The 100,703-nt window shown below is 73.1% G+C and carries 99 protein-coding genes and 2 pseudogenes; 37 read left to right on the top strand and 64 right to left on the bottom strand.

What is annotated here, in order from left to right; all coding sequences use genetic code 11:
* The 5 genes and pseudogenes from AC1DUE_RS16665 to AC1DUE_RS16645 form a co-directional block, all read right to left on the bottom strand.
* Window positions 1-267, bottom strand: a pseudogene (locus tag AC1DUE_RS16665) (C40 family peptidase); the annotation flags it as partial.
* 102 nt (window positions 268-369) lie between these two features.
* Window positions 370-2,187: a 2-succinyl-5-enolpyruvyl-6-hydroxy-3-cyclohexene-1-carboxylic-acid synthase gene (menD, locus tag AC1DUE_RS16660; protein ID WP_477040529.1), complete on the bottom strand. Its 1,818-nt coding sequence runs from the start codon at window positions 2,185-2,187 to the stop codon at window positions 370-372.
* On the bottom strand, window positions 2,187-3,137 hold the full coding sequence (locus AC1DUE_RS16655; RefSeq protein WP_477040528.1) for an o-succinylbenzoate synthase: 951 nt from the start codon (window positions 3,135-3,137) through the stop codon (window positions 2,187-2,189). The genes menD and AC1DUE_RS16655 overlap by 1 nt, the downstream gene beginning before the upstream one ends.
* Window positions 3,138-3,146: 9 nt before the next feature.
* The gene (locus tag AC1DUE_RS16650; RefSeq protein ID WP_477040527.1) at window positions 3,147-3,725 is read right to left on the bottom strand and encodes a TetR/AcrR family transcriptional regulator; all 579 of its coding nucleotides are present in this window, start codon (window positions 3,723-3,725) and stop codon (window positions 3,147-3,149) included.
* A complete protein-coding gene (locus tag AC1DUE_RS16645; RefSeq protein ID WP_477040526.1) occupies window positions 3,725-4,048 on the bottom strand; it encodes a DMT family transporter in 324 nt (107 codons plus the stop codon). Before AC1DUE_RS16645 ends, AC1DUE_RS16650 begins: the two co-directional genes overlap by 1 nt.
* A 121-nt stretch (window positions 4,049-4,169) precedes the next feature.
* On the opposite strand from AC1DUE_RS16645, the gene AC1DUE_RS16640 reads away from it, so the two are divergent.
* Window positions 4,170-5,114: a 1,4-dihydroxy-2-naphthoyl-CoA synthase gene (locus AC1DUE_RS16640; RefSeq protein WP_477040525.1), complete on the top strand. Its 945-nt coding sequence runs from the start codon at window positions 4,170-4,172 to the stop codon at window positions 5,112-5,114.
* Between the two features lie 95 nt (window positions 5,115-5,209).
* Here AC1DUE_RS16640 and AC1DUE_RS16635 read toward each other — a convergent pair whose 3' ends face one another.
* The 3 genes from AC1DUE_RS16635 to AC1DUE_RS16625 form a co-directional block, all read right to left on the bottom strand.
* Complete coding sequence (locus AC1DUE_RS16635) at window positions 5,210-5,368, bottom strand: hypothetical protein (RefSeq protein ID WP_477040524.1); 159 nt, start codon at window positions 5,366-5,368, stop codon at window positions 5,210-5,212.
* Between the two features lie 85 nt (window positions 5,369-5,453).
* On the bottom strand, window positions 5,454-6,524 hold the full coding sequence (locus AC1DUE_RS16630; RefSeq protein WP_477040523.1) for a DUF3048 domain-containing protein: 1,071 nt from the start codon (window positions 6,522-6,524) through the stop codon (window positions 5,454-5,456).
* A 78-nt stretch (window positions 6,525-6,602) separates the two neighbouring features.
* Window positions 6,603-7,691, bottom strand: coding sequence for a DUF3048 domain-containing protein (locus AC1DUE_RS16625; protein WP_477040522.1), 1,089 nt, complete (start codon window positions 7,689-7,691; stop codon window positions 6,603-6,605).
* Window positions 7,692-7,789: 98 nt separating this feature from the next.
* On the opposite strand from AC1DUE_RS16625, the gene menE reads away from it, so the two are divergent.
* A complete protein-coding gene (gene menE, locus AC1DUE_RS16620; protein WP_477040521.1) occupies window positions 7,790-8,893 on the top strand; it encodes an o-succinylbenzoate--CoA ligase in 1,104 nt (367 codons plus the stop codon).
* On the top strand, window positions 8,890-9,762 hold the full coding sequence (locus AC1DUE_RS16615; protein WP_477040520.1) for a 1,4-dihydroxy-2-naphthoate polyprenyltransferase: 873 nt from the start codon (window positions 8,890-8,892) through the stop codon (window positions 9,760-9,762). Before menE ends, AC1DUE_RS16615 begins: the two co-directional genes overlap by 4 nt.
* Here AC1DUE_RS16615 and AC1DUE_RS16610 read toward each other — a convergent pair.
* A complete protein-coding gene (locus tag AC1DUE_RS16610; RefSeq protein ID WP_477040519.1) occupies window positions 9,759-10,019 on the bottom strand; it encodes a DUF4229 domain-containing protein in 261 nt (86 codons plus the stop codon). The two genes, AC1DUE_RS16615 and AC1DUE_RS16610, sit on opposite strands and share 4 nt — an antisense overlap.
* A gap of 59 nt (window positions 10,020-10,078) precedes the next feature.
* Here AC1DUE_RS16610 and AC1DUE_RS16605 point away from each other — a divergent pair, with 59 nt between their 5' ends.
* From AC1DUE_RS16605 to AC1DUE_RS16595, 3 genes are all read left to right on the top strand, one after another.
* Window positions 10,079-10,399, top strand: a complete 321-nt coding sequence (locus AC1DUE_RS16605) for a PLDc N-terminal domain-containing protein (RefSeq protein WP_477040518.1) — start codon at window positions 10,079-10,081, stop codon at window positions 10,397-10,399.
* Window positions 10,400-10,569: 170 nt separating this feature from the next.
* Window positions 10,570-12,705 (top strand): discoidin domain-containing protein, encoded by a 2,136-nt coding sequence (locus AC1DUE_RS16600; RefSeq protein WP_477040517.1) that lies wholly within the window; start codon window positions 10,570-10,572, stop codon window positions 12,703-12,705.
* 56 nt (window positions 12,706-12,761) lie between these two features.
* A complete protein-coding gene (locus AC1DUE_RS16595; protein WP_477040516.1) occupies window positions 12,762-13,796 on the top strand; it encodes a LacI family DNA-binding transcriptional regulator in 1,035 nt (344 codons plus the stop codon).
* 4 nt (window positions 13,797-13,800) lie between these two features.
* Here the strand turns inward: AC1DUE_RS16595 and ccsB are convergent, their stop codons facing one another.
* Genes ccsB through AC1DUE_RS16565 form a run of 6 tightly spaced genes read right to left on the bottom strand, consistent with a single transcriptional unit; the run spans window position 13,801 to window position 19,085 of the window.
* Window positions 13,801-14,781: a c-type cytochrome biogenesis protein CcsB gene (gene ccsB, locus AC1DUE_RS16590; protein ID WP_477040515.1), complete on the bottom strand. Its 981-nt coding sequence runs from the start codon at window positions 14,779-14,781 to the stop codon at window positions 13,801-13,803.
* Window positions 14,768-16,441 carry a cytochrome c biogenesis protein ResB gene (gene resB / locus AC1DUE_RS16585; RefSeq protein ID WP_477040514.1) on the bottom strand — a complete coding sequence of 558 codons (1,674 nt, stop codon included), beginning with the start codon at window positions 16,439-16,441 and terminating at the stop codon, window positions 14,768-14,770. Before resB ends, ccsB begins: the two co-directional genes overlap by 14 nt.
* Before the next feature lies 1 nt (window position 16,442).
* Window positions 16,443-17,240, bottom strand: a complete 798-nt coding sequence (locus tag AC1DUE_RS16580; protein ID WP_477040513.1) for a cytochrome c biogenesis CcdA family protein — start codon at window positions 17,238-17,240, stop codon at window positions 16,443-16,445.
* Window positions 17,237-17,821 carry a TlpA family protein disulfide reductase gene (locus AC1DUE_RS16575; protein WP_477040512.1) on the bottom strand — a complete coding sequence of 195 codons (585 nt, stop codon included), beginning with the start codon at window positions 17,819-17,821 and terminating at the stop codon, window positions 17,237-17,239. The genes AC1DUE_RS16580 and AC1DUE_RS16575 overlap by 4 nt, the downstream gene beginning before the upstream one ends.
* Before the next feature lies 1 nt (window position 17,822).
* Complete coding sequence (locus AC1DUE_RS16570) at window positions 17,823-18,530, bottom strand: histidine phosphatase family protein (RefSeq protein ID WP_477040511.1); 708 nt, start codon at window positions 18,528-18,530, stop codon at window positions 17,823-17,825.
* 30 nt (window positions 18,531-18,560) lie between these two features.
* A complete protein-coding gene (locus AC1DUE_RS16565; RefSeq protein ID WP_477040510.1) occupies window positions 18,561-19,085 on the bottom strand; it encodes a MarR family winged helix-turn-helix transcriptional regulator in 525 nt (174 codons plus the stop codon).
* Window positions 19,086-19,184: 99 nt separating this feature from the next.
* Between AC1DUE_RS16565 and AC1DUE_RS16560 the strand changes: the two genes are divergently transcribed.
* Window positions 19,185-19,745, top strand: coding sequence for a YceI family protein (locus AC1DUE_RS16560; protein ID WP_477040509.1), 561 nt, complete (start codon window positions 19,185-19,187; stop codon window positions 19,743-19,745).
* Window positions 19,746-19,800: 55 nt separating this feature from the next.
* Here the strand turns inward: AC1DUE_RS16560 and AC1DUE_RS16555 are convergent, their stop codons facing one another.
* Window positions 19,801-20,427: a redox-sensing transcriptional repressor Rex gene (locus AC1DUE_RS16555; RefSeq protein ID WP_477040508.1), complete on the bottom strand. Its 627-nt coding sequence runs from the start codon at window positions 20,425-20,427 to the stop codon at window positions 19,801-19,803.
* Between the two features lie 128 nt (window positions 20,428-20,555).
* Window positions 20,556-20,819, bottom strand: coding sequence for a glutaredoxin family protein (locus tag AC1DUE_RS16550; RefSeq protein ID WP_477040507.1), 264 nt, complete (start codon window positions 20,817-20,819; stop codon window positions 20,556-20,558).
* A 62-nt stretch (window positions 20,820-20,881) separates the two neighbouring features.
* Between AC1DUE_RS16550 and AC1DUE_RS16545 the strand changes: the two genes are divergently transcribed.
* Both AC1DUE_RS16545 and AC1DUE_RS16540 read left to right on the top strand, forming a co-directional pair.
* The gene (locus AC1DUE_RS16545; RefSeq protein ID WP_477040506.1) at window positions 20,882-21,733 is read left to right on the top strand and encodes an HAD family hydrolase; all 852 of its coding nucleotides are present in this window, start codon (window positions 20,882-20,884) and stop codon (window positions 21,731-21,733) included.
* On the top strand, window positions 21,730-22,254 hold the full coding sequence (locus AC1DUE_RS16540; protein WP_477040505.1) for an N-acetyltransferase family protein: 525 nt from the start codon (window positions 21,730-21,732) through the stop codon (window positions 22,252-22,254). Before AC1DUE_RS16545 ends, AC1DUE_RS16540 begins: the two co-directional genes overlap by 4 nt.
* A 355-nt stretch (window positions 22,255-22,609) precedes the next feature.
* Here the strand turns inward: AC1DUE_RS16540 and AC1DUE_RS16535 are convergent, their stop codons facing one another.
* From AC1DUE_RS16535 to AC1DUE_RS16525, 3 genes are all read right to left on the bottom strand, one after another.
* Window positions 22,610-22,708: a 30S ribosomal protein bS22 gene (locus tag AC1DUE_RS16535; RefSeq protein ID WP_003792170.1), complete on the bottom strand. Its 99-nt coding sequence runs from the start codon at window positions 22,706-22,708 to the stop codon at window positions 22,610-22,612.
* Between the two features lie 166 nt (window positions 22,709-22,874).
* The gene (locus tag AC1DUE_RS16530; RefSeq protein WP_477040504.1) at window positions 22,875-23,099 is read right to left on the bottom strand and encodes a helix-turn-helix domain-containing protein; all 225 of its coding nucleotides are present in this window, start codon (window positions 23,097-23,099) and stop codon (window positions 22,875-22,877) included.
* A 134-nt stretch (window positions 23,100-23,233) separates the two neighbouring features.
* Window positions 23,234-24,424: an acetoin utilization protein AcuC gene (locus AC1DUE_RS16525; RefSeq protein WP_477040503.1), complete on the bottom strand. Its 1,191-nt coding sequence runs from the start codon at window positions 24,422-24,424 to the stop codon at window positions 23,234-23,236.
* A gap of 118 nt (window positions 24,425-24,542) precedes the next feature.
* On the opposite strand from AC1DUE_RS16525, the gene AC1DUE_RS16520 reads away from it, so the two are divergent.
* On the top strand, window positions 24,543-25,919 hold the full coding sequence (locus tag AC1DUE_RS16520) for a TrkH family potassium uptake protein (protein ID WP_477040502.1): 1,377 nt from the start codon (window positions 24,543-24,545) through the stop codon (window positions 25,917-25,919).
* Window positions 25,912-26,619, top strand: a complete 708-nt coding sequence (locus AC1DUE_RS16515) for a potassium channel family protein (protein ID WP_477040501.1) — start codon at window positions 25,912-25,914, stop codon at window positions 26,617-26,619. The genes AC1DUE_RS16520 and AC1DUE_RS16515 overlap by 8 nt, the downstream gene beginning before the upstream one ends.
* 19 nt (window positions 26,620-26,638) lie before the next feature.
* On the opposite strand, the gene AC1DUE_RS16510 is transcribed toward AC1DUE_RS16515, so the two are convergent.
* Complete coding sequence (locus AC1DUE_RS16510) at window positions 26,639-27,454, bottom strand: maleylpyruvate isomerase N-terminal domain-containing protein (RefSeq protein ID WP_477040500.1); 816 nt, start codon at window positions 27,452-27,454, stop codon at window positions 26,639-26,641.
* Window positions 27,455-27,515: 61 nt separating this feature from the next.
* On the opposite strand from AC1DUE_RS16510, the gene AC1DUE_RS16505 reads away from it, so the two are divergent.
* Window positions 27,516-27,899, top strand: coding sequence for a DoxX family protein (locus tag AC1DUE_RS16505; RefSeq protein ID WP_477040499.1), 384 nt, complete (start codon window positions 27,516-27,518; stop codon window positions 27,897-27,899).
* Here the strand turns inward: AC1DUE_RS16505 and AC1DUE_RS16500 are convergent.
* From AC1DUE_RS16500 to AC1DUE_RS16450, 11 genes are all read right to left on the bottom strand, one after another.
* On the bottom strand, window positions 27,878-28,495 hold the full coding sequence (locus tag AC1DUE_RS16500; RefSeq protein WP_477040498.1) for a TetR/AcrR family transcriptional regulator: 618 nt from the start codon (window positions 28,493-28,495) through the stop codon (window positions 27,878-27,880). The genes AC1DUE_RS16505 and AC1DUE_RS16500 overlap by 22 nt on opposite strands.
* A gap of 31 nt (window positions 28,496-28,526) precedes the next feature.
* A complete protein-coding gene (gene proC / locus AC1DUE_RS16495; RefSeq protein ID WP_477040497.1) occupies window positions 28,527-29,366 on the bottom strand; it encodes a pyrroline-5-carboxylate reductase in 840 nt (279 codons plus the stop codon).
* A gap of 117 nt (window positions 29,367-29,483) precedes the next feature.
* On the bottom strand, window positions 29,484-31,442 hold the full coding sequence (locus AC1DUE_RS16490) for a hypothetical protein (protein ID WP_477040496.1): 1,959 nt from the start codon (window positions 31,440-31,442) through the stop codon (window positions 29,484-29,486).
* Complete coding sequence (locus AC1DUE_RS16485) at window positions 31,435-32,415, bottom strand: hypothetical protein (protein ID WP_477040495.1); 981 nt, start codon at window positions 32,413-32,415, stop codon at window positions 31,435-31,437. The genes AC1DUE_RS16490 and AC1DUE_RS16485 overlap by 8 nt, the downstream gene beginning before the upstream one ends.
* 12 nt (window positions 32,416-32,427) lie before the next feature.
* Entirely contained in the window at window positions 32,428-33,660 is a 1,233-nt protein-coding gene (locus tag AC1DUE_RS16480; RefSeq protein ID WP_477040494.1) for an ABC transporter permease, read from the bottom strand.
* Window positions 33,657-34,403 carry an ABC transporter ATP-binding protein gene (locus tag AC1DUE_RS16475; protein WP_477040493.1) on the bottom strand — a complete coding sequence of 249 codons (747 nt, stop codon included), beginning with the start codon at window positions 34,401-34,403 and terminating at the stop codon, window positions 33,657-33,659. The genes AC1DUE_RS16480 and AC1DUE_RS16475 overlap by 4 nt, the downstream gene beginning before the upstream one ends.
* Window positions 34,396-35,607 carry an efflux RND transporter periplasmic adaptor subunit gene (locus AC1DUE_RS16470; RefSeq protein WP_477040492.1) on the bottom strand — a complete coding sequence of 404 codons (1,212 nt, stop codon included), beginning with the start codon at window positions 35,605-35,607 and terminating at the stop codon, window positions 34,396-34,398. The genes AC1DUE_RS16475 and AC1DUE_RS16470 overlap by 8 nt, the downstream gene beginning before the upstream one ends.
* A gap of 150 nt (window positions 35,608-35,757) precedes the next feature.
* On the bottom strand, window positions 35,758-37,269 hold the full coding sequence (locus AC1DUE_RS16465) for a DUF7059 domain-containing protein (protein WP_477040491.1): 1,512 nt from the start codon (window positions 37,267-37,269) through the stop codon (window positions 35,758-35,760).
* A 12-nt stretch (window positions 37,270-37,281) separates the two neighbouring features.
* Window positions 37,282-37,917: an endonuclease/exonuclease/phosphatase family protein gene (locus AC1DUE_RS16460; protein ID WP_477040490.1), complete on the bottom strand. Its 636-nt coding sequence runs from the start codon at window positions 37,915-37,917 to the stop codon at window positions 37,282-37,284.
* Window positions 37,914-38,330 carry a MarR family winged helix-turn-helix transcriptional regulator gene (locus AC1DUE_RS16455; protein ID WP_477040489.1) on the bottom strand — a complete coding sequence of 139 codons (417 nt, stop codon included), beginning with the start codon at window positions 38,328-38,330 and terminating at the stop codon, window positions 37,914-37,916. Before AC1DUE_RS16455 ends, AC1DUE_RS16460 begins: the two co-directional genes overlap by 4 nt.
* 61 nt (window positions 38,331-38,391) lie before the next feature.
* Entirely contained in the window at window positions 38,392-40,689 is a 2,298-nt protein-coding gene (locus AC1DUE_RS16450; RefSeq protein ID WP_477040488.1) for a sodium-translocating pyrophosphatase, read from the bottom strand.
* A gap of 296 nt (window positions 40,690-40,985) precedes the next feature.
* Here AC1DUE_RS16450 and AC1DUE_RS16445 point away from each other — a divergent pair, with 296 nt between their 5' ends.
* Window positions 40,986-42,302 (top strand): hypothetical protein, encoded by a 1,317-nt coding sequence (locus AC1DUE_RS16445; RefSeq protein ID WP_477040487.1) that lies wholly within the window; start codon window positions 40,986-40,988, stop codon window positions 42,300-42,302.
* A 69-nt stretch (window positions 42,303-42,371) separates the two neighbouring features.
* On the opposite strand, the gene AC1DUE_RS16440 is transcribed toward AC1DUE_RS16445, so the two are convergent.
* Window positions 42,372-42,695 (bottom strand): STAS domain-containing protein, encoded by a 324-nt coding sequence (locus AC1DUE_RS16440; protein WP_477040486.1) that lies wholly within the window; start codon window positions 42,693-42,695, stop codon window positions 42,372-42,374.
* A 44-nt stretch (window positions 42,696-42,739) separates the two neighbouring features.
* A complete protein-coding gene (locus AC1DUE_RS16435) occupies window positions 42,740-46,090 on the bottom strand; it encodes a PKD domain-containing protein (protein ID WP_477040485.1) in 3,351 nt (1,116 codons plus the stop codon).
* A gap of 165 nt (window positions 46,091-46,255) precedes the next feature.
* On the opposite strand from AC1DUE_RS16435, the gene AC1DUE_RS16430 reads away from it, so the two are divergent.
* Window positions 46,256-47,206 (top strand): SDR family oxidoreductase, encoded by a 951-nt coding sequence (locus AC1DUE_RS16430; RefSeq protein WP_477040484.1) that lies wholly within the window; start codon window positions 46,256-46,258, stop codon window positions 47,204-47,206.
* A 31-nt stretch (window positions 47,207-47,237) separates the two neighbouring features.
* On the opposite strand, the gene AC1DUE_RS16425 is transcribed toward AC1DUE_RS16430, so the two are convergent.
* Genes AC1DUE_RS16425 through AC1DUE_RS16415 form a run of 3 tightly spaced genes read right to left on the bottom strand, consistent with a single transcriptional unit; the run spans window position 47,238 to window position 49,557 of the window.
* The gene (locus tag AC1DUE_RS16425; protein ID WP_477040483.1) at window positions 47,238-48,083 is read right to left on the bottom strand and encodes a 5-oxoprolinase subunit C family protein; all 846 of its coding nucleotides are present in this window, start codon (window positions 48,081-48,083) and stop codon (window positions 47,238-47,240) included.
* Window positions 48,080-48,799, bottom strand: coding sequence for a 5-oxoprolinase subunit B family protein (locus AC1DUE_RS16420; protein ID WP_477040482.1), 720 nt, complete (start codon window positions 48,797-48,799; stop codon window positions 48,080-48,082). The genes AC1DUE_RS16425 and AC1DUE_RS16420 overlap by 4 nt, the downstream gene beginning before the upstream one ends.
* Window positions 48,796-49,557, bottom strand: a complete 762-nt coding sequence (locus AC1DUE_RS16415; RefSeq protein ID WP_477040481.1) for a LamB/YcsF family protein — start codon at window positions 49,555-49,557, stop codon at window positions 48,796-48,798. The genes AC1DUE_RS16420 and AC1DUE_RS16415 overlap by 4 nt, the downstream gene beginning before the upstream one ends.
* 107 nt (window positions 49,558-49,664) lie before the next feature.
* On the opposite strand from AC1DUE_RS16415, the gene AC1DUE_RS16410 reads away from it, so the two are divergent.
* The gene (locus AC1DUE_RS16410) at window positions 49,665-52,211 is read left to right on the top strand and encodes a DEAD/DEAH box helicase (RefSeq protein WP_477040532.1); all 2,547 of its coding nucleotides are present in this window, start codon (window positions 49,665-49,667) and stop codon (window positions 52,209-52,211) included.
* A gap of 45 nt (window positions 52,212-52,256) precedes the next feature.
* Here AC1DUE_RS16410 and AC1DUE_RS16405 read toward each other — a convergent pair whose 3' ends face one another.
* The 7 genes from AC1DUE_RS16405 to AC1DUE_RS16375 form a co-directional block, all read right to left on the bottom strand.
* A complete protein-coding gene (locus tag AC1DUE_RS16405; RefSeq protein WP_477040480.1) occupies window positions 52,257-52,598 on the bottom strand; it encodes an Rv3654c family TadE-like protein in 342 nt (113 codons plus the stop codon).
* 74 nt (window positions 52,599-52,672) lie between these two features.
* On the bottom strand, window positions 52,673-53,038 hold the full coding sequence (locus tag AC1DUE_RS16400) for a TadE family type IV pilus minor pilin (protein WP_477040479.1): 366 nt from the start codon (window positions 53,036-53,038) through the stop codon (window positions 52,673-52,675).
* The gene (locus tag AC1DUE_RS16395) at window positions 53,035-53,370 is read right to left on the bottom strand and encodes a DUF4244 domain-containing protein (protein ID WP_477040478.1); all 336 of its coding nucleotides are present in this window, start codon (window positions 53,368-53,370) and stop codon (window positions 53,035-53,037) included. Before AC1DUE_RS16395 ends, AC1DUE_RS16400 begins: the two co-directional genes overlap by 4 nt.
* A gap of 127 nt (window positions 53,371-53,497) precedes the next feature.
* Window positions 53,498-54,034: a type II secretion system F family protein gene (locus tag AC1DUE_RS16390; protein WP_477040477.1), complete on the bottom strand. Its 537-nt coding sequence runs from the start codon at window positions 54,032-54,034 to the stop codon at window positions 53,498-53,500.
* Window positions 54,031-54,744, bottom strand: coding sequence for a type II secretion system F family protein (locus AC1DUE_RS16385; protein WP_477040476.1), 714 nt, complete (start codon window positions 54,742-54,744; stop codon window positions 54,031-54,033). The genes AC1DUE_RS16390 and AC1DUE_RS16385 overlap by 4 nt, the downstream gene beginning before the upstream one ends.
* A complete protein-coding gene (locus tag AC1DUE_RS16380; RefSeq protein WP_477040475.1) occupies window positions 54,741-55,895 on the bottom strand; it encodes a TadA family conjugal transfer-associated ATPase in 1,155 nt (384 codons plus the stop codon). Before AC1DUE_RS16380 ends, AC1DUE_RS16385 begins: the two co-directional genes overlap by 4 nt.
* Window positions 55,892-56,557 (bottom strand): CpaE-like family protein, encoded by a 666-nt coding sequence (locus AC1DUE_RS16375; protein ID WP_477040474.1) that lies wholly within the window; start codon window positions 56,555-56,557, stop codon window positions 55,892-55,894. The genes AC1DUE_RS16380 and AC1DUE_RS16375 overlap by 4 nt, the downstream gene beginning before the upstream one ends.
* 204 nt (window positions 56,558-56,761) lie before the next feature.
* Between AC1DUE_RS16375 and AC1DUE_RS16370 the strand changes: the two genes are divergently transcribed.
* Window positions 56,762-57,580, top strand: coding sequence for an HAD family hydrolase (locus AC1DUE_RS16370; RefSeq protein WP_477040473.1), 819 nt, complete (start codon window positions 56,762-56,764; stop codon window positions 57,578-57,580).
* A 312-nt stretch (window positions 57,581-57,892) separates the two neighbouring features.
* Here AC1DUE_RS16370 and AC1DUE_RS16365 read toward each other — a convergent pair whose 3' ends face one another.
* Window positions 57,893-58,708 (bottom strand): Fic family protein, encoded by an 816-nt coding sequence (locus AC1DUE_RS16365; RefSeq protein WP_477040472.1) that lies wholly within the window; start codon window positions 58,706-58,708, stop codon window positions 57,893-57,895.
* A gap of 40 nt (window positions 58,709-58,748) precedes the next feature.
* Between AC1DUE_RS16365 and AC1DUE_RS16360 the strand changes: the two genes are divergently transcribed.
* Window positions 58,749-60,161: an NAD-dependent malic enzyme gene (locus tag AC1DUE_RS16360; protein ID WP_477040471.1), complete on the top strand. Its 1,413-nt coding sequence runs from the start codon at window positions 58,749-58,751 to the stop codon at window positions 60,159-60,161.
* A 78-nt stretch (window positions 60,162-60,239) separates the two neighbouring features.
* On the opposite strand, the gene AC1DUE_RS16355 is transcribed toward AC1DUE_RS16360, so the two are convergent.
* Window positions 60,240-61,361: an NADH:flavin oxidoreductase/NADH oxidase gene (locus AC1DUE_RS16355; RefSeq protein ID WP_477040470.1), complete on the bottom strand. Its 1,122-nt coding sequence runs from the start codon at window positions 61,359-61,361 to the stop codon at window positions 60,240-60,242.
* Between the two features lie 194 nt (window positions 61,362-61,555).
* On the opposite strand from AC1DUE_RS16355, the gene AC1DUE_RS16350 reads away from it, so the two are divergent.
* A complete protein-coding gene (locus tag AC1DUE_RS16350; protein WP_477040469.1) occupies window positions 61,556-62,629 on the top strand; it encodes a hypothetical protein in 1,074 nt (357 codons plus the stop codon).
* An 87-nt stretch (window positions 62,630-62,716) separates the two neighbouring features.
* On the top strand, window positions 62,717-64,711 hold the full coding sequence (gene acs, locus AC1DUE_RS16345; protein ID WP_477040468.1) for an acetate--CoA ligase: 1,995 nt from the start codon (window positions 62,717-62,719) through the stop codon (window positions 64,709-64,711).
* Window positions 64,712-64,916: 205 nt separating this feature from the next.
* On the opposite strand, the gene AC1DUE_RS16340 is transcribed toward acs, so the two are convergent.
* Window positions 64,917-65,750 carry a hypothetical protein gene (locus tag AC1DUE_RS16340; RefSeq protein ID WP_477040467.1) on the bottom strand — a complete coding sequence of 278 codons (834 nt, stop codon included), beginning with the start codon at window positions 65,748-65,750 and terminating at the stop codon, window positions 64,917-64,919.
* Complete coding sequence (locus tag AC1DUE_RS16335) at window positions 65,747-67,435, bottom strand: bifunctional lysylphosphatidylglycerol flippase/synthetase MprF (protein ID WP_477040466.1); 1,689 nt, start codon at window positions 67,433-67,435, stop codon at window positions 65,747-65,749. The genes AC1DUE_RS16340 and AC1DUE_RS16335 overlap by 4 nt, the downstream gene beginning before the upstream one ends.
* Before the next feature lie 46 nt (window positions 67,436-67,481).
* Here AC1DUE_RS16335 and AC1DUE_RS16330 point away from each other — a divergent pair, with 46 nt between their 5' ends.
* Entirely contained in the window at window positions 67,482-68,627 is a 1,146-nt protein-coding gene (locus AC1DUE_RS16330; RefSeq protein ID WP_477040465.1) for an alpha/beta hydrolase, read from the top strand.
* A 4-nt stretch (window positions 68,628-68,631) separates the two neighbouring features.
* On the opposite strand, the gene AC1DUE_RS16325 is transcribed toward AC1DUE_RS16330, so the two are convergent.
* The gene (locus tag AC1DUE_RS16325) at window positions 68,632-69,831 is read right to left on the bottom strand and encodes an FAD-dependent oxidoreductase (RefSeq protein ID WP_477040464.1); all 1,200 of its coding nucleotides are present in this window, start codon (window positions 69,829-69,831) and stop codon (window positions 68,632-68,634) included.
* 116 nt (window positions 69,832-69,947) lie between these two features.
* Here AC1DUE_RS16325 and mshD point away from each other — a divergent pair, with 116 nt between their 5' ends.
* Genes mshD through AC1DUE_RS16310 form a run of 3 tightly spaced genes read left to right on the top strand, consistent with a single transcriptional unit; the run spans window position 69,948 to window position 74,133 of the window.
* Window positions 69,948-70,916 (top strand): mycothiol synthase, encoded by a 969-nt coding sequence (gene mshD, locus AC1DUE_RS16320; protein ID WP_477040463.1) that lies wholly within the window; start codon window positions 69,948-69,950, stop codon window positions 70,914-70,916.
* A complete protein-coding gene (locus tag AC1DUE_RS16315) occupies window positions 70,913-73,159 on the top strand; it encodes an RNA degradosome polyphosphate kinase (protein WP_477040462.1) in 2,247 nt (748 codons plus the stop codon). Before mshD ends, AC1DUE_RS16315 begins: the two co-directional genes overlap by 4 nt.
* The gene (locus AC1DUE_RS16310) at window positions 73,156-74,133 is read left to right on the top strand and encodes an NUDIX hydrolase (RefSeq protein WP_477040461.1); all 978 of its coding nucleotides are present in this window, start codon (window positions 73,156-73,158) and stop codon (window positions 74,131-74,133) included. Before AC1DUE_RS16315 ends, AC1DUE_RS16310 begins: the two co-directional genes overlap by 4 nt.
* Here the strand turns inward: AC1DUE_RS16310 and AC1DUE_RS16305 are convergent.
* From AC1DUE_RS16305 to AC1DUE_RS16295, 3 genes are all read right to left on the bottom strand, one after another.
* On the bottom strand, window positions 74,130-75,146 hold the full coding sequence (locus AC1DUE_RS16305) for an inorganic phosphate transporter (RefSeq protein ID WP_477040460.1): 1,017 nt from the start codon (window positions 75,144-75,146) through the stop codon (window positions 74,130-74,132). The genes AC1DUE_RS16310 and AC1DUE_RS16305 overlap by 4 nt on opposite strands.
* Window positions 75,147-75,151: 5 nt before the next feature.
* Window positions 75,152-75,772: a DUF47 domain-containing protein gene (locus AC1DUE_RS16300; protein ID WP_477040459.1), complete on the bottom strand. Its 621-nt coding sequence runs from the start codon at window positions 75,770-75,772 to the stop codon at window positions 75,152-75,154.
* Window positions 75,773-76,062: 290 nt separating this feature from the next.
* Window positions 76,063-76,662, bottom strand: a complete 600-nt coding sequence (locus AC1DUE_RS16295; RefSeq protein ID WP_477040531.1) for a hypothetical protein — start codon at window positions 76,660-76,662, stop codon at window positions 76,063-76,065.
* A 188-nt stretch (window positions 76,663-76,850) separates the two neighbouring features.
* Between AC1DUE_RS16295 and AC1DUE_RS16290 the strand changes: the two genes are divergently transcribed.
* The 3 genes from AC1DUE_RS16290 to AC1DUE_RS16280 all read left to right on the top strand — a co-directional run bounded on the left by AC1DUE_RS16290 (window position 76,851) and on the right by AC1DUE_RS16280 (window position 80,769).
* The gene (locus tag AC1DUE_RS16290; protein ID WP_477040458.1) at window positions 76,851-78,329 is read left to right on the top strand and encodes a sugar porter family MFS transporter; all 1,479 of its coding nucleotides are present in this window, start codon (window positions 76,851-76,853) and stop codon (window positions 78,327-78,329) included.
* A 155-nt stretch (window positions 78,330-78,484) separates the two neighbouring features.
* A complete protein-coding gene (locus AC1DUE_RS16285) occupies window positions 78,485-78,967 on the top strand; it encodes a MarR family winged helix-turn-helix transcriptional regulator (protein WP_477040457.1) in 483 nt (160 codons plus the stop codon).
* 146 nt (window positions 78,968-79,113) lie between these two features.
* Complete coding sequence (locus AC1DUE_RS16280) at window positions 79,114-80,769, top strand: MDR family MFS transporter (RefSeq protein WP_477040530.1); 1,656 nt, start codon at window positions 79,114-79,116, stop codon at window positions 80,767-80,769.
* 60 nt (window positions 80,770-80,829) lie between these two features.
* Here the strand turns inward: AC1DUE_RS16280 and AC1DUE_RS16275 are convergent, their stop codons facing one another.
* From AC1DUE_RS16275 to msrB, 3 genes are all read right to left on the bottom strand, one after another.
* The gene (locus AC1DUE_RS16275) at window positions 80,830-81,282 is read right to left on the bottom strand and encodes a MarR family winged helix-turn-helix transcriptional regulator (RefSeq protein ID WP_477040456.1); all 453 of its coding nucleotides are present in this window, start codon (window positions 81,280-81,282) and stop codon (window positions 80,830-80,832) included.
* A 121-nt stretch (window positions 81,283-81,403) separates the two neighbouring features.
* Window positions 81,404-82,186, bottom strand: coding sequence for a nuclease-related domain-containing protein (locus tag AC1DUE_RS16270; protein ID WP_477040455.1), 783 nt, complete (start codon window positions 82,184-82,186; stop codon window positions 81,404-81,406).
* Window positions 82,187-82,309: 123 nt separating this feature from the next.
* Entirely contained in the window at window positions 82,310-82,711 is a 402-nt protein-coding gene (gene msrB, locus AC1DUE_RS16265; RefSeq protein ID WP_477040454.1) for a peptide-methionine (R)-S-oxide reductase MsrB, read from the bottom strand.
* A gap of 169 nt (window positions 82,712-82,880) precedes the next feature.
* Here msrB and AC1DUE_RS16260 point away from each other — a divergent pair, with 169 nt between their 5' ends.
* From AC1DUE_RS16260 to AC1DUE_RS16245, 4 genes are all read left to right on the top strand, one after another.
* On the top strand, window positions 82,881-85,016 hold the full coding sequence (locus tag AC1DUE_RS16260) for a putative bifunctional diguanylate cyclase/phosphodiesterase (RefSeq protein WP_477040453.1): 2,136 nt from the start codon (window positions 82,881-82,883) through the stop codon (window positions 85,014-85,016).
* Between the two features lie 79 nt (window positions 85,017-85,095).
* Window positions 85,096-85,770: a TasA family protein gene (locus AC1DUE_RS16255; RefSeq protein ID WP_477040452.1), complete on the top strand. Its 675-nt coding sequence runs from the start codon at window positions 85,096-85,098 to the stop codon at window positions 85,768-85,770.
* Between the two features lie 124 nt (window positions 85,771-85,894).
* Window positions 85,895-86,506 carry a signal peptidase I gene (locus AC1DUE_RS16250; protein ID WP_477040451.1) on the top strand — a complete coding sequence of 204 codons (612 nt, stop codon included), beginning with the start codon at window positions 85,895-85,897 and terminating at the stop codon, window positions 86,504-86,506.
* Window positions 86,487-86,693, top strand: a complete 207-nt coding sequence (locus tag AC1DUE_RS16245) for a hypothetical protein (RefSeq protein ID WP_477040450.1) — start codon at window positions 86,487-86,489, stop codon at window positions 86,691-86,693. Before AC1DUE_RS16250 ends, AC1DUE_RS16245 begins: the two co-directional genes overlap by 20 nt.
* On the opposite strand, the gene AC1DUE_RS16240 is transcribed toward AC1DUE_RS16245, so the two are convergent.
* From AC1DUE_RS16240 to AC1DUE_RS16205, 8 genes are all read right to left on the bottom strand, one after another.
* Window positions 86,690-88,093, bottom strand: a complete 1,404-nt coding sequence (locus tag AC1DUE_RS16240) for an FAD-binding oxidoreductase (RefSeq protein ID WP_477040449.1) — start codon at window positions 88,091-88,093, stop codon at window positions 86,690-86,692. The genes AC1DUE_RS16245 and AC1DUE_RS16240 overlap by 4 nt on opposite strands.
* A 152-nt stretch (window positions 88,094-88,245) precedes the next feature.
* Complete coding sequence (locus tag AC1DUE_RS16235) at window positions 88,246-90,096, bottom strand: sensor histidine kinase (RefSeq protein ID WP_477040448.1); 1,851 nt, start codon at window positions 90,094-90,096, stop codon at window positions 88,246-88,248.
* Window positions 90,093-90,437 carry a response regulator gene (locus tag AC1DUE_RS16230; protein WP_477040447.1) on the bottom strand — a complete coding sequence of 115 codons (345 nt, stop codon included), beginning with the start codon at window positions 90,435-90,437 and terminating at the stop codon, window positions 90,093-90,095. The genes AC1DUE_RS16235 and AC1DUE_RS16230 overlap by 4 nt, the downstream gene beginning before the upstream one ends.
* Complete coding sequence (locus AC1DUE_RS16225; RefSeq protein WP_477040446.1) at window positions 90,434-90,595, bottom strand: hypothetical protein; 162 nt, start codon at window positions 90,593-90,595, stop codon at window positions 90,434-90,436. Before AC1DUE_RS16225 ends, AC1DUE_RS16230 begins: the two co-directional genes overlap by 4 nt.
* Before the next feature lie 80 nt (window positions 90,596-90,675).
* On the bottom strand, window positions 90,676-92,160 hold the full coding sequence (locus AC1DUE_RS16220; RefSeq protein ID WP_477040445.1) for a glycosyltransferase family 2 protein: 1,485 nt from the start codon (window positions 92,158-92,160) through the stop codon (window positions 90,676-90,678).
* Complete coding sequence (locus tag AC1DUE_RS16215) at window positions 92,157-92,876, bottom strand: PHP domain-containing protein (RefSeq protein ID WP_477040444.1); 720 nt, start codon at window positions 92,874-92,876, stop codon at window positions 92,157-92,159. Before AC1DUE_RS16215 ends, AC1DUE_RS16220 begins: the two co-directional genes overlap by 4 nt.
* Window positions 92,873-93,832: an ATP-grasp domain-containing protein gene (locus tag AC1DUE_RS16210; protein WP_477040443.1), complete on the bottom strand. Its 960-nt coding sequence runs from the start codon at window positions 93,830-93,832 to the stop codon at window positions 92,873-92,875. Before AC1DUE_RS16210 ends, AC1DUE_RS16215 begins: the two co-directional genes overlap by 4 nt.
* Complete coding sequence (locus tag AC1DUE_RS16205; protein WP_477040442.1) at window positions 93,829-94,905, bottom strand: PIG-L deacetylase family protein; 1,077 nt, start codon at window positions 94,903-94,905, stop codon at window positions 93,829-93,831. The genes AC1DUE_RS16210 and AC1DUE_RS16205 overlap by 4 nt, the downstream gene beginning before the upstream one ends.
* 153 nt (window positions 94,906-95,058) lie before the next feature.
* On the opposite strand from AC1DUE_RS16205, the gene AC1DUE_RS16200 reads away from it, so the two are divergent.
* Both AC1DUE_RS16200 and AC1DUE_RS16195 read left to right on the top strand, forming a co-directional pair.
* Window positions 95,059-96,213 (top strand): LLM class flavin-dependent oxidoreductase, encoded by a 1,155-nt coding sequence (locus AC1DUE_RS16200; protein WP_477040441.1) that lies wholly within the window; start codon window positions 95,059-95,061, stop codon window positions 96,211-96,213.
* Window positions 96,214-96,236: 23 nt separating this feature from the next.
* On the top strand, window positions 96,237-96,857 hold the full coding sequence (locus AC1DUE_RS16195; protein WP_477040440.1) for an FMN reductase: 621 nt from the start codon (window positions 96,237-96,239) through the stop codon (window positions 96,855-96,857).
* Between the two features lie 162 nt (window positions 96,858-97,019).
* Here the strand turns inward: AC1DUE_RS16195 and AC1DUE_RS16190 are convergent, their stop codons facing one another.
* On the bottom strand, window positions 97,020-97,295 hold the full coding sequence (locus tag AC1DUE_RS16190) for an adhesin (RefSeq protein ID WP_477040439.1): 276 nt from the start codon (window positions 97,293-97,295) through the stop codon (window positions 97,020-97,022).
* A gap of 143 nt (window positions 97,296-97,438) precedes the next feature.
* Between AC1DUE_RS16190 and AC1DUE_RS16185 the strand changes: the two genes are divergently transcribed.
* From AC1DUE_RS16185 to AC1DUE_RS16165, 5 genes and pseudogenes are all read left to right on the top strand, one after another.
* Entirely contained in the window at window positions 97,439-97,846 is a 408-nt protein-coding gene (locus AC1DUE_RS16185; RefSeq protein WP_477040438.1) for a PNPOx family protein, read from the top strand.
* A gap of 21 nt (window positions 97,847-97,867) precedes the next feature.
* A complete protein-coding gene (locus AC1DUE_RS16180; RefSeq protein WP_477040437.1) occupies window positions 97,868-98,248 on the top strand; it encodes an iron chaperone in 381 nt (126 codons plus the stop codon).
* Window positions 98,245-99,642, top strand: coding sequence for a threonine/serine exporter family protein (locus tag AC1DUE_RS16175; protein ID WP_477040436.1), 1,398 nt, complete (start codon window positions 98,245-98,247; stop codon window positions 99,640-99,642). Before AC1DUE_RS16180 ends, AC1DUE_RS16175 begins: the two co-directional genes overlap by 4 nt.
* 3 nt (window positions 99,643-99,645) lie before the next feature.
* Window positions 99,646-99,954 (top strand): hypothetical protein, encoded by a 309-nt coding sequence (locus AC1DUE_RS16170; RefSeq protein ID WP_477040435.1) that lies wholly within the window; start codon window positions 99,646-99,648, stop codon window positions 99,952-99,954.
* Between the two features lie 118 nt (window positions 99,955-100,072).
* Window positions 100,073-100,703, top strand: a pseudogene (locus AC1DUE_RS16165) (hypothetical protein); the annotation flags it as partial.

The raw sequence follows: 100,703 nt of genomic DNA, 5'->3' as shown, positions 1-100,703 counted from the left end.
GGCCTGGGCGGCCTCGTACGCGGCACGCTGGTCGGCCGGGGCGGCCGGGTGCGGCGGGGTGAACGGGTTGGTCGGGTGTCCCGCGGGGGCGACCGGCAGCGGCTGCGTCGCGTGGAGGGGCGGAAGCGGCTGGGTCGCGGCGACGGCGGGCTGGGCCGGGGCGACGGGCGCGATCGGCTGCGTCTGCTCGACGGGCGTGATCGGCTCGGTCGGCTGGTTCTGGGACTGGTCGCCAGCGTCGGCGCCCTGGTTCGGGGTCGTGGTCATGTCTGTGGCCTCCTTGGTATGCGACAACTACACAAGGCCGCGCTGGAGGCACCCTTCGCAGAACCTGGGAATTGTCTGCGAGTTTCGAATGGATCTGGGACTTCAGTCCTGCAACGCGTGGGAGACCGCGGCCGCGACCTCGCTGGCCAGCCGCTCGCCGAGGGCTCGCCGGCCCGTGCGGTCCACGCGGACCTCCACGACACTCAGCCCTGGTCCCGGGGCCGCGAGGGCGGGCAGCAGTCCGTCGACGTCGCCCACGCGCGTGTGCCGCACCCCGTACCCCGCACAGAGGGCAGCGATGTCCGCGCCGTGCGGGGTGGCGAACACGCGCTCGAACGCGTCGGCGCGCTCGGGCTCGCCGGGTTCGAGCGTCGCGAAGATCGAGCCCCCGTCGTCGTTGGCGACGACGAGCTGCAGGTGCGCCGTCTGCTCGAGCGGCCCGCGCAGGAGTCCACCGACGTCGTGCAGGAAGGTGAGGTCTCCCAGGAGCGCGCGGACGCGGCGGTCGGGCAGGCCGAGGGCGACCCCGACCGCGGTGCTCACGGTGCCGTCGATGCCGGCCAGGCCGCGGTTGGCGACGACGACCGGGGGCGCCGACCAGCGGGCCACCAGGTCGAGGTCGCGCACGGGGTTCGACGACCCGATCACCAGCACGTCGTCGGGGGCGCTGACCTGGGCGACGGCGCGCGCGAGCGCCGGCCCGGTGACGCGGGTGCCGCTGCGCGACCGCGATCGCCGGCCGTCGTCGGCGGAGTCCAGAACGCCGTCGACGGCTGCGGCCGCGGCCTTGTCGGCGGTCTGCCACGCCTCGAGCCATCCCTCCGGCGCCCGCATCCGGCCGTTGCGCATCCGCGCCGGCGCGTCCAGGAGCACCTCGCTCGCGTTGCGGGTCGCGTCCGGCCAGTCGGCGCCCCGCTGACCGATGACGACGACCTCGACGTCCGACCGCCCGAGCAGCCGCTGCACGGGTCGGGACAGTGTGGGGCGGCCCACGACGACCGCACGTCGCACGGAGCCGCCGAGCAGCGGGTGCGCGAGCAGGTGCACGTAGGCCGCGATCGCGTTGGCGCCGCCGCGCGCACCGGAGGACGGCTCCGCGAGCAGCGGCCAGCCGTTCGCCTCGGCCAGCCGGCGCGCGAGCGGTCCGGCGTCGTCCCCGGCCACGACGACCGTCGGTGCCCCACCGCGACGGCCGCCGGCGGTCGGCTCGGCGGCGGGCGCGACCGTCGCGACCGGACGCGCCTGGACGTGGGTGAGCCCGACCGCGGACGGCTCGGGCCACTCCTGCCCGCCCGGCACGAGCGGCTCGCGGAACGCGACGTTCAGGTGGACGGGTCCGGGGTCGCCGCTGCGCGCACCGGTGGCCGCGGCGAGCGCGCGCGCGACGGTCCGGCGCAGGTCGCGCGCCTCGTCGCGAAGCCCCTCGGGTGCCGGCAGGTCCAGGCCGAGACGGACGACGGGACCGAACAGGCCGACCTGCTCGGTGGTCTGGTTGGCGCCCGTGCCGCGCAGCTCGTGCGGGCGGTCGGCGGTCAGGACGACGAGCGGCAGGCCGCTGTGGTGCGCCTCGAGGACGGCCGGGTGCAGGTTGGCGGCCGCGGTCCCGGAGGTGGTGACCACCACGACCGGGCGCGGCGGGACGGGAGCACCGTCGGGGCCGACCGCGGACGCGCGCACGAGGCCGAGGGCCACGAACGCGGCGGAGCGCTCGTCGATCCGGACGTGCAGCCGCAGCTCCGGTGCGCCCGCGGGACGGTCGGGCCGCGCGGCGTCGGCGAACGCGTACGCCAGCGGCGCGCTGCGGGAGCCCGGGGCGAGCACGACGTTCTCGACGCCCAGCGCCGCGAGCGCCTGGACGAGAACCCGGGCGGCGGAGGTTGCGGGATCAGCCCCGGCGCCCGTCGTGGTCACGCCTGCCATCATGCCCGAGCCTCGACGGCCCCGACCCGTCGGCGCCACCGTTCGGCCAGCTCGTCGTCGGCCGCGGACGCCTCGAGCAGGGCAGGGTCCGGCTCCGGGCGGCGGACCGGGATCGCGCCGTCGACCGGCAGGAGCGGTTCGGCGACGAGGTCGGCGGTGAACAGCTGCGCGGTCGCGAGCCCGCACGCGTACGGGAGCTCGGGCAGCGCGGCCGCGAGGGCGATCCCCGCGGCCAGCCCGACCGACGACTCCAGGGCGCTCGACACGACGACGGGCAGCTTGACGGCCTCGGCGAGCTCCAGGCACGCCCGGACGCCGCCGAGCGGCTGCACCTTGAGCACCATCACGTCTGCCGCGTGCGCGCGGGCCACGGCCAGCGGGTCCTGCGCGCGCCGGATCGACTCGTCGGCGGCGATCGGCACGTGGGTGCGCCGGCGCAGGGCCGCGAGGTCGTCGACGGTCGGTACGGGCTGCTCCGCGTACTCGAGCCCGCCCGCGGCGCGGTCGAGCGCGAACAACCGGGCGACGGCCGTGTCGACGTCCCACGCGGCGTTGGCGTCGATGCGGATCGCACCCGTCGGCCCGAGCGCGTCGCGCACGGCTTCGAGGCGGGCGATCTCGTCGGCCAGCGACTGCCCCGGCTCGGCGACCTTGACCTTCGCGGTCCGGCACCCGCCCGAGGCGGTCACGAGACGGTGCGCGGTGGCGGCGTCCACCGCGGGGATCGTGACGTTGACCGGGATGCTGTCGCGCACCGGCTCCGGGAACCCCACGTCAGCCGCCTCGCGCGCGGCCCGCCACCAGGCCAGGGACTCCTCGACGTCGTAGTCCCAGAACGGGCTGAACTCGCCCCAGCCCGCCTCCCCGCGGACCAGGACGCCGTCGCGGACCGTCAGCCCGCGGAACCTGGTCCGCAGCGGGACGGCCCAGACGTGCAGGTCAGCGGGCATGCCTCAACACTACGACCGCTCCCAGGCCGCCACGAGCAGGGCGTACGCGGTCGCCCGGACCGGGCGGTGCTCGGTCAGGGCACTCACCACGGCCCCGTCCACGATCGCGACGGTCACCGGGCCGCTGGTCGGTGCGCCGACGAGCGCCACGAGCCGCTCGACGGCGTCGTCCACCTCGCCTCGTCGGGCCGCGAACGCGCGGGCCAGTGCCGGGTCCCGCCCGGCGCCGAGCAGGTGCTCGTAGTGGCTGCGCACCTCGACGTCGTCGCCGGGCGGCAGGACGGCGTCGGCGACGAGAACGGCGGCGCGGTGCGGATCGTCGTCGACCGACTCCCCGCGGTGCTCCGCCGAGAGCGCGTGGGCCGCCCAAGCCTGCGCCAGCGCGCCACCCGCGGCCTCCGCGAGCTCGTCGAGACTCCCGAAGTAGTAGGTCGTGGCCGAGACCGAAGCGCCGGCCTCCTGCGCGACCCGGCGGTGGGTGAGCGCGCCGGGACCCTCGCGGAGCATGAGCGTCGCCGCGGCGCTCGCGAGGTCGGCCCGTCGGCGCGCGCCCTTGCCCGTCGTCCCGGCCGTCGTCGGCACCATCATCAATGGCCCCCGCCCGAGAGGTTGAGCCCCACCACGCCGGCGACGATGAGGACGAGCGAGACGATCTTGAGCACGGACACGGACTCGCCCATGTTCACGATCGCGAGGACCGCGGTCAGCGACGCGCCGATGCCGACCCAGACGCCGTAGGCGATGCCGACGGGCAGCGACTTGAGCGCCCAGGCGAGCCCGCCCATCGAGGCGACGAGCATGACGACGAAGAACACGCTCGGCCAGAGCTTGGTGAAGCCGTCGGACGCCTTGAGGCTCAGCGCCCAGCCTGCCTCGAGCATGCCGGACAGGACGAGAACGACCCAGGCCATGGTGATGCACCTCCGTGGGCCTGGCGTGGTCACAGGCCGCGAGCGTGTGCGCCGGGTGGCAGTCTCCGCCGTCGCGCCGCACGTTCTGGTACAAGTGTACCAAACAGTTAGGGTGGGTGCCGTGAACCTTCCGGCATCCGTCAGCGACACCTTCGACCCGACCCGGTGGCGGACCGTCGAGGGGTTCGAGGACCTCACCGACCTGACCTACCACCGCGGCGTCGCGCGCGGGCCCGAGGGCGCCGAGGGCGACCTGCCCGTCGTCCGCGTCGCGTTCGACCGGCCCGAGGTGCGCAACGCGTTCCGGCCGCACACCGTCGACGAGCTCTACCGGGTCCTCGACCACGCGCGCACCACGTCGACCGTCGGGACCGTGCTCCTGACCGGCAACGGCCCGGCACCGAAGGACGGCGTCTGGTCGTTCTGCTCCGGCGGCGACCAGCGCATCCGCGGCCGCGACGGCTACCGGTACGCCGAGGGCGAGACCTCCGAGGGCATCGACCCCGCACGCGCCGGCCGCCTGCACATCCTCGAGGTGCAGCGCCTGATCCGGACGATGCCGAAGGTCGTCGTGGCCCTGGTCAACGGCTGGGCCGCGGGCGGCGGGCACTCCCTGCACGTCGTCGCAGACCTGTCGATCGCGAGCCGCGAGCACGCCCGGTTCATGCAGACGGACGCGAACGTCGGGTCGTTCGACGGCGGGTACGGGTCAGCGCTGCTGGCCCGGCAGGTCGGCCAGAAGCGGGCCCGCGAGATCTTTTTCCTCGCCCGTGAGTACTCGGCCGAGCAGGCCCTGGCCTGGGGCGCGGTCAACGACGTGGTCGCCCACGACGAGCTCGAGGAGGCCGGGCTCGAGTACGCACGGATCATCGCGACCAAGTCGCCGCAGGCCATCAGGATGCTGAAGTTCGCGTTCAACCTCGCCGACGACGGCCTGGCCGGCCAGCAGGTGTTCGCCGGCGAGGCCACGCGGCTGGCGTACATGACCGACGAGGCGGTCGAGGGGCGAGACGCGTTCCTCCAGCGCCGCGAGCCCGACTGGTCGGGCTTCCCGTACGCCTACTGACGCCACGTCCGAGCGAGCGGTCGCCGGGCGACCGGCGACTCGGGCGCAGGCGAGCGAGCGATCGCCTGGGCGACCCGGGACTCGGCCGCGGCGGGTCAGTGACCGCTGACGGCCCAGCCGGCGAGGTCGACGACCGCGCCGAGGACGCCGGCCGCGGCCACGAGCAGGCCGACGAGGACGACGCCCGCGACAACGACCGCGCCCATCGACCGGACGTCGTGCTCGCGAGCCGAGGAGTGCGTGAGATCTGCCATGCCCCCAGGCTCGCCGCCGGGCAGGGGTCAGCACATCGGCCCGAGGTCGCGGACGGGAGGCCCCGGGGTCATCCCGCAGGCGGAGTCAGCTGGTGGCGACGGTCCCCGTGCCGAAGGGCACGAGCTCGACCCAGGTGTTCCCGGGGGCGAGCTCGGCAGGCGCACCGTTCTCGAGGAACACCCGCATCGGCGCCGCCTGGTTGTCCTTCTTCCAGGTCACCGGCACGATCTTGCCGCCGGTCGCGACGAACCCCTGGCCCGACCCGCTGAGCTCGTAGGTGGGCACCGGCACACCGCCCTGGGCCGCGTACCCGGTGGGTGGGTGACCGGCGACGATCGAGACGACGTTGACCGCCGACAGCCGGGCACCGCTGCGCGCGGAGGACGGCGTCGCACCCTCGGAGCGAAGCCAGGTGCCGCTGGCGGCGTCCCAGGTCCAGGTCGGGCTCGACGCGGGCGAGAGGTTGAACGACAGCGTGCCGGCCGGGGTCCCGACGAGGGCCGCGGCGGCGCGGTCGGCGCTGCGGGCGATGTCGAACTGCTCGGCGGGCGAGGCCTGGTGGTCGGCGTCCGCCTGGGCCCAGAACGTCGTCGGGGTGCCGTAGACGTTGTGCGGGGCCGCCCGGTCCTTGGTGCGGTACATGCCGGGGGCGCCGGCGTCGTGGCTGATCATCTGGATGCCGCTCTCGGCCACGAGCTGCAGGATGCCCGGCTGGCCTCCCGAGAACGCCAGCAGCCCGTGCATGGGCGCGAGGATCTGCGGGTCCATCGGACGCACCGACCGGATCGGCCCGACCTCGGCGGGCACCTGCGAGTGGAACACCGCGACGAGCCGGGACACGTCGAACTCGACGATCGTCTCCCAGACGACGTCGGCCTGCTCGAGGCCGGACTGCGGCCGCGCGACCGGGGTGTTCTCGATCTTCACGGCGAGTGCGGGCCGGACGGCGGGATCGCCGGGGATCCCGGTCAGCGGCCAGCGGGCCACGACGACCGGGGCGGGTGCGGCGGCCTTGGCCGGCGGGATCGTCGGACGGACCGTCACGGTGGTCGGGCTGGGCGCCGGTTCCTCCGGTGCCGGCGAGCTGCACGCCATGAGCGCGAGCAGTGCGCCGAGCGCCACGCCGACCGAACCGATACGCGTCCTGGACCTCATCCGACTCCCCCTGTCGCCGCCGTGCTCATGCTCAGGTTCCCACGCGCGCACGGCGCGACGCGGGAGCACAGGCCGGGGTCAGCTCATCGTGACCGAACCCGTGCTCGAGGGCACCAGCTCGATCCAGGTCACTCCGGGGGCCAGGGTCGCGGGCGAGCCGTCGGGCGCCGTCAGCGTGAGCACCTCGCCGATCGAGTTCTTGGTCCAGGTCACGGCGACGAACTTGCCGCCGCTGGACAGCGTGCCCTCGCCGGTGCCCTCCATCACGGTCTCGGGTACCGGGTTGCCCGCCGGGTCGACCGTGCCGGAGTTCACCAGCCGGACCGAGAGGGTGACGACGTTCGTCGCGCCGAGCCGCGCCCCGGAACGGACGACCGCCGGGGTGGCGCCCTCGGAGCGCAGGTAGGTGCCCGAGCCCGCGTCCCACGACCAGGTGGGCTTGGCGTAGCCGGACAGCTTCACGCTGATGGTCCCGGCCGGCGCGCCCGTGGCGATCGCCGTCGCGGACTCGGGCCTCTTGGCGAAGACGAACTGGGCCGGCGGTGCGGCGCTGTGCTCGGCGTTGGCCTGGTCCCAGAACGTCTGCGGGGTGCCGTAGACGTTGTGCGGGGCCGGGGCCACGCCCTTCTTGCGGTAGAAGCCGGCCGCACCGGCGTCCATGCTGATCGTCTGGATCCCGGCGGCCTGCAGCGCGTTCACGAAGCCCGCCTGGCCGCCGGAGAACGCGATGAGGCCGTGCATGGGCGCGATGATCGCGGGGTCCATCGGACGCACGGAGCGGATCGGTCCGACCTCGGTGGGCACCTTCGAGTGGTAGACGGCGACGAACCGGCTGATGCCGCCCTCGACGACCTCTTCCCAGACGTTGTCCGCCTCGTCCAGGCCGGTCTGCGGGCGGGCCTCGCCGGAGTTCTCGATCTTCACGGCGAGCGCGGGGCGCACCGGCATGTCGGTGGCGGCGACGCCGGTCAGCGGCCAGCGCGGCGGCACGACCGGCGCCGGTGGCGCGACCTTGGCGGGCTCGATGACGGCGCCCTGGGTGACGTCGGGGACCGGGCTGGGCGTGTCGGTCGACCCGCCGCTGCACGCGGCGAGGAGCGAGACCGTGCCCGCGAGCACGACGAGCAGCGCGGGCAGCCGGCGCGCGCGGATGGTGGCAGTGAACACGGGGAGCTCCTTCGGATCGGACCGCCGGACACTCTACGGGCCAATTCCGGGCCGGTCCGGGACCCAGGGCCCACGGGCGGGGCGCCTAGGCTGGACCGGTGAGCCGCCCCCTGCGCGACGTCCCCGCGCGGGCCGATCTCCTGCTGCCGGCGCTCGCCGCGGCCCTCGACGGCTCCGGCCCTGCCGTGGGAATCGGCCCCGACGACGTGGCCGACGAGGTCGCCCTGGTGGTCAGCACCTCGGGCTCGACGGGGGACCCGCGTGGCGTCCTGCTCTCGACGGCCGCGCTGCGCGCCTCGGCCACGGCCACCGCCGACCGCCTGGCCGGCCCGGGGCAGTGGCTCCTCGCGCTCCCGCTGCAGCACATCGCCGGGCTGCAGGTCCTGGTCCGCTCGGTGATCGCCGGCACGTCGCCCGTCGTCGTCCCCGACGGACCGTTCCGTCCCCCCTCCTTCGTCGCGACGACCTCCAGGCTCGGCCCCGGCCCCCGCTACACCTCGCTCGTGCCGACACAGCTGGTCCGCCTCCTCGACGATGCCGCGGGCACCGACGCCCTGCGCACGTTCGACGCGGTCCTCGTCGGCGGGGCCGCGACCGGCGCCGACCTGCTCGGGCGGGCACGCGCGGCGGGTGTCCGGGTGGTCACCACGTACGGCATGTCCGAGACGTGCGGGGGCTGCGTGTACGACGGCGTCCCGCTGGACGGGGTCACCGTGCGGCTCGACGACGAAGGTCGCGTGCTGCTGTCCGGCCCGGTGCTCGCGCTCGGCTACGCCGACGGCGTCCAGGAGCCGTTCGTGCACCTCGACGGCCGCCGGTGGATGCGCACCTCCGACCTCGGCACCTGGCTCGACGGCCGGCTGACGATCCTCGGCCGGGCCGACGACGTGCTGGTCAGCGGCGGCGCCAAGGTGTCGCCGCACGCGGTCGAGGCGGCGCTCGAACCCCTGGGCGAGGTGGTCGTGGTCGGGCTGCCCGACGACGAGTGGGGGCAGGTGGTCGTCGCCGTCGTCGTGCCTCGTCCTGGCACCACCCCGACGCTCGCGCAGGCCCGCGCCGCGGTCACCGAACGCCTGGGCGCGGCCCACGCCCCGCGCCACCTCGTGGTCACGGGTTCGCTCCCGCTGCGCGGGCCGGGCAAGATCGACCGTCGAGCCGCACAGCAGCTCGCGCACGAGCTGATCGAGAGGAACGACACGTGACCACTGCCAGCGACTGGGTGCAGGGCGCTCGACTGCGCACGCTGCCCGCCGCCGCCGCCCCGGTCCTGGTCGGCAGCGGCGCCGCGGCCCAGCTCGGCTCGTTCGACCTCGGGCGCGCCGCCCTGGCCCTGGGGGTGGCGCTGGCCCTGCAGGTGGGCGTCAACTACGCCAACGACTACTCCGACGGCATCCGCGGCACGGACGTGGACCGCGTCGGCCCGATGCGCCTGACCGCGTCGGGGACGGCCAGCCCCCGCTCGGTGAAGGCCGCGGCGTTCACCGCGTTCGGCGTCGCGGCGCTCCTCGGCCTCTGGCTCGTCTCGCTCACCGGCCAGTGGTGGCTGCTCGCCGTCGGCGCCGTCGCGATCCTGGCGGCGTGGGGGTACACGGGCGGTCGCCGGCCGTACGGCTACCGCGGGCTCGGCGAGGTCGGTGTCTTCACGTTCTTCGGGCTCGTCGCGGTGCTGGGCACCACCTACACGCAGGCCGACGAGCTGTCGTGGCCCGCGTGGGTCGGGGCGGTGGCCGTCGGCATGCTCGCGTGCGCGCTGCTCATGGCCAACAACCTGCGCGACGTGCCCACCGACGCGCTCGTCGGGAAGCGGACCCTGGCGGTGCGCCTGGGCGAGCACCGGTCCCGCCGCGTGTACGCCGCGCTCGTCGTGCTCCCCGTGCTGCTGGGCGGGATCGTCTGCGCGTTCGCCAACCCGTGGACGCTGATCGTCCTGCTGCTGCTCGCCCCGGCCGTCGCGCTGGCCGTGACGGTGCTGCTGGGCGCCCGCGGCCGGGCACTGGTCCCGGTGCTCATGTTCACCGGACTGCTCGAGCTGGCGTTCGGCGTCCTGCTGGGCGTCGGCCTCGCGCTCTAGGGCTCGCGCCGGGCGGCGTCGTCCGCCGCGTCCTCGACGAGCGCGTCCTCGTCCGGGGGCCGTCCCCGCTCCACCCGCGCCGCGATGTGCCGGGCGGCGGCGTCGCGCTGCCGGGTGAGCAGCACGTAGGAGAGTCCCCACGCCAGGAACGCCGCGACGATGGCCGCGAGCCAGGAGCGCATGCCGATCCACCACAGCGCGACGAAGCAGACGGCGAACAGCGCGAGGCGCATGAGCGAGAAGACGACGACGGGCACGGGTACCAGGGTAGGCCGGTCCGGGCAGCGGCCCGCCCCAGGGCGTCTAGGCTGGTGCGATGCGCAACCTCGTCGCCCTGGCGCTCATCGGCCTGGCGATCTACTGCCTCTTCGACATCCTGCGCAGCAACCGGGACGAGCGGGTCGGGGTGCACCCGCTGCTCTGGATCGTGCTCGTGCTGTTCGTCCCGCTGCTCGGCTCCCTCGTGTGGCTGGGCGTCCGCTGGTCCCGTCGCACCGCCTACGCGGAGATCTCCGACGCACCCCCGGCCAAGCGCACCGAGCGCCTGCGTTCCCCCGCGCCCGACGACGACCCGGACTTCCTGCGCCGGCTCGACGAGGAGCGGCGTCGCAACGACGGGCCCCCGGCCACCAGCTGAACCCCGCAGCACACATCAGGTCGCGCGTCTTGGTTCGAGAGAGCGCTCCCTGACCTTCGTGCTACGTCTTGACAGGCGAATTGTCCGGGTCGAGGGTGATCCCTCAGAGAGCGCTCCCTCGCGTTCTCCAGCCCGATCCCACCCTGTCAATGACGACCCTTGGGGGAAGCATGGCTCCCGTTCCACACCCCGTTGCAGGTGGCCGCTCAGTCGGCCGCCTCCTGATCGCCACCCTGGCCGCGCTCGCCGTGGTCCTCGGGCTGGCGGCCGTCCGCGCCGACCAGGCGCACGCCCTCAGTCCCGGCGTCGTCGTCCTGTCCCAGGGCAAGCCGACGACCGCGTCCTCCACCGAGAACGGCGGGACGCCCGCCGGCGCCGCGACCGACGGCAACACCGGCACCCGCTGGTCCAGCTCGTCCGCCGACAACCAGTGGATCCAGGTGGACCTCGGCTCCACGCAGTCGTTCTTCGAGATCGACCTCACCTGGGAGGCCGCCTACGCCTCCGCGTACACGATCCAGGTCTCCGACAACGGCACGACGTGGACCACCGTGCGCAACGGCACGGCGACCTCGGCCGCCAAGCAGTCGCTCGCGATCAACGGCTCCGGTCGCTACGTGCGCCTGACCGGCACGCAGCGGGCCACCGGCTACGGCATCTCGCTGTTCGAGCTCGAGGTCCTGGGCACCACCACGCCGCCGGCCAACCCGGTCCTGCTGTCGAAGGGCAGGCCCACGACGGCCTCGTCCGCCGAGTCCGCCGGCACGCCCGCGAGCGCCGCCACCGACGGCAACCTCGGCACCCGCTGGTCGAGCGCCTTCTCGGTCCCGCAGTGGATCCAGGTCGACCTCGGGGCGCCCAGCGCGCTGAGCCGGATCGACCTCACGTGGGAGGCGGCATACGCCACCGCCTTCCAGATCCAGTCCTCGCAGGACGGTTCGGCGTGGACCACGCTGTCATCGCAGACCGCGACGAGCAGCGCCAAGCAGTCGGTGCCGCTCTCGGGCACGGCTCGGTACGTGCGTCTGAACGCGACCGGACGAGCCACGGGCTACGGCGTCTCGCTGTGGGAGCTCGAGGTGTTCGGCACGACCGACGGCACCACGCCGCCCGTCGACCCCGGCACGCCGGTGCTGCTCAGCTACAAGAAGCCCGGGGCCGCGTCGTCCAGCCAGGACGACGGCACCTGCTACCAGTGCACCCCGGACAAGGCGCTCGACTACGACGCCGCCTCGCGCTGGGCGTCCGCCAACCCGGCCGGCTGGGTCGACCCGGGCTGGATCCAGGTCGACCTCGGCGCGACGGCGCACGTCTCGAAAGTCGTCCTGCAGTGGGACCCCGCGTACGCGACGGGCTACCAGGTGCAGGTCTCGGCCAACGGAACCGCGTGGACGACGATCTACACGACGACCACGGGCAAGGGCCTCAAGGAGACGCTGAACGTCGCCGGTGACGGCCGCTACGTGCGGCTCAACCTCACCAAGCGCAGCGGCCCCTACGGCTACTCGCTGTACGGCTTCGACGTCTACGGCACCGGCGGCAACCCCGTCCAGCCGCCCACGTCGAACGTCCCGCCGCCCAACTTCACGCGCCTCGCGTTCAGCGACGACTTCTCGGGTGCGGCCGGCAGCACGCCGGACGCGTCGAAGTGGACGATCGACCCCGGCACCGGGCAGAACGGTGAGCAGCAGTACTACACGCCGACCGGCAACCTGAACATGGACGGTCAGGGCCACCTGGTCATCCAGGCGCGCAAGGAGACGGCGGGCGGCCGCAGCTACACGTCGGGCCGCATGAACACGACCAACAAGTTCATGTTCACCTACGGCCGCGTCGAGGCGCGGATCAAGGTGCCGACGGGCCAGGGCTACTGGCCGGCGTTCTGGATGATGGGCGCCGACTTCCTCACGGGCCGCCCATGGCCGTACAACGGCGAGGTCGACATCATGGAGGTCCTCGGCAAGGACACCACGACGTCGTACTCGACGCTGCACGCCCCGGCGTACAACGGCGCCGGCGGCTACGGCGGCTCGTACAAGCTGCCCGACGGGTCGCCGCTGTCCAACGACTTCCACACCTGGGCGGCGGAGTGGGACGCGAGCGGCATCCGCTACTTCCTCGACAACCGCCTGGTGTTCACGGCCGACAAGGCCACCGTGGAGTCGACCCGAGGACCGTGGATCTACGACCACGACTTCTACATGATCCTCAACCTCGCGGTGGGCGGTGACTGGCCCGGTCCGGTCGACGCGACCACGCCGTTCCCCGCGCAGATGCTCGTGGACTACGTGCGGGTGTACCGCTGACGTCCTGCGGCGGGGCCGGTCACGGCCCCGCCGCAGCCAGTGCTAGGAATGGACCCATGACCAGCAGGCCGGGCCCCTCCACCATCGAGGAGGTGGCCCGTCGGGCCGGGGTCTCGCGCTCGACGGTGTCCCGGGTGCTCAACGGCGTCGCGACGGTCGACCCCAAGATGCGGCGCGCGGTCGACGAGGCCGTCCGGGTCACCGGCTACGTGCCCAACCTGGCGGCTCGGTCGCTGGTCACCCGTCGCACCAACTCGGTGGCCCTGGTGATCTCCGAGCCGGCCTCGGGGATCGCCGGCGCCGAGTTCCTGCAGCGCATCTTCTCCGACCCCTACTTCGGCCGCGTCACGGCCGGGGCCCAGCAGGTCCTGCGCGCCACGGGCGTCCACCTGGTCGTCGTCCCGGCCGACCGCGAGGCGCACGACTTCGTGCTCAGCTACCTGCGCCAGGGGCACGTCGACGGGGTGCTGTTCCTGTCGGGTGGCGACGAGACCGGGCTGCCGTCCGCGCTCTACGAGATGAACGTCCCCGTCGTGCTCTCCCACCAGCCCACGGCCGCGCTCCCCGTGAGCTGGGTGGACGCCGACCAGACGATCGGCGGGCGGCTGGCCGCGGAGCACCTCGCCCGCCTGGGCCGGCGTCGGGCAGTGGTGCTCGCCGGCCCGGCGGAGCTGGCAGCCGCACGCGAGCGGCTCACCGGGTTCCGGGAGGCGGCCGCCGCGCGGGGGATCGCCGTCACGGTGGTGCCCGGCGACTTCTCCGCCCGCAGCGGCACCGCGGGCGGGCGCACGATCCTGGCCGCGCACCCGGGCACCGACGCGGTCTTCGCGGCGAACGACCTGGTGGCGGAGGCCCTCGTGCGCGTGCTGGTGGACGCGGGCCTGCGGGTGCCGCAGGACGTCGCCGTCGTGGGGTTCGACGACAGCACGACGGCCACCGACGCGGTCCCCGCCCTGACGACGGTCCGTCAGCCGGTGGAGGACATGGCCGGCGAGATGGCCCGCCTGCTCCTGGACCGCATCCGCACGCCGGACCAGCCTCCGCGCGGCGTCATGTTCACGCCGACCCTCGTCGTGCGAGAGACGGCCTGAGGGCTCAGAGCCCCGAGTACGAGTGCTTGCCGGTGACCACGAGGTTCACGACGGTGAAGTTCATGAGCACCACCGCATAGCCGACGAAGACGAAGTACGACGCCCGACGCCCGCTCCAGCCGCGCGTCGTCCGCGCGTGCAGGTAGGCCGCGTAGACCACCCAGGCGACGAACGTGCCGACCTCCTTGGGGTCCCACCCCCAGTACCGGCCCCAGGCGTGCTCGGCCCAGACCGCCCCGCCGATGAGCGTGAAGGTCCACAGGACGAACGCGACGGCGTTGAGCCGGAAGGACATCGCCTCGAGGTCGCGGCCGCTGGGCACCTGCTCCAGCCAGCTGAACCGCCGACCCGTGAGCGTCGTCCGCACGCGGCCCGCGTTCTCGACGCGGCCCTCCTCGCGGTAGCTCTTGAGCACCTGGAGCACCGACGTGCCGAACGCGACCGTGAAGATGCCGGTCGCCGCGATCGCGACGCCGACGTGCAGCACGAGCCAGTAGCTCTGCAGGGCGGGCTGGACCTGGTCGGCCTGGATGTAGAACCAGTTCAGTGCGACGACGAGCGCCACGACCGACAGTCCCATGACGAGCACTGACAGGAACGCGATGATCCGGCGACGCTGGACGACCGCGAGGATCAGGGTGGCCCAGAACACCGCGACGAGCGTGAACTCGTACATGTTCGCGGTGGGCCAGCGGCCGGCCGCGATGCCTCGCAGCACGATGGCGCCGAGCAGGACCGCGATGCCGAGCCAGTGCGTCGAGCGGGCGATGCCCTCGGCGCGGACGGACCGCCCGGGTGCGCGCTGCTCGGCGGAGCCGGCGGCCGCGGAGACCGGGCCCCCACCCGCGGCGACGAGGGCCGGCTGGGCGACGCGCTGCGACCGGTCAGCGATGCGCGCGAGGTCCACCGAGTACGCGACGAGCGCCACGGTGAAGGCGGTGGCGGCGGCCCAGACGAGCAAGGTGCTCAGGTCACCGGTGTCCATGGTTTCCCTCTCGGTCGGAAGGTCTCGCCAGCGTCGCCGCGAGCACCCGGTCCAGCTCGGGCTGCAGCCCGACGTCGTCTCCGCGCGCGAGGCCCGCGGCGGTCACTACTGTACGGCCGGAGTCCTCGTCATGGCCGGGCGCGAACCTCAGCCAGACCCGGCGACGGGGCGCGAACAGCGAGGTCGCGAGCCCGGCGAACGCCAGGAGCGCGAACACCAGGACGAACACGAGCGCGGGGTCGTGCCGCAGGTCGAGCGCCACGAACCGCTTGATCCCGTTGAACGTCAGCGTGCCCAGTCCGTCGGGCAGCTCCACGGTCTCGCCGGGCTTCACCACGAGGATCACCGGGTCGCCGGCCGCGTCCGTGACCTGCGTCATGCGGGCCTCGTCGAGCTCGTACACGTTCTGCGGGACCCCGGTGTCGAGCCCGAGGTTTCCCTTCCAGACGTTCAGCACGAGGATCGGGTCGTTCGGCTCCGGGAACTGCGAGACGTAGGCGGGCCCGTTGGGGGTCTGCACCGTCTTCTTCGTCGGCAGCAGGAACCCGATGAGGCCGATCTGGTCCTGCCCGTTCGTGACGTCCGGGACCTTGATGACGCCCTTGGACGTGTACACCTGGTCCTGCGGGAGGAACGGCGTCGGACCGTCACTGACCACCGCGCCGGCGGCGTCGTGGATCGTGATGTCCGGCGCGTAGCCGTTGCCCTGCAGGTAGACCTTCGCGCCGCCCGCGTCGAGCGGGTGGTTGACCTTGATCGTCTTGGCCTGGGGATCCTCGCCGGGCTCCGTCAGGGTCACGTGGGCGGTGAAGTCGCGCGACGCGAGCGTCTGGGGGTCGAACCGGGACTCGAAGTCGTCGAGCTTGAGCGTGAACGGGACCAGGCTGCTCGGCGAGTACGCGGTGCCGCGCTCGAACGTGTCGTAGGCGCCCTGCGAGTTGGCGAAGCCCGAGCCCTGCACCACGATCATCTGCCCGCGGTAGTGCAGCACCTGGCCGGTGGCCACCGAGATGAGCAGGCCGACGAGGGCCAGGTGGAACACGAGGTTGCCGGTCTCGCGCAGGTACCCGCGCTCCCCCGCCACCGACCACGTGCCGTCGCCCTCGTCGCGCGCCTCGACCCGGTAGGTGGGCACGAACGGCAGCCAGCGCCAGCCGCGGCGCAGCACGGTGGTCGCCGTGCTCGACAGTGCCTGCGGGGTCTCGTCGGAAAGGCCCGTGCCCTGGGCCGGGAACCGCCCGAACCGGCGGGGCGCGCGCGGTGGCCGGCCCCGCACGCCCGCCAGGTGCACCTTGGTGCGCGGCAGGATGCAGCCGACCAGCGAGACGAACAGCAGCAGGTAGATCGCGCTGAACCAGACCGAGGAGTAGACGTTGAACGCGCCGAGGCGGTCGAGGACCGGGCCGAGCGTCGGGTGGTTCGTCAGGTAGGCGACGACCTTCTCGGGGCTCTGCGCGCGCTGCGGCCAGACGGTGCCGGGGACCGCCGCGACCGCGAGCAGCATGAGCAGCAGCAGGGCCACGCGCATGCTGGTGAGCTGCCGCCAGGCCCAGCGCAGCCAGCCGGTCAGGCCGATGCCCTGCACGACCGGCTTCTGCTCGGCCGGCTCGGTGGGCTCGGTGAAGACGTCGGAGATGCCCTCGGGGCGGTACTGGCTCACGTCACACCACCGGCACGAACGGGTCGTTGCCGGACACGAGCCCCTGCAGCCACGCGGCCCACTGGCCCCAGACGCCGGTGACGAGCGCGATGCCGAGCACGATGAGCATCCCGCCTCCGAGGCGCATGATCGCCAGGCGGTGCCGGCGCAGGAACGCCAGGGCCTTGGCGCTGCGCTCGACGCTGAACGCGACGAGGAGGAACGGCAGCCCGAGCCCCAGGCAGAACGCGACCGCCAGGACCCCGCCGCGGCCCGCGGTGCCGCCGTCGAGCGACAGGGCGATGATCGCGGCGAGCGTCGGGCCGATGCAGGGCGCCCAGCCGAGGCCGAACGTGATGCCCAGCAGCGGCGCGCCCCACAGGCCGGCGCGCGGGGCGAGGTGGACGCGGCGCTCGTTCTGCAGGAACGGGATGAACCCGAGGAACGCCAGGCCCATGACGATGACGACGACCCCGAGCACCCGCATGATCGTGTCCTGGTACTCCAGGAGGAACCCGCCGAGCGACCCCGCGAGCACGCCGAGCACCACGTACACGGCCGTGAACCCGGCGATGAACAGCGAGACGCCGAGCATCAGGCGGCTGCGCTGGGGCGTGGGCACAGGCGCGCCGATCGGGCGGCTCCCGGCGGCGCCGGTCATCCCCCCGAGGTAGCCCAGGTACGCCGGGACGAGCGGCAGGACGCACGGCGACGCGAACGAGACCAGCCCGGCGAGCAGCGCGACCGGGATCGCGAGCAGCAGAGACCCGGAGATGATCGCCTGGCCGAAGGCGTCACCGGCGTCCGCGAGCACGCTCACTGGGGCGTCGCAGCCGGCTCGGCCACCAGCTCGTCGATCATCGAGCGCAGGGTCGAGGGGTCGACGACGCCCAGGATCCGGCCGGCCACCAGGCCGTTGCGGTCCAGCACGACCGTCGTCGGCACGGCGTTGATCGGGACGACCCCCTCGAGCGCGGCGACGGCGGAGCCGTCCTCGTCGTGGATGCTCGGGTAGGGCACGTCGTGGGCGGCCTGGAAGGCCTGCGCGGTGCCGGTGGCGTCGGTGTGGTTGATGCCGAGGACGTGCACGCCCTTCGAGGCGTAGTCGTCGGCGACGGCGGCCAGGTCCGGCGCCTCGGCGCGGCACGGCGGGCAGTTGGCGTACCAGGTGTTGAGCACGACGACGTCGCCGAGCCAGCTCGTGACGTCCTGCGTGGCGCCCTCGTAGTCGGTGCCGCTGAGCGTCACGGGGCCCTCGCGGTCGGCGGCCACCCAGGTGCGGGTGCTGCCGTCGCCGGACTGGTAGCCCTGCTGCGCGACGTCGCTGTCGTTGGTCGCGGGACCGCACCCCGCGAGGAGGAGCAGTCCCGTCACCAGGGCGCCCGCGAGCCGTACGCGCACGTCAGGCCCCCGCGACGGTCTTGGTCCCGGGCAGCAGCGCGGCGGCGGGCTCGCTGTAGCCGATGCCGACGAGGGTGTCGCCCTCGTAGCGCAGGCTGGTCAGGGACGCGACGGAGCACTGACGCCGGCGGGGGTCGTGCCACAGGCGGCGGTTCTCGAGCGCGAGGCGCGTGACCCAGACCGGCAGCTGGTGGCTGACGAGCACGGCCTCGTGCCCGCGCGCGAGCACGAGCGCGTCCGCGACGGCACCGAGCATGCGCTCGACCTGCTCGGCGTACGGCTCGCCCCAGGACGGGCGGAACGGGTTGCGCAGGTACGGCCAGTGCTCGGGGTGGCGCAGCGAGCCGTCGCCGACCCCGAACTTCATGCCCTCGAAGTGGTTGCCCGCCTCGATGATGCGGGGCTCGGTCGAGATGTCGACCCCGAACGCCTCGGCGATCGGGGTCGCCGTCTCCTGCGCGCGCTGCAGCGGCGAGGCGATGACGGCGACGACGTCGCGGCGCGGCGGAGGGGCGGCCGCGGTCGCGCCCTTGAGCCGGCGCTCACCCCCGCGGGCACCGCTCGCCGTGCCCGCGAGGTGCGCGGCGACCGTCTCGGCCATGGCGACGCCGCGCTCGGACAGGCGGTAGCCGGGCAGCCGGCCGTAGAGCACACCCTCGGGGTTGTGCACCTCGCCGTGCCTCATCAGGTGGATCGTGGTGGCGACCATGGGGTCAGTCTCGCAAACACTCCTGTGCACTCAGCACGCGTCGAGGCTCTCCACGGCGTGACACGCGCCACCCGTCAGGTGCAGGCGCACCGTCTCCATGGCGTCACCGAGTGCTGCGAACTGCTCCGGGGTGAGCACGTCGACCAGGTGGTCGCGCACCGACTGGACGTGCCCGGGGGCCGCCGCGACGAGCGTCTCCCACCCCTTGTCGGTCATCGTCGCGTTCACGCCGCGGGCGTCGGACTCGCACGGGACGCGGGCGACGAGGCCCGACTCCTCCATGCGGCGGATCGTGTGCGTGAGCCGGCTGCGGGAGTGCGCGACGTTGTCGGCGAGCTGCGCCATCCGCAGCGTGCGCCCGGGCGCCTCGGAGAGCCGCACGAGCACCTCGTACTCGTGCGTGGACAGGCCGGACTGCGCGTCGAGCTCGTGCTCGAGCGCTCCGAGCAGTCGGGCGACGCCCTGGCGGAACGAGCGCCAGTGCTCCTGCTGCTCTGCGGTCAGCCAGACGACGGTCTCAGCCGTCGCCGTCACAGGCTCTGTGCTCGTGCTCACAACACGCTTCCTCGTCTCGGGGTTGCAGGGGGAACGCAAGTGTAGTACAACTTTGAACTAACGGATTAGTTGATCGTTCAACATCTTGAGGAGCACGTCATGAGCGCCACCACCACGACCGCACTGCCCACGGGCCTGACCGCCGGCACCTGGGCCATCGACCTCTCCCACACCGAGGCGAGCTTCACCGTCCGCCACGCGGGCATCTCCAAGGTCCGCGGCACCGTCGCGGTGACCGAGGGCACCATCACGGTCGGCGAGCACCTCGAGGCCACCTCGGTCTCGGTCACGCTCGACCCCTCCACCGTGTCCACGGGCGACGCCAACCGCGACGGCCACCTCAAGAGCGGCGACTTCTTCGACGTCGAGCAGTTCGGCCTGTGGACCTTCGTCTCCACCGGCGTCCGCGAAGAGGGCAAGAAGCACGTCATCGTCGGCGACCTGACCATCCACGGCGTCACGCAGTCCGTCGAGCTCGACACCGAGTTCAACGGCACCGCGGTGGACCCGTTCGGCAACACGCGTGCGGGCTTCGAGGCCACCGTCGCGATCTCGCGCAAGGACTTCGGCCTGACCTGGAACGCGGCCCTCGAGGCCGGCGGCGTCCTGGTCGGCGACAAGGTCACCATCGCGCTCGACGTGTCGGCCATCAAGGGCTGACCTCCTCCCGCGCACGACGACAGCCGGTGTCCCCCTCGGGGGGCACCGGCTGTTCTCATGCCGAGTCCCCCAGGCCCGCGCGGCGGCGGTCGTGGAACGCGAGGATCTGCAGCTCGGAGGCGACGTCGACGGCGCGCAGGTCCACGTGGTCCGGCACCCGCAGCGCCCGCGGTGCGAACGTGAGGATCCCGACCACGCCGGCCTCCACCAGGGCGTCGCACACCGCCTGCGCACTGGCCGCCGGGGTCGCGATGATGCCGATGGTCGCGTCCGTGCTCCGGACCAGGTCCGCCAGGCCCTCCCAGGGCTGCACGACGAGCCCCGACACGGACGTGCCGACGACGCCCGGGTCGGTGTCCACCAGCCCGACGACCGCGAAGCCGCGCTCCGCGAACACCGAGTAGCTGGCCAGCGCGTGCCCCAGGTTCCCGATGCCGACGATGACCACGCGCCGCTGCGTCGTCAGGCCCAGCACCACGCCGATCTGCTCGGACAGGTGCGCCACGTTGTACCCCACCCCCCGCCGACCGTAGGAGCCGAGGAACGACAGGTCCTTGCGCAGCTGAGCCGGGGTGACACCGGCCGCGCCCGCGAGCTCGTCCGACGAGGTCGTGACGACGCCCTCGAGCCCCTGCAGCGCCCGCAGGTACCCGGGCAGCCGCGCGACGGTCGCCGGCGGCACCTCCCGGGCAGCACTCGTCGCGCGGACTCTCGGCGTCGTCCGAGGCTCCGTCCGTTGCGTGTCCACATCGACCCCCGCGACAGCACTGTCGACCCGTCAGGGCCTGATCCTGTCCGTCAGGGTAGGGGTCAGGACGCGGCTGCCGTAAGGGTTCGCCGCAGACGCGCGGCATCGATCCGCCAGTACCCCTGCTGGACGCCGTCGACCTCGACCACCGGGATCAGCTCGCCCAGCTCGTCGACCAGGTCCCGGCCCTCGTACGGACCGGCCTCGATGTCGACCTCCGCCCACGCCGTCCCGGTCTCCTCGCACACCGCGCGGACCACCTCGCGGGCGTCGTCGCAGAGGTGGCAGCCGGTACGGCCGTAGAGGAGGACCCTCGTGTTCGCCATGCGTTCACGGTACCGACCTGGGTCGTGCGCACCGGCACAGGGTCCGTCGTTAGAGTGGAAGCGTGCGTCCGGCCCCCGAGAGCCCCGTCGCCCCGGCCCCCGTCCCGCGGGAGCCCGGGGCCAGCCCGGACGGACCACGCACCGGCGCGTTCTTCGACGTGGACAACACGATCATCCGCGGGGCGAGCGCGTTCCACCTGGCCAAGGGCCTGTACCTGCGGGGGTTCTTCCGCAAGCGCGACCTGCTGCGGTTCGGCCTGCACCAGTTCCGCTACCTGACGTTCGGCGAGAACAAGCAGCAGATCGACGAGGTTCGCCAGCGCGCGCTCGAGATCATGACCGGCCACTCGGTCGCCGAGGTCACGGCCATCGCCGAGGACGTCTACGACGAGGTCCTGCTGCTGCGCATCTACCCCGGCACCCAGAAGCTTCTCGACGAGCACATCGCGGCGGGCCACTCCGTCTGGCTCGTCACGGCCACCCCGCGCGAGATCGGCGACATCATCGCCCGGCGCCTCGGCGCGACCGGCGCCCTCGGCACCATCGCCGAGCACAAGGACGGCTACTACACCGGCCGCCTGGTCGGGGACATGCTGCACGGCCGCGCCAAGGCCGAGGCGGTCCGGGCGCTCGCGTCGAGCAACGGCATCGACCTGGCCGAGTCCTACGCCTACGGCGACTCCACCAACGACGTGCCGATCCTGTCCGAGGTCGGGTTCCCCTGCGCGATCAACCCGGACCGTCGTCTGCGTCGGCACGCCGCGCTCGTCGGCTGGCCCGTCCGCGAGTTCCGCACGCGGCGTCGCAACACCCGGCGCGGCACCGCCGTCGTCAGCGCCGCCGGTCTGGCCTGGGCGTTCGGACTCGTCGCCCGCAACGTCCTGCGCACCTGGCGGGGGTCGCACGACTCATGATCGTCCGCCCCGCGCGTCCGCACGACGTCCCCCCGCTCTCCGCCCTCGCGGCCCTGACGTTCCCGCTCGCCTGCCCGCCGGGCTCCACGGCGCAGGACCAGCAGGCGTTCATCGACGCCGTGCTCTCCCCCGCGCAGTTCACGTCGTACCTGGCCGCGCCGGACCGTGCCGTCCTGGTGGCCGACGACGACGGTGAGCTCGTCGGCTACACGATGCTCGTCTTCACCGCGCCCACCGACCCCGAGGTCGTGGCGTCCCTGACCCTCGTGCCGAGCGTCGAGCTGTCGAAGTGCTACGTCCACCCCTCGCACCACGGCGCGGGCATCGCGCACGCCCTCATGGCGTCGTCGCTCGACGTCGCCCGTGCTCGCGACGCCGCCGGCATGTGGCTCGGCGTCAACCAGCAGAACGGTCGGGCACGCGCGTTCTACGAGCGGTCCGGCTTCGCCGTCGTCGGCACCAAGCACTTCACGGTCGGTACCCGCGTCGAGGACGACTACGTCCTCGAGCGCCCCGTGTGAGCGCCGCCCACACCCTCGTCGCGCCACCCGGTCCACCGGCCACGCCGCCCGCACCCGTGCGCACCCCGCGCCGCCCGCCCCCGCCCTCGCCGTCGCCCTCCACCCGACGAGGTAGTGAGTTTCCGGCGACGTAGTGAGTCGCAACTGACGACTTCGTCGGAAACGCACTACCTCGCGCGAGTGAGGGGGCACGCGGGGGCGAGGGCTGCGGGCGCGCGAGAGAGGGGCGGCGCGAGCGAAGGGGGCTGACCTGCGCACCGGGTCGTGGCGCACCGTGTCCGGGCACAACAAAACGGGCCCGGCGTCGGCCGAGCCCGTCGTGCTGCGTCCTACGCCGGGTCGCCCCGGCGCGGGGTCACTTCTTGTTGCGGCGCTGGTGGCGCGTCTTGCGAAGAAGCTTGCGGTGCTTCTTCTTGGCCATCCGCTTGCGGCGCTTCTTGATGACGGAACCCATGGGTCCTCACTTCGCTTCCGGGTGGAGGCCCGGCGGACGGGCCGTGCCTGCTGGTGGTCGATCGATGCGCGTGCAATGCCGGTGCAACCGAGTCGTCCACGCACGCAGAAAGTCCGAGGCTCTACCTTACGCGATCTTCAGGGCCCACCGCGACGCGCGGTCGAACTCAGGAGCTGCGACGGTCCTCGTCGGCGACAGGAGCCTCGACGGGGAGCGACGTGGCCAGGTAGTGGTCCAGGGCGTCCTGCGGGACGCGGAAGGACCGGCCGACGCGGACGCCGGGCATCTCGCCCGAGTGCAGCAGGCGGTAGACGGTCATCTTGGAGACGCGCATGATCTCAGCCACCTCGAGCACCGTCAGGTACCGGGTGCGGGCCGGCTGCTCGCTCATGCGGTCATGTCTCCTTCTAGGCCCTGCGACGTGCGCGGTCGCACGTCCACCGGAGGACGCCTGGTCAGCGTAGTGGCGCGTGGGACTGGAGTGAAAGGGGGGACGCGTGGGACTCGCTCGTGCGGCCCAGCGCCTCAGTCGTGCTCGGGATCGAGACCCAGCAGCGGGAAGACGGCCGCCCGGGTGGCGCGGATGGCGCGGTCGACGTCGTCGCCGGGGTCGTAGCCCGACGACCAAGGGCTGAACCGGGCGTCGCGGCCGTCCGTCATGACGTCCGGCCCCTGTCGGCCGTACCGCTCCTGGACGAGCGTGCGCCAGCTCGCCGGCACCACCGTGGCCGGGTCGATCGGCTGGTGGGTGGCGATGCCGAGCAGGTGGGTCCACGACCGCGGCACCACGTCGACGACGGCGTACCCGCCGCCGCCGAGCGCGACCCACCGACCGCCGGCAACCTCGTGCGCGAGCCCGTGCAGGATCTCCGCGGCCCGGCGCTGGCCGTCGAGGCTGACCCGAAGATGGGTCAGCGGGTCGAGCACGTGCGTGTCGCAGCCGTGCTGGGTGACCAGGACGTCGGGGGCGAACGCGCGCACGACCGCGGGGACCACGGCGTCGATCGCGCGCAGCCAGCCCGCGTCGCCCGTGCCGGAGGGCAGCGCGATGTTCACCGCCGTGCCGTCGGCGCCGCCCGTCTCCCGCGGGTGGCCCGTGCCCGGGAAGAGCGCCTGGCCCGTCTCGTGGATGGAGACCGTGAGCACGCGCGGCTCGTCCCAGAACACCTGCTGGACGCCGTCGCCGTGGTGCGCGTCGACGTCGACGTAAGCGACCCGCTCGGCGCCCGCGTCGAGGAGGGCGCGGATCGCGACGGCGGCGTCGTTGTAGACGCAGAAGCCCGACGCGGCGGCGGGCATGGCGTGGTGCAGCCCGCCCGTGACGTTGACCGCGTGGACCGCGCGGCCCTCCCAGACGGCCAGCGCCGAGTCGACCGAGCCCTGCACGACGCGCGCCGTGGCCGCGTGCATGTCCGGGAAGATCGGGTCGTCCGTGGTGCCCAGCCCGCGGTCGAGGTCGACCACGCCGTCGGTCGCGGCCAGGTGCACCGCGGCGATGTAGGCGCGATCGTGCACGGTCGCGAGCAGGTCGTCGGTGGCGACGGCCGCGTCGGCCAGCTCGACGTCGGGTGCGTCGAACAGGCCGAGGTCCTGGGCCAGCCGGATCGTCAGGTCCAGCCGCTCGGACGTCATCGGGTGCCCCTGCCCGAAGTCGTACGCGAGCATGTCCCGCGACCAGACCACGCGCACCGGACCGGTGAGGGGCTGCTCCGTCATGCGCCCACCGTCGCACCCGTCCGGGCCGGTGTCGATTCCGCCGGAGGCTGTGTCGGCTCGGTCCCGGCGCCGCGCGCGTGCCAGAGTGAGCCCGTTCGGGTGCGGAGCGGGAGGTTCGATGGCGCGGGGTGGACCCGGCGTGGCGTGGCGGGCGCGCGAGTACGTCGACCGCTCGGCTCGTCATTCCCCGGCTCGGCTCGCGCTCGGCGTGTTCGCGCTGGTCATCTCCATCTTCACGGTCCTGCTCTCGACGCCGTGGGCGACTGCGGGCGGTCGGCGCGCTCCGTTCGTCGACGCGTTCTTCACCGCGACCTCGGCCAGCACCGTCACCGGACTGGTGGTCGTCCCGACGGGCTCGTACTGGTCGACCACGGGCCAGGTCGTGATCCTCGTCGCGATCCAGGTGGGTGGCCTCGGCGTCATGACCCTGGCCTCGCTGCTCGGCATGGCCGTCTCGCGTCGCATCGGCCTGACGCAGCGGCTCCTCGTGTCGTCGGAGACCAAGGAGACCCGTCTCGGCGAGGTCGGCTCCCTGATCCGCACCGTCATCATCACGTCGCTGACGCTCGAGGCGTTCATCGCGGTCGTCCTGTTCCCGCGGTTCCTCATCTACGACGAGTCGGTGGGGCAGGCCGCGTGGCACTCGGTCTTCTACGCGATCTCGTCGTTCAACAACGCCGGCTTCATCCCGACGACGTACGGCCTGGACCCGTTCGTCTCCGACTGGTGGGTCCTGCTGCCGATCATCATCGGCGTGTTCATCGGCTCGCTCGGGTTCCCGGTGATCCTCAACGTCGCCCGGCACCTGCGCGAGCCGCGGCGCTGGAGCCTGCACTCCAAGCTCACGATCACGACGAGCCTCGCGCTGGTCGTCGTCGGGGCTCTCCTCATCGCCGCGTTCGAGTGGACCAACCCCGAGACCTTCAAGCCGTTGGACTTCAGCGGGACGACCCTCGCGGCGCTGTTCGCCGGGGTCATGCCACGCTCCGGCGGCTTCTCGACGGTCAACGTCGGCGACATGCACGAGGCCACCTGGCTGGTCAACGACGCCCTCATGTTCGTCGGTGGAGGCTCGGCCTCGACCGCCGGCGGCATCAAGGTGACCACGCTGGCCGTCATGCTCCTGGCGATCCTCGCCGAGGGGCGCGGCGACAAGGACGTCGAGGCGTACGGTCGGCGCATCCCGCGCGAGGCGCTCCAGGTCGCCATCGCGGTCACCATGGTCTCGGCGACGTTCGTGCTCGTCGCGTCGCTGCTCCTGCTCTCCATGACCAACCTGGCGCTCGACCAGGTGCTCTTCGAGGTGATCTCCGCGTTCGCGACCTGCGGGTTGTCCACCGGGATCACACCTGACCTGCCAGATCAGGCCAAGTACGTGCTCGCTGTGCTCATGTTCATCGGCCGAACGGGCACGATGACGCTTGCGGCCGCGCTCGCGCTGCGCAACCGTCGTCGGGTCATCCGGCTACCGGAAGAGAGGCCGATCATTGGCTGACAGATTCGGCGACCTGTCCAAGGGGTCGCAGAACGCACCGCGCGCGCCGAAGAAGGACTCCGGCGTGCTCGTCATCGGGCTCGGCCGGTTCGGGTCCGCCATCGCCGCGACCCTCGACCGGCTCGGGCAGGACGTGCTCGCCGTCGAGCGCAACCCCGAGCTCGTCGCGCAGTGGGCCGGACGGATCGCGCTCGTCGAGGCGGACGCCGCCAACCCGGACGCGCTCGAGCAGCTCGGTGCCCGCGAGTTCCCGGTGGCCGTCGTCGGTGTCGGGTCCTACCTCGAGGCGTCCGTGCTCATCACGGGCAACCTCGTCGACATCGGGGTGCCGCAGATCTGGGCCAAGGCCGTCAGCAACGAGCACGCCCGCATCCTGCAGCGGATCGGCGCCCACCACGTGGTGCTGCCCGAGGCCGACGCCGGCGCACGCGTGGCCCACCTGGTGTCCGGCAAGCTGCTCGACTACATCGAGGTCGAGGACGGGTTCACCATCGTGAAGATGCGGCCGCCCAAGGAGACCCAGGGGTTCACGCTCGCGCAGTCCAAGGTGCGCGAGCGGTACGGCGTGACGGTGGTCGGCGTGAAGAGCCCCGGGCTCGACTTCGTCTACGCGACGCCGCAGACGCGCCTCTCGTCGAACGACCTGATCATCGTCTCGGGCCACGCCGACCTGCTGGAGCGCTTCGCCGCCCGGCCGTGACGGCGGCTCGTCGGGCCCGCTACTGGGTGGACTCGACGATCACCGCGCGCAGCCGCTCACAGACCGCCTGATCGCCGGCGAGGTCCACCGCGTCCTCGGACGAACGGCCCCACAGCCAGAGGTCGAGGTCCCACGCGGTCCCGCTCACGGTCGCGGCGACGTCGCCGGCGTCCGCGACCAGCTCGGCGCACTCGTCGTCGTAGGTCTTGCCCGTCTTCGGCGACGTGCCCGTGAACCTGCCGAACGCGAGCACCCAGTCGCGGGCGGCGTCGGTCGCGCGCAGCCGCACCGTAGCCCCGTCCGGCGTGAAGACGGCCCACGGCGGGAGGCCGCTGACCATCACGCCCAGCATCTCGTCGACCCCGTCGGTCGCGAGGGTGACCCCGGGATCGCTCACCGCCAGACCGGCGGTCTGCTCGGCGTCCACCCGGTGCACCAGCGCCTCGTGCGCCTGCCGGCGGTACACCCAGCCGACCGTCCCGCCGGCGGGCGACCAGGACCAGCACGCATCGGCGGGGTCGTGGGCCGCGAGGGCGTCGAGCAGGGCGGTGGTGCGGGTCCGCAGGAACGGCACGAGCTCGGCGTCCGCGCGTCTCTCGGTCTCCTCGAGGTCGTCCGGTCCCGTGGGCGCCTGCGCGACGAGGCTCGACCAGAAGTCCTGCACCTCGCCGAGGTGGTAGGCGAGGTCGGAGACGTCCCACCCGTCGCACGCGGGAACGGCCGCGCCGGGGCTCGCCGCGGCCATCGCGTCCGCCGCCCGCGCCGACTCCCGCGCGATCACGTCGGCGTAGTCCGCGGGCGTCAGCGCTGCGTCGGCTTCCGGTGGCTGGTCCATGCGGGCACGCTAGCGGCGGTCACCGACATGCACACCCGGTCCGCCCGATCTACGGTGACGCGTGCTCACCGACACGCTCCGCCGGCACGGTCCCGCGCTCGGGCTGGCCGCCCTGCTGGGGACCTCCGGCGCGATCCACCTGGTCCGGCCGCGCGTGTTCCACGGGCTCATCCCGCGCGTGCTCGGCGACCCCGGGCCATGGGTGCTGGGCAGCGGCGTGGTCGAGCTGGGGTGCGCCGCGGCGCTCGTCGTCCCGCGCACCCGACAGGCCGGCGGGCTGGCGTCGGCGGTCCTGCTGGTCGGGGTGTTCCCGGGCAACGTCACGATGGCCGTGCGGTCGCCGCGACGCCTCACGACCCGGACCGCCGCAGCCTGGGCCCGGCTGCCGGTGCAGGTCCCGCTGGTCGCGTGGGCCTGGAGCGTCTACAGGGGTGCCGCGAGGTAGTGCTGCAGCGTCGGCGCGACCAGCTCGACCACGCGCTCCCTGGGCAGCGACGAGATCGGCTGCAGGTGGGCGACGTTGCGCGAGAAGAGGACGCCGGCCACGTGGGCGACCACGAGCGAGACCCGCAGCTCCCCGTCCGGGCCGGGCAGGACGCGCGCGACCTCGTCGTACACCTCGCGTCCCACGTAGCCGAGCAGGGCCTCGGCGTGCACCTCGCTCGAGCTCAGGCCCGCGAACGCGACCCGGATCGCCGCTCCGCCGTCGGCCTCCCACAGCTCGAGGACCACGCGCAGCAGCCGCTCGCCGAGCCCGTCGATCCCGCCCGCGACCACCTGGGTGACGAGATCCTCGGGCTCCACGTGGGCCGGGACCATCCCGGCGGCGAACAGCTCCGCCTTGTCCTGGAAGTAGTGCCGCACGAGCGCCGGGTCGACGTCCGCGCGGCGCGCGACCGATCGGATGCTGGCGCCGTCGTAGCCCCGCTCGGCGAACTCGTCGCGGGCGGCGGCCAGGATGGTGCTGCGCGTGTCGCCACCCGACGGGCGCCGGCCGCGCGGGCGGGCCGACTCCGCCGGACGGGCTTCGGACGTCGACATGCACCGAGCCTAGGACGGGTTCGTCAGGTCTTCACGACGAGTACTGGGCACCCAGCTCGCGCGACCGGTCCCGTGCTGCCTCGGCCGCCGCGACGATGCCTGCGCGCACGCCGCGGGCGTCGAGCACCTGGACCGCCGCGACGGTCGTCCCGCCCGGAGACGACACCCGCTCGCGCAGCACCGCCGGGTGGTCGCCGGACTGTGCCGCGAGCGCCGCGGAGCCCTCGACGGTGGCCACGGCGAGCCTCGTCGCGACGTCCCGACTGAGGCCGAGCAGCACGCCCGCCTCCGCCATCGCGTCGATCACGTAGAACGCGTACGCCGGCCCGGACCCCGAGATCGCGGTGACCGCGTCCAGGTCCTTCTCCTCCACCCGGAGCACCAGCCCGGTGTCGGCGAGCATCTTCTCGACGAGGACCAGGTGGCCGGCGCTCGCGTGGGTGCCGGCCGCGATCGCGCTGGCGCCCTTGCCGACGACCGCGGGGGTGTTCGGCATGACCCGGACCACGGGCGTGCCCTGGGCGAGCCTCTTCTCGTAGGTCGCGATCGGCAGGCCTGCGGCGACGCTGACCACGAGCGCGCCGCCGCGCAGCACGGGCCGGATCTCGTCGAGCACCGACCCGACGACGTTCGGCTTCACCGCGATCAGGACCACGTCGGCGCGTCCGGCGGCCTGCGCGTTCGACGCGCCCGTCCGCACGCCGTAGGTCTTGGCCAGCTCGCCCGCGCGCTCGACGGCCCGCTCGGTGACCTCGACCTGAGCGGCGCCCCAACCCGCGGTGAGCAGCGCGCTGAGCAGGGTCTCCCCCATCACGCCGCCGCCCAGGACCGCCACCTGCGGGGTGCCCTGCTGGCTGGACTGCTCCGTCATCGTCGTCCTCCGTCCGTGCCGCGCCCGCGACGCGCAGAGCCTACCCAGCGGGCCGCGCACGGGCGTGACGTCCGAGCAGATGTGGCCCCTGGGGCGCATCTGCTCGGACGTCGCGGGTCAGCCGCCCGCCGGGCCGCCGTCCGTGAAGCCTGCCGGTGGGCCACCGGCAGGGCCACCCTCGAACACGAAGCTCTGCGGGCCCTGGTCGTCTCCGCCCAGCCCGGACAGGCCGCCGTTCGACGAGGACGACGTCCCGGTGTCGATGGCCTGGTCGAGGTCGGCCAGCACCACCTCCTGGCCGAGCGAGAGGCCGTCGGTGATCTCCGTACGCTCGGCGCCGACCGCTCCGACCGTGACGGTGACGTCGGTCGGGGTGCCGTTCTTCAGCACCTGGACCGTCGTCGCGGTGCCGTCCACGTGGACCGCGGACGTGGGGACCGTGAGCACCTGGTCGGCGCCGGCGACCTGGATCCGGACCGTCGCCGACGCGCCGTCGTACAGCTGCACGTCGGTCGGGTCGACGGCCAGGACGACCGTGTAGGCCGGCTCGCTGGTCTGCGACGCGTCGAGGATCCCGATGCTGGAGACCGTGCCGGTGAGCGACGCGTCCGTGCTCGGTGTCGTGAGGGTCGCGCTCTGGCCGAGCTGGACGATGTCGATCTTGTTCAGCGGGACCGTCGTGGTGACCGTGTAGCCGTTGGTCCCGATGACCGTGACGACGGCCGTGGTCGACGACGCCTCGACCGAGTCGCCGGCGGCCACCGAGACCGCCGCGACCGTGCCCGCGATCGGGCTGGTCAGCGTCGCGAACGGCAGCTTGCTCTGCGCGAGCGCGACGTTCGCCTCGGCCAGGTCGATCGCGGCCTGGTCGGCCAGGATCGTCGCCGCGGACGCGACGGCGGTCGAGCCGCTGGGACCGCTGCTCGCGGCAGGGGTCGTGGCCTGCGCCGACGGGGACGCCGAGGGCTTCGACTGGTCGGTCGGCGTGGACGCGTCCGTCGGCGTGGACGGGGTGGTCGGCGTGGTCGGGGTGTCGCCGGACGCCGACGAGGCGATCGCCTTCTGCAGCGCGACGACCGAGTCGTCGAGCGCCTTCGCCAGCGTCTGGAGAGCCTGCTGCTGGGCGTCCGTGGCAGTCTGCGCGTCGAGGGCGCCGGACAGCGCCGCCTGGCAGTCCGCGAGCGCCTGGGCGACGGCGGTCGTGTCGGGCACGGTCGGGTCGGCAGGGTCGGCGGGATCGGCCGGGTCCGTGGGATCGGCCGGATCAGCGGGGTCCGACGCGTCCGCGGGGTCCGTCGCGTCGTCGTCGGATCCCGTGACGTCCGTGGGGACGACGGCCAGGAACGCCGCGCACGACGCCTGCGACGCCGTCACGCTGTCGCCGCTCGCGGCGAGCGCGTCGGCCGCAACCTGGTACTGGTCGAGCAGCGCCTGCTGGGCGTGCAAGACGTCCTCGACGGCCTTCGCCACGGCCGGGTCGGTCGCGTCGCCGCCGTGGTCGGTGTCCCCGGTCGGCGGCGTGGACGCGCTCGGCTCGGCCGACGGGGTCGACGAGCCGGTGTCGCCCGAGGAGCCGGTGTCGCTGGTCGAGCCCGTGTCGCCGGCGGAGCTCGACGAGTCCGAGGAGTCCGAGCTCGACGACGACTGCGAGGCGAGGTCGTCGCTGAGCTGCTGCTGCGCCGTGGCCAGGTCGGCCTGCGCCTTGTCGACCGCGTCCTGCAGGGACTCGGTGTCCAGGGTCGCCAGCGTGTCACCGGCGGCGACCACCTGGCCGACGCTGACGTCCACGCTCGCGACCGTGCCGGAGACCGAGAACGACGCGTCGCGGCGCGCGGCCGAGGCGATCGTGCCGACCGAGTCGATGAGCTGCTCGACGCTGGACCTCTCGGCCGCGACGGTCCGGTACCGCGAGCCCTCGCCGCCGGTCACCGCGAGCGCGACCCCTCCGCCGGCCGCGACCAGCACGACCGCGCCGGCGGTGCCGAGCACGACGATCCGACGACGACGGGCCCGCCGCCGGGCCGCCAGGGACGGCCGGACCTCGGCGGTCTCGGAGACGGAGCCGCGGTCACGCATCGGTGCCACCCTGGCTGTCGTCGGAACCCTGCTGCCCGCCGGGACCGCCGCCGGTGAAGCCGCCGGGGCCGCCGTTCATGACGAACCCGGCGGTGCACGAGCCGTCGGTCGGCGCGGAGATGCTGACCGTCGTCGCGGTGACCTTGCCGCTGTCGTCGGCCTCGCCGCGCGCGGTGGCGCACTGACCGACGACGACCGCGGTCGCGTCCGCCGCCTGGGTGCGCGTGTACGTGGTGTCGGCCGAGACGGTGACGGTCCGGGAGGTCGTCGTGGTGTCGTCGGAACCCGGGCTCATCGAGACCGCGTCGAGCGTGATCGTCCCGCCGTCGACCGCGGTGACCTTGCCGCTCGCGCCGCCGCCGAACATCCGCAGCTGTCCGGGAGCACCCGAGGGCGCGCCCGACGGGGCCGTGCCGTCGCCGGGCGGGTTCGGCGCGTCGGTCGGTGCGCCGTCGGGAAGGTCGCCGCCCCCACCGCCGGGTCCGCCGCGGAAGTCGCCGCCCCCGAGGGTGCAGGTGCCGTCGTCGGCCGGCTCGGTGATCCGGATGCTCGTCGCGGCGATCGGCGACGAGGTGTCGGCGCCGGACGAGTCGCTGGAGGAGCCCGAGGAGTTGGACGAGCCGGAGGACGTGCTCGGCGCCGCGACCGCCGTGACGCAGGAGCCGACGGACACGTCGGACAGGGCGGCGGCGACCTGCGCGGTGAACGTGGTGGTGTCCGTCCAGGTCACGGCGGTCTGGGAGTCGGTGCTGCGCAGCTGCATCACGCTCCCGGTGACGGAGACGATCTCGCCGGACGCGCCGCCGCGGCCGGGGCCGCCGTCCTGCTGCTGCGCACGCGCAGGACCGTCGGTCGCGGCGGCGGACGGTGCCGCGGCAGCCGGCTCGGTGCCGCCGCTGCAGGCGCTCAGCACCAGGACGGTGGCCGCCGCGAGGGCGGGAAGCACCAGCGCGGTGCGACGTCGGGTGTTCATGGGAGCTCCTTGCTATTCCGCGCGCAGCGCGTCGATGGGGGCCAGTCGCGCGGCGCGCGTGGCGGGGTAGACGCCGAAGACGAGTCCGATGACCATGGCGACCACGACGGCACCGACCACCGCGGCGCCGGACACGACGACCGAGGTGTCGAGCAGGTCGGGCAGGACCTGGGCGGCGACGATGCCGAGGGCGGCGCCGAGGATCCCGCCGGAGAGGCCGAGCACCGTGGCCTCGACCAGGAACTGCCGCCGGATGGCCCACGGCGGGGCGCCGAGCGCCTTGCGCAGTCCGATCTCGCGGGTCCGCTCGGTGACCGAGACGAGCATGATGTTCATGACCCCGATCCCGCCGACGAGCAGCGACAGGGCCGCGATCCCGGTGAGCAGGACGGTGAGCGTCTTGTAGACCGCGGTCGCGGTGGACACCAGCGCGTCCTGGCTGTTGATCGTGAAGTCGGCGCCGTCGGCGCTGGTGATCCCGTGCAGGTTGAGCAGCAGGGTCTGCGCCTCCTGGTAGGCGGCGTTCAGCTGGTCGGTCGAGGCGGCCTGGACGTAGATCGTCGAGACCGCGTTGCGGCTCAGCCCGCCCGTCACGGTGTCCGCCGCGGTCGACATCGGGAGCACGGCGACGTCGTCGAGGTCGCTGTCCCCGGACGCGCCCTCGGCCTCGAGCACACCGACCACGCGGAGCTCCGTGCCGTTCACGGTGACCGTCTGCCCCACGGCGCGCGTCGTGCCGAACAGCTCCTGCGCCGTCTCGGGTCCGAGCACGACGACCGCCGCGCGCTTCGCCTCGTCGTCGGCGGTGAAGAACGCGCCGCTCGCGACGGTCCGCCCGCGCACGTCGAGCCAGTCGGTCGTCGTGCCCGTGACCGTGGTGGTCCAGTTGGTGTCGTTGGCCTCCAGCGACGCGCTCGTCGTCTTCTCGGCGGCGACGGCGCCGATGTCGGGCGCGTTCACCGACGACGCGAGCGCCTCGGCGTCCGCGGTGGTCAGCGTGGTCCGCGAGCCGAAGCCGCCGCGGACGCCGTCGGTCCCGGTGCTGCTGCCCGGCCGGACGATGAGCAGGTTGCTGCCGAGCTCGCTGATCTGCGCGCTGACGTCCTTCTGCGTGCCCAGGCCCAGCCCGACCGTGAGGATCACCGCGGCGATCCCGATGAGGATGCCGAGCACGGTGAGGATCGAGCGCAGCGCGTGCGTGTGCACGGCGGCCCACCCGGTGCGGAAGGTCTCCATCCAGGTCATCGGGCACCACCGTCCGAGGTGCCGTCCGTGGTGATCTGACCGTCCATGACGCGCACCACCCGCTCGGCCCGCTCAGCCACGTCGGCCTCGTGCGTGATGAGCACGATGGTCCGGCCCTGCGCGTGCAGCTCGTCGAAGAGCCCGAGGATCTCGTGGGTCGACGACGAGTCGAGGTTGCCGGTCGGCTCGTCGGCGAGCAGCAGTGCGGGTTCGCCGACGAGGGCGCGGGCCACCGCGACGCGCTGCTGCTGGCCTCCCGACAGCTCGCCGGGCCGGTTGGCCAGGCGGTCGCCGAGGCCGACGCGCTCGAGGGCCGCGGTGGCCCTGCGGTGACGCTCGGAGCCGTGCACCCGGCCGTAGACCAGGGGCAGCTCGACGTTGCGCAGCGCCGACAGCGACGGTAGGAGGTTGAACTGCTGGAACACGAAGCCGATGCGGCGGTTGCGGATGTCGGCGAGGTCGATCTCGTCGAGCTCGCTCACGTCCTCGCCGGCCAGCCGGTACGAGCCGCGGCTCAGCGTGTCCAGGCAGCCGAGGATGTTCATCAGCGTCGACTTTCCGGACCCCGACGGGCCCATGACGGCCACGTACTCGCCCTGCTCGATCCGCAGGTCCACGCCCTTCAGCGCCTCGAACTCGATGCTCCCGGACGTGTACGTCTTGCCGACGTCCACGAGGTCGATGACCGGGAAGGTGTCGGTCGCCGTCGCCTCGTCGAAGAACGGCAGCGTCAGCTCAGCCATTCGCCGGACCGCCGCCCTGCTCGCCGAGCTGGGGGCCGACGACCGTGCCGCCACCGGGGTCGCCCTGGAAGAACTGGCCGCCGCCGGGGAGCTGCCCGCCCTGCTGCTGGTTGTCCCGCCCGGTCCCGCCGGTGCCCGGCGTGAACACCGCGAGCACGACCTCGTCGCCCTCGGCCAGGCCGTCGGTGATCTCGGTGAGGTTCCCGGACGTCTCGCCGACCGTCACGTCGACGGTCGTCGTCTTGCCGTCGGCGTCCTGCACGTCGACCGTCGACTTCCCGTCGGTCGTGGTGACCGCCAGGCTCGGGACGGTGAGCACGTCGGTGCGGCGTTCGTAGATGAGCTTCACGTCCGCGGAGACCCCGTCGTGCAGGCCCTCCTGGTCGCCCGTCACCGCGACCGTCACCGGGTAGGCCGCGACGCCCGTGTCGCTGGTGGACAGCAGGCCGATCGCGCTGATCGTGCCGAAGACGGGCGTCGTCGCACCGTCGAGGGTGACCTCCGCCTGGTCACCGACCGCGACGAGCGCGATGTCGGCGTCCGAGACCGAGACCTCGACCTCCCAGCTGTCGGTCGAGACGATCGTGAACTGCGCGGCCGTGTCCCCGGTCGCGCCCTGACCCTGCGCTGACCCGACGACGTCCCCGACCTCGAGGGTGGCCGCGGTGAGCAGCCCGGCGACCGGCGCGACGAGCGTCGCCCCGTTCATCGCCGTCTGCGCCGTGTCGACGCCCGACTGCGCGACGTCGACCTGGGCCTGTGCGGCCGCGATCTGCGCGTTGCTCGACGTCGTCCCCGTGCCCGCGTCCTTGGCGTCCGAGAGCTTGGCCTGCGCGCTCGCCAGCGTCGCCTTGGCCTGCAGCAGGTCGGCCTGCAGCTCCAGCGTGTCGACCGTCGCGAGCGTCTGCCCGGCGGTGACCGTCTGCCCGACCGCGACCGGCACCGAGGTGACGGTCCCGCTCACCTCGAAGCTCACGTCCTGCTGCACGGACGGCGTCAGCGTCCCCGTGCCGCTGACCGACTTCTCCATGGTCGTCAGGCTCGCGGCGACCGTCCGGGTGATCTGCTGGGCCGTCGCCGCCGACGCATCCCGGATCCCGAACCACCAGACGGCCCCGCCGGCGAGCGCCACGACGACCACCAGCCCGAGCGTCCGCGTGAGCGGACTCGTACGCGTCCATACGCGCTGCATCTTGTTCCTCACGTCTGTGACCAGGCCGAACTGCCTGGGCCGAACGTAGGAACACCCCCTGGGCCGCGCGTAGCACCGGCCTGTGGCTGACCTGTGAGAAGCACGCGACGTCCGCACTCGTGGGCGCCCTGGGGCACACGAGTGCGGACGCTCGGTGGAGCTTTACGACGAGGGGAGCAGCAGGCCGTCGCGGATCAGGCCTCGGGTCGACGGCAGGACGTCAGCGGCGACGGCGTCGGCGCCCACCTCGAGCAGGGCACCGAGGGCGGCGACGATCTGGCCGACCGACAGCTCGCCGTCGCACGCGCCGACGAACCCGGCGAGCGCGGTGCCCGCCTGGACGGCACGGCCGAAGCCGCCGCCCTGGCGCAGCAGGACCACCTGCGGGTCGGCGTCGCCGGGCGTCAGGTAGCGCTCCTCGGTGACGTCCGGCGCGACGACCAGGTGCGAGGCCAGCAGGCCGTCGTCGTCGTGGAACTCGAGCCAGTCGTGAGCCTCGAGGGACGCGGCGATCGCCGGTCCGAGCGGCTGACGCACCGTGCCGGTGACCTCCTCGAGCCGGCGCAGCGACGGCGCCCCGGACAGCGGCCGGCGCAGCGTGAGGACGCCGAACCCGATCGCCTCGACGTCGCGGGACGCGAAGTCGTCGAGCCATGCCCCGTAGCGGGAGGCCCAGGCCGCGCGGTCGCGGTCGGGCGTCGTGCCGCCGTCGCGGATCCACGTCTCGGCGTACTGGGCGGGGTCCTGCAGCTCGCGCTGGATCACCCAGCCGTCGAGCCCGGACGCGTCCAGCCAGCTGCCCACGCGCTCGTGCCACTGCTCGCCGCGGCGGACCTCCCAGTTGCCCAGCAGCTGCGCGACGCCGCCCGGCGCCAGCACCGCACCGACGCCCTCGACCAGCTCCTGCACGATCGCGTCGCCGGCGCGGCCGCCGTCCCGGTACTCGTACGCGGGCATGCCGGGGGTGCGGGGCGTGATGACGAAGGGCGGGTTGCTGACGACGAGGTCGAAGCGCTCGTCGGCGACGGGCTCCAGCATCGAGCCCACGCGGAGCTCCAGGTCGACGCCCGCGAGCAGCGCGTTGAACCGCGCGAACTCCAGCGCGCGCAGGGAGATGTCGGTGCCGACGACCCGCCGGGAGTGGCGCGACGCGTGCAGCGCCTGGATGCCGCAGCCCGTCCCGAGGTCGAGGACGAGCCCGCGGGGGTCGCGGACCGTGACCTGGGCCAGCGTCGTCGAGGCGCCGCCGACGCCGAGCACGTGGTCGGTGCGCAGCGCGTGCCCGGTGGCCAGCTCGCCCAGGTCGGACGCGATCCACCAGTCGACCTCGCCGCGCCCGTCGACCGCCGCGTACGGGCGCAGGTCCACGAGCGCGCGCACCTGGTCGGCTCCCGTCTCGACGAGCCCGAGGGCGACCGCACCGTCGATGCCGAGCGTGGGGAACACGGCGCTGATCAGCCGCGCCGGGACGACCGCACCCAGCAGGAACGCGCGCACCAGCACCGCGACGGGCTCGTCGGAACCCGCGGTGGCGCGCAGCGCGGGGACGGGCTCCTCGCGGTGCAGGGCGTCGGCGGCGACCGCCCCGAGGACCTCCTCGACGCCGGCGACGCCGTAGCCGGAGGTGGTCAGGTCGCTGCGCAGCAGGTCGATCAGGGCGGGGTCGTGTTCCACGACGCAAGTGTCTCAGTGCAGGTCGACGACGATCGGCCGGTGGTCGCTGCCCGCCTCGACCGCCGGGCCGTCGGGCACGGACACCCCGGTGACGAGCACGTCGGGCGTCACGACGACGGCGTCGATCCGCTGCCGCGCACCCGCCGACGGGAACGTGGGGCCCGTCGGCACCGGAGCCGAGCCCAGGTGCGTGGCGAGCCGCGCCCACGCCGGGCCGTCGGGCTGCTCGTTGATGTCGCCGAGCACCACGGTCCGGCTCGTCGGCACGACGGTCGTCAGGATCCGGTCGACGTGCGCGGCCCGCTCGGCCCGCACGAGCGAGAGGTGGACGACGACGACCGTGATCCCGTCGACGACCGCGACCGAGACGCCGCGCCGCGTCCGTCCCGGCCGCCACGACAGCCGGACCGCGCGACCGCCGTGCACCGAACCGTCCCGCACCAGCAGCGCCGTCGTGCGGGCGCCCCGGCCGCTGACCACCGGAACCAGCCCGACCGCCGCCCCGAACCGGCGCATGCGACGCCGGCCGAACAGTCCGCGGGGCGGCTCCTGGACGGCGAGCACGTCGGGCTCCGCGGACCGGACGACGGACGCGGCCGCCTGGGCCGACATGTGCAACCCCTTGAGGTTGTAGGTCATGACCCTCATGCGCCGAGCAGTGCCAGCAGCCGGGCGAGCTCGACCAGGTCGCCGTCGGACAGGGCCGCGAACGCGGAGTCCTCGCCGAGCGCGCCCGCGGTCACGGTGCGCGTCGCCCGGCCCGCCGGCGTGAGCGTGACGACCTTCGAGCGCCGGTCCAGCGGGTCCTCCGACCGGTTCACCAGCCCGAGCGCACCGAGGCGCTCGACCAGCGTGGTGACGTTGGACCGGTCGCAGCGCATCGTCAGCGCGAGGTCCTTCATCGCGGGCGGGTCGGTCTCCGGGTCCAGGTTCCACAGGAGCTCGGCGAGCGGGGCGGTCAGCCGGCTCGGCCGCACGAGCTCGTCGACGTCGTTGCCCACCACGCGCGTGCACGCCGCGAACGCGACCGCCACCTCCCGCACCAGGTCGTTGCGCTGCACGCTGGACACCATAGCGACGCCCCCGGTCGCAGCAGCGGCCGGGGGCGTCACGTGCGGACCGTCAGCGGGCGAGCAGCTTCTCCGCCTCGCGGGTCAGGTCGCCCTTGTCGTCGCGCGCCGCACGCAGGCGGGACGCGATGACGGCACCGAACGCGATGGCCGCGGCCACGGCCGCGATCCCGATGCGCAGCGCCGTGTTCGCGTCGTCGCCGACCGAGACGGCCACGACGGCCGGGGCGATGAGCAGCGCGACCAGGTTCATGACCTTGATCAGCGGGTTGATGGCCGGGCCGGCGGTGTCCTTGAACGGGTCGCCGACGGTGTCGCCGATGACCGCGGCCGCGTGGGCGTCGGAGCCCTTGCCGCCGAAGTTGCCGTCCTCGACGATCTTCTTCGCGTTGTCCCAGGCGCCGCCGGAGTTGGCGAGGAACACGGCCATGAGGACGCCGGCCGCGATGGCCCCACCGAGGAACCCGGCGAGCGGGCCGACGCCCAGACCGAAGCCGACGGCGATCGGCGCGAACGCCGCGAGGAGGCCCGGGGTGGACAGCTCGCGCAGCGAGTCGCGCGTGCAGATGTCGACGACGCGGCCGTACTCGGGGCGCTCCTCGTACGTCATGATCCCCGGGTGCTCGCGGAACTGGCGGCGGACCTCGAACACGATGGCACCGGCCGCGCGGGTGACCGCGTCGATGGCCAGGCCCGAGAAGAGGAACACCGTCGCGCCGCCGAGGATCACGCCGACGAGCGTGACCGGGCTGATGATCTGGTAGTTGAGCATCGCGGCCTGGAGGTCGCTGCCGACCGAGCCGGTGACGTCGCTGACGGCGGTCTGCACCGCATCCGCGTACGAGCCGAACAGCGCGGTCGCGGCGAGCACGGCCGTCGCGATCGCGATGCCCTTGGTGACGGCCTTGGTGGTGTTGCCCACGGCGTCGAGGTCCGTGAGGATCTGCGCGCCCTCGGGGGTGACGTCGCCCGACATCTCGGCGATGCCCTGCGCGTTGTCGCTCACCGGGCCGAACGTGTCCATCGCGACGATGACGCCGACGGTGGTCAGCAGGCCGCAGCCGGCCAGGGCGATGAGGAACAGGGCCAGGCCGATCGATCCGCCGGCCAGCAGGAAGACCCCGCAGATCGCGGCGGCGATGATGCCGGCGGTGTAGACGGCCGACTCGAAGCCGACGCCGATGCCCGACAGGACGACCGTGGCCGCGCCCGTGAGCGTGGTGCGCGCGACGTGGAGCGTCGGCTTGCTCGTCGTCCCGGTGAAGTAGCCCGTGACCCACAGGATGATGCCGGCCAGGACGACGCCGATGGCGACCGCGACCGACGCGATGAGACGCGGGTCGCCCGCGTGGTCGGCGAGGCCGGACGCGACGCCGTCGATCTCGGCGAACGTCGACGGCAGGTAGATGAACGCGGCGATCGCGGAGAGCAGGACGCCGACCAGCGCGGCGATGTAGAAGCCGCGGTTGATCGCGGTCAGGCCCGACTCGGCGCCGCGGACGCGCGTGATCGCCACACCGAGGACGGCGACGATCGCCCCCATCGCCGTGACGATGAGCGGGAACACCAGGCCCTGCTCGCCGAACGCGGCCTTGCCCAGGATCAGGGCCGCGACGAGCGTCACGGCGTAGGACTCGAACAGGTCGGCGGCCATGCCGGCGCAGTCGCCGACGTTGTCGCCCACGTTGTCGGCGATGGTCGCCGCGTTGCGCGGGTCGTCCTCGGGGATGCCCTGCTCGACCTTGCCGACGAGGTCGGCCCCGACGTCCGCGGCCTTGGTGAAGATGCCGCCGCCGACGCGCATGAACATGGCGAGCAGCGCGGCACCGAAGCCGAAGCCCTCGAGGACCGCGGGCGCCTCGCCCTTGTAGATGAGGACGACCGCGGAGGCACCGAGCAGGCCCAGGCCCACCACGCTCATGCCCACGAAGCCGCCGGTCTTGAACGCGATGCGCGAACCCTCGGCACGCCCGCCCGGCTGGGACGCGGCCGCGGCGACCCGGACGTTCGCCCGCGTCGCGAGCCACATGCCCAGGTACCCGATCGTCGCCGAGAACACGGCGCCGACGAGGAAGAAGACGGACCGCCCGACCTTGACGCCGCCGTCGCCGGGGAGCAGGAAGAGCAGGGCGCACACGACGACCGCGAACAGCGCCAGGGTGCGGAACTGCCTGCTCAGGTAGGCCGAGGCCCCCTCCTGCACCGCCTTGGCGATGTCTTGCATCTTCTCGGTGCCCTCGCCCGCCGCGAGCACCTGGCGGCGTAGTACGACAGCGAAGATCAGTGACACGACGGCGATCGCCGCGATGACACCGACGATCGTGAGGCTCGTGGACCCGAGCTCGACCATGCATCCTCCTCGACACCGGCGCGGACCCCCCGGACCGCGGCCTGCCATCCAGCCCCGTTGCTGTGTGACCGGGCGAGTCTAGCCATGAGATGTGACCTGGATCGCACCACGACGCGTCCATCGTGTGACGGGCGCCCGAGCGCGGCGCGAACGGCGGGCGTTCACCTGATCGTGGGCGCGCTGCCACGGTGGCGTCCGGGTCGCAACCCGATCGTGATCGTGTCGCGCCCCTGTCGTGTCGATCCTGCGTCAGGGTGGCGCCATGGCCGGACGCGCCGGCACGAGGGGGCGATGCAGTGGGCAGCGAGTCGAGCACGGATCCGGAGCACGGGGGGCATCGCCGTCGCGTCGTCTGGACCGCGGCGGGAATCACGACGGTCGCGCTCCTGCTCGCCGGTGTCGCCTACGCCGTCCAGCGCGAGAGCGGGGCGGCGCCCGTCGCGGAGCCCACCGCGAGCCGGACGACGGCCCCCACGCCGACCCCCGCCGCGCAGCCCGCGGTCGTGCTTCCGACCGGCGACCCCGCGCTGCCGTTCGGGACGTGCGGGGCGCTGGCCGACGCCGCGCCCGCCGCCCCGGTCGAGACCATCGGCTTCTCCGCCGACCTGCGCCTCGACGCCTCGACCGTCACCGCCGGCGAGCCCCTCGGGCTGCAGACCCACTGGCAGGTGACGGGCGAGGCCGCGCCGCCCTACGTCTTCGTCCCCTCCGCCGGCCCGCGGCTCGCCGTGCTGCGTGACGGCGTCGTCGTCGCTGCCGGCGACCTGTACGAGGGCCGTGACATCGGCGACGACCTCATCTACCCGTACACGGACGCGGGCGTCGTGAACTACCGCGGAGCTCTCGACCTGGCCGTGTGCGACGACGGCACCTCGACGGCGGGCGCGCCCCTTCCTGCCGGTTCGTACTCGCTCGTCACCTGGGACGTGTTCACGACGGCGACCGAGGACGATGACGCGGCCCAGAAGCTGAACGCGGGCGAGATCACGATCGAGCAGGCCGCCGACCTCGCGGCCGCGACCGCTCGGACGTCGATCGGCGAGCCGGTGCTGTTCACCGTGACCGGCGAGGCGACGCAGGCGCGCGCCACGCCGTGGACCGACATCCCGCTCGTGCCGAGCCCGAACACCGCGTCGGTCCAGACCTGTGGCAAACCGGCGCCGGCCGCTCCGGCGACCTCGTGGATGTTCGAGCTGCAGGTCGTCCCCGGTCCGACGACGATCCCCGCCGGCAGCCCGTTGCGCGTCGACGGCACGTTGCGGTACTCGGGCCCCGACCGCGTCAGTGTCGGCGTCGCGTACACGGTGGACTACGTCGTCGTGCGCGACGGCGTCGTGGTCGGCTCCACGCTCCAGCCGATGGACGGGTGGATGAGCGGCGAGGACCTCGGCCACGGCGTCACGATGCCCGTCGCCGAGGAAAGCCCGCTCCTCGCATGCGACGAGGAGTGGGGGGACTCGACCGGCGAGCCGCTACCCGCGGGCACCTACACCGTCTACCCGGCGCAGTACCTCGGCGGCATCCACCACAACGGCGTCTCGATGGCCAGCGACGACCTCGAGTGGCTCGAGGGGACGGTCTACGGCACACCGTTCGAGGTGACCCTCACGTGACCGGCGGCGGGGTGGCCGACCTCGGCGCCCCGTCCGCGACCGGACCGTGGAGCGTGGAGCTGCGGGAGATCACGCGCTGAGCGCGGCCTCGAGGGTGTCGTGGACGGTGAACACCTGCAGCAGCGCGGTGAGGCGCAGGACCTTGAGCAGCCGCTCGTTGTCGATGACGAGCTGCAGGGTGCCGCCCTGGGTCCGCACCTTCTTCAGGGTCCCGACGAGGACACCGAGACCCGTCGAGTCCATGAACTGGACCGCCCGCAGGTCGATGACGAGGTCGGTGCGCTCCCGGCCCAGCACGTTCGAGAGCTCGTCGCGCAGGGCGTCGGCGGACGACACGTCGATCTCGCCGGCGACCTCGACGACGGTGCGGGGACCGACGTCCCGACTGGTCACGCGAATGTCCACGTATCCCTCCCTTGGAGGGCATTCAAACAGACTCACCCCACCGGCGTGACCGCGAGGTCGTCGAACCGCACCGCCGTGGCCGCCGCCGTCGAGCTCAGGTAGGTCTGCAGGTGGACCGCTCCCGCGCTCTGCAGGCCGGCGGTCGAGTCGGTCGCCGTGTACTGCCAGGTCGCGGGCTCGGGCGCCCCGACCTTCCACGCGCGGATCCGCAGCGTCGTCGGCGAGACGCCCTGCACCTGCACCCTGACCCGGAGCCGTTCGCCGCCCGCGAGCGTCAGGCCCGGCAGCGTCCCGCCGGACATCGCCGCGCCGCTGCGGTCGGTGTACAGCTGGACGCCACCGGTGCTCAGCAGCTTGACGCGGGCCCCGTAGACGGCCGTGCCGACCACGCGACCGGCGACGACCAGCTGGATCGTGCCCGTCGGGACGGCGTCGAGCCCCAGCGTGACCTGCGTGTCGGTGGACGTGGCCGCGACGCTCGCGAGCTTCGCGGTGACCGTGCCGCCCGGCGCCGGTGCCTCCAGGCCCACGCCGCCGCTCACCGAGAACCGCGTGTTGCCGCCGGTGAGCGTCCACGCGCCGCCCAGGTCGGCGCTCCCCCAGCCGCCCGTCACGGTGCGGCCGAACGCGTCGACGGCGAGCGCCGTCTGCACCGGTGGCGCGGTCACGGTCACCGGGCTGGTCGTCGTCGCGGAGGCGCCGTCGTCGTCCGTCACCGTCAGGCCGACGGTGTAGGTGCCCGCCGCCGCGTACGTGTGGCTGGCGGCCGCCGTCGTGGCCGTCGCACCGTCGCCGAACGTCCAGGCGCGCGACACGATCGTGCCGTCCGGGTCGCTCGAGGTGGCCGAGTCCACGGCGACCGTCAGGTCCGTGGGCGTCGCGACGATCCGCGGCGTGGGCGCGACGTTGGCCGGCGGGGCCGTGACCGTGACAGGAGTCGTGGTGGTCGCCGACGCACCGTCGTCGTCCGTCACCGTCAGGCCCACGGTGTAGGTGCCCGCCGCCGCGTACGTATGGCTGGCGGCAGCCGTCGTGGCCGTCGCACCGTCGCCGAACGTCCAGGCACGCGACACGATCGTGCCGTCCGGGTCGCTCGAGGTGCCCGAGTCCACGGCGACCGTCAGGTCCGTGGGTGTCGCGACGATCCGCGGCGTGGGCGCGACGTTGGCCGGCGGGGCCGTGACCGTGACGGTAGTCGTGGTGGTCGCCGACGCACCGTCGTCGTCCGTCACCGTCAGGCCCACGGTGTAGGTGCCTGCCGCGGCGTACGTGTGGTTCGCGGCGGGCGTCGTCGCGGTGGCGCCGTCGCCGAACGTCCAGGCGCGCGACACGATCGTGCCGTCCGGGTCGCTCGAGGTGCCCGAGTCCACCGCGACGCTCAGACCCGTCGGGGTCGCGACGATCCGCGGCGTGGGCGCGACGTTGGCCGGCGGCGGTGTGCTGCCGACGCCCGTCGCCAGGACGTCGTCGAACGACACGACGAGCGCGCCGCCCGTGATCGCCGAGCCGATGTAGCTGGTGAGCCTGACTGCCCCGGGCACCTGCAGGCCCGCGGTGCCGTCGGTCGTCGTGTACTGCCAGGTGCTCGGCTCGGCGGCGCCGGCCTTCCAGGTGCGAGCGCGGATCGTCGTCGGACCGGTGCCCTCGACCTGCACGCGGACGCGCAGCCTCTCCCCGGGGGCCAGGACCAGGCCGGGGACCGTGTTGCCGACGAGGGCCGTCCCCGAGCGCATGAGGTGCAGCTGCACGATGCCGCCGGGCAGCTCCTTGATGCGCGCGCCGTAATCGGCGGTGCCGACGAGCCGGGCCGACGCCGTGAGGTAGAGCGCCGTGTCCGGCACCCGGTCGGTGCCGACCGTGAACGACAGGTCCGTGCTCGTCGACGAGACCCCCGCCAGCGCCGACGTCACCGTGTAGCCGGGCGGGATCGTCTCTCGGCCCACCCCCGACGCCACGGAGAACTTGGGGTTCCCACCCGTGTGCGTCCACGCGCCGCCGACCTCTGCGGTGCCCCAGCCGCTGGCCACCGTACGGCCGAACCCGTCGCTGCCCAGCACGGTCGGTCCGGCGCCCGCCGCCGTGTAGGACCAGGTGGGCCCGCGGGTGACCGTCGTGCCGTCGTCGACCGTCGCGTACCAGTCCACGACCGTGCCCAGGGGCAGGTCGGGCACGGCGACCGACGCCACCGCGCCCGCGGCCACGTTCACGGTCCCGACGACCGGCAGCGGCGCGGGCGTGGTCATGTCGTACGGCACCGTGAACGCGCTGTCGGCGTCCGTCTCGAACTGGCCGAGGAACGGTGAGTACGTCGTCGCGCGGATCTGGTCCGCCGCCGGGTCGAACGTCAGGTACCGCAGCCAGCCGTTCCCGCCGCGGTCGCGGTCCTGGTAGTCGGTGAGCATCGACTGCACGGGCTTGCCGCACGCGTTGGTGTCGGTGCGCCGGGCCTCGGCCGTGACGTCGTCGGAGAAGTGCCCGTTCACGACGAGGAACACCGAGCAGCTCGGCTGGACGAGCTTGTTCCACAGGTCGACGCCGCTGTTGCCGCCGTCCAGACGCGCGACCTGGGTGGTCAGCTCGCCCGTCATCCAGATGTAGCTGTGGGTCGCGATGATCGCGCGCCGGTCCGGGTACGCCGCGAGCACACGCTTGGCCCAGTCGACCACGTAGTCCGGTGCGTTGAACTCGAGGCTGAGCAGCAGGAAGTCCATGCCGTCCGCGCTGAACAGCGAGTAGCTGTCGAGGTTCTGTCGGTCGACGGGGTCGTCGCCGAACTGGTCCTGCCCGAGGTAGCCGCCGTAGGACGCGGTCGGCGAGTTCCATCCCGCGCTCGCGTACCGGCTGACCGGGAAGTACTGCTGGTAGAGCGGCGCCTCACCCGTCGTCAGGTTCATGTCGTGGTTGCCCGGCAGCACCGCGCTCGGGATGCTCGCGGCGTCGAGGATGCCCATGTACTGCGAGGCGCGCTGCCACTGCGTGACCGAGGTGTCGACGCCGACGATGTCGCCGAGGTGAGCCACGAACACCGTGTTCAGCTGGTTCTTGGTGTCGGCGATCCACTGCGCCTGCTGCCGCATGATGTCCGTGTTCGCCGACGTGCTCACGTAGTTCTGCGTGTCCGGCATCAGCATCAACGTGAACGGCGCTCCGGCACCGGGGGTGCCCGCCGTGCGGGCTGCTGCGTGGAACGTGACGTCGACTCGCGCATCGTCCGGGTCGTTGGCCCGGACCTGCAGCTGACCACCGGTCGGGACCGTCGAGCCCGCGGCGGGCGCGACGAGCTGCGGCAGTCCCGGTGCGACGCCGCTCGCGGCGGCAGGGGAGACGAGTCCGACGACGAACGCGCCCACCGCGAGCGCGACGACACCCTTGCGAGCACGCATCGGTGGCTCCTCGGTGAGCGGGAGCGGACGCCGCGGCGCCGGCGGCCAGTCGTCCCGCTGCCGAGTTCACGCCCTCGGGGGAACCGTGTCAATATCTGACAAACCGGACACGGCAGGTTTCACCCTGCCGGGTGCGTGTCGGTGGGAGTCGCTACGGTCGCGGGCGTGACGTTGGAAGGGAAGGTCGCGCTCGTCGCCGGGGCGACGCGTGGTGCGGGTCGTGGGATCGCCGTGGCGCTCGGCGAGGCGGGCGCGACGGTGTACTGCACCGGGCGCAGCAGCGCGGCGCGCTCGTCGTCGTCCTCCGATTCGTCGTCCTCCTCTTCGTCGTTCTCATCTTCGTCGTACGACCGCTCCGAGACGATCGAGGAGACCGCCGCGCGGGTGTCGGCCGCGGGCGGGACGGGCATCCCGGTGCGGGTGGACCACGCGGTTCCCGACGAGGTCGCGGCGCTCGTGCAGCGGATCGACGCCGACCACGGGCGCCTCGACGTGCTGGTCAACGACGTGTGGGGCGGCGAGAACCTCATCGAGTGGGACGTGCCGGTCTGGGAGCACGACCTTGCGGGCGGCCTGCGGATGCTCGACAACGTGACGCGGACGCACCTCGTCACCAACCACTTCGCGCTCGCGCTGCTGTCGCGCGCCCCGGGCGGGCTCGTCGTCGAGATGACCGACGGGACGCGCGAGTACAACGAGGCGACCTATCGGGTCTCGTCGTTCTACGACCTGGCCAAGGCCGTCCCCCTGCGGCTCGCGTTCACGCTGGGCCACGAGCTCGCCCCGGTCGGCGGCACCGCGGTCGCCCTGACCCCGGGCTGGCTGCGCTCCGAGATGATGCTCGAGCACATGGGCGTGACCGAGGAGAACTGGCAGGACGCGTCCGACCGGCACTTCGCCGCGATCTCCGAGAGCCCGCTGTTCGTGGGACGGGCAGTCGCCGCGCTCGCCGCCGACCCGGACCTGCACCGCCACAACGGCGGCTCGTTCTCGTCGGGCGGGCTGGCCCAGGAGTACGGGTTCACCGACGTCGACGGCTCGCGGCCCGACTGCTGGCGCTACCTCGCGGAGGTGCAGGGGGCCGGTCTGCCCGCGGACGCGTCGGGGTACCGCTGACGGTCCGACCGGTTCTGGGGTTGTCGCGCCCTCAGCCGACGACGAACCGGACGGCCTCCCCGGGCCGCACCTGGGCGAGCAGGTCGATGGCCCGGTGGCGGACGACGGCGAGCACCGGGTAGCCGCCCGTCACCGGATGGTCGACGCCGAAGACGACGGGCTGACCGTCCGGCGGGATCTGCACGGCCCCGGGGACCAGCCCGGTGGACGGCAGCTCGGCCGTGTCTCGCCGCTGGACCGCCCGTCCCGCAAGGCGCAGCGCCACCCGGTTCGTCGCCGGCGTCACGGTGTACTCGTCTCCGCACAACACCGCGAGCCCGTCGTCGAACCAGTCGAGCTGCGGACCGGCGGTCACCGGCAGCACGACGTGGGTCGGCCACGGGCGCTCCGGGGCGAGCTCGACGACCGGCCACTCCTGCGGTGGCGCCCCGACCGGGAGCACGTCGCCGGCACGCAGCGGGGCCGGGCCGATGCCGGCCAGCTGGTCGGTGGACCTCGAGCCGAGGACCGGAGGCACGTCGATCCCGCCGCGCACCGCGACGTAGGACCGCAGCCCGTGCGGCGACGTGCCCACCCGGAGCTCGGCACCGGCGACCAGCTCGAGCACCGCGTTGTGCGCGACGGGCGTCCCGGCCACCCACACCGGTCCGGGCGCACCCGTGACCGCCACGGTCAGCGCGGTGGTTGCCCGGACCCGCAGCCCTCCGAGCAGCACCTCGAGGCCTGCGGCGCCCTCGTCGTTGGCGACGAGCCGGTTGCCGAGCCGCAGCGAACCCGCGTCGGCCGCACCCGATCGACCCACGCCGATGTGCGCCCAGCCCGGCCGGCCGAGGTCCTGGACGAGCGTGAGGACACCGGGGTCGAGGACCTCGATCATCGCGTCTCCACGAACCGGACCCGGGTGCCCGGCGGCAGGACCGCGGGCGGGTCGCGGTCGACGTCGAACAGCCTGGTGCTGCACGTCCCGAGCAGCCGCCAGCCGCCCGGGGTCGCCGCCGGGTAGACCGCGCTGAACTCGTCGGCGATCGCGACCGACCCGGCCGGGACCTTCTGCCGCGGGGACGCCAGCCGCGGGACGCGCAGCACCGGGTCGAGGCCGGTCAGATAGGCGAAGCCGGGCATGAAGCCGCCGAACGCGACCGTGTACTCCGCCCCGGTGTGGCGGGCGACCACCTCGGCGACCGACAGGCCGGTCAGCTCGGCGACACCGTCGAGGTCCTCGCCGTCGTAGGCGACCTCGAGCGTGACCAGCTCGCCCGCCTCGGACCTGGCGACGGCAGCCGCGCGGTGCGCCCACGCCTCGGCGACCACGAGCTCCAGCGCGACGGGGTCCGCGCCGGGGGCCACCCGCAGCAGGAGGGTGCGCGCCGCAGGAACCTGGTCGACGATCGTCGCGACGACCGCCGAGCGCCCTGCGCCGGGCGCCCCGCCCTCGTCGGCCTCCCTCTTGGCGACCACCGCCTTGCGAGCCGCACGGATCGCGTCATCCAGGGCCCGGACGGCCGTGAGGTCGGCGAGCTCGACGAGCACCGCGTCGTCACCGAACGGCACCACGCGGAAGTCGTCGGGCTCGACGCCCACGGCCCCGCTCATGTCGTCGCGAAGGGCCGGACCACGACGCCGGACTCCTCCAGGGCGCGCCGGACCGACCGCGCGAGCACGACGGCGCCGGGGGTGTCGGAGTGGACGCACACGGACTCGGCGCGCACCTCGACGTCCGTGCCGTCGACCGAGGTCACCAGCCCCTCGTCGGCGATCCGGACCACCCGGGCCGCGACCTGCGCGGCATCGGTGACCAGCGCACCGTCCTGCGAGCGGGGCACGAGAGTCCCGTCAGCGCGGTAGCCGCGGTCGGCGAACGCCTCGGTCACGGTGCGCAGACCCCGCCGCTCCGCGAGCGCCTGCACCGCGGAGCCCGGCAGCCCGACGATCGGCAGGTCGACGGCCTCGACGACGGCGCGCGCGTGCCCCTCGTCGTGCACCACGGTGTTGTAGAGCGCGCCGTGGGGCTTCACGTAGGCGACCGTGGCGCCGACCGTGCGCGCGACGGCCTGCAGGGCGCCCAGCTGGTAGGCCACCTGCGCGCGCAGCACGTCCGGCGGCACGTCGAGGACACGGCGTCCGAAGTGCTCGCGGTCCAGGTAGGAGACGTGCGCACCGATCGACACGCCGCGGACCGCTGCGGCCCGGCAGACCGCCGCCATGACGCGCGCGTCGCCGGCGTGGAACCCGCAGGCCACGTTCGCGCTGGTCACGACGTCGAGCAGCAGCGTGTCCAGACCGTCGACCCCCGGCGCCCACGGGTCGACGTCCTCGCCGAGGTCGCAGTTGAGGTCGATGCGGGCCGCCATGCTCCGATCCTGCCAGCGCGGGCGTCACCCGGTGCGAGGATGACCCGGTGGTGGGATCCGGCGAGCTGCTCGACGTCTTGCTCGCCGGGGGCCGACGAGCCGACCGGATGACCCACGTCCGGCACCTGCCGGCCCGGGAGGGCACCCAGGCGGACTGGCCCTCGTGGGCCGACGTCGACCTGGTGCGCGGGTACCGGGCGCTCGGCGTCGAGCGGCCGTGGACCCACCAAGCGACGGCGGCGGATGCGGCCTGGTCCGGCCGGCACACGGTCCTGGCGACGTCCACCGGCTCCGGAAAGTCCCTCGCGTTCTGGCTGCCCGCGCTCTCCCGCGTCCGCGCGGCCGCGGCCCGGTCGACGCTCGACCCCGGCCGGATCGAGTCGCTGGCCCGACGTGCCACCACCTTGTACCTCTGCCCGACCAAGGCCCTGGCGGCCGACCAGCTCGTCGCCCTCGACCGGCTGCTCGTCGCGTCGCGGACGCAGGACACCCGGATCGCGACATGCGACGGCGACACCTCGCTCGAGGAGCGGCGCTGGGTGCAGGAGTACGCCGACGTCGTGCTCACCAACCCCGACTTCCTGCACTTCGCGCTCCTGCCGCAGCACCGGCGGTGGGCCCGGCTGCTCGGCTCGCTGCAGTTCGTGGTGCTCGACGAGTGCCACGCCTTCCGCGGCGTCTTCGGTGCGCACGTCGGGCTGGTCCTGCGACGGCTGCGGCGGCTGGCCGAGTCCTACGGCGCGACGCCGACGTTCCTGCTCGCCTCCGCGACGACCTCCGACCCGGCGGTCAGCGCCGCCCGGCTGATCGGCGTCGACCCGTCCGAGGTCACCGCCGTGACCACCGACGCCTCCCCCGCCGGTCGCAAGACGTTCGTGCTGTGGCAGCCTCCGGAGCTGCCCGGCGTCGCCTACCCCGTGTCCGACGACGACCCCTGGGCCACCGACCTGCCGCTGCCGGACCTGGCGCGCGCACCGGACGACCTCGGCCCACCCGAGCCCGACGACGTCTGGGGGGCCTCGCCGACGAGCGACCCGGGCGCCGCGCCCGGCGACCCAGGCGTGGGCTCCGCGGGTTCGGCGACCACCGCGCTGTCCGCCCTGGCCGTCGCGCGCGAGGGCTCCGGGCCCGTCGGCACGGGCGAGCGCGTCGTCAGCGAACCCGCCGACCGGCCCCGCCGCACCGCGACCGCCGAGATCGCGGACCTGCTGGCCGACCTCACCATCGCGGGCGCGCGCACCCTGGCGTTCACGCGGTCGCGTCGCGGCGCCGAGTCCGTCGCGGCCTCGACCCGCGGACACCTCGAGGAGGTCGACCCGTCGCTCGGACGCAAGGTGTCGGCGTACCGCGGCGGCTACCTGCCCGAGGAGCGGCGCGCGCTGGAGCACGCGATCCGCACGGGGTCGCTGCTCTCCCTGGCGACGACGAACGCCCTGGAGCTCGGCGTCGACATCTCGGGGCTCGACGCGGTGCTGATCGCGGGCTGGCCCGGCACGCGCGTCTCGCTGTGGCAGCAGGCGGGCCGCGCCGGGCGGGCCGGTGCGGACGGTCTGGTCGCCCTCGTCGCGCGCGAGGACCCGCTCGACACGTTCCTGGTGCACCACCCCGAGGCGATCTTCGACACCCCGGTCGAGGCCACGGTCTTCGACACGACCAACCCCTATGTCCTCGCTCCCCACCTCTGCGCCGCGGCCGCCGAGCTGCCGCTGCGGTTCGAGGAGCTGGACCGCTTCGGCCCGCGCACGTTCGAGCTGCTGGGCGAGCTGGTCGAGCGCGGTGCCCTGCGCCGGCGGCCGTCGGGCTGGTACTGGACGCGCAACGAGGTGGCCAGCCGGCTGACCGACCTGCGCGGCTCGGGCGGCGACCCCGTCCGGGTCGTGGAGTCCGTGACCGGCCGCCTGCTCGGCACGGTCGACGCGGGGTCCGCCGACTCGACCGTGCACACCGGCGCCGTCTACGTGCACCAGGGGCTGACCTTCGTCGTCGACGAGCTGCGCCTGGAGGACGGCGTCGCCCTGGTCACGCGGCGGGACGTCGACTACGGAACCTGGTCCCGGCACGCGACGAGCACCGAGATCCGCTCGGTCGACGCGCAGGTCCCGTGGGGACCGGTCACCTGGGGGTTCGGCGCGGTCGACGTCACCACCCAGGTCACCGGCTACCAGCGCAAACGCATCCCCGACCTGCAGATCCTCGGCAACGAGACGCTGGACCTGCCCGAGCGCACGCTGCGCACGACCGCCGTCTGGTGGACCGCGCCCGCCTCCGTCCTGGAGGCCGCCGGGGTCGACGCCGAAACAGCCCCGGGCGCCTTGCATGCCGCCGAGCACGCGTCGATCGGGCTCCTCCCGCTCCTCGCCACGTGTGACCGCTGGGACCTCGGCGGCCTGTCCACCGCACTGCACGCGGACACGGGCATGGCCACGGTCTTCGTGCACGACGGCTACCCCGGCGGTGCCGGCTTCGCGGAGCGCGGGTTCGCCCTGGGCGCGACCTGGCTGAGGGCCACCCGCGACGCGATCGCCGCCTGCCGCTGCGTCTCGGGCTGCCCCGCGTGCGTCCAGTCGCCCAAGTGCGGCAATGCCAACAACCCGCTGGAGAAGGCCGCCGCCGTCCGCCTGCTCGACGCGGTCCTCGCCCACGCCCCCGCCTGAGCGTGCCGGTCGGCAGTAGCCCGCCCGCCGATCGAGCGCCGGTCGTCAGCCACGCGCGGATGCCGGGCCGGCCCTGGCTTCGGCGGACGCGGCACCGACCTGCGTCGACACGACGACCCGCACGCGCACCACCCCGCCGCCCTCGTCCTCGCAGACCGCCAGCCGTCCGCCGTTGCGCGACGCGGTCTGGCCCGCGATACCGCACGGGTCCCCGGCCCCGAGCGGCAGGAGCCGCGACGCCGCCGCGAGCGCCGCGAGGTCGGCGGCCGCCTGAGCGCGTGCCCGTGCCGACTGTGCCGAGGCGAGCAGCCCGAGGAACGCGGCCATGACGATCACGACGCACACGAGCCCGAGCAGGATCACGGTCCCCGACCCCTCGTCGTTCACGGACGGACGCCACGGCCGTCGGACCCGAAGTCCGCGGCACCCGGGAGTGACGGTCCGCCCGCGACGGAGTGCGCTCACGGCTCGTCCCGCGCCACGGAGGTCGACGACGCGCGCAGCGGGACGCCCCGCCAGGGACCGACGGCATCCGACACCGTGACGCTCGCCCAGCCGTCGGAGCGCGACACGCTCACCTCCGCACCTGCGCCGGCCACCCGGCGCGCGGTCGCCACGACCGCCGCATCGTCCTCACCGAGCGCCGCCGACCGCGCGCCGGCCCGCGCGCCGTCGGCGCACCTCGTCTGGGCGATCGCCGCCGACGACACCGCCAGCAGCGCGACGAGCACGAGCACCACGGCGGGCAGCCCGACCGCCAGCTCCGCCGTGACGCTCCCCCGATCTTGGGCGCCGGCGACGCGCCGGGCGAGGCGTCGACCCGTCACTGCCCCAGCGCCTGCCGGATGATCGCGAGCAGGAACCCCCTCACCTCGTTGCCGCGCAGGATCACCACCAGCAGCCCGGCAAACCCGACCGCCGCCAGCGTCGCGATCGCGTACTCGGCGGTCGCCATCCCCGCCTCGGCGAGCTCGTCGCCGACGTGCCGGCCCCGGTCCCGCACGGTCGCGACGAAGGTCGGCAGGACGGCCCGTCGACGGCGCGCCGCGAGCCGGGGCTCGAGGAAGTGCACCGACCGGTCCGCCGACATCGGCTCCTGCCACGGCGGCGCCCCCCGCTCGGTGGTCCCGGCGGTCGCGTTCCCCTCGTCCTTGCTCATGGCCTGCTCCTCACCTTCGGGACGACGCCACTGCGACGTCCCGCCCAGCCTGCGGCGGTGCACGACCGCCGAACCGGCCCACCGACGATCGGTGCGCGCGACCGACACGGAGCGGGCTGTGGATGCGTCACCCGAACAGCCCGGTCGCGAGGCTGAGGACCATCGGCACCAGGCCGAGCAGGACGAACGCGGGCAGAAAGCAGAGCCCGAGCGGCAGGACGAGTCGGACGCCGAGCGCACCGGCCGCGGCCCGGGCACGCGCGCGACGCCGACGACGGAGCTGGTCCGCGCGTGCGCGCAGCGCGGGTCCCGGCGCGGAGCCGCTGGTCCAGCTCGCCTCCAGCACGTCGGCGACGTGCTGGAGTGCCGGCGGCGACCCCGCCCACGCGGATCGCCAGGACGCCCCGAGCAGGAGCGACGCCGACGCCCGAGCGAGGCCCTCGCCGGACGGAGCACCGACCGCCGAGCCGACGGCGTCCAGCGCGCGCGGCACCGACGCGCCCGTCGAGAGCGCGACCTCGACGAGGTCGAGGAGCAGCACCGGGTCCGACGCGACCGGCGCTGCGGCTGCCGTGCCCCCTGCCCGCGACGCGCGGACCGGTCGACGGCACCACCACGGGCTCGTCGCACCCAGGACCGCGAAGACCACGACAACACCGGTCATGCCGCCCGCCGCGGGATGGCGCCGCCGGCCTGCCGACCTGGCGGCGCGTCGAGGCCACCCGCGCGCCGGCCCGTCGACGCTCCGTCGTCGCGTTCCGCACGCGCCAGGAGCGCCTTCGTCCACCACCGCCCGAGCAGCACCAACCCGACACCGCACACGGCCGCCGCGGTCCCCACCCCGCCGTCGAGCACCACCGCGACCGGGTCGGCGCCGAGCGCGACGCCCAGCACGAGCCCGAGCAGGGGCAGCCACGCCAGGACCTGAGCGGTGGCGCGGGGACCGGCGAGCGCCGCGATCCGCTCGCCCTCGCACTCCTCGTCGGCCGCCAGTCCCACACCGACCCGGTCGAGGACCGCGGCGAGCGGGGCTCCGAGCTCGTCGGACAACCGCGCCGCGGCGACGACGGCCGCTGCCCGCTGAACGTGGCCCGAAAACCGGCGCGAGACCGGTCCGGTCAGGTCGACGACGGACGGCGCCCGGCCCACACGACGGCCCAGCGCCCGCGCCCAGGCCTCCGCGGGCGGGGCACCGGACCGCAGGTGCGCGGCGGCCGCCGCCAGGACCGCGGACAGCTCGGGCGCGTCGAGCGACGACCGCGCTCGTCGCCTGCTCCCACGCCGCCTCGAGGGCGGGGCGACCACGCGACGCGGGACCCGCGAGCCGAGCACCAGGATCGCTGCGGCGACCGCGAGACCGGCCACGACCGTCATCGCAGCCCGAGCCGCTCCGCGAGCGCGGACCACCCCGGCCCGCGGACGCACGCTCCGCAGGGGTCCGCCCGGACGGCGTCGAGCACCTCCAGCGCGCCCGCGGACGACCGACGGACCACCCCGACCTCGGCCACGTGCCGCAGACCACGGTCGGCACCGGCCCGGCGCAGGTGCAGCACGGCGTCGACGGCGCTCGACGCCTGGGCGGCGACGGCGTCGCGGGACATGCCGGCCAGCGCTGCCAGGGCCTCCAGCCGCGCCGGCACGTCGGCCGCCGCGTTCGCGTGAAGGGTCGCGAAGCCGCCGTCGTGCCCGGTGTTCAGGGCGGCCAGCACCTCGCGGACCTCGGCGCCCCGGCACTCCCCGAGCACGATCCGGTCCGGCCGCATGCGCAGTGCGTTCCGGACGAGCTCGCTGAGCCCGACCGCACCGGCACCGTCGACGTTGGGCTGTCGCGCGACGAGCCGGACGAGGTGCGGGTGCCGCGGCTGCAGCTCACCGGCCTCCTCGATCACGACGATGCGCTCGTCGTCGGGGACCAGCGAGAGCAGTGCGGCGAGCAGTGTGGTCTTGCCCGAGCCGGTGCCGCCCGAGACCAGCACGTTCGCCCGCGCCGCGACGAGCGCGCGGACCACCGGGACCAGCGACGGCGCGAGCGTCCCCGAGAGGACCAGCTCGTCGACCGTGAAGGCCCGCGAGCGCACGACGCGCAGGCTCAGCAGCACCCCGCCACCGGCGACCGGCGGCAGGACGGCGTGCAGTCGGGTGCCGTCGGGCAGGCGCGCATCGACCGCGGGCGCGGCGTCGTCGAGCCGTTGTCCTCCGGCGGCCGCGAGCCGGACGGCGAGAGCCCGGACGTCGTGCTCGGAGCCGAGGTCGAGCGGCACGTGGGCCAGCCGCCCGCACCGCTCGACCCAGACGTCCTGCGGACCGTTGACCAGGACGTCGGTCACGTCAGGATCCTCGAGCAGCGCCTGGAGCGGACCGGCGCCGAACAGCTCGTCGCGCACGTCTCGTGCCGTGGTGAGCAGCGCGCTCGACCCGAGCACCACGCCCGACGACCGCGCGGCCGCCTCGACCGCGACCTCGAGCGCCTCGCCGGTGCCGACTCTCGCGCGCACCCGATCCAGGAACGCGGCATCGAGGCTCACAGGAGACCACCGACCAGCCGCGCGGCGGTCCGTGCCGTCCGCCCGCGCGGCGGGACGCCGTCGCCGCCCAGTCGTCGGTCGCGGGGCAGCGTGCCCAGCACCGGCAGCCCGACGGCCGAGGCGACCTCGGACGTCCCGAGCACCCCGGGCCCCCGGACGACCAGCCCGACGCCGGCTCCGTCGAGCATCGGCCGCATCGCCAGGACTCCCGCGACGGCGACGAGGTCTCGGGGCGCGACGACGAGCACCGCGTCGCACGCGGCCACCAACGACTCCCCTGCGACGACGTCGGAGCGATCCAGGTCCAGCACGACGGCACCGACCTCCGCGCAGAGCCCGTGCAGGACGTCGACGACCACCGCGGGCTCCGGAGGGCCGGGCCGGAACCGGTCGGCGCTGAGCACCGCGCACGACCCCCACCGCGGCAGCAGCGCGACGACCTCCGCACCGGCCACGTCCCCGCGCGCGTCGCGCAGGTCCGGCCAGCGCATGCCGTCGACACCCTCGAGGCCGAGCAGCACGTCGATCCCGCCCGAGCCGCGGTCGAGGTCGACCAGCACGGTCGCGGTCCGCCGGGCCAGCTGGCGCGCGAGCGCGGCGGCGAGCGTCGAGGCACCCGCGCCTCCGCACGCTCCCACGACGCCGAGCACCAGTGCAGCCACGTCCACCCGCTTCCGGCCGGACGGTCGCCGGCTCCGGCCCAGCCTGCGCCGACGAGGTGCGGCGGAGGCGGTGAAGGTGGCCCACCCACCCGGCGGCCGGGCTGTGGACGGCTCAGTCGGCCCCGTCGGCGCCGGTCATCCATCACGTGTCGGTGAGTCCCGTTAGGCTCGCGGGAGCACGCAGCCGCCGACCCCCGGAGCACCATGGACGACCAGCAGACGTCGCAGTCGGCTGTGCCCCGGACCGCCGCGTTCTTCGACCTCGACAAGACGATCATCGCGACGTCGTCGGCCACCGCGTTCTCCCGGCCGTTCCTGGCCGAGGGCCTGCTGACCCGGCGCGCGGTCATGCGCAGCGCCTACGCGCAGCTCCTCTACCTGGTGGGGGGTGCCGACGAGGACCAGACCGAGCGCCTGCGTGCCCAGCTGAGCCGGATGGTCACCGGGTGGGACGTCGCGCAGGTCTCCTCGATCGTCGCCGAGACGCTGCACGAGTCGATCGACCCCTCGGTGTACCTGGAGGCGGTCGCGCTCATCGACGAGCACCACGCGGCCGGCCGGGACGTCGTGGTGGTGTCGGCGTCCGGCTCCGAGGTGGTGGAGCCGATCGCGGCCGCACTCGGCGCGGACCACGTCATCGCGACGCGCATGAACGTGGTCGACGGCCGATACACCGGCGACATCGACTTCTACGCGTACGGCGAGAACAAGGCGTCCGCGATCGTGGCGCTCGCCGCCGAGCAGGGGTACGACCTGGCGGACTGCTACGCGTACTCCGACTCGATCACCGACGCGCCGATGCTGGGCGTGGTCGGCCACGCGTTCGCCGTGAACCCGGACCGTGCCCTGCGCCGGCTCGCCGCGGAGAACGACTGGGGCTCGCTCACGTTCGAGCGCCCGGTCCCGCTGTTCTCGTTCCCCCGCCCGCCGGCCCGCGTCATCACGTCGGGCGCCCTGGTCCTCGCGGCCGCGGCGGCACTCGTCGTCTGGCTCGTCCTGCGGCACCGGCGCACACGCCCCTGACGAACGACAGCGCCCCCGAGAGGGCGCCGTCGCCAACGATGACCGGAGGGTGATCATGCGTGCACCGTCGTCGGTCGCTACGGGACCAGCCCGGTCGACCTGCCCATAGGTGGGCTCTCCTGCGCGTGGGTGCCCTCGCGGGTCATGCTGTTGTGACTCCTTGCTACTCCGGTGTGCGACATATGGGAACCCCCACCGGTCCGACCGCAGGCCAGGACGGTCGGGCCGACGCATGCTGGGACAGCCGTCCGCTGGGTGGGACGAATTCGGCCTGCACCTGAGACGCGGCCGGACGTCCGGACGGACGTCGGGTCAGTCGTCCGGGAGGGACCCGGCGAGCACGCCGTCGGCCACCCGACGCGCCCGTGCGGCGCCCTCGACGGTGGCCAGCGAGCAGGCCTCGATCCAGGCCGCCACACCGGTTGGCGTCCCCGTCGCGAACCCCGCCGCCGCGCCGAGGTAGGGGTTCAGCGACCACGACTCGACGACCGATCCCGTCGGGTCCAGCCCGCGGGTCGTCGCGATCAGCCGGGCCGTCGCACGCGCGACGACGCCGTTGCCCGCGCGGAACGGCCGCAGCGTGAGCAGCTCGGCATGCACCACCGCGGCGACGACGAGCGCGGGCGCGTCCGACGAGCCCACCGTCGAGGCGAGCAGGTCCACCCGAGCGGCGAACGCATCCCCCGCGAGCGCCGGCCCGAGCCCGGTCAAGTCCGCCGGTGGGAGGTCCCGGCGGAGCCGACCGACGTGCTCGTCCGGCAGCCACCCGCCGGTCGCGGCGGCATGCACCCGCGCGAGCAGCTGTCCGAACGGCGGCAGCGCGGCCGCTCCGCGAGCGCCGAGGGCCGGCATCAGCTCTTCCACGACGACCGTCGCGCGCAGCGCACCGGCCACGACGGGTTCGTCGTCGGAAGAACCCCCGGTGGCCAGCGAGCGCACGACGGCCAACGGGACGCGCGCACCCTCCAGCGCGGCCGACTCACGCGTCGACCGCAGCCCGGCCTCGGCGCGCACCTCGCGCCAGCGCCGCCGGTAGGCCTCGTGCCAGCGCAGCTCCTCGCACGCGACGCGCGCACGCTCGACGGCGTCGCGGACGCCGGGCAGGTGCATCAGGGGCTCGAGGCTCACGCGCGCCACCCTACGAGCGGGAAAGCGACACAATGGCCGGATGGTGTCACCCAGCGTCTCCTCGTCCATCACGGCACGGCTGGAGGTGCAGGCCCGGCCGACGGCGGTCAGCGAGCTCACCACCGCCATCGAGAAGGCCGGCGGCATCGTCACGGCCCTCGACGTCACGGCCTCGGGCCACGAGCAGATGACGGTCGACGTCACCTGCGCGACGCGCGGCGAGCAGCACGCCTCGGAGATCGTCGACGCCCTGCGGGTCCTGACCGGCGTCGTCGTCGACCGCGTCAGCGACCGCACGTTCCTCATGCACCTCGGCGGCAAGCTGTCGATCGAGTCCAAGGTCCCGCTGCGCAACCGCGACGACCTCTCGATGGCGTACACGCCCGGCGTCGCGCGCGTCTGCGAGGCCATCGCGGCCCACCCCGAGGACGCCCGCCGCCTGACCATCAAGCGCAACACGATCGCCGTGGTCACTGACGGCACCGCGGTCCTCGGGCTCGGCAACATCGGCCCGCTCGCGTCGCTGCCGGTCATGGAGGGCAAGGCGGTGCTCTTCAAGCGGTTCGCGGGGATCGATGCCTTCCCGATCGCGCTCGACACCCAGGACGTGGACCAGATCGTCGAGACGATCTGCGCGATCGCCCCCGTGTTCGCCGGGATCAACCTCGAGGACTTCTCGGCGCCGCGGTGCTTCGAGATCGAGGCCCGCCTGCGCGAGCGCCTCGACATCCCGGTCTTCCACGACGACCAGCACGGCACGGCGATCGTCGTCGTCGCGGCCCTGACCAACGCGCTGAAGGTCGTCGGCAAGCAGCTCGACACCGTCCGCATCGTGCTCTCGGGCGCGGGCGCGGCGGGCACGGCGGTGCTCAAGCTCCTGCTCGCCGCGGGTGCGCGCGACGTCGTCGTCGCCGACATCGAGGGCGTCATCCGGCACGACCGCCCGGGCCTGGCCGAGTCGCTCGTGTGGACCGCGGCCGTCACCAACCCGCGCGGGATCACGGGCTCGATCCCGGACGCCCTGAAGGACGCCGACGTGTTCATCGGCGTCTCGGCGCCCGACGTCATCACCGGCGATGACGTCGCGACGATGGCCAAGGACTCGATCGTGTTCGCGCTCGCCAACCCCCGCCCCGAGGTCGACCCGGACGACGCGGCCCTGCACGCGGCCGTCGTCGGGACCGGCCGCTCGGACTTCGCCAACCAGATCAACAACGTGCTGGCGTTCCCGGGCGTCTTCCGCGGCCTGCTCGACTCGCAGTCGCACCGGATCACGGACCAGATGCTGCTCGCGGCCGCCTACGCGCTGGCCTCGGTGGTCACCGACGCCGAGCTCAACCCCACGTACATCGTGCCGAGCGTCTTCAACCCGGAGGTCACGACGAGGGTCGCCGCCGCCGTGTCGCGCGCCGCGGAGTACACGCCCCCCGCCCAGGCGACCTACGCGATCTGATCCGGCTGGTTCCCGGCGGGTCCGACGGCGGCCCCGAGCAGCTGGCGCCGTCGCGGTTGCGGGGCGCGGTCGGCACCGTCAGGCCCAGGTGCCGCGCACGTACGGCGCCTGCCAGCCCGTCGCCGACGTGCCCTCGACGACGTCGGCCGAGCCCGGCTCGACGGGCAGCGCGCCGGTCGCGACCCCGAGCTCGTGCGCGGCGCGCAGCGGCCAGAACGGGTCGCGCAGGCCCTCCCGGCCGAGCAGGACCGCGTCAGCAGACCCGTCCGCCAGCACAGCCTCGGCCTGCTGGGCGTCGGTGATCAGGCCGACCGCCGCGACGGGCAGCCCGGACGTCTCGCGCACCTCGCGGGCCGCGGGCACCTGGTAGCCGGGGCCGACGGGGATCGACGCCGGCGCGTTCCCGCCGGTGGACACGTCCACCAGGTCGACGCCGTGGGTGCCCAGCTCCTTGGCGACGAGGGCGACCTCGTCCACGGTCAGCCCGCCCTCGACCCAGTCCGTGGCGGAGAGCCGCACGAACAGGGGCTTGTCGGCCGGCCAGATCGCACGGACGGCGTCGGCCGTCTCGACGAGCAGGCGCGAGCGGTTCTCGAGCGGGCCGCCGTACTCGTCGGTGCGGTCGTTGGACAGCGGCGAGAGGAACTGGTGGAGCAGGTACCCGTGCGCCGCGTGCAGCTCGACGACGTCGAAGCCGGCGTGGTCGGCGCGCATGGCCGCGGCCGCGAAGGCCTTGGGGATCCCGGCGATCTGCTCGAGCGTCATCGCCCGCGGCGCCGCGTAGCCGGGGAACGCCGAGTCCGAGGGACCGACGGTCTGCCAGCCGCCCTCGCCCGGCAGGACCGAGCCGCGCGGGCCGTCGAACCCGCGGTAGGTGGACGCCTTGCGACCGGCGTGCGCCAGCTGGACCCCGACCTTGGCGCCGCGTGCGTGCACGAAGTCGGTGATGCGTCGCCACTCCGCGATGTGCAGGTCGTGCCACAGGCCGGTGTCCTGCGGGGAGATCCGGCCCTCGGGGACCACGGCGGTCGCCTCGGCGATCACGAGCCCGAACCCTCCCGAGGCCCGGGCCCCCAGGTGGACCAGGTGCCAGTCGTTCGGGCTGCCGTTGGTCGCGGAGTACTGGCACATCGGCGCGAGCCAGGCGCGGTTGGCGAAGGTGATGCCCCGGATGGTGAGCGGGGTGAAGAGGTGGGTCACACCGCTGGGCAACCCTCGACCGCGCGACGCCATTCCCCGTGTCCACCAGGCGGGCAGCACGCCGCACGCGCGGGGCCAGGTCCCGACCTCTGCGAGCAGCGCGCCGCACGGCGCGAGCCCCGACGCGGCAATACGGTGATCAGGACAGCGGCGCCTCTCGACGCCGCACCCGCGCCCTGCCCCGAGGAGCATGCATGAGCACCTCCGACCCCGACCGTCCGGCCGACGACACCACCCCTGCCCCCGTCGAGCGGAGCACCCCCGCCGACGAGACAGCGTCGACCCCCGGCACCCCCGCCGAGCCGGCGCCCGCGGCCCCCTCGGACCCCGAGCTCGTCCCGCCGACCGAGCCGGTCGCCGCCGAGCCGACCGTCGCCGAGCCGGTTGCCGAGCCGGTTGCCGAGCCGACCGTGGCCAAGCCCGCTGCGACAGAGCCGGTGGTCGAGGAACCGACCACCGCGGAGCCCGTCGCCACGGCGCCGGTCGTTGCAGCGCCCGTCGTCGGCGAGACCGCCGCGCCGGTCACCGAGCCCGTCAGCCTGGACACGGGCCGCCACGCGGTCGTCCGCCCGACCCCCGTCCCGCCCGACGACCCGACGCCGGACCCCGTCGTCGCGACGGCTCCGCGGACGGCCGCCACGCCTGTCGATCCGGAGGTCGCAGCGGTCGCTGCGGCGTCCGTCGCGAACGAACCGGCCACCGAGGCACCCGCCACCACGCCGGTCGCGGCCTACGGGGCCATCACCCCGGAGCCCGAGGACGACGGACGCCTGTTCCCGGACCCGAACGCGCCGAGCAGCCCGTCGGCGGGCTCGCGCATCCTCGGGGTGCTGGTCGGCCTGATCCTGACGCCGATCGCGGTCGGGGTCCTGCTGCTGGGCGAGTCGCAGATCCTCGAGGCGCAGGTCGACGGCTGGGACGCGTCCACGTCGGTCTTCGGCATCGTGCTGGTGACGCTCGGCCTCCTGCTGCTCGGCTGCGTGCTGCTGCTGGGCGTCTGGACGGCGGCGGTCCCGATCACGGGCGGCGTAATCATCAGCGCGGTGGGCGCCGTGTATCTCTACGCCCCGTCGCTCGCCCGCGAGCAGACGCTGACGCTCCTCTCGTCGAAGGGCTGGGAGCTGACGATCAAGCAGGTGACCGTGTCGGCGACGTCCGGCATGGCGCTCGCGGCAGGCTTCCTGCTGCTGCTCGCCGGCCTCGTCATCGCGTCGGCCCGCAAGCGTGGCGTGCACCTCGGCGAGTTCCGCGAGCGTCACAAGGCCTGAGCAGCAGGTGCTGCGGGGTCCGGCTAGAGTTTCCGACCGGACCCCGGTCCACCTGCACCGACGTAGCTGCACAGGAAGGTGGTCTCCGTGACCGCGAACGAGCCCACCCACGAGCCCGGTCTCGAGAACCTGCTCACCGAGGAACGCCGTTTCCCGCCGAGCGCCGAGTTCGCCGCGCAGGCCAACGCGCAGCACGACCTGTACGCGTGGGCCAACGCCGACCGCCCGAGCTTCTGGGCGGACCAGGCCCGAGAGCTGCTCAGCTGGGAGAAGCCGTTCGAGGAGGTCCTCGACTGGTCCGGCGCTCCGTTCGCCCGGTGGTTCGCCGACGGCACCCTGAACGCGGCGTACAACGCGGTCGACCGGCACGTCGAGGCGGGCAACGGCGACCGGGTCGCCCTGCACTTCGAGGGTGAGGGCGGCGACACCCGCACGATCACCTACGCCGACCTGCAGCGCGAGGTGTCCAAGGCCGCCAACGCGTTCACCGCGCTCGGCGTGGGCACGGGCGACCGCGTCGCCATCTACCTCCCGCTGATCCCCGAGGCCGTCGTCACGATGCTCGCCTGCGCGCGCATCGGCGCACCGCACTCGGTCGTGTTCGGCGGCTTCTCGGCGGAGGCCCTGGCCAGCCGCATCAACGACGCCGAGGCCAAGCTCGTGGTCACCGCGGACGGCGGCTACCGCCGCGGCGCGGCCAGCGCGCTGAAGCCCGCGGTGGACGACGCGATCGCCAAGGGCACGCCGTCGGTGGAGCACGTCCTCGTCGTGAAGCGCACGAACCAGAACGTCACCTGGAACGACCGCGACGTCTGGTGGTCCGACGTCGTCGACACGGCCAGCGACCAGCACACGCCCGTCGCGGTGGAGGCCGAGCACCCGCTGTTCATCCTCTACACGTCGGGCACCACGGGGAAGCCGAAGGGCATCTTCCACACGACCGGCGGCTACCTGACGCAGGCGGCGTACACCCACCGCAACGTCTTCGACCTCAAGGCCGAGACGGACGTCTACTGGTGCACGGCCGACGTCGGCTGGATCACCGGCCACACCTACGTCGTCTACGGGCCCCTGATCAACGGCGCCACGCAGGTCATCTACGAGGGCACGCCCGACACCCCGCACCGCGGGCGCTGGTGGGAGATCATCGAGAAGTACAAGGTCACCATCCTGTACACCGCCCCCACAGCCATCCGTACGTGCATGAAGTGGGGCGAGGAGATCCCGGGCAAGTTCGACCTCTCGAGCCTGCGGGTGCTCGGGTCGGTGGGCGAGCCCATCAACCCCGAGGCGTGGATCTGGTACCGGCGCGTCATCGGTGGCGACAAGGCCCCGATCGTCGACACGTGGTGGCAGACCGAGACCGGCGCGATCATGATCAGCCCGCTGCCGGGCGTCACCGAGACCAAGCCGGGGAGCGCGCAGGTCGCGCTGCCGGGCATCGCGGCGGACGTCGTCGACGACGAGGCGCACTCCGTGCCGGACGGCTCTGGCGGCTACCTGGTGATCACCGAGCCATGGCCCTCCATGCTGCGCGGCATCTGGGGCGACCCGGACCGCTACAAGGAGACCTACTGGTCGCGGTTCCAGAACCTCTACTTCGCGGGCGACGGCGCCAAGAAGGACGACGACGGCGACATCTGGCTGCTCGGCCGCGTGGACGACGTGATGAACGTGTCCGGCCACCGGCTGTCGACCACGGAGATCGAGTCCGCGCTGGTCAGCCACCCGTGGGTCGCGGAGGCGGCCGTCGTCGGCGCCAACGACGAGACCACGGGCCAGGCGGTCGTCGCGTTCGTCATCCTGCGCGGCGACGCCGCCGGCAAGGACCAGGAGGCGGACGCGGTCCAGACCGAGCTGCGCAACCACGTGGCCAAGGCGATCGGCCCGATCGCCAAGCCGCGCCAGATCCTCGTCGTCGCGGAGCTGCCCAAGACGCGCTCCGGCAAGATCATGCGCCGTCTGCTGCGCGACGTCGCCGAGAACCGTCAGGTGGGCGACGCGACGACCCTGGCGGACTCGTCGGTCATGGACCTGATTGCGCAGGGCTTGGCGGCGCCGGGGGCGAAGCAGGAGGACTGATCCGGAGCGAAGCGGAAGGTGGGGGCGCGCCAGCGCACCCGCCTGCAGCGCAGCGCAGGATCAGTGCGACCATCAAGCAGGAGGACTGATCCGGAGCGAAGCGGAAAGGTGGCGGCGCGCCAGCGCACCCGCCTGCAGCGCAGCGCAGGATCAGTCCGACCATCAAGCAGGAGGACTGATCCGGAGCGCAGGATCAGTCCGACCATCACGCAGGAGGACTGACCTCGCGGGCCTCGGCGGACGCCTCTGCGGCGGCGTTCGCCGGGCTCAGGGCCAGGGCCACGCAGCCGACGAGGGCGAGCGCGATGCCGAACGCGGCGGCCGGGTCCCAACCGTCGCGGATCCGGTCGCCGAGCACCCAGATGCCGACGACCCCGGGCACCACGACCTCGAGCACGGAGACGACGGCGGCCGCGGTCCCCACGGACCCGCGCTCGAGGGCGCGCAGGTAGGCCAGGGCACCGGCGACGGCGCACAACGCGATCGCGACGGCCAACGGCTGGAAGATCGTCGCCCAGAACCCCTCCGACTCCGTCGCGGCGCGGGCGGCGATCGCGGCGCCCGAGTACCCGAGCCCGCCGATCACCGCGAGGACGACGGGCGGCCCGTTCCGGTAGAACACCACGAGCAGCACGACGAGCCCGGCCGAGGCCGCGATCATGATCGCGACGAAGCCCCGCGGCGCCGGCACCGCGGGCTGCTCCCCACCCGCGAGCGACACGATCACCAGGGCGACGACGACCGCGACCACGGCGGCCACGTCGACGGGCCGCATGCGGGTGCCCAGCACGAACCGCGCCAGCACGACGACGACCACGAGCGACGCGGCGATGATGGCCTGCACGACGAACAGGGGCAGCTTGTCCAGCGCGACGAGCGAGAGCACCCAGGCGAGGCCGTCGACCACGAACGCGGCGATCACCAGAGGCTGCTTGATGACGGCGAGCCCGGCGGCGCGACGCGTGGCCACGGCCTGCATGATCGTGCTCACGCCGTAGGCGGTCGACGACACGATCGCCGCCAGCAGCGCCCAGATCACGCCGGCGCCCCGATGCTGCCCAGGAACCGGCCGATCACGGGGATCTCGGTGACGCCCTCGGCGCCGGCCAGGACGAGCGCCTGCGTCGCGACGAACTCGACGGAGTCGAGGAGCACGTACCGCGGCACCCAGCCCGGGTCGAACTTCTCGTTGAACGTGCTGAGGGTGCCCATCTGCGTCCCCTCCGACATCCTCTGCAGCAGCGGACGCGTGATGGCGTCGATCCGGGAGCCGGACTCCTCGCCCTCGAGCACCTCGCGCATCATCGCGAAGTTCAGGCCCAGACCCCGCTCACCGCGCCCGGCGAGCTCGGCGATGGTGGCGACGATGTTCGCGTCGATCAGTCCGTTGGGCAGGCCCTCGACATCCGTGCGACGGCGCATCACGTCGAGCGACCAGCCGCCGATCGCCGTCGCCGGGACCCACTGGCAGAAGGCGTCCACCCGCCCCTCCGACGAACGCGTCACCGAGAGCATCAGCCCGGTGTCCTCCGGCTGGAACAGCCGCGACAGGGTCATCGAGAAGCCGCGCTCGACGTCGCCCTGCCGCGACTCCTCGCTCATCGACATGATCTCGGAGCGCAGCCGCGGGTCGAGCGCCGACGGGTCGTGGAACGTCGTCGTGTACCCGGCGCGCTCGATCCGGTTGACCGCCTGCCGCAGCGACTTGTGCGCGCGTCCTTCCAGGCTGAACGTCGGGCAGTCGACGATCGCCTCGTCGCCCAGGTAGACCGTGCGCAGCCCGCTCGACTCGTAGGTGGGCAGCCAGTCCTGTGCCGCCCCGATCACGCTCACCGACCAGCCGAACTCCTGCGCGTAGCCGAGGAACTCCGCCCAGACGAGCACCCGCTCCTCGACCGGTCCGACGGGGTCGGGCGAGACGAGGCAGACCCCGGCGCGCACCGAGTGCGCGACCACCGACGACCCCGAGAAGAACCAGTCCTTGTCGTCGCGCAGCGCGAAGTAGTCGAGCGTGCCCGAGCCGTACCGCTGCACGACGAGCCGTGCCCGTTCGCGCTCGTCGTGGTGGTCGGCCGGGCTGAGTCGGACCGGCCGGCGGGGCGAGAGGAGCGACCAGAGCATGGCGACGACGAAGACGAGGGTGAGCACGAACGTGACGGGCTGGATGATCCCGGCGTAGCGCTCGACGTCGTCGGCGGACGCATCGGTGGCGACGAAGTACACGACCAGCCCGACGAAGAACACGACCACGAACACGACCGCCGCGACCGACCAGAGGACGGCTCGGCGCACGGCCCGCGCGGTCGGCAGGACCGGGAACGACCGCGCCTGCGTGGCCAGCCAGACGATCCCGGCGCCGAGCAGGAGCGCCGAGAAGACGTCGAGCCCCTTGGCGAGGTGGACCACGACGGAGACCGACAGCATCGCGAGCGTGGCGATCCACGCGAGCCGGTGCCCGCGGCGCAGCCCGCGCGCGGTGAGCATCAGGGCCAGCGAGACGATCACCAGGGTCGGCCGGGCGGTGTGCACGACGAGCCCCGGGACGGTGTCGCGGACCAGTCCCATGTCCTTCCACAAGGGGTGGACCGCCGCCGAGACGAGCCCCAGGATCGCCAGCACGAGCACGACCCGCGACGCCAGCACCCGGACGCGCACACGGCGTCGCTGCTCGTCCAGTGCCGTCCGCGCGACCCGCGGGACCAGCACGCTGCCCGCGGCCGTCATGCGTGCAGTCTGCCGAAGGACTCGTCGGGGTGCGAGGCTGTCGCGCATGCTGCAGGCCGACGACCAGCCAGGCGAACACCTGCCGCAGGACGTGCTGCGCGAGCTCGGCAGCGGCAGCGACTGGATCAGCTCGTGGTGGACCGTCGCCGTCGTCGGTGTCCTCGCGGCCCTCACGATCGCCTGGGCGGTGCGGCGGCGTCGGCGCGAGCGCCGCTCCTGGCCCCTGTGGATCTGCGCCGGCCTGGCCGTCCTGCTCGGGCTCGGCGTCGCGACCAACGCCTATGTCGGCTACATGCCCAACGTCGCCGCGGCCCGGGTGACGCTCGCCAGCTGGGGCATCGGGACGGTGCACGGGATGAAGCACGGCCACCCGTCGGAGCGGACGGGGAACGCCGACGAGGGCACGGTCGAGTCGGTCCACGTCGCCGCTCCGGCAGCCGACCGCATGCCGGGCGACTCGCTGACCTGGATCTACACGCCCCCGGGGTTCGACGACTCGGGAAAGACCCGCTACCCCGTCGTGTACCTCGTGCACGGCAGCCCGGGTGCGAGCGGCGACTGGTTCGCGGCCGGCGCGCTCCCGCACACGATGGACGTGCTGCTCGCGCACCGGCTGGTGCAGCCCATGATCGTCGTCGCGATGGACGTCAACGGCACCGGCCCGAGCGCGGTCGACACCGAGTGCCTGGACTCGACGACCGGGGGCTCGCAGGTGTCCACCTACATCAACGACACCGTGGTGCCGTGGGTGGACCGCACCTACCCGACGAAGGCCGACTGGAAGCACCGGACCGTCGGGGGCTTCTCGTCGGGCGGCTTCTGCGCTCTCGACCTGGGCCTGCAACCGCCGACCCAGTTCGGCGTGATCATGGCGATCGAGCCGTACGGCGACCCGGGCACGGGCGGGACGGCGATGCTCGCGACGAAGGCGGAGTGGGAGGAGCACGACCTCACGAAGCGCTCCAGGACCATGCCGCTGCCGCACGAGGTCGCGCTCTACGTCGCGCTGGCGAGCCTCGACCACGGCGCCCCGTCACACAACGGTCCCGAGATCGCCACGAACCTCGAGGGCCGCGGCGACACGACGCTCGTCATGACGTTCGAGGGTCAGCGGCACACCTGGAACATGGCCCGCGCCGCGCTCCCGCACGGCCTCGTCTTCGCGTCGGCCCACATGCCACCGCCGACGTGACGCGTCAGCGCGACCAGAGCGTGCGCAGGTTGTGGACCGCCTCGCGGCCGGCACGGTTGGCGCCGACGGTCGACGCGCTCGGGCCGTAGCCGACGAGCTGGATCCGCGGGTCCGCGACCACCTGCGTGCCGTCCATGACGATCCCGCCGCCCGGCGCGCGCAGGCGCAGCGGGATGAGGTGGTCCAGCGACGCCCGGAACCCTGTGCACCACAGCAGCGTGCGCGCCGCGACGAACGAGGGACCGTCCACCCAGCCGTCGGCGGGCGGCTCGTGCGGGTCCCACGTCACGCCGTCAAGGGTGATCCGGGAGAACATCGGCCGCGCCGTGAGGATGCCGGCCGTGATGCCCAGGCGGTACTCGGGCGTCAGGGGCAGGCCGGTGACCGAGACGATGCTCGACGGCGGCAGCCCGGCCCGGGTGCGGGCGTCCACCTGGGCGACCGCCTCGCGGCCCAGCTCGGGCGTGAACTGGACGTCGCGCCAGGCGGGCGGGCGCCGGGTGACCCAGGTGGTCGTCGTGACGCGAGAGAGCGCGAGGGTCAGCTGGACCGCGGAGGTCCCGCCACCGATGACCACGACGTGCCCGTCGGAGAGGTCCTCGGGGAGCCGGAAGTCCCGGGCGTGCAGCTGGCGTCCGCCGAACGTCGCGACCCCCGGGTAGGTGGGCCAGAACGGCTTGCCCCAGGTGCCCGACGCGTTGATCAGCCCGCGGGCGCTCCACTCGACCACCTCGTCGGGACGCGTCACGCTCTGGCTGCGCACCAGCAGGCGGCCGTCGTCGGTCGACGACACGCGCGACACCCGCACGGGCCGCTGCACGCGCAGGTCGAACGCCTCCTCGTACTGCGCGAAGTAGTACGGGACCGCGAACGCCGCGGGCTCGGACGGGTCGGGCGCGACGAGCGGCATCCCCGGCAGGTCGTGCACGCCGTGCGCGTCGGCCATGGTCAGGCCGGGCCATCGGTACTGCCACGCACCGCCCGCCTGGGGCGCGTCGTCGAGGACGACGAACGTCTCCTCGGCGCTCGCCCAGCCGGGCTCGCCGACGGCGACGAGGCCGCTCTTGCGCAGGTGGTACGCCGCGGAGAGGCCGGCCTGTCCGGCACCGATCACCACGACGGTCACCTCGACCGGCCCGGAGGGCGCGGACGTCCGGGCGCGCCGGGACCGGCGGGTCTCCGGGGGGCTCTGGGACGGGTCCATGGCCCGCCCAACCTACCCGCTCGCCCCGGACGACCCCGAGCGGGTCCGACCCCCTTCACCGGAACGCGCGCAATTGTTGGACAGCCGTCCGGTTCCACCCGTGGTGGGATGGCCTCATGGTCGACACGTCCACGCAGGTCGTCGTCACGGCGACAGCCGGTCCCCTGTCCACGACGGCCGCCGACGACGTCCGTGCCCTCGCGCACCGCGCCGCCGGTGCCGACGGCGTCGCCCCGCTCTCGGAGCAGCCCCTGCTGTGGCTCACCGAGCCGGAGGCGCCGGCTGTCCACCTCAAGGCCGCGCTGGGCGACGTGCTCGTCGGCTACGCACAGCTCGACGTCGGGTCGCAGACCAGCGTCAAGGCCGAGCTGGTGGTCGACCCGGCCCACCGCCGCTCCGGCGTCGGCAGGGCGCTGCTGGACCGGGCCCGGGCCGAGGCCGAGGTCGTCGACGAGCGCGAGCTGCGGGTGTGGGCGCACGGCGACCTGCCTGCCGCCCGGGCGTTCGCGCGGGCGGCCGGGATGGCGGTCGTGCGCGAGCTGCTGCAGATGCGCCTCGACCTCACGGCGCGGCCGCAGCAGGAGACCGCGCTCCCCCCGGGCGTGACGGTGCGCGCGTTCCGGCCGGGTGCCGACGAGGACGCCTGGCGCCGCGTCAACTCGCGCGCGTTCTCGCACCACCCCGAGCAGGGCCGCATGACGTCGGCGGACCTGCGGGCACGCGAGGCCGAGGACTGGTTCGACCCCGAGGGCTTCCTGCTCGCGGAGCGCGACGGCCAGCTGCTCGGCTCGGTGTGGACCAAGGTGCACCCGGCGGGCGAGCACGGTCCGGACCGCGTGGGCGAGATCTACGTCGTGGGCGTGGACCCGGACGCCCAGGGCCTCGGCCTCGGTCGCGCTCTCACGGCGCTCGGCCTGGACCACCTGACCAGCGGCGGGCTGACGGCGGCGATCCTCTACACCGGCGCCGAGAACACCGTGGCGGTGCACACCTACGAGCGCGCAGGCTTCGTCACGGCCGGTGTGGATGTGATGTTCGGCTCCGATACCAAGAGTTCACCGAGGGATGTCACGATGGGCGCATGACGGACCTCACCGCCCTCGACCCTGACCTCGCGGCCCATATCGCGGAGCATGTGCGCCCGGCCGCGGTGACCGAGGTCGAGGACGTCGAGCTGGAGCTCGAGCCGCTGCCCGACGACCGTTTCCTGGACCGTGAGCTGTCCTGGCTGGCGTTCAACCAGCGGGTGCTGGAGCTGGCCGAGGACCCCGATCTGCCCCTGCTCGAGCGGGTGCGCTTCCTGGCGATCTTCGCCTCGAACCTCGACGAGTTCTTCATGGTCCGCGTGGCCGGCCTCAAGCGCCGCATCGCCACGGGCATCGCGGTCACGGCCGCGTCCGGGGCGTCCCCGCGCCAGGTCCTCGAGGCGATCAGCGAGGAGGCGCACCGGCTGATGTCCCGGCACGCGGCGGTGTTCGCGGACCAGGTCCAGCCCGCGCTCGCCGACGAGGGCATCACCCTGGTGCGCTGGAGCGACCTGGGCGAGTCGGAGCAGGACCGGCTGCGCAAGTTCTTCCGCCGGCAGATCTTCCCGGTCCTGACGCCGCTGGCCGTCGACCCCGCGCACCCGTTCCCGTACATCTCGGGGCTGTCGCTCAACCTCGCCGTCGTGGTGTCCAACCCCTCGACCGGCAAGGAGCACTTCGCCCGCGTCAAGGTGCCGCCGCTGCTGCCCCGGTTCATCGCGGTCGACGCCTCCGGCCGGCCCAGCGCCCCGGACGTGCAGGCCGCCTCTCTGGAGCGCGGCCCGGTCAGCTTCGTGCCCGTCGAGGACGTCATCTCCGAGCACCTCGAGCAGCTGTTCCCCGGCATGGTCGTGCAGGAGCACCACACGTTCCGCGTCACCCGCAACGAGGACGTGGAGGTCGAGGAGGACGACGCCGAGAATCTCCTCAAGGCCATGGAGAAGGAGCTGCTGCGCCGCCGCTTCGGCCCGCCGGTCCGCCTCGAGATCGCCGACGGCATCAGCCCGCGCATCCGCAGCCTGCTCATCCGCGAGCTCGGGGTCGACGAGGAAGAGGTCTACGAGCTGCCCGCGCCGCTCGACCACACCGGCCTGCACCTCATCGCCGACCTGGACCGCGCCCCGTTGCAGTACCCGCGGTTCGTCGCATCGACCCCGCGCCAGCTGGCCGAGGTGGAGAGCGCGACACCGGCGGACATGTTCGCCAAGATCCGCGAGCGCGACATCCTGCTGCACCACCCGTACGACTCGTTCAGCACCTCGGTGCAGCAGTTCCTGCAGCAGGCGGCCGCCGACCCGCAGGTGCTCGCCATCAAGCAGACCCTCTACCGCACCTCGGGCGACTCCCCCATCGTCGACGCCCTCATCGACGCCGCCGAGGCCGGCAAGCAGGTCCTGGCGCTGGTCGAGATCAAGGCGCGTTTCGACGAGCAGAACAACATCTCGTGGGCCCGCAAGCTCGAGCAGGCGGGCGTCCACGTCGTGTACGGCATCGTCGGCCTCAAGACCCACTGCAAGCTGTCGCTCGTGGTCCGCCAGGAGGCCGACGGCCTGCGTCGCTACTGCCACATCGGCACCGGCAACTACAACCCGAAGACCGCGCGCCTGTACACCGACCTCGGGCTGCTCACCAGCGACCCCGAGGTCGGCCAGGACCTCACGCGGCTGTTCAACCAGCTGTCCGGGTACGCGCCGAAGTCGAGGTTCCACCGCCTGCTCGTCGCGCCGCGCTCGGTGCGCAACGGCCTGATCGAGCGCATCGACCGCGAGGCCGCCGCCGCGCGCGAGGGCCAGCCGGCGTGGATCAAGATCAAGGTCAACTCGATGGTCGACGAGGCCACGATCGACGCCCTCTACCGTGCGTCGCAGGCCGGAGTGCCCGTCGACCTCGTGATCCGCGGCATCTGCGCGCTGCGTCCGGGAGTCCCCGGACTGTCGGAGACCATCCGGGTCCGCTCCATCCTCGGGCGCTTTCTCGAGCACTCGCGCATCTTCGCGTTCGCGTCCTCCGTGAAGCCCGAGGACGCGACCTTCGAGGGGCCGGAGGTCTACATCGGATCCGCGGACCTCATGCACCGCAACCTCGACCGTCGCGTCGAGGCGCTCGTCCGGATCGCCGACCCCGACCAGGTCAGCGAGCTCATCGAGCTGCTCGACGAGTCGATGGACGACGGCACCGCGTCGTGGCACCTCGACTCGAACGGTGCCTGGGAGCGTCACTACGTCGGCGTCGACGGCCCCCTCGTGGACCTGCAGGCGGCCCTGATCAGCCGGCAGCGCCGCAAGCACGGCAAGGGCCGGTGAGCCCCACGCAGGCGCCGGTCATCGTCGAGGCGGCCGGCGCGATCGTCTGGCGCGTGCGTCTGGAGAAGCTCCAGGTCGCCATGGTGCACCGCCCGCGGTACGGCGACTGGTCCTGGCCCAAGGGCAAGGTCGACCCGGGCGAGACCATCCTCGGGGCCGCGACGCGTGAGGTGGCCGAGGAGACCGGCCACGACGTCGTCCTCGGCGTGCCGCTGCCCGGTCTCGAGTACGGCCTGTCGGACGGCCGCCGCAAGCGCGTGCACTACTGGGCGGCCCAGGTGGCCGGCCGACCGGACGCCGCTGCCCTGCGCGCGCGCCCGCCGGTGCCCCCGGTGAGCCCGAAGGAGATCGACCAGCTGCGCTGGTTCGACGCCGACGTGGCGTTCAAGCGGCTCACCCGGCCCGACGACCAGGAACCGCTCGACGACCTGGTCGAGGCGTACGCGAAGGACCGTCTGGACACGCGCGCGCTGGTGGTCGCGCGGCACGGGACGGCCCGGCGCCGCGCGGACTGGAAGGGCACCGAGCTCGACCGCCCCCTCACGCCCGAGGGCCACCGTCAGGCGAACGCCTTGACCCCGATCCTGTCGACGTTCGGCGTCGGCCGCGTGGTGACCAGCGCGTGGGCCCGGTGCGTCAGCACAATGGCGCCCTACGCCGCGGCCGCACAGGTGGTGCCCGAGGTGTCGGCCATCCTCACCGAGACGTCGCACCACTCGTCGCCGGCCAAGGTCGCGGCCGAGGTGCTGAGCCTGCTCGAGGCGCACGCCGACGTGGTCCTGTGCACCCACCGGCCGGTGCTGCCGACGGTCGTCGACGTGCTCGCGCAGCACGCGGGCCGGCAGATCGCCGACGCGCTGCCGCACGCCGACCCGTTCCTGCACCCCGCCCAGGTCCTGGTCGCGCACGTCGCGCAGACGCCCAAGGGGCCCCGCGTGGTGGCGACCGAGACGCACCGGCCGCACGAGGTCTAGCGGGCGCCGAGGCCCAGCAGGATCGGGTTGAGGATCCAGTAGACGATCGCCGCGACGAGGGCCGCGGCCGGGATGGTCAGCACCCACGCGTACGCGATGTTCTTGGCCACGCCCCAGCGGACCGCCGACACCCGCTTGGTGGCGCCGACGCCCATGATCGCCGAGGTGATCGTGTGGGTCGTCGAGACCGGGGCGTGGAACCAGTAGGCGCTGCCGTACAGGACCAGCGAGGCGACCGACTCGGCGACGAAGCCGCGGGCCGGGTCGAGCTCGATGATCTTGCGCCCGAGCGTGCGCATGATGCGCCAGCCGCCCGAGTAGGTGCCCAGCGAGATCGCCGTCGCGGCGGAGAGCTTGACCCACAGCGGGATCGAGTCGCCCTCGTGGAACCCGCCGGCGACGAGCGCCAGGACGATGATGCCCATGGTCTTCTGCGCGTCCTGCAGGCCGTGGCCGAGGGCCATCGCCGCGGCGGACGCGGTCTGCGCGAGCCGGAACCGGCGCTGCGTGCGGGCCGGCGCCCGGTTCCGCACGATCCAGAGCAGCAGGACCATGAGCAGGAACGCGCCGAGGAAGCCGATGATCGGGGAGAAGACCATGGGCAGGACCACCCGGTCCCAGATCTCGCTCCAGTGCACGGTCACGCTGGCGGCGATGCCGACGCCGGTCAGGGCGCCGATGATCGCGTGCGTCGACGAGGACGGCAGGCCCAGGCGCCAGGTGATGAGGTTCCACGCGATGGCACCGACGAGGGCGGACAGCACGATGATCAGCCCCTCCTCGGGGCTGACGTTGTCGATGCTGATGATGTCCTCGGCGATCGTCGTCGCCACGTTGGTGCCGAGCAGGGCGCCGAGGAGGTTGAAGAACGCCGCCATGAGCAGCGCGACGCGCGGGGTGAGCGCGCGCGTGGAGACCGAGGTCGCGATGGCGTTGGCGGCGTCGTGGAAACCGTTGGTGTAGTCGAAGCCGAGCGCGAACACCACGACGATGATGACGAGCGCGATCTCCACCGCGGTCAGGACTCCTTGAGCGCGATGGTCTCGACGGTGTTCGCCACCTTCTCGAACGCGTCGGCCGCGTCCTCCAGCCGCTCGACGATCTCCTTGATCTTCATGAGCTGGATCGGGTCGGTGATCTCGTCGAACATCTGGGCAAGCAGCTTGCGGTGGATCTTGTCGGCCTGGTTCTCGAGGCGGTTGACCTCGACCCAGTACTCGGACAGCGAGTCCATCGAGCGCAGGCGCGGCATGGCCTCGGCGGTCAGCTCGGCGGCGCGCTGGAGCACCTGGACCTGGTCGGACACGCGGGCCGGCAGGTCGTCCACCTTGTAGAGGACGATCAGGTCGGCCGCTTCCTCCATGAAGTCCATGCAGTCGTCGAGGCTCGACGCGAGCGTGTAGATGTCGTCACGGTCGAACGGAGTGACGAACGTCGAGTTCAGGCGGCGCATGATCAGGTGCGTCGCCTCGTCAGCCTCGTGCTCCGCGTCCGCGATGCGCTTGCCGATCTCCTTGCGGGTCGACCGGTCGGCACCGAGCATCTCGCCGAGCAGGTTCGCACCGGTGACGAGATGGGTCGCCTGAGCGGCGAAGAGGTCGAAGAACGTGGTGTCGCGCGGGGTCAGGCGCAGGCGCACAGCAGGCTCCGTGGAGGGGGGAGGAGGACGGGGATCAGGCTAGGTCACGGCCGGTCGAATGCCTAACGCGCGGCAGCGCGCGCATGGACACATAGTGACAGGCCGGTAACGGCCGCGGATCACCCGCGCGGCGTACACGGCATCGCGCACCAGCGCACTCCGGGTGCGACGACGCCGGGCCGCGGAGCGCCTCTCGGCGCGGGGCCGCTCGAAGCGGCTTGAGATGGAGCCCGGGGCTACCGCGACCCGACGTCGCTGCCCATTCTAGTCCCGACCTCGTTCGACCAGGCCTACTCGAGCTTGTCCGCACGCCACAGCGCGGCAGCCCGGGACAGCTCCTCAGCCGTCCGGACGAGGGATGCCGCACCGCGCGTCAGCCGGACCGCACCGGTCGGGTCCACGTCGTCGAGGTGGTCGGCGTCGAACGCGGCCCCCGTCGCGAGGACCTGGCAGAAGGCCGCCGCCCGCTCGAGCGCGACCGCAAGATCACCCGTGTAGACACCCGAGAGCACCGCGTCGGCGACCGCCCGCACGTCGTTCGGCCCGGGCGCGTCCGCGACCCCGGCGACCGCGTCGTGCACCGGCGCCGCGGCGACCCCCAGCCGGTAGCGGTCCGCGATGGTCTCCGGGTCGCGGCGCACCCACTCGCGCAGCACGTAGAGCCGCCACAGCGCACCCGGCAACGTCTCGGCGGGGCTGTCGGACCACAGCGCGGCGACGACGTCGAGCCCTTCGGTCTCCACGAGCGAGACCAGCCGCGCCACCACCTCGGGATCCGCGTTGGCCCGGCCCTGGTGCACCAGGGCCGCCGCCGTGGTGTGCGCCGCGTCGTTGCGCACGGCGGGGTCGTACCCGCCCGGCAGCTCGTCGGCCGCGGCCGGGTCCAGCATCGCTGGCCGACGGGGGCGCCGTGCGCCGGGTGTCGCGTCCATCGCACGATCTTGCACCGCGTTCGCACCGACGGCCAGCAGGTCGGCGCGTCGCCGACCTCGTGCCGACGACGTGCGGAGGGACCGCCTGAGGTCCAAGGTGGGTTGCAGGTCCGGGGAGCGCCCCGGCGACACGGAGGTCAGGGAACATGTCGCACGCGTCAACGCCGCCGCCGGGCTCAGCCGACGTCCCGGACAGCCCCTACAAGAACAAGGCGATCGGCCTGGCGGTCGCGGCCGCGGTCGGCGGGTTCCTGTTCGGGTTCGACAGCTCGGTCATCAACGGCGCCGTCGACGCCATCCAGGACCAGTTCGAGATCGGCTCGACCCTGACCGGGTTCGTCGTCGCGGTCGCCCTCCTCGGCTGCGCGTTCGGCGCCTGGCTCGGCGGCAAGCTCGCCGACAAGTTCGGCCGCACGCGCGTGATGCTGGTCGGCGCGATCCTGTTCTTCGTCTCCTCGATCCTGTCCGGCCTGGCGTTCGGCGTCTGGGACCTGATCCTGTGGCGCATCCTGGCGGGCATCGGCATCGGCATCGCGTCCGTCATCGCCCCGGCCTACATCGCCGAGATCGCGCCGGCGGCCATGCGCGGCCGGCTGGGCTCGCTCCAGCAGCTCGCGATCACCCTCGGTATCTTCGCCGCGCTGCTGTCCGACCAGCTGCTGCAGGGCGTGGCCGGCGGCGCGTCGGAGACGCTCTGGCTCGGGCTCGAGGCCTGGCGCTGGATGTTCATGGTCGCGGCCATCCCGGCGGCCGTGTACGGCTACCTCGCCCTGCGCATCCCCGAGTCGCCGCGCTACCTGATCGCCACCGGCCGGCGCGACGAGGCCAAGGAGGTCCTGGCGACGACGCTCGGCGCGGATGCCGACGTCGAGGACCACGTCGTCCAGATCGAGAACACGATCGCCACCGACAAGAAGCTCGAGGCCCAGGCGAGCCTGAAGGGTCCGCGGTTCGGCCTGCTGCCGGTGGTGTGGATCGGCATCCTGCTGTCGGTCTTCCAGCAGTTCGTCGGCATCAACGTGATCTTCTACTACTCGACGACCCTGTGGCAGGCGGTCGGCTTCGACGAGAGCCAGTCGTTCATGGTCTCGACGATCACCTCGGTCACCAACGTGCTGGTGACGTTCATCGCGATCGCGCTCATCGACAAGATCGGCCGACGGCCGCTCCTGCTCACCGGTTCCATCGGCATGGCGGTGACCCTCGGCATCATGTCCCTGGCGTTCACGCAGTCGACGGGCTCCGGCGAGAACGTCACGCTGCCCGACCCGTGGGGTGTCATCGCCCTGATCGCCGCCAACCTGTTCGTCGTCTTCTTCGGTGCCACGTGGGGTCCGCTGGTCTGGGTGCTGCTGGGCGAGATGTTCCCCAACCGCATCCGCGCCGCCGCCCTCGGGGTGGCCGCCGCCGCGCAGTGGATAGCGAACTTCCTCATCACGGTCACGTTCCCGCCGCTGCTCGACACGTTCGGGGCATCGATCCCGTACCTGATGTATGCGATATTCGCTGCGCTGTCCTTCCTGTTCACCTTGTGGAAGGTGCCCGAGACCAAGGGTGTCGAGCTGGAGGACATGGAGGGCGTCAAGGTCGACCGCTCCAGGCGAGGTTCGGCCGCATCCCCCTGACGAGGATGCGATCCGCCGCCGGGGCGGCGCGCGACGGCGCGGTGGGGAGCTGTCTCCGTTCGCGTCTGACGACGGGAATGGATCGACGCTTCAGTTGCTTGAAGCAAGTGTTAATGTACAGTTGTGTTGAGCAACCACTTGAGCCGAGGAGCGCCATGACGCCCGTCCTGCCCGACAGCGCGCAGCAGAGGCTGCTGCGGTCGATCGAGTCGTTCAGCCGTGCGCTGCGCGAGTCGGCGGTTGCGCTGTCCCGGGACCTGGGCTGCACGCGCGGCACGCTGGCGATCATCCGGATCCTCGAGGCCCGCGGCTCGGTGCAGGTGGGCGAGATCGCCCACCTCATGCGCGTCGACATCTCGGTGGCCAGCCGCCAGGTCAGCCAGCTCGTCGACGAGGGCCTCGTCGAGCGGGCGGTCGACGACGAGGACCGGCGCGTCCGGACGGTGCGCCTCTCCCCCGCCGGCCGCGCGCTGGCCGCCGACGTGCGCGAGCAGCTCGACACGCACCTCGAGGAGATCTTCGGCGACTGGTCGCCGGCCGAGTTCACCGCCACCACCGACGCCCTCGACCGCCTGGCCGCGACGCTCACCACGCCGCTGCGGCACGACGCCCCGGGGCCCGTGCTCACGCCGGCCTGACGCGCCACACACCTGAAGAACAGATCACGACCTGCCGACGACGCCGGGTCCCCGTCGCAGAGAGAGAAGCAAGAACCGTGTCCACCACCACGCCAGAACCCACCTCGACGGCGGAGCACGAGACCGTGCGCGACACCCCGCCGACCATGACCCGTCGCGAGGTGCTCGAGTCACTCTCGGGCATCCTGCTCGGGATGTTCGTGTCGATCCTGGCGACGAGCGTCGTCTCCTCGTCGCTCCCCCGGATCATCTCGGACCTCGAGGGCTCCCAGTCCGCGTTCACCTGGGTGGTCACCGCCACCCTGCTGACCACGACGATCAGCACGCCGATCTGGGGCAAGCTCGCCGACCTCGTCGACCGCAAGCTGCTCATCCAGCTGGCGCTCGCCATCTCGGTGATCTCCTCCGCGCTCGCGGGCCTCTCCCACGGCGTCGGCATGCTCATCGGCATGCGCGCCCTGCAGGGCATCGGTGCCGGCGGCCTGACCGCGCTCGGCACGGTCCTCATCGCCGACATCATCAGCCCGCGTGAGCGCGGCAAGTACATGGGCCTCATGGGCGCCGTGATGGGCCTCGGCATGGTCGGCGGCCCGCTGCTCGGCGGCGTCATCACCGACGGCCCCGGCTGGCGCTGGAACTTCTTCGTCGGCCTGCCGGTCGCGATGGCCGCGATCGTCGTGCTGCAGCGCACCCTGCACCTGCCGAAGCGCGTCAAGCGTGCCGTGAAGATCGACTACCTGGGCGCGACGCTCCTCTCGATCGGCATCGCGCTGCTGCTGCTCTGGATCACGTTCGCGGACAACTCGTTCGCGTGGGCCTCGTGGCAGACCGCCGCGATGGTCGGCGGCGCGATCCTCGCCCTCGGGCTGGCCATCTGGACCGAGACCCGGGCCGACGAGCCGATCATCCCGCTGCACCTGTTCAAGAACCGCACGCTGGTCATGGCCGTCATCGCGAGCATCTCGGTGGGCGTCGCCCTGTTCGGCACCTCGGTCTTCCTGAGCCAGTACATGCAGCTGGCCCGCGACAAGACCCCGACCCAGTCCGGCCTGCTCACCATCCCGATGATCGTCGGGCTGCTCGTCTCCTCGACCGTCTCCGGCCAGATCATCAGCCGCACGGGCCGCTACAAGGGCTTCATGATCGCCGGCGCGATCCTGCTCACCGGCGGCATGGCGCTCATGGGCACCATCGAGTACGACACCAGCTTCACGCTCGTCGGCGCCTACCTGGTGATCATCGGCCTCGGCGTGGGCATGCTCATGCAGAACCTGGTGCTCGCCGTGCAGAACACGCTGGACATCAAGGAGGTCGGCACCGGCACCGCGACCGTGGCGTTCTTCCGGACCCTCGGCGGCGCGCTCGGCGTCTCCGTGCTCGGCGCGGTCCTGGGCAACAAGGTCGCGAGCCTGCTCGTCAGCGGCCTGGCCTCCGCGGGCATCGACCCGTCGCTCATGGGCAGCGGCGACGCCCTGCCCGACCTGTCCACCCTCCCGGACAACATCCGGGTGATCGTCGAGCAGTCGTTCGGCAGCGCCATCGCGGAGCTGTTCCTGGTCGCGGCGCCGATCGCCCTGGTCTCGCTGATCGCGGTGCTGTTCCTCAAGGAGGTGCCGCTCGGCAACCGTTCCGGCATCGAGCAGCTGCTCGAGGAGGAGGGCCAGATGCTCGCCCCGGCCACGGCCACGGCCGCTGCCGCAGCGGACGCCACCTCCTCCACCGACGAGGACAGGACGGGCCGGACGCTCGACGAGGAGCTCGACGAGCTCACCGAGAACGTCTCGGGTCGCGCCAGACGGTGACGTAGGGAAAGGTTTCGGCACGCGCCGCCCTCGGTCCCCTCCGACCGGGGACGGCGCGTGTCAGCTTCTGCGCTCCCGCGCGGCCGCGAGGTCCGCGTTCAACCGGGAGATGTGGCCGGCGAACGAGCCGATGTCGTCGTCGTTCCAGTCGCGCAGCGCGTCGCGGAAGAACTCCCGACGAGCCCCCTGGGCGGTCTCGAACCGCTGCCGGCCCTCGTCGGTGAGGTCCAGCAGCTGGCCGCGGTAGTCGTCGGGGTCCGGTCGGCGGGACACGAGCCCGAGGTCACCGAGACGGGCGAGCTGGCGCGACATGGTGCCGCGGCCGACGCCGATGTTGGCGGCCAGGTCGCTGGCCCGCACGCCGGGGCTCGCCGCGATCATCGCCAGCAAGGAGTACGCGGCCGGCTCGAGGTCGGGGTGGACCTGCTTCGAGATGGTGGCCGACGAGGCCTGGGCGCGACGCAGCAGCAGACCCATCTCGCGCTCGAGCTGCCGGAACTGTTCGTCGACCACGGCCCCATCCTCGCGGACCGGACGGAGAATTAACCCACCGGCACGTGCGCGGTTCGAGGCGTTTCACCTGTTCAGCGGCGATCCATGGGTGCCAGCACCCAGTCCGAGCCGTGAGACGTGGTCAGCGGGACCAGGTGGCGCGCTGCCGGGCCACGTGCGCGATCGCGGCGACGCGGTGCAGGTCGAGCCGTTCGGGCATCCGCCGGAACGCCGTCTGCACGTCCTGCCGGGACATCACGACGGTCTCGCACTGCGGGGTGCCCTCGCGGATCTCGAGGTCGCCGTGGACCACGACGACGCCGCGGACGTTGATGTCGGCGCATCCGGCCGCGAGCAGCAGCCCGCGGACGCGACCCGCCTCGAGCTTCGCATCCCGCAGGTAGGGCATCGAGCGGCCGTCGACCTCGAGGCTGCGACCGTCGACGACGACCGACTGGCCGGGGTGCCGGCGCTCCGCGACCGTGAAGGCGCCGCCGGGACCGATCAGGAGGTGCTCGACGAGCGTGCCCTGGCGGCCCAGCGGCACGTCGTGGATGACCTGCCAGCCCTCGTCGGTGAGGCGCTCGAGCCGCGTCCGCACGGAGCTGCCGCGCTCGGCCCGGATGCCGGCCAGGTCGATGGTGTCCCAGTCGTCACCGCCCAGCCACGCCTGCAGCGCGGCGTCGTCGGCGGCGTCCAGGGCGCCGATGCCCGGCGTGGCCACCGGGAGGGCGAGCTCGGTGACGTCCGCGCGCAGGTAGGCCTGTGCGGCACGACGCAGCCCGAGCTCGAGGATCGGGTCGTCGGCGACGACCTCGCCGGACTGCAGGTCGACCGAGCCGACCCTCCGCCCGGTCTCCTGCGTGACGAAGAGACGGTCGGCGCCGTAGCGCCGCCATCTCCGCACGGTCAGGACATCTTCCACGAATGCATTATCGGCACTACAGGTGTCGGACTTCAGCATTGTCGACCATCCGGACGTCACTCGGACGGGGTGTCGCGACGGCACGCCGTGCTCTTCCCCGTCCGTGTCACGAGCATCAGGTCGTCAGGCGCTCGGCTCGAACGTCAGGCTCACCGAGTTCATGCAGAACCGGTCGCCGGTGGGCGTCTGCGGGGCGTCGTCAAATACGTGCCCCAGGTGCGAGCCGCACCGCGCGCAGCGGACCTCGGTGCGCACCATGCCCAGCGTGCGGTCGGTGATCAGCTCCACCTTGTCGCCCGCCAGGGGCGAGAAGAAGCTGGGCCAGCCGCAGTGCGAGTCGAACTTGGTGTCGGAGCGGAACAGCTCGTTGTCGCACGCGCGACACCGGTAGACGCCCTCCCGCTTCTCGTCCAGCAGCGCCCCCGTCCACGGCCGCTCGGTCCCCGCCTTGCGCAGGACGGCGAACTCTCTCGGCTCGAGCTCCAGGGCCCACTGCTCGTCGGTCTTGGTCACCTCGTACGTCATCGGACTTCCTCCCAGAATCGATTGCGTCCTGTGCAACCACGCGTCCCCCGCAGGAGTTCCCGACGCGCCCGGGCGGTGCCCTGACCTGGGTAGTTCGTGATTCTTCCCACAGTTCCGCATACTCTCGGCCAAGCGGACGCAGCACTGCGCTCGCCACTGGAGGACGCCTGTGCCCGGAGCCACCCGCCGCCGCTGGTCGCTGACGCGCTACTTCGCGGTCGTCAGCATCGTGGCCATGGCCGTGCTCGGGATCGCCCTCGTGTGGGTGACCTGGACCGTCATGAGCAACCAGGCGGTCCGCGACGGGATGGACGCGGCGGAGTCCGTCCAGACGTACGCGACGGCCACGGTCCCCATCGACTCGTTCGTGGTCCCGGACGTGCTGACGCCCGAGCAGGCCGCCGCCGTCAAGGTCGCCACGGCCGGGTTCGCCGACAACCTGATCGAGCTGCGGCTGTGGGCGCAGGACGGCTCGCTGATGTACAGCTCGGCCACGCGCACCACGACCGCCTTCCCGGCGGGCGACAGGCTGGACAGGGTGATGAGCACCGGCGCGTCCGACGCGCGGATCATCACGGACGTGCGCGGCGTCAGCCTGAGCTCCGACGAGACCACGCAGAAGGCCGTCCTCGACGTCTACGTCCCGGTCCACGTGAACGAGACGATGACCCGCGGCTCGACCCTGTCACCCATGCCTCGCCAGAGCGAGATCATCGGCGCCGCCGAGGTCATGCTGGACCACACGGCAGCCACGAGGGCGCTCTCGGACGCTGTCCGGACGGTCGCGATCGTCGTCGTGCTCGGCCTGTTGCTGCTGTGGATCCTGCTGTTCCGTACGGTCTTCACCACGTCCCGGCGCCTGCAGGCCACTGCCCTCGAGAACGCGCGGCTGGCGCTCCTGGACTCCCTGACCGGCCTGCCGAACCGCCGCATGCTCGCCGAGCGGATGCGGCGCACCATCCTCGAGGCCGAGGAGACCGGGAGCCGGGTCGGGCTCATGCTGCTGGACATCGACCGGTTCAAGGACATCAACGACTCCCTCGGCCACGACCGAGGCGACGAGCTGCTCGAGCAGGTGGCCGAGCGGCTGCGCGGGGCCCTGCGCGACGACGACATCGTGGCGCGGCTGGGCGGCGACGAGTTCGCGATCCTGCTGCCCGACGTCCGCTCCGTCGCGAACGCCGAGCGGCTCGCCCGCCGCGTCCGAGGGCTGTTCGTGCCGCCCTTCATGCTGGGCGAGCTGCCGCTGCACGTCGACACCTCGGTCGGCGTCGCCTGCCTGCCGGACCACGCCGGGGACGCGTCGTCGCTCATGCGGACCGCGGACGTCGCCATGTACGCGGCCAAGCACCACCGCACCGGCGTCTCGGTGTACTCCTCGGACGAGGACGACTCCTCGCCGGCCCGCCTGGTGCTGCTCGGTGACCTGCACCGCGCGCTGAGCCCGGCCGAGGGCGAGCCGCGCGAGCTGCGCATGCACTACCAGCCGAAGATCGAGCTCTCGACGGGGCGCACGATCGGTCTCGAGGCGCTCATGCGGTGGGTGCACCCGACCCGCGGCCTGCTGCCGCCGAACGTGTTCATCCCGCTCGCCGAGCAGTCCGGGCTCATCCACGACGTCACGCGGTACGTGCTCATCGAGTGCATCACGCAGCTCGCGGCCTGGCGCGCCGAGGGCCGCGCGACCCCGGTCGCGGTGAACCTGTCCGCGCACGACGTCACCACGTCGGCCGTCGTCGACCTGATCGAGCAGCTTCTCGACGAGCACGGCGTGCCCGCGGACCTGCTCGAGGTCGAGATCACCGAGACCGCGCTGGTGTCGGACCCGTCGCGCGTCGTCCCCGTGCTGGAGCGGCTGAGCGCGCTGGGCGTCCGGGTGGCCATCGACGACTTCGGCATCGGCAACACGTCGATCTCCCAGCTGCGCGACCTGCCCGTGGACGAGCTGAAGATCGACCGGCTCTTCGTCTCGGACCTCGGTGCCGGCGGGCGTGAGGGTTCGGACGTGCTGGTGCAGGCCATGGTCGACCTGGCCCACTCGTTCGACCTGCAGGTGGTCGCCGAGGGCGTCGAGGACGCCGCCACGGCGGCGATCCTGCTACGCCTCGGTGTCGACCAGGCGCAGGGGTTCCTGTACTCGAAGGCCGTGCCTGCCGACGACCTGCCCCTGGTCAGCGCCGTCCCCCGACCGCGCCGCGGCCGGAGCAGCAGAGCGCACGCGGCGGCCACGATCGTGCAGGAGGAACGGCCCGTCCGACACGCCCGTCCACCGCGTCCACCCCGCCCTGACGCCACGAACGGGTGATAATTCGTCGTTGCACTCAAGTTCGGCCCCACGGTGCCGATGGGAGAGTCTCGCACTATGCCCTCTGGAGGGTGCTCTGATGATGGACGACCTGCTCCACGAGATGATCGACCCGGCACCGGCCCCGCGTGATCTGGCCCGTCGCCGTCGGCTGTGGACCACCGTGATCATCGTCGGGCTCGCGGTCATCGGAGCGACCACACTGACGACGTCGGCGCTCTTCACCGACGACGACGCGACGTCGGCCTCCATCCGGACCGGCAACATCGACCTCGTCGTGGGTCAGACGGTGCCGTTCGCCGTCATCCCGGAGGGCCTGGCCCCCGGCGACTCCACCTTCGTGCCGCTGACGGTGTCGAACGCGGGCTCGCTCCAGCTCCGGTACTCGATCTCGTACTCGGGCACGCCGGGTGCGGGCACGGGGACCGGAGACCTCAGCAACATCCTCGAGCTCAGCATGTTCCAGGTCGACGAGGCCGCGTGCAACGTCGCCGGCACCACCGGCCTGACACCGATCAACAACACGCAGGCTCCTGTGACCAACTGGCCCACCGCCGCCAACCCCGCCCCGCTCGTCGGCGTGCCGGGCGCGCGTCCCGCGGACGGCAACGACCGGACTCTCCCGGGCGGCAACACGACCGAGAGCCTGTGCGCCCGCGTCTTCCTCCCCCTCGCGGCCGGCAACGAGTACCAGGACACGTCCGTCACGCTGGACCTCCTCTTCAACGCCGAGCAGACCGCCAACAACCCCTGACCTGCAGATGACCGCTACGAGCGGGAGCCGCCACACTCCCCCGGTCGACCGCCGTGCTCCACGGACCCCCGGCCGGTCGGCCCTGCGTCGACGCCAGCCGGTCTGGCGGCGGGCTCTGTCGATCGTGCTCTGGGCGATCATCGCCGTGTGCGGGCTCGCCTACGCGGTGTCGTTGGCGGTGCCGCTGTGGTTCCAGGTGCACGACCAGCGCCTGCTCGTGGTGACGTCCGGCTCGATGTCGCCGAAGTTCGACGCCGGTGACGCCGTCGTGCTGCGGGCGATCACCGACGAGTCCGACCTGAAGGTGAACCAGGTCGTCTCCTTCTGGCCGGTCGGGTCCGAGGAGCTGGTCACGCACCGGATCGTGGCCCTCCAGCGGATCCCCCAGACGGTCCTGGACCCGACGACCGGTCGCCAGGTGCCCGACGTCGACTCCGCCGGGAAGCAGAAGATCCGGTCGTTCGTCATCACCAAGGGCGACGCGAACCCGGAGCCGGACGTCGACGCCACGCCGGTCGAACGCGTCCGCGGGGTGGTGCTCGCCGTCCATCCCGGGTGGGGATGGGTGCTCGACTGGGCAGGATCGAACGTCGGACGCGCCGTGATGCTCGTCCCTCCGCTGCTCGCTCTCGCTACGCTCGAGCTGCTCTCGGTCCACGACCGTCGCCGCTCCGGCCGCGGTCGCCCCGTCGAGAGCGCCGGCGACAGGAGGGTGGATGAGCTCCTCCTCGACTGACGACCCGCGCCCGTTCCTGTCGGCGGACCGCGGGTCGATCCTGCGCCTCGTCGTGGTGATCGCCCTGGGCGTCGCCGCCCTGGTCGGTCCCCTCGTGGCATCGACCTCCGCACGGTTCACGGAGCAGCAGGAGGTCGGTGTGGTGATCTCGGTCCCGCCCACACCGACCCCGAGCGTCACCCCCTAGGACCGGAGCCCGCGCGCGGCGAGCAGCACCGCGTCCGGGTCGTACACGAGCGACAGCGTCTGCAACCGGCGGGCGACCTCGGCCGGGAAGACGCGAGCCGCCCAGACCGGGCCGGACGTGTCGGTGAAGTTCGGCAGACCCCCGTCGGTGGCCCACGGCGCGAGCCCGCTGTGCAGGCGGGCGCTGTCGCTGACCACGGACTGCGCGATCTCCGGGATCAGCACGCCGAGCGAGAACACGGAGAACCCGGCGTCGCGGTACGCGAACGCGCTCGGCACGCCGCGGTCGTCGCGGACCTTCCCGCCCAGCTGGCGCACCTCGACCATGGCGAGCGCCGTCGGGGCGGCGGGTCCGGCGAGCTCGATCAGCCGCTCGGCGGCCTCGGGCCCGAAGGACGACAGCAGGCTGTGCTCCTCGTGCAGCGGCATCGGGTCGATCGGGTCGGTGTGCACGTCGCCGAGCTCGGCGTAGGGCATGACCCGCACGGTGTCGATCAGCGGCTCGGCCACCGACCGCAGCGCCTGGATCATCTGGGCGCCCTGGGACGGGTCGCCGGTCCAGGCGAACCGCACCGAGACGGTCGTCCGTCCGCGCAAGGGCTCCGGGAACATCGGCAGGTCGGGCAGGCGCATCACCGCGAACGACGTGGTCCCCGCCTCCGGGAGCAGAGTCGACCACACGCTCCAGGTCCGGATCACCGACGGGACCGACGCGGCGTCGAACCAGAGCGCGCCCGCGTACAGGGTCGCCTGCTCGACGAGGTCGATCTCGACGGCGGTCACGATCCCGAGCGCACCCTTGCCGCCGCGCAGCCCCCAGAAGAGGTCCGCGTTCTCGGTGGCGGAGGCCCGGCGGATCACGCCGTCGCCGGTCACCACGTCGAACGCGCGGACGGTGTCGGAGGCCAGGCCGTGGGTGCGGGCGACCGGGCCGATGCCGCCACCGGTCAGGTAGCCGACCACGCCGACGTCGGGCGACGAACCCGCCAGGCCCGCGAGCCCGTGCGGTGCGCACGCCTCGAGCACGGCCTGCCACTTCACGCCGGCGCCGATCCGGGCCCAACGCTCGTCGGCGTGCACCGTGACCTCGTCGAGCGCGACGGTGCTGACCAGGATCGCGTCCTGCATCGTCTCGGTGGCGCCGTGCCCGGTGCCCTGGACGGCGACCCGCACACCCGCGGTCGCGGCGACGCGCAGGGCGTGGCTCACGTCGTGGGCGTCGCGGACGGCCACGACCCCGGCCGGCGCGATCGCCTTGACGAGGTTGGAGGTCCGGGTCAGGGCCGCGTACTCGTCGGTGCCCGGCAGGTGCACCGGGATCCCGGTGTCGACGAGGGTCGTGAGGGCGGCTGCCGGAGAGGGACGGTAGTCCGAGCCGACCGGCGAGCTGAGGATGGTCATCGTTCGAGTTCCTTCAGAGTGTCCGGCGCGGGTCTGCCCGCGCTCCTTGTCCGCGCCAGTGGGCGCACGGGCAAGAAGGGCACGCTTCCGAACGTCTGATACATCCCGAGATGTCCGAAGCTACGGACGAGTAGCCCGTCGGGTGCTGCCACCTACCCCGGCGGCATCGCCGGGAGGTCGATCGTGAACGTGGTGCCCTCGCCGACCAGGCTCGCGATGGACAGGCTGCCGCCGTGGGCGTCCACCACCGCCTTGGTGATGGACAGACCCAGCCCGACGCCGGGGATCGCCCGCCGGGTGGCCGTCGACGCCCGGAAGAACCTCGTGGTGAGCGACTCGAGCTCGTCGGGCGGGATGCCGATCCCGCTGTCCGCGATGGTGATCCGCGCACCGGTCCCGCTCGGGGCGGCCGTCACGCGGATCGCACCACCGGCGGGCGTGAACTTGATCGCGTTCGAGACGAGGTTGTCGACCGCCTGGGCGAGCCGGACGGGGTCCGCCTGGACGACGGTCTTCTCGATCACCGCCTCCAGCGCGACGCGCGCACCCTCGGCCGCCGGGGTGGCCGACGCGACGGACGCACGCACGATGTCGGCGACGTCGAGCGTCTGCGGGGAGATCGAGAACCGCCCCGCGTCGACCTGCGCCGTGAGCAGCAGGTCGCCGACGAGCCGGAGCTGGCGGCGGGCGTTGCGGTCGATGACGGTCAGGTACTCGCGCTGCTCGTCGGTGAGCGGGTCGGTGCCGTCGGTCAGCAGCTCGAGGTAGCCGAGCACCGAGGTCAGCGGCGTGCGCAGCTCGTGGCTCACCAGGCTGACGAACTCGTCCTGCAGGCGCGCGGCCTCGCGCTCGGCCGTCACGTCGGTGGCGACGACGACGTAGCCGGCGATCGTGCCGTCGACCTCCTCCCGACGTGTGACCGCGAGACGCACGGTGAGCGTCGACCCGTCCCGGCGCACGTACGTCCAGTCGCGCACCTCGGGGCGGCCGGCCATCGCGGCGGCGACGAGCGTGTCGAACAGGACCCGAGGGTTGTCGATCCCCTCGGTGTCGTCGAAGAGGTCCCGGCGACGCGCGTCGAGCTCGGACTGCAGGTGGAAGGACGTGAGCCGGACCTGGCCGACGACCTCCCCTTGCGCGTACCCGAGCAGCCGCTCGGCGCCCGGGTTGAACACCTCGACGATGCCGTCGGCGTTGGTGGCGATGATCGCCTGCTCGGTCGCGGAGTCGATCACCGAGATCAGCTGGTCGCGGGCCGCACGGCGAGCGTCGGCGACGCGCGCGAGCTCGACCGCGTTGTTGCGGGCGCGATCCAGCAGTCCCGCTTGCTGCTTCTGCAGGCGCTCCAGCATGGCCGTCCGCGCACGCAGACGATCGGTGGTCTCGTGCACGGTCACGGCGATCACGCACGCGGCGAGCGACACGAAGAGGCTCCGGATCACCGTGTCCCGGGTGATCGGCACCGAGGGGTCGAGGAGAGGTGGTGCGAAGATCACCGCCGCGACACCCACGGTGCCGATCACGACACCGCGGCGACCGCGCTGGGAGGCCAGGGCAATCACCGGGAAGAACACGATCGTCGTGAACAGCGAGCCGATTCCCCCGGTCCCGGCCCGGAGGATGCCGACCGCTGCGATCTGGATGACGGCCAGGACGTCCGGCGCACTCTCGGGCCACTTGGTCCACGGCAGCAGCCGGGCGGCGAGCGCCTGTGCGATGACGAGGACGGTCGCGACCAGCACGTACTCGGGGATCGGGACCGGGATCCATGGCGAGAGGATCAGCAGGATCGCGACGAGGTAGAGCGCCAGGAACGGCAGCTGTCGTTCGATCACCGAGGCGTCAGGTCGGAGCAGGCGGTGCACCGTCGCGGCCCAGCGCGTCTGGTTCACGCGGTCGGTGGACCGACGGCCGGTCCCGGCGCGCGCGGTTCCCAGCCGACGGTCCTTCTGGAACCGCCGTTCGATGCCGTCCCAGGGCGGCTCCGCGGGAGGCTCGGTCACCGAGCCGCCAGCGCCGCGGTCAGCGCCTGCTGCACGCCCTCGCCGGTGAACGGCTTGGGCAGCCAGGCGTCGACGACCGGGTAGTCGTCCGTGTCGAGCACGGAGGTGACCACCACGGCGAGCGCGGGACGCAGGTCGCGCAGCTCTCCGATCAGCTCCGCACCGCTCATCCCCGGCAGCCGCAGGTCCACGAACGCGGCGTCCACCGAGAGGTTGTCGTGGTCGGCGAGCGCGTCCTCGGCCGTGGCCACCGCGACCACCTCGCACCCGAGGCGACGCAGGTGCCGCACGAGCAGCGCCAGCTCGTCCGGCTCGTCGTCGACGACCAGGACGCGCGTCACGGGAACTGTCCGTGCAGCAGGAGGACGACCACGGTGCACGCCGCCGCCACCAGGCCGACGACCACCAGCAGCCGGCGCTCGTACCGCCTGTTCGTCTCGATCTCGTCGCTGAGGGCCTCGTCCGTGAGGGTGGCCCAGACGTCCTCGTCGGAACTCATCCCACCACCCGCGGCGCTCATCCCACCACCCGCGGCGCTCATCCCACCACCCGCGGCGCTCATCCCACCACCCGCGGCGCTCATCCCACCACCCGCCCTGTCTTCTCCGTCTTGTCCCACACTGCCGCAGCCCCCCGCCACTGTTTGACGTACGCGTCCAGGGTGATGGCGCAGAGCACCGGCCCGAAACCCACAAGGTAGAGCAGCGGGAGTGCCAGTGGCTTGAGGACGCGGGTCCGCTCGAGCTGTTTGACAACCCACGCCAGCACCATCGCGATCACCGACCAGGCGTAGAGCGTCAGTGTCCACACCTCGCGGCCGACCGGCGTCATGTCCCAGCCGAACAGCTCGGGCAGCCGGACCTCCAGCAGGTCGGGGAACCACGCGGCGACCATGACGACCAGCGCGCCGACGCCGGGGAAGGCGATCCCCTGCAGCCACGAGCGCCGCGCGGTCTCCCGGTCCAGCATCATCGTCGTGACCGTGATGAAGACGTAGGCGCAGACGGCCACCCACCACAGCGCCTGGAACGCGGCCGTGGCGGTGACCTCGGCGACGAAGTAGAGGCCGACGAGCCCGACGGCGGCGAGGATCATCGCGACCGGCAGGAGGTAGATGGCGAACCAGATGATGCCGAAGTCGAGCCGGCCGAGGCCGTGCGCGCGACGCGGGCGGAACCAGACGCGGCGGAAAGTCCGCGTGATCTGCACGTTGCCGCGGGCCCAGCGCACGCGCTGCTTCCACAGGGCGGTGATCGAGTCCGGCTCCTCGGCCAGCACCACCGCTGCAGGCTCGAAGACGACGCGGCGACCGGCCAGCTGCGTGAGGAACGTCGTGTAGGTGTCCTCGGCGAGCGTGCTCGTGTCCACCTGCCCGCCCACGGCCTCCAGGTTGGTGCGCGAGTGCAGCTGTGCACCCCCCGCGAGGCAGGCCATGGCGCCCATGACGTTCTGCGCGCGACGGGCGGCGGCCTGCGCGGTCACGTACTCGTAGCCGATGAAGCGCGCGACGCTCCCCGGGCGGTCGCTGCCCTCGCGGATGAAGGCGGTGACCGCGCCGACGTTCTCGTCGGCCAGGTGCCGGGTCATGCGGCGCAGGGAGTCGGGGCGGTAGATGACGTCGGCGTCCATGATCAGCAGCGCCTGCATCCAGTCGTCGGCCAGCGCCGCCCGGATCCCGTGGTTGAGCGTGTGCGCCTTGCCCTGGCCGCCCTGCTCGCGGCGCAGGTGCACGATCCGGCCGTCGTACTGCTCCGCCTTGGCGCGCACCACGTCGGGGGTGTCGTCGGTGCTCGCATCGTCGACGACGAACACCTTGAGGCGGTCCGGCGGGTACTCCAGGCGCATCAGCCGGTCGAGCGACGCCGACAGCACCGCCCCCTCGTTCCACGCCGGGACGATGACGACGACCCTCGGCAGGTGCGGCGCGGCCCGGCGCAGGTGGTTGCGGAAGGCGTGCACCGGCACCAGCAGGTATTGGTACAGCCCCGCGAGGACGGGGATCGCGCCGATGCCGACGAAGGCCGCGAGGACCGCGACGAGGACGTCGCGCCACGGGCTCGTCACGACGTGCGCACCCAGTCGTACGCGCCCACGTCCGCCTCGGTGTGGGCGTCGGTCGACGGCACGAGCTCGACGCCCGCGGCCCGCCACCGGGTGGCCACCCGCGCTCCCGGGCACTGCCACTTCTCGTTGACCTCGACGAGGGCGCCCGTGGCGATCGCGACGTCCGCGAGCGCGTCGAGCAGCTCGTCGGGCACGTCGTCCTCGCTGAGGCCGATCTTGGGCAGCACCGAGAACGGGTGCGCGAGCTGGGCCGGGCCGACCCGCTGCATCGCCCGCATCGTGGCCGCGACCAGCATCTCGATGACGTCGGCGGGATCGAGGCCGCCGAGGATCCGCTCGAGGGTGGCGCGCGGGCTCCACGGCCCCAGCGGCCCGGGGAACTGGTGGTCGGCGAGCAGGATGCGGTCCGGCCCGCCGGGCTCGCCGATCGACGCGAGCACCTGCGGCGGGGCGTCGACGGTGCCGTCCGCGTCGAGGATCTTGGCCTCGACGCCGGTGAGCACGGTGATGCTCTCGATCCGCGGCAGCGCGCGGACGGCGGCCAGGAACTCCGGCACGTACGTCGTGGACTCGCGCACGTGGTCGACCATCCGGATCACGCGCAGGCCCGCACGGTCGGCGGCCGCGAGGTTCTCGGCCGGGGTGCTGACGGCGTCGTCGGAGAACGTCGAGTGGACGTGATGGTCCTCGTCGGGGCCTGGAACCCTCCTGCTCATCGGGGCTTCAGGACCTCGTCGACCGGCAGGAACACGTCCTCGAGGTAACGGACGTTGGCGATCTCCTGGAAGTCGACGTGCGCCGGGACCGGCCTCCCGAGGACCGCGTCGAGGGTCAGCGACGGCATGTCGACGCCCGCGGCGATGGTCAGCGGCATCGCGCCCGGGAACCGTGGGTTCACCTCGAGCAGCGCGGGCACGCCGGTGGCGTCGTACTTGAGCTGGACGTTGGCGACGGTGGTCAGCCCGACCGCCCGGGCGACCGACGACGCGGTCTCGATGAGGGCGTCGTCGTGCACCGTGACGCCCGCGACCGCGACGCCGGAGTCCACCCGCAGGCGGGCGCGCGGGACCGCCGCGATCACGTTGCCCTCCAGGTCGGCCAGCACGTCGACGGAGAACTCGTCGCCCGGGAGCATCTCCTGGACGATCAGGTCCTCCTCGTCGTGCACGGCGTCGAGCTCGGCCTGCGAGCCGACGGTCCGCACGCCGCGCGAGCCGGCCCCGCGCCGCGGCTTGACGATCACCGGGAAGTCCCAGCCGCTCGTCGCCTCCACGGTGCCGAGCAGCTCGGTGCGGGGCACCCGGACGGTGCGGTCGCACGCGCGTGCCAGCGCCAGCTTGTCGAGGCACGTCTCGAGGGTGCGCAGCGACGGGGAGGCCAGGATCGCCCCGCCCAGGTCGTCGCGCACCGCCGCCAGCAGCGGGAGCTCGACGTCCACGGTCGGGAAGAGCACGTCGATCCTGTCGTCGACGCACAGCTGCCGGACCACGTCGACGAACTCCGGCGCCCGGCCCGCCGGGACCAGCCGCCGGTAGGGCGCGTCGACCAGGTAGATCGCGCTGGCCCAGCGGTCCATGTCCGCCGCGAACACCTCGACGTCCCCGCGGCGCAGCAGCGACCGGATGACCGCGACGCCGGCAGGTCCGCCGGCGCCGGTCACCAGGACCCTCATGCCGTCGCCCCGTGCTCGTCGGCCTGCGCCTCGACGGACGCGGCCGCGACCAGCCCCGCGCCACCGCGGAGCATCGCGGCCGCGCGGATGGTCTCCAGCGGTTCGGCGAACGCTCCCGTGCCGAACCGGGACCAGTACCGGGCGGTCGCGCGCACGAGCTCGGGGTCCATGTAGTCGCGGTGGGCCTGGGACGTGAACGCCTCGAGCATGCGCAGCTTGGTGTCGACGAACCCGTCGACCGGGACGAACCGCGTGGGCCGGAAGTCGATCGTGGACGACGGGCTCTGGTAGCACGCGAGCGAGGGGACCCGGCGGGCGGCGACCTCGACGGCCTGCCGCACGGCGCGGTGGTCCTGGTGCCGGTCGTGCTCGCTGTGCGTGTAGACGATGGTCGGCTGCACCTCGCGGATCGTCTCCTCGATCGTCGTGATGAGCCCGTCGGCCGGGTCCAGGCGGGTGTCCTCGAAGTCGTGCAGGTACAGGCGGGCGCCGATGATCGCGGCGGACGCGAGGGCCTCGTGCCGACGGGCCTGGACGTCGCCCCCGACGGAGCCGCTGGACAGGGTGAGGATCACGACCGTGTCGCCGGCCGCGCGGTGCGAGGCGAGCGTCGCGCCGACGCCGATCTCGACGTCGTCCGGGTGCGCCCCGACCGCGAGGACCACGTCGTGCGGGTCCTGGGCCGCCCGCTTCTGGCGCCCCTGCGCCGCGAGCGCGGAGATGCGCTCCAGCAGCGTCGCGGCGGCGACAGGCTTGACCAGGAACTCGTCCGCGTCGCGCCGCAGCGCGTCGACCGCGTAGTCCACGCTCGCGAAAGCGGTCATCACCGCGACCGGCGTGCCGGCGGCCCGCGAGCGCAGCTCGTCGAGAAGCTCCAGACCGCTCATGCCCGGCATCTGGATGTCGGTGAGCACCACGTCGAACTGCGTCCTGGCGACCTCGGCGAGTGCGGACATCGGCTCGTGCACGACGGTGACGGCCATGCCACCGCGGCGTTCGAGCACGGTGCGCACGTACTGCGCGGTGTCCACGTCGTCTTCTACGACGAGCACCTTGATCTGGTCGTCTGCCACTCGAGCTGCCCCTCCGTCGCCGGTCGGTCTGTCCCCACGCTATAGGTCTGGGTCGCCTGCCACCGCCCGGGGAATAGGCGTGGCGGGTCCCCTGTTGGATCGGCTAGTACATGCAAACGCATGAACATTTGATCCATCTGTGAGGCGAGAGAGATGCAGTTCGGGATCTTCACCGTCGGCGATGTCACCACCGATCCGACGACCGGCCGGACGCCGGACGACACGGAGCGGGTGCGCAACATGCTCACCATCGCCCAGCACGCGGACGCCGCGGGGCTGGACGTGTTCGCGACCGGCGAGCACCACAACCCGCCGTTCGTCCCCTCGTCGCCCACCACGATGCTCGGCTACCTCGCGGGCACGACGAAGAACATCGTCCTGTCCACCGGGACCACCCTGATCACGACCAACGACCCCGTCCGGCTGGCCGAGGAGTACGCGATGCTCCAGGTCATCTCCGACGGTCGGATGGACCTCATGATGGGTCGCGGCAACACCGGCCCGGTCTACCCGTGGTTCGGTCAGGACATCCGCCAGGGCATCCCGCTGGCCATCGAGAACTACGCGCTGCTGCGCCGCCTCTGGGAGGAGGACGTCGTCGACTGGCAGGGCAAGTTCCGCGGTCCGCTCCAGGGCTTCACCTCGACCCCGCGTCCGCTCGACGGTGTCCCGCCGTTCGTCTGGCACGGCTCGATCCGCAGCCCCGAGATCGCCGAGCAGGCCGCGTACTACGGTGACGGCTTCCTGCACAACGCGATCTTCTGGCCGCTCGAGCACGCCGCGCAGATGGTGAACTTCTACCGCCAGCGCTACGAGCACTACGGGCACGGGCAGGCCGACCAGGCGATCGTCGGGCTCGGTGGGCAGGTGTTCATGCGCAAGAACTCGCAGGACGCCGTGCGCGAGTTCCGTCCGTACTTCGACAACGCGCCCGTCTACGGGCACGGCCCGGCCCTCGAGGACTTCATGCGCGACACCCCGCTGACCGTGGGCAGCCCGCAGGAGGTCATCGACCGGTACGGGAAGTTCCGCGACCAGGTCGGGCACTACCAGCGTCAGATGTTCCTCATGGACCACGCGGGTCTCCCGCTGAAGACCGTGCTGGAGCAGATCGACATCCTGGCGACGGAGGTCGTCCCGGTGCTGCGCGCCGAGGCCGAGTCCGCCCGTCCCGCGCACGTGCCGGCGAACCCGCCCTCGCACGCCTCGCGTGTCGCCGCGGCGCGAGCTGCGGGTACCGTGCACGAGCAGGTCGTTGCCGAGGACACCTTCACGGGTCTCCGGGCCGAGGACTCGCTGCAGTCATGACTAGTTTCGGGAAAGGCATCACGATGAGCGACCGCTCCATCGTCGTCATCTCCGCCGGGCTCTCCCAGCCCTCGTCGACGCGGCTGCTGGCCGACCGGCTCGCCGACGCGACCGTCACGGAGCTCGCTGCCCGCGGCATCACCGCGCACGTCGAGACCGTGGAGCTGCGCGACGTCGCCCACGAGGTGGTCAACATGACCCTCTCCGGCTTCGCGTCCGGACCGCTCAAGGACGTCATCGAGAAGGTCACGGCGGCCGACGGCGTCATCGCCGTCACGCCGATCTTCTCGGCCTCCTACTCCGGGCTGTTCAAGTCGTTCATCGACATCCTCGACAAGGACGCGCTCGTCGGGCGGCCCGTGCTCGTCGGCGCGACCGGCGGCACCGGGCGGCACTCGCTCGCGCTCGAGTACGCGCTGCGACCGCTGTTCGCCTACCTGCGCGCCGACGTCGCCGGCACCGCCGTGTTCGCGGCCACCGACGACTGGGCCGACGGGGGCGGCGACGACGTCAACCCGCTGCCGAACCGCATCCGTCGCGCCGGCCGCGAGCTGGCCGAGATGGTCGCGGACCGCGAGCCGTCCGCGCCGGTCGGCCTCTACGACGCGGTGCCGTCGTTCGAGGACCTGCTCGGGGGGCACTGACCCACCGGCGACGAGCACAGCAACGAGGGCGGGAAGCCGTGGCTTCCCGCCCTCGTCCTCTTCGTGCCCGTGCACCCGGGCCGGTCGTGCCCCGGCCGTGCACAGGCGCTGGGGGGCGCTGCTCTTCTGTCGCCGCTCTGTCTCTGCTGCGGGCTGTCTTGGCTACTGCGGGCCGAGCGTGAACGCCGTGCCCGTGGGGGCCGTCTCGACGTCGAGGCGCTGGTCGGCCAGCGTCAGGGACGCCTCCGGGTCGACGTACACGCGACTCGTCCCGTCCGTGACCACATCATCGCCCGGGAACGCTTCCGGCACGAGCGCAAGCTCGAACTCGCCCGTGTCCTGCTGGGCGATGCGGAGGCCGCCGGTCTCGTCGGGAAGTCCGGCCTTGCTGGTCAGGGTGTGGACGGCGGTTCGTGCGCTGTCGGTCAGGGTGAGCATGCTGCTCTCCTTCGATCGGCGTTTCTTGCGTGCCCGTCCACCGTGCGCAGGTCTTGGCGACGACGGCAAATCGAGTCCCGCTGAGCGAGACCCGGGCTGTCCAACGGTCGCGCGCCCGCTTGATCGGCCCTAACCTCCGCACCATGCCGCTCCCGCTGTGGATCACACGCGTGAACCGGCGGGTCACCAACCCGCTGCTCGGTCTGCTCTCCGACGAGATCCCGCCCTTCGCGACGCTGCACCACGAAGGCCGGTCGAGCGGCCGCCGTTTCCACACGCCGGTGATGGCGTTCCCCTCCGGCTCCGGGCGCATCACGATCGCGCTGACCTACGGGCCGCGCGTGCAGTGGCTGCGCAACATCGAGGCGGGTCGTCCGGCCAGGCTCGTGCGTCGTCGCACGGTGCTGGTCCTGTCCGACCCGGTGCGGCTGCGCGGGGCCGAGGGTGCGCGGCTGGTGCCCGCCTGGACGCGCGGGGCCCTGCGGTTGCTCGGCACCGACGAGTTCGTTTCGCTGCGGGCCGACGATCCGTACGATCGCCCTAGGTCGTGATCGGGCGGAGGAGGTGGCGCGGTGCCGCGTGAGGGCTTTCCGGCCTCGACGGTCGACGAATACCTCGGCGCCGTCCCCGCGGCGCAGGGTGCGGCCCTGCGGGTGGTGCGGGACCGGTTGGTCGCGGCCGTGCCCGACGCCGGGCAGACCATCTCCTACCAGGTCCCGACGATCACCTACCGGGGCGTCGGGCTCGTCGCGCTGTCCGTCGCGAAGGCGCACTGCAGCCTGCACCTGATGAGCCCTCCGCTCGCGCGGTCGCTGGCCGGGACGCTGCCCGAGGGGAAGCTGTCCGGCGCGACGCTGCAGTTCCCCGCCGACGCGCCGCTGAGCGAGGAGACGGTCCGCCGGATCTCCGCGCTGCGGATGGCCGAGGTCGACGAGCGCCTCGACGCGCGATGACCGACCCTCCCTCGTCGTCGGCACCCCATCCCTCTCCGCTGCGCACCGCCTCCGCGCCGCACGGGGTCCACCTCGGCGGACGCCTTCGGCGGGCCATGCGCGTGCTGACCGAGCCGCCGCCGCCCGGTGTCATCGCGGAGCCCGGCGAGCTGCCGACCGTGCCCGCGGACCTGGTCCCGCTGCTGCGCGAGCTGGGCGCGGCGCTGCTCTCGTCGGGACAGTCCGTCATGGACACCGAGCAGCAGATCGGGGACATCGCGCAGGCGTACGGCGCCGACCAGGTGCGCACCCTGGTCCTGCCGACCGGCGTGTTCATCCACGTCGAGACCGCCCAGGGGCCCGAGAGCGACTTCACCGGCCCCGACACCGAGCAGACCCTGCCGCTGCACCAGATCGGCGCGGTCGACCGGCTGGTCCGCGACCTGACCACCGGGACCGCGGACCTCGGCGAGTCGCGCGTCCGGCTCCGGCAGATCCTCGCCACGCCCCCGCACTACGGGCCGCTCGCGGTCGTGCTCGGCCACGCGCTGCTGACGGTCGGGTTCGGGCTGATCCTCTACCCGGCGGTGAACGCGCTGCCCGCGTACGTCGTCATGGGGGCCCTCGTCGGCCTCCTGCGCCTGCTCGCCGACCGCTGGCCCACCCTGTCCACCGCCCTGCCCGTCGTCGCCGCCTTCCTCGTCAGTGTCGCGACGATCACCGTCGTCGCCCCCTTGCTGGACACCGACCCCATCCGCCTGCTCGCTCCACCGCTGGTCAGCTTCCTGCCCGGTGCCGTGCTGACCGTGGCCGCCATGGAGCTGACCAGCAACCAGGTCATCGCGGGCGCCTCCCGGCTCGTCTACGGGATCGCCCAGCTCCTGCTGCTCGGGTTCGGGGTCGTCGCCGCCGTCACGGTCGCCGGACCGTTCTCCACCGAGAGCACCTCGTCCCTGCTCGGTTCGTGGGCCGCGTGGGTCGGGGTGCTGTTCGTCGCCGTCGGGCACCGGTACTTCTCGTCGCCACCGCGGGGATCGTTCTGGTGGCTGCTCCTCGCCCTGTACGCGGCGTTCGCCGCCCAGACCCTCGGCCTGCTCCTGCTGTCGCCGCAGCTGTCGGGGTTCGTCGGCGGCCTCGTGCTCGTGCCCGTCTCGCAGGCCATCCAGCGTGCGCGCACCGGCCCGCCGGCCATCGTGACCATGCTGCCCGCGTTCTGGCTGCTGCTGCCCGGAGCCCTCGGGTTCCGCGGGGTGTCCGAGCTGGCGACCGGCGTCGACGCCGGGGTCACCGACATCATCGACACCGTGCTGGCGCTCTTCTCCATCGCGCTCGGCGTCATCGTCGGCACCGCCCTGACCCGCGACGCCCGCCGCGTCGGCCGCGCTGTCGTACGCGCGGTGAATCCGGCCCCGTAACGCTTGGCCCCGCAGTCCGCTCACACCATCCCGCGCCTGCTCCCGACGATCCCCGACGACACCGTCGTCCCCGCCCAGCGCTCCGTGTCCGTGCACCCCTCCGCGCAGTGCATGCCACAGGTCGGGCACACCCAGAGCGTGTGGTGCCGGTCCACCGTGCACCCGCAGGTCACGAACCGCTCCGACGGCCGCCCCGGCCCGCTCGTCGTCCACCGGTGCCCCGCCGGGCACCCGGGAGGCGGCACCCGCACCCACCCCCGAGGCGTGCGCTGCCACTTCGACCAGTCGATCTCCCGGACCACGGTGCACTGAGCCCGATCTCTTGCGACGCACCCGGTCGTCCACAGATCACATCCGCGGCCGGTCGCGTGTCAGTGGTCGATCGTACACTTGTTCGAACCGATCGATCCGGCGGACAGGGGGGCGGCGAATGAGCACGACACGCCCAGGCGCGTCCGGCCCGGCATCCGCCGCCGCGCCCAGCCCGGCTCCCGCGTCCGTGGCCGGCCCCGCGTCCACGCCTGGGTCGGCGTCCGCCTCCGACCCCGGGTTCACGTCGGCGTCCAGCCCCGCGTCCGGGTCCAGCCCGGCCTCCGCTTCGAACTCCTCGGCTGCGCCCGATCCCACCTCTGCGGAGTCCACCTCGACGGCCGGGCCAGCAGCGACGACCGCTGGGATCGGGCTGCCGGAGTTCCCGGTGCCGGGTGCTTCTCTTCTGGACCTGGCGGGCCTGCTCGATGGTGTGCAGGTCGCCGATCTGCCCTCGGGTGCGGTGATCGGGGTGGTGCAGGGGTTCGAGCAGCTGATCCGGGCGGCGCAGGCGGCCCAGGCGGTCGCGATCCACGAGCTGGAGGTCCGCCGCCCCATCCACCCGTCCCCGGTGCCCGATGAGTTGGCGTGTGCGCTGGTGACCACGCGGCGCTCGGCGGAGATGCTGGTCGTGCGAGCGTCGTTGGCGTGCACGCATCCGGTGGTCCTGGACGCCTGGGCTGCGGGCCGGGTGGATGCGCGCAAGGTCGACGTCCTGATGGGCGAGGTGATGGTCGCGGACCCGTCGGGTC

Source organism: Cellulomonas sp. P4_A2 (genome assembly GCF_056402515.1).
This window is presented reverse-complemented; position numbering and strand designations above follow the sequence as displayed.

What these genes read in the sequence shown, in the direction of transcription:
- AC1DUE_RS16190 (WP_477040439.1), bottom strand. Translation starts at nt 97,295, where the DNA reads ATGCTCACCCTGACCGACAGCGCACGAACCGCCGTCCACACCCTGACC.
- AC1DUE_RS16245 (WP_477040450.1), top strand. Translation starts at nt 86,487, where the DNA reads ATGAGCTCCTCCTCGACTGACGACCCGCGCCCGTTCCTGTCGGCGGAC.
- mshD (WP_477040463.1), top strand. Translation starts at nt 69,948, where the DNA reads ATGGTCGACACGTCCACGCAGGTCGTCGTCACGGCGACAGCCGGTCCC.
- AC1DUE_RS16410 (WP_477040532.1), top strand. Translation starts at nt 49,665, where the DNA reads ATGACCCACGTCCGGCACCTGCCGGCCCGGGAGGGCACCCAGGCGGAC.
- AC1DUE_RS16535 (WP_003792170.1), bottom strand. Translation starts at nt 22,708, where the DNA reads ATGGGTTCCGTCATCAAGAAGCGCCGCAAGCGGATGGCCAAGAAGAAG.
- AC1DUE_RS16215 (WP_477040444.1), bottom strand. Translation starts at nt 92,876, where the DNA reads ATGAGCAGGAGGGTTCCAGGCCCCGACGAGGACCATCACGTCCACTCG.
- AC1DUE_RS16285 (WP_477040457.1), top strand. Translation starts at nt 78,485, where the DNA reads ATGACGCCCGTCCTGCCCGACAGCGCGCAGCAGAGGCTGCTGCGGTCG.
- AC1DUE_RS16290 (WP_477040458.1), top strand. Translation starts at nt 76,851, where the DNA reads ATGTCGCACGCGTCAACGCCGCCGCCGGGCTCAGCCGACGTCCCGGAC.
- AC1DUE_RS16450 (WP_477040488.1), bottom strand. Translation starts at nt 40,689, where the DNA reads ATGGTCGAGCTCGGGTCCACGAGCCTCACGATCGTCGGTGTCATCGCG.
- AC1DUE_RS16210 (WP_477040443.1), bottom strand. Translation starts at nt 93,832, where the DNA reads ATGAGGGTCCTGGTGACCGGCGCCGGCGGACCTGCCGGCGTCGCGGTC.
- AC1DUE_RS16175 (WP_477040436.1), top strand. Translation starts at nt 98,245, where the DNA reads ATGACCGACCCTCCCTCGTCGTCGGCACCCCATCCCTCTCCGCTGCGC.
- AC1DUE_RS16460 (WP_477040490.1), bottom strand. Translation starts at nt 37,917, where the DNA reads ATGAGGGTCATGACCTACAACCTCAAGGGGTTGCACATGTCGGCCCAG.
- AC1DUE_RS16240 (WP_477040449.1), bottom strand. Translation starts at nt 88,093, where the DNA reads ATGACCATCCTCAGCTCGCCGGTCGGCTCGGACTACCGTCCCTCTCCG.
- AC1DUE_RS16530 (WP_477040504.1), bottom strand. Translation starts at nt 23,099, where the DNA reads ATGAGCGAGCAGCCGGCCCGCACCCGGTACCTGACGGTGCTCGAGGTG.
- AC1DUE_RS16480 (WP_477040494.1), bottom strand. Translation starts at nt 33,660, where the DNA reads ATGACCTGGATGGAGACCTTCCGCACCGGGTGGGCCGCCGTGCACACG.
- AC1DUE_RS16295 (WP_477040531.1), bottom strand. Translation starts at nt 76,662, where the DNA reads ATGCTGGACCCGGCCGCGGCCGACGAGCTGCCGGGCGGGTACGACCCC.
- AC1DUE_RS16520 (WP_477040502.1), top strand. Translation starts at nt 24,543, where the DNA reads ATGGCGCGGGGTGGACCCGGCGTGGCGTGGCGGGCGCGCGAGTACGTC.
- AC1DUE_RS16330 (WP_477040465.1), top strand. Translation starts at nt 67,482, where the DNA reads ATGCTGCAGGCCGACGACCAGCCAGGCGAACACCTGCCGCAGGACGTG.
- AC1DUE_RS16570 (WP_477040511.1), bottom strand. Translation starts at nt 18,530, where the DNA reads ATGGTCGCCACCACGATCCACCTGATGAGGCACGGCGAGGTGCACAAC.
- AC1DUE_RS16225 (WP_477040446.1), bottom strand. Translation starts at nt 90,595, where the DNA reads ATGAGTTCCGACGAGGACGTCTGGGCCACCCTCACGGACGAGGCCCTC.
- AC1DUE_RS16635 (WP_477040524.1), bottom strand. Translation starts at nt 5,368, where the DNA reads ATGGCAGATCTCACGCACTCCTCGGCTCGCGAGCACGACGTCCGGTCG.
- AC1DUE_RS16350 (WP_477040469.1), top strand. Translation starts at nt 61,556, where the DNA reads ATGAGCACCTCCGACCCCGACCGTCCGGCCGACGACACCACCCCTGCC.
- msrB (WP_477040454.1), bottom strand. Translation starts at nt 82,711, where the DNA reads ATGACGTACGAGGTGACCAAGACCGACGAGCAGTGGGCCCTGGAGCTC.
- AC1DUE_RS16335 (WP_477040466.1), bottom strand. Translation starts at nt 67,435, where the DNA reads ATGACGGCCGCGGGCAGCGTGCTGGTCCCGCGGGTCGCGCGGACGGCA.
- AC1DUE_RS16500 (WP_477040498.1), bottom strand. Translation starts at nt 28,495, where the DNA reads ATGTCGACGTCCGAAGCCCGTCCGGCGGAGTCGGCCCGCCCGCGCGGC.
- AC1DUE_RS16655 (WP_477040528.1), bottom strand. Translation starts at nt 3,137, where the DNA reads ATGCCCGCTGACCTGCACGTCTGGGCCGTCCCGCTGCGGACCAGGTTC.
- AC1DUE_RS16550 (WP_477040507.1), bottom strand. Translation starts at nt 20,819, where the DNA reads ATGGCGAACACGAGGGTCCTCCTCTACGGCCGTACCGGCTGCCACCTC.
- AC1DUE_RS16560 (WP_477040509.1), top strand. Translation starts at nt 19,185, where the DNA reads ATGAGCGCCACCACCACGACCGCACTGCCCACGGGCCTGACCGCCGGC.
- AC1DUE_RS16600 (WP_477040517.1), top strand. Translation starts at nt 10,570, where the DNA reads ATGGCTCCCGTTCCACACCCCGTTGCAGGTGGCCGCTCAGTCGGCCGC.
- AC1DUE_RS16485 (WP_477040495.1), bottom strand. Translation starts at nt 32,415, where the DNA reads ATGAACACCCGACGTCGCACCGCGCTGGTGCTTCCCGCCCTCGCGGCG.
- AC1DUE_RS16630 (WP_477040523.1), bottom strand. Translation starts at nt 6,524, where the DNA reads ATGAGGTCCAGGACGCGTATCGGTTCGGTCGGCGTGGCGCTCGGCGCA.
- AC1DUE_RS16390 (WP_477040477.1), bottom strand. Translation starts at nt 54,034, where the DNA reads ATGACCGGTGTTGTCGTGGTCTTCGCGGTCCTGGGTGCGACGAGCCCG.
- AC1DUE_RS16395 (WP_477040478.1), bottom strand. Translation starts at nt 53,370, where the DNA reads ATGAGCAAGGACGAGGGGAACGCGACCGCCGGGACCACCGAGCGGGGG.
- AC1DUE_RS16645 (WP_477040526.1), bottom strand. Translation starts at nt 4,048, where the DNA reads ATGGCCTGGGTCGTTCTCGTCCTGTCCGGCATGCTCGAGGCAGGCTGG.
- ccsB (WP_477040515.1), bottom strand. Translation starts at nt 14,781, where the DNA reads ATGGACACCGGTGACCTGAGCACCTTGCTCGTCTGGGCCGCCGCCACC.
- AC1DUE_RS16360 (WP_477040471.1), top strand. Translation starts at nt 58,749, where the DNA reads ATGGTGTCACCCAGCGTCTCCTCGTCCATCACGGCACGGCTGGAGGTG.
- AC1DUE_RS16605 (WP_477040518.1), top strand. Translation starts at nt 10,079, where the DNA reads ATGCGCAACCTCGTCGCCCTGGCGCTCATCGGCCTGGCGATCTACTGC.
- AC1DUE_RS16595 (WP_477040516.1), top strand. Translation starts at nt 12,762, where the DNA reads ATGACCAGCAGGCCGGGCCCCTCCACCATCGAGGAGGTGGCCCGTCGG.
- AC1DUE_RS16435 (WP_477040485.1), bottom strand. Translation starts at nt 46,090, where the DNA reads ATGCGTGCTCGCAAGGGTGTCGTCGCGCTCGCGGTGGGCGCGTTCGTC.
- AC1DUE_RS16415 (WP_477040481.1), bottom strand. Translation starts at nt 49,557, where the DNA reads ATGGCGGCCCGCATCGACCTCAACTGCGACCTCGGCGAGGACGTCGAC.
- AC1DUE_RS16315 (WP_477040462.1), top strand. Translation starts at nt 70,913, where the DNA reads ATGACGGACCTCACCGCCCTCGACCCTGACCTCGCGGCCCATATCGCG.
- AC1DUE_RS16510 (WP_477040500.1), bottom strand. Translation starts at nt 27,454, where the DNA reads ATGGACCAGCCACCGGAAGCCGACGCAGCGCTGACGCCCGCGGACTAC.
- AC1DUE_RS16540 (WP_477040505.1), top strand. Translation starts at nt 21,730, where the DNA reads ATGATCGTCCGCCCCGCGCGTCCGCACGACGTCCCCCCGCTCTCCGCC.
- AC1DUE_RS16420 (WP_477040482.1), bottom strand. Translation starts at nt 48,799, where the DNA reads ATGAGCGGGGCCGTGGGCGTCGAGCCCGACGACTTCCGCGTGGTGCCG.
- AC1DUE_RS16525 (WP_477040503.1), bottom strand. Translation starts at nt 24,424, where the DNA reads ATGACGGAGCAGCCCCTCACCGGTCCGGTGCGCGTGGTCTGGTCGCGG.
- AC1DUE_RS16650 (WP_477040527.1), bottom strand. Translation starts at nt 3,725, where the DNA reads ATGATGGTGCCGACGACGGCCGGGACGACGGGCAAGGGCGCGCGCCGA.
- AC1DUE_RS16255 (WP_477040452.1), top strand. Translation starts at nt 85,096, where the DNA reads ATGATGGACGACCTGCTCCACGAGATGATCGACCCGGCACCGGCCCCG.
- AC1DUE_RS16185 (WP_477040438.1), top strand. Translation starts at nt 97,439, where the DNA reads ATGCCGCTCCCGCTGTGGATCACACGCGTGAACCGGCGGGTCACCAAC.
- proC (WP_477040497.1), bottom strand. Translation starts at nt 29,366, where the DNA reads ATGACGGAGCAGTCCAGCCAGCAGGGCACCCCGCAGGTGGCGGTCCTG.
- AC1DUE_RS16475 (WP_477040493.1), bottom strand. Translation starts at nt 34,403, where the DNA reads ATGGCTGAGCTGACGCTGCCGTTCTTCGACGAGGCGACGGCGACCGAC.
- menD (WP_477040529.1), bottom strand. Translation starts at nt 2,187, where the DNA reads ATGGCAGGCGTGACCACGACGGGCGCCGGGGCTGATCCCGCAACCTCC.
- AC1DUE_RS16280 (WP_477040530.1), top strand. Translation starts at nt 79,114, where the DNA reads ATGACCCGTCGCGAGGTGCTCGAGTCACTCTCGGGCATCCTGCTCGGG.
- AC1DUE_RS16200 (WP_477040441.1), top strand. Translation starts at nt 95,059, where the DNA reads ATGCAGTTCGGGATCTTCACCGTCGGCGATGTCACCACCGATCCGACG.
- AC1DUE_RS16425 (WP_477040483.1), bottom strand. Translation starts at nt 48,083, where the DNA reads ATGATCGAGGTCCTCGACCCCGGTGTCCTCACGCTCGTCCAGGACCTC.
- AC1DUE_RS16195 (WP_477040440.1), top strand. Translation starts at nt 96,237, where the DNA reads ATGAGCGACCGCTCCATCGTCGTCATCTCCGCCGGGCTCTCCCAGCCC.
- AC1DUE_RS16370 (WP_477040473.1), top strand. Translation starts at nt 56,762, where the DNA reads ATGGACGACCAGCAGACGTCGCAGTCGGCTGTGCCCCGGACCGCCGCG.
- AC1DUE_RS16490 (WP_477040496.1), bottom strand. Translation starts at nt 31,442, where the DNA reads ATGCGTGACCGCGGCTCCGTCTCCGAGACCGCCGAGGTCCGGCCGTCC.
- AC1DUE_RS16385 (WP_477040476.1), bottom strand. Translation starts at nt 54,744, where the DNA reads ATGACGGTCGTGGCCGGTCTCGCGGTCGCCGCAGCGATCCTGGTGCTC.
- AC1DUE_RS16325 (WP_477040464.1), bottom strand. Translation starts at nt 69,831, where the DNA reads ATGGACCCGTCCCAGAGCCCCCCGGAGACCCGCCGGTCCCGGCGCGCC.